Here is a 112,081-nt window from a genome sequence, read left to right as displayed (position 1 = left end):
CAAAAGCCCTAAATTTAAAGATTTCTAAACGGGTAAATTTAAGGCATTCCATCATGTCTAAAAACATAATGGATAATTCGCATTTTCTGATTTTAATATGCAAAAAACATAATCAAGTCCCCCTTAATTCAATATCAAAATTTATTAATTATTCTTAGTGATGCATATTATAACATAACTTTATTTTTGACCAATCATTTTTTTAAATTTTTTTGCAAAAGGTTGATTTTAAAATAATAAAAATTAAGATTTTAGCATCAAAAAACCCGTATTTACGGGTATTTTTTGCATATTTATATTCACTAAAAAGTGAATTTTTGCCTAAACTGGGAAACTCAGGAATAAAATACTGAAAATCAACTAAAACAATACAATCAAAATCCTGAATAAAAAGCAATAATCTTAATTTTTTGCCTAATTTAGGTGCATTTAGATAATGTCCTTAAAAAACATTTATATTGAATCTTGTTTTTCAGACTTAATTAGATTAGCATCAAAAAATCGCTTTTTGATGCGGCGATATGTTCACTCAATAAATATACGTTTTTGGATATCAACGAATTCAAAAATGACAAAAATAACAACTGCCATTGATGAAATTTTTCAGAAAAATGTCGGGTTATCAAGAAGAAAATGATTAAAGAGTGCAAAAATTACTGACAAAAGAAGAATCCAAATTAATAAAATATAAAAAAATAAAATTTTAAATAAGTAGTAGTAAAACTTTTTTCTATTAAAATTTTTTTCGCTTTTATTAAAAATTGAAGCAAAAACAAACGTATAAAATCAATAATAGTTTTGTACCTCAGCTACAACCCAGTCAAATTCACTAATTTCCTTGCGGTTCCTTAACTTAATATAATAATATTTAACAAAACGTCTAGTAAATAAAACATGCTTAGGGCAGGGAATTTTTTTTCTTAAATTGCTAATTCTTGTTTCCCAATGCTGATATGTTCAGCAAATTTTTCTTGATTTCTTCCTCTTTTTTTTACAATTTTCAGTGTCAACAAGAACAGAATTTACAAAGGATTCAAAATTAAAATTTTGTAAAAATTCAAAGGTTGTGGTTTTATTTTTCAAATCATATTTTCGGTATAAAAATTTCTTAAAAAAGTAAATAACAAATTTTGCTCAAAAAGTATTTAAAAAAAATCCAAAAAACGCAATGAAAGAATATATCGCCACATTCATAATATTCGGAAATCAAATATTATAGTCATAAAAAAAATTATCTTTATTTTCCAAGCTAAAAACAAAATTTTCGCCTAAAGAAAAAAAATGAACTCTATAAACAAAAATTAACACAAATAATAAAATGGTTAAAATAATTGAAAATAAATGAAGAATTAAATAGAAAAGTCACGAAATTAACTTGGTTTTATAGTATAAAATCCCCTCAAAACTGTTGTATTCTACAAGTAAATCGAATAATTTATAATAGCAGTTAGTACCAAAAAATGGGATAAACAAAATTCAATTGTTGAATTTTAAATTAAAAAATTTTTCTAAACTTTCTTTCTTAAACATTATCTAATTAAATTTGTTAATCTCTATTTGATACTCGTCATCAAATTACACTTTGAATAATATCAATTCCCATAATGACAACTTTTATAGTAGGAGACACTCAACTAGCTCATAGTAAAATTGGTTTAGCTCTTAATAACATATCTCTTAAATAATTGATGGTCATAATTATGCCAGTAATACCAAGTTTAGAGAGTTTTACTCCTTTAATATAATTATTACTTCAATCTTTCAAATGACTAATATACTCGTATTGAAGCCATGGGTACCGAGGGTCAGCGGTTATTTTATTATAAGCCTTTTTATATTCAACAGCTAAATTAGTTAAAGTTCCAGCGGCTATTGCTGAAGCAGCAGCACCTAAAAAATTTCAAGCAAAACCATAAGCGATTGCAAGAGCATAATTAATAGCAGCAAAAACTGATGAATTTACATGACCTTTTCAAATTTCATCTGCATATGTTTTAAAGGTCATAGAATCAAAACTTGAATAGGAAGAAAAGTTAACTGAATTAATCTTGGTGTTTTTGGAAGATTCAGCTTTGACTTTTTTAGAATTTTCTTTAATAATTTTGTCCAAATCCAACCCTTTTGTTTTAAACTGTGTTTTTGCTAATTGTTCTAAATCTATACTAGGATTTTTTTCAATTTTGTCTAGGAAAGAATTATAATCATTTTCAAATTTTGTAAAATCAACAATTTTTGTGGGGTTATTTTCCTCAGAATTAGTACTAAAGTTTTCAGCATTTAATTTTCTAATATTATCTAATGTTTTTTTTGCTTCCTCGCGTAATAAAGAAACGTTTACTTTATCTTTTTTGGAATTCATATTAGCATATGAATTATAATTTTGTTCGTTTGATTTGTTGATTGAAGCTGCTATAATAATTGGGGTTGAACCCAAGAGCATTAGCATGCCAAAAGGTAATATTTTTTTCAAAGGTAGTATTTTTTTCATAATTATCCTTTAAATTTATTTAAAATATATAAAATTATTAAGTTAATTTTAACATAATTTAACTAATATAAAAAGTATAAATTCCATTTAAAATAAATTAATAAAAAAATAGACGCATCAAAAAAGGTGCGTCTAAATTAATGTATTTTTCCTTATTTTTTAAGGTGATTTTTTAATCTATTAAAATTTCAGATTTTAAATTTTACCTCATTTTTGTAAGGTTTTTTTGGTTTTTGCTGAAACTTTAATACGAACTTTTTGCCCTGAGGCAGTTTTTAGTACTATTTGTTGTAAATTTAAATTAAATTTACGTTTTGTTGCATTTAGGGCGTGAGAACGGTTATTTCCGCTCATTGGTCCACGTTGTGAAATTGGGTCTTTTCTTGCCATTTTTTTCCTCCTATGATAAGAAAGGGATTATTTTTGACCTTTTTCTAAAGCAATTTTAATGATATTATCAAATTCAGTTTTGCGACTAATTGCCATTTCAGCAAGCATTTTACGATTAATTTCAATGTTTGCCAGTTTGATTTTATACATTAATTGCGAATATGAAATTCCTTGGTCACGAGCTGCAGCATTTATTCTACTAATTCATAATTTTCGAAATTCACGTTTACGCTGTTTTCGATCACGAAAAGCATAGGTTCAAGATTTAATTACTGCCTGTTTTGCAACTTTAAATCCGATGGATTTATGCCCTCAATAACCTTTTGCTAATTTTAATCAACGACGGCGACGCTGGCGCGTTACAGTTCCACCTTTGACTCTCATAATAAAATTTCTCCTTTTATATAATGTAGTTTCAAAAAATTTAGTGAATTCTTTGAATTAATTAAATTAGTTTTTTTATTCTTTTGTAATCTGAAGGATCGATTAAAGTAGCTTTTCTTGATTGGCGCTTTTGTTTTGTAGATTTATTTTGCGCTAAATGTGAGCGATATGCATGTCCGTGTTTAATTTTTCCGGTTGCAGTAACCTTAATTCTTTTTTTCAAAGCTGACTTTGTTTTTAATTTGATTTTAGGCATTTTTTTCCTTATTTTGAATTTCTTCGTATTCTAAAAGTTCTTTTAGCTGTTTTGAAGAAGTGAATTTAGGTAGTTTTTTGCGATCACGTTCAAGATGCATAACTAAAAAATTACCGTTTTGCGAAATTTCCTTGCTTTTTTTTGCAATGTATTTCAATTGGTCAAAAAATATTTCAAGTGTTATTTTACCTTGATCAATTCGGGTAATTTCACGACCACGAAAACGAAGAGCAATTTTCACACGGTCGCCATCAAGAATAAACTCTCTAGCTTTTTTTGATTTTACAAGAATATCTTGCTTGTTAATATTAAAACTAACCCGTATTTCGCGGTTATTAGTAAAGGATTGCTTTTCCTTTTCTTCCTTTTTTTTCTTTTTTATGTCGTATCGAAACTTACCATAATCAAGAATTTTCGCTATTGGAACTTTTTGAACTTTTTCATCTTTAGTTTTTACTTCTTTAATTGAAATTAAAACTAAGTCAAGTCCTTTGGATTTTGCAAGTTCAAGCGCTTCTTTAGTTGAAGTTTTTCCAATTTTTTCATTGTCAGATCCAACTAAAAAAACGTTAGGAAACATAATATTTTCGTTAATTTGGTGATCTTGTTGTGGCTTTCTTTGAAAAAGATTTTTAGGATTCAAAATTTAAATTTATCTCCATTTTCAATGGTTTTTACTATGTTTATACAAAAATCTTAAAAAGTATTAAATTATAATTTAAACAAAAAAATAATAATCTTTGTTTGCTAGGTAAACCCAAGATCTTGCGATCTTCAGGTGAGAGCAAATCTACTTTCTGCAAATAAAAATTTGCATTATAATTATACTTAATTTTTAAATTTTCAAAAGCAAATTTTAAAAAATTTAAAAATTAGTAAACAAATTGCACCATTTTTTCGTTTTCAACGACTAAAAAGGTGTCTCCCTTTTCAGCTCCAAATGGTTTTAAAACATTACGCGCTAAATTAAAATCGCTTTTTATCGCGTTAAATTCAGAAATAGAATTAATTGAAACAAAAACTGAAGATGTTATTCCAAATCCTGAAATTAATTTTTCATTATTTACAACACCAATAACGGCGGTATTTGGACGAAACTTAGCTATTGCTTTTAAAAGTTCACCAGTTCTTGATAGAACAACAGTATATTTTATTTCATTTTCATAAGCAAGGTGAGCTAATTTGTGAGCAATTTTTGCTCGAGGACCTTTTGAGTTTTTGGTAATTACGGCCAACTGTTTTGTATAAAAAAGCTTATTATAGAACTCTTTTTCGGCTCTTTTATTAATTACGGCCATAACTTGAACCGACTCAACAGGAAATTGTCCTTGGGCTGATTCACCAGATAACATTGTCGCATCAGCGCCTAATTCAGTTGCTCAATAAACATCAGAAACTTCAGCACGAGTTGGTTGAGAAGATTTTTCCATTGAGTCAAGCATTTGTGTTGCCACGACAACAGTTTTACCTGCAAAACGGCATTTTCTAATTATTCTTTTTTGCTGATATGGAACTTCTTCATAAGGAACTTCGAGTCCTAAATCACCACGGGCTACCATAATTCCATCAGATAATTCGATAATTTCATCGATATTCTCAAGACCTAATGTTGATTCGATTTTTGAAATTATTTGAATGTGAGAACCACCGTTTTCATCTAAAAGTTTACGTAATTCCTTAACATTTTCAGCTGAATTTACAAAGGATGCAGCAACATAATTAATATTTTCTGAAATCCCAAAAAGCACGTCGTTAATGTCTTTTTGTGATAAAAAAGGTAATGAAAAAGGAACGCCAGGCATGTTTAGGCGCTTATTTGGTTTTAAAATGTGAGAATTTTTTGTCTTTACAACAACTTTTCCATCTTCAATTTCAACAACTTCTGATTGTAATTTTCCATCATCAAAAAGAACTCTGTCGCCAACTTTTAAGTCTTTGTCAATTTCGTGTGAAACAGTTATTACTTGGTCAGTTCCTTCAAAATTTTCATAAGAATCTTTATCAGTTAGGACAGTTAAATGTTGATTTGCAAGAATTTTTTGCGAACCATTAAGAATTTTACCTACACGGATTTCAGGTCCTTTTGTGTCAAGCATAATTGAAATTGGAATTTGAAGTTCTTGAGAAGCTTTGCGAGCATTTTCGAATTTTTGACGTTGTTCTTCGTATGTTCCGTGAGAAAAATTAGCCCGAATTACACTAACTCCAGCCAAAACTAATTGTTTTAAAACCTCATAATCTTGGGTTGATGGGCCGATTGTCGCAATTATTTTCGTTCTTTTTGAAATATAATTTTTCATTGCATTCATGATTTTGATTTGTGTCCTTGTTTTTAGTTTTCGAATTGTTGAAAATATATAAAAAATTATTTATAATTATAATATCAAACTAAAAAATATTAGCAAATTTTTAATGTTTTTTTCAAAAAATCAGGCCCTGAACCTTCAAAATGAAGATTTTTATCTATTTTTGACTTGTTAATAAAAATTTCAAGCTCTTTTTCAGTTTGAAAATGAGGCGAAATTAAGTTTATAGTCTCCAAATTTTCTCAGTTGAATGATAAGAAAATTTGGCTAACTTCAAAATTCTCAACAATAATTTTGAAGTTATTTTCAAATTTGTCAAAATTTTTAAAAAAATCAAATTTGACTTTATAGAAATTCAACAACTTACTTTCATTTTTAAAAGAAAACTCACCAAAAATATCAATTTTTTTTGGTGAGTTTCCAACAAAAGAGTAAATATCAACATTAATTTTGTTTGAATTAAATTTAATGGTTTGGATTGCATTGTCGGCAAATGAATCAGATTTAATTTGGCTAACTCATTCAGGAATTAGGAGGTTTTCAATTTGATTATTTGCAAAAACTGAGCTATTTAATACAGTTACTTTTTCAGGAATTTTAATATTTTTTATTAAATTAGATTCAAAAGCTGAGTCTGAAATAGTTTCAACATTTGGGCCAAAAACTACTTCCTCAATTTTATTTAACATAAAAGCTGACTCGCCGATTTTTAAAAGTGAATTTGGCAAAATTAGTTTTTTTATTTCTAAATTCATTCCTGAAAAAGCAAAATCACCAATTTCTTGAAAATTAAAACATGATAAATCCAGAATTTTTCCTTGCAAAAATTCTGGATTTTTAATTATTTTTAATGCTTCATCGCGGGATAATATGAAAACTTGCACTTTTTTCCTAAATTTTTCCTTTTTTAGATGTTTTTTGGCCTTTTGACTAACTTTGGGTGAAAGGAGATACAAATAATGAAAAAACAACCAAACCAAAATTTCGTTAAATTAAGCGAAAAAGATAAACAAGAAACTGGCGGAGCTGGTGCTTTTGCTGTTATTTCAAATGTAGCAACCGCAGTTGGAAAAATTGCACCTGCTTTATTGGGAATTGCCGCTGTTTATCGAACTTTTACAACAGGATCTGGTGAAATTAAAAGTGACGGTCACACTGTAAAATGAGATGATTCAAAACTTGCTAAAGCAGAAGCAGAAAAAGCACTAAAACAGCCAATTTATTTTATTTATTAACTTAATTACTGTTAAATTCTAAATATAACAGAAAGAATTTTAAACTATTATTTATAAATTAATTGTTCATTTTCTTCTTGGCCAAATTCTAAAATAAAAGCCTCGATTAAATCAGTTGCAGCCTTAATGTCAGAAATACTAATTAGGCCATATGTTGAATGTAAATAGCGCTGCGGAATCGAGATGCTAACTGTAGGAGTCCCATAACCTGAATATTGGAGTTCTTCTGCATCAGTCCCTCCACCTTGAGAAACATATCGGTAAATTGGTATGTTTCTTTCTTTGGCAATTCGAAAAATGATGTCAACAAGTCTTGGATCCATCAAAGCGCCACCATCGGCAATGTCAATAGCAACTCCGGCTCCTAATTTTTGCACGCCAGGGATTGCATCCTCAGTATCATGTGCAGCACCTGTGTCAATTGCAAAAGCAACATCAGCTTTAATCATTTTTGCAACCATTTTTGCACCGCGTGAACCGACTTCTTCTTGAACAGTTCCTACTAAAATTGGGTTAGATTTTAAATTTTTATTATGCAAACGGTGAGCAAGTTCGTCAATTACAACAACTCCAGCACGGTTATCTATCGCTTTTGATGCAAAATAATCTTGATTATGCATCAAAAAACTAGGGTTGCTAAAGTAAATTCTGTTTCCTATTTCAACGGAAAGATCTTGGGCTTCTTTTTTTGATCTAAATCCAAAATCAAAGTAAAGATCTTTTACCATCAAGGCTTTTTCAATTTTCTGGCGCTCCATAATGTGAATGGAAGTATGACCAGCAACACCGTAAAATTCTTGGCCTAAAGAGTTTATTAACTTAAATTTAGCACCAATTACAGCGTTTCCTCAAATACCACCAACAGATTTTACTTTTATATAACCTTTTTCGGTAATATCTAAAACAATGAAGCCAACTTCATCCATATGTGCTGCAACAACTATTTTAGGTCCAGAATTTTGCTTTTTTTGTTGCATAATCAATGACCCAAAACCATCACGAGAATAACTTAGATCAAGATTAGCAGTTGATCTTTTTAATTCAGCAACAATTTCATCCTCATAACGGGACATTCCATCAATATCGCAATATTTTTTTAATTTTTCTAATATTTGCATAACAAATTCCTTTAAACGTTTTTGATATAAAATTATACACTTTTTTCTATAAATTCCAATTAATTTGCTCTTTATTTTTTAGTTTCAAAAAATCATTCATTTTTTCAAAAACTCTTGAATTTTCTAGCGATCTTCAAAAACCTAAGGGCGAAGGGTGTGAATAAAAAAACACTTTTTGAGCAGAAAAGTCCACATTTTTAAGGCAAGTTTTAGCTTTTTGACCTAAAATTAAAAAGACAATGTCTTTTTTGTTGGCCACAATAAAATTTATTAAATTAAGACTAAAAGTTTGTCAACCTATTTTTTCATGTGAATTAGGGCTTGATTCTCTGACAGAAAGAACTGTATTTAACAAAAGAACGCCTTGTTTTGCTCAGTTTTGGAGATTTCCGTCTGTTTTTGAAAAGTTTGGATATGATTTTTTTATTTCAGAAAAAATATTTTTAAGTGACGGTGGTAAAATTTTGGCTCGACTGGAAAAAGCAAGTCCATCTGCCTGTCCTTTTTGGTGATAAGGGTCTTGGCCAACAATAACTATTTTTAAATTTTCAAGACTTGTTAGCTCGATAGCACGAAATAAATCTTGTTTTTGCGGGTATATTTGGTAATTTTTGTATTCAACTTCTAATGTTTTTTCAAGCTGTTGGAAATAGGTTTTTTTACTTTCCTGTTCTAAAAAAGTGGCAAAAGTTAAGCTAGATTTCATAGGTCAAATTATAACAAACTAAAAAAATAATTTTTTTGATTTTTTAATAAAAGTGGTATAATTTTTTTGTTTATTTTGTTAAACCATCCCATACCAAAAAGGTTAAAATCTAAATGATATCAGTATTTAGTGCCTTTAGGATGATTATTCATAGGAGCATCTTATGTTTGCAATTATTAAAACCGGTGGTAAACAGCTTTTAGTTGAAAAGGATCAAACAATTTTTATTGAAAAAATTGATAAAAACGAAGGTGAAAACGTAATTTTCACAGATGTTCTTTTTATTAATGGAAAAATTGGAACTCCTTTTGTTGAAAATGCAACTGTTGTTGGCGTTGTCGAAAAACAAGGCCGTGGTAAAAAAATTGTCGTTTACCGTCACAATCCAAAATCAACTCACAAACGTAAATTAGGGCACAGACAACCCTTTACCCGCGTAAAAATAACAGAATTGAAGGGATAATTTAGAAATGGCAAAGACCAAAGCTGGTGGTTCTACCAAGAATGGCCGTGATTCGATAGGTCGTAGACTCGGCCAAAAAATCGCTGATGGACAATTTGCGCTAACTGGTTCAATAATTTACCGTCAAAGGGGAACTAAAATTTACCCTGGATTAAATGTTGGAATTGGTGGCGATGATACTTTATTTGCACTTGCTGATGGAATTGTAAAATTTCATAAAACTAGAAAGCGCAAATATGCAACAGTTATTGTTAGCGATTAAAATTTTAAACCAAAACAAAAAAAGCTAACGCCCAAAGTGTTAGCTTTTTTAAATTTTCAAATGCAACAAAAAGGAGAATACTAATGTCAAGACACTTTATAAATAACGAGTTTGATATGATTTATAAAATTTACAATGGATTTGGATTAAAACAAACAATAAATTATATAAATGATATTTCGGCAGATACGAATTTTATAACCAGAAAAGATCTAGATCTAGGAATCAAAAAAATTATTCGATGCTATAATAATGGTATGCAAGATCAATTATTAAATAAAAAGGGTGCCAACAAAAAGCCAGGTAGTGGCAAACCTAAAAAACAAATTGAACCCGATTGAAACGAATTTACAATAGAAGAATTAATAGAAATAGCTAAGAGATATTACGAAATAACTAAAAATGAATCAGAATAAGGAAAACTTAGTGAAGCCAAAACACTAAATATTCCCAGAATTTCTTAAATAGAGATTATCTAAAATATCATCAGTAATCTTTTCTTTTGGAAGATCGGTAATTTCTTTAGATATATGCTTGCATGTTTGTGGTGAGTTGCAACACTTAATCACCAATTTTCCATTTTTGGAATCTCATGTAAATTCATTTCTATCAAACTGAGTATGTGAGTTTTTATCTAAAGCTATTAAATTATGAGCTTCTGTGATTTTTTTAACAAAGTATTTTACTTGATCACTGGTAAGATTATATTTTTTCCTATTTACTAGTGTTACTATTTTATCTTTAATTCTTTCAACTGGGAAAATATGCGCTCTGTCTAATAAATGAATTGGTTTATCCAAATCAAGAATATTAATAGAATCTATCTTAATTTTTTGAATTTTTGTTCTTTCTTTTTCTACTAAAGAATTAATTTGATCTAATGATAAATACTTTTCAATTTCTGCTAAAACTTTCTTGCCACTTTCTTTACTGGATTTTTTGCTAGTGAGTTTTACTAATGATTGATAAACTTTATGAAGTTTTGAATTTTTAGGAGCATCTTTAAATCTATCAAAATAATTTTCACCACCTTCGAATAAATCATCATCCTTATAAATACCATAATATTCATCATATTCATAATTATTATTTTTAAAATCAGAATAATATGTGAAAAAGAGTGCAAAATAACTGATATTTTTATCAAAATTTTCCTCATCATCTAAAATAATAGGAGCATTTTCAGGTATAAGCAATTCTCCACTTGGGTTGGAACCATAGATAAATTTATATAAATTTTTAATTGTGGTTAAAAAATTTGGTGTTCTTAATAGTTGATTTAAGTGTACAATTTCATTATCATTTAAGATTTGTAAATCATCTTGATTATAAGTTTTAGATCTAGGTGGTCTATCTTTTTGAGCAACTTTTTGCTCAAGACTATTAAAAAAATCTTCCCTTTTTTTATAATAGCAAAAACTCCTTTTTTTATAATAGCAAAAACTTGTTTTATTAATATGCTTTTGTTCATGTTCTTCTCTATGACTTTTAGTAACTAATTTAGACATGACACAGCTATTAACTTGAATATAAAAATGATGAATTACTAAACTTTCAATATCATAAACAAAAAATATTTCCCCTTTAAATTGTGGTTTATTTTTGTTTTCTGAAAAGTGTTTGCTTTTAATTTTTAATTTACTCCATCTCAAAGTTACACTCATCTATTACTCCTTTTCTAAAAGCAAAACAATTTTTTCAAATAGTGCTTTTAGAACTTCGATAGATATTGAATTACCAGCTAAAAATATTATAGATTTTGGTTGAACTAAATTTGTTTTATAAATTTTATGAGCATCACGTGCTGTAAAACCCATATATTTAAAGGACTCGTAAAAATTTATTTCTCTTATGTAGTTTTCTTGAATCAAAAATTTAAGTCTAGAGTTAGCCCCTGATGCTGTAAGTGTTGGTCCGAAAAAGTCAGGATAATAAATATAGTTTTCAGAATTAAATTTAGTAAAATTAATAATTTCCCTTTTCTTAATTCTTGAGTTTGTTATTCTAGGGCTTGTTAGTTGATATTTAAAAATTTTGCTAGCTAGATTTTCTTCATTTGGTAGATAAGTAAAATCTAAAATCTTTCTTAAATTATTGTTATGTTTTATTGTGGTTGGTCATTCAAATTTTTTATTAGTTAACCAAGAAACCATGAAAACTCTTTGTCTATTTTGAGATGATCCAAAATCAGTAGAGTTTAAAATTTTTCATTTACTTTTGTAGCCTAAAGTTTTTAAAAAATTAATTCAATTATTAAATTCACCACGAAATTTTTGACTAGCTAAATTTTTTACATTTTCCATCAACAAAACTTTAGGTAAATTATCTAAATTATTTTCTAAAATTCTTTTAATTTGCCAAATTAGCCCGCTTCTTGTTGAAGGATTAAGGCCTTTTTGTAATCCTTGTGTCGATAAGTCTTGGCAAGGGAAAGAATAAGTAAAAATATCTATATTTTTAGGTATTTGATTAACTTGATGAATATCTGAATATCAAGGATAATAATTATTTTTATTATTCTTAGAGAGAGAGAGAGAGACGGATTATTGAGCATTTTTAAAAAATAAGGATAAATTTTACGCAATTTATCTTCCTTCATTTTTTGAAAATAATTTTTAGACACTAAATTTTTGCTATCTATTGAAAGGCTTAATGAAGAAAGTTGATCAATAATTACTTCTATTGGTGTTTTTGTATCTGCTGGTAGGACTTCATAATTAATAATTTGATAAGAAATAATAGCGTGAATATATCACTCAATAATTCCTAATGATTCAACTTCAAAATTTAGAGTTTTTCCTACCAATCTGAGCGCACGCAATTGTGATCCTAGACCAGCAAAAGCTTCAAAAATAGTTATTTTTTTCATAAATAACCTTTCTTCAAAAATTACTTTATATTATAACGCGTAATAAAAACTTAAAGTAAATTCAAAGACTATAGAAATCGTAAATTTTACAAAAAGTGTATAAATTTATAGCAAATTTTTAAAAAACCAGACCAAAATAAACCAAGACAAAAAAAGTTAACAGTAAGGTGTTGGCTTTTTTCCGAGTTTATTTTTTAATTTTGTTTATTTTTTAGAGCATAAATCTAAAAAAATTAGTTAGATCAGCCTAAATTTTTAACTCCTGAGTTTGGCAGTTTGATGGCAAAAATTCACATTTTAGTGAATGTAAATATGCAAAAAATACCCGTAAATTCGTGTTTTTTTTAGGCTAAAACCTTAATTTTTATAGTTTAGAAATTAACCTTTTGAAAAAAATGTTTGGCCTAAAATAAAATTATGTTATAATAAGACTCACTAAGAATAAATTAATAAATTTTGATATTGAATTAAGGGGGAATTAGTTATGTTTTTGTCATAAAAAAATCAGAAAATGCGAATTATCCATTATGTTTTTAAATATGATGGAATGCCTTAAATTTACCCGTTTAGAAATCTTTAAATTTATGGCTTTTGGTTATTGTTCTTTCAAAACTTCATATATTTTTTTAGGCTCACTGTAAATAAAAATGAGTTTTCTATTTGCATTGAGTTTAAATAGTAGTTGTATTTTTTCTTTCGTGATGGTCAGATTTAAAATTTAGTGTTTTTGCTTTGTAGTTATTATTCCTGAATTTGCCAAAAAAGTTAAAAAAGTGCCCAAAAAATCGGACACTTTTTTAAGATTATCTCACCAAACTGGGAAGATCAGGAAAAGGCAAAAAAATTACTTAGATCAACCTAAATTTTTCACTAACTCCTTTTTGTAATCTTCAACACCAGGTTGATTAAATGGATTAACTCCGAGCAAATAAGCCGACATTGCGCATGCTTTTTCAAAAAACATTACTAAATGACCAAATGTTTTTGGCGAGCTATCTTCAACTTGAATTACAAAATTAGGGTTATTTCCTTGCTCTGAATGCGCTAGTGTTGTTGCTAAAAATGCTTGATAATTAATTTCATTTAAGGTTTTTCCTGAAAGTGTGTTAATTTTTGTTTCAAAAGTTGGCAACTTTTTAATTTCAATGTCAAATTTTGGTTTCTTTATATAAATAACGGTTTGAAAAAAATTTTTAGTTCCTGATTGAATAAATTGACCAAGTGAATGCAAATCTGTAGTAAAAATTGCAGAAGCTGGAAAAATTCCTTTTAAATTTTTTCCTTCAGATTCACCAAAAAGTTGTTTTCACCACTCATTAAAATACATTAAAAATGGTTCATATGAAACTAAAATTTCAGTTTTATAGTCGTGATTTTTGTAAAGTAAAAAACGAGAAAGTGCGTATTTATAGGCTAAATTTTCTTCAACAAGCTCTTTTGAATAACTCTTGTGCGCTTGTTTTGCTCCTTCAATTACCTCAAAAACATCAATTCCAGCAAATATCATTGGAAAAAATCCAACAGATGAAAGAACGCTAAAACGGCCACCAATTGAGTCAATAACTTCAAATGTTTCAAAATTATTTGCTTTTGCTATTTCTAAAAGTTCGCCAGATTTAAAACCTGTTGTAACAAAAGTCCTATTTTTCGCCTCTTTTTCACCAACTTGATCAACTAAAAATTGGTATAAAATTTGAAATGTTACTGCTGGCTCAATTGTTGATCCAGATTTGGAAATAACATTAATTGCGAATTTTTTTGTCTTTAAATATTCAAGTTTTTGGGCTAAATCTGTTGATGATAGCGAATTTCCTAAAAAAATAACCTCGGGTTTATTGTCAAAAGGACCAAGACCACCTGTAAAATCAATAGCAGCTTTTGCGCCCAAATATGAACCACCAATTCCAATTACAACTAAAATATTAATAGAGTCTTCATATAATTTTTGGATTTTTTGCTGCATTTTTTTGATTTCATCAAAATTAACAGCAGAACTAGGAAAATCATTTCACCCTAAAAAATTAATATCAGGACTAGATTTTGAATTAATTTTTTCGTGAATTTCAGCAACTTTTTGCTGAAATTCACTATAATTCAGGTTTATTTTTGACTTTATTTCTAAACTTAGACTCATAATTTATTTGCTCCTCGCATAATTTTTGTAGATTTTTAAATCCTGATTGAGTTTCTAAAAGATGTTCGGCTTCATTGTAGTAAATTACTCTACGGCTATCTGAAAGTGATGCTTTTTTGTTAAAATGAGAAATTGTCTCAATTTTTAAAATAAGTTGTTGGCCTATTTGGTAATAATTATCAATTTTTCGACCATTTGTTAGTTGTTTTGCATCTAAAAAAACAACGCCATCATAGCCATCAGGCATTGAAACCCAAAAATATTTTTTATGTAGAGATTTGATTTTACATAGTACTTTGTCACCGATATCCATAATTTTACTCGCTTTTTATTATTTTTGTTTAATCAAATAAATTTACTTGCATTATTTTAGAAATTTTACCAAAAACTCCCAATTATATTAATTTTTTTAGTGCTGTATTGTTTGTTTTTGCTTGGTCTGAAAATCTTCAATTGACAAAAAAGACCGTAAATTACGGGCTTGAATGATTTTTCAGGTGTTAATATCACAAATTCCATCAACTGAAATAAATTGTGGAATTAAGAATTATTTTTTCCCTGGGTTTGTCAATTTGATAGCAAAAATTAAGACAAAGGGTTAAATTTAACACATCAAATCTGCAAATGATATTTAAAAATCGCAATGGTGTTTCTAGTGATCAAACAATTTGAAATAGCATAATTTCTACTTTGATATCCTAATAAATCACTAATAAAATTTGTAATTAGCTTTTGCTAAAAAAGTTAAAAAGTACAGAAATCCCGAGACTTTTTTAAAATTATCTCATCAAACTAGGAAACTCGGGAAGACTCAAAACAAAATAAATTAGTAGAAAAATTAACAAAAGTGGTACAATCAAAATCATAGATAAAAACTAGTTGTTTGAATTTTTTCTACTAATTTTAATAATTCTTATCCTTCAAAAAGTCAAAATGTCAGCCATGTTTTTGGGAAATAAAGAACCATAGGAATAATGACATAGGCTATATAAAGAAATAAGAATGGTAGTCCTCAAAAAGCAACATCACTTTCAAAAAGTTCTTTATATAGATTCACATTTAATTGGTCTCAATAATAATATCCTGCAACTAATCAAAGTGGATATCATGTAAATATAAAATGCAATGCTGTAAAAATAAAATAAAATATTAAAAAATATTTTCATTTTTTTGGATTGATTTTTGATTCTGAATTATTAGAATTATCAGAATTAAATAAAAACACTTCCAAAATTATATGAGAATAATATCTTGGTAAATAACCTTGTGAATGTCATGAAATGTTATTTATTCACTTGATAATATTTTCGACAATTTGATCATATTGGTGTCAATTATTAATGTCGAAATGACGTGAATAAAGTTTTCTTTGGCACACAAATTTATAATATCTATCATAATCAAAGTTAGTTAAGAAACCGAATTTATTTTCTGGATTTAGTCGACCTAATTTTTGTTTCACTTTTTTTATTAAATAAAAACGGAATGTTTTTTGTAAAAAACTACAAACATATGAATAAGGAAAATAAAAAATTAAGTAAGTAATTATTTCAAGCAAATGCAAAATAAAAAAATTATTAAAAATTTTTAAATAAAAATGTCTTAAAAAATCTCCATTATGACTCAAACTTAACATTGAAACAATTGCGAGATAAGGGAATGGATAGCTTATTAAAAAAAACAAAATAAGCAAAAAATAATGCTTTTTTTGCTTATAAGGATTAAACAGAAAAACTAAATAGACAAAAAGGCTAAAATACAAAATATTAGACAAAAACGGGATTATTGAAAATTTTTTTGGTATTTTAAGATTTAGAAATTTTTCAACTGTGGATCAAAAGTTCATTTTTTTAATTAACCTAAGGAAATAATTGATGGAAAATCCTATTAAATAACACAATAAAATTTGGAATTGTGTAAAGATTTGACTTTGAATAAAACTTTGCCACCGATATTCATAATTTTACTCGCTTTTTGTTGTTTTTACTTAATCAAATAAATTTACTTGTGTTGTTTTAGAAATTTTATCAAAAACTCCCAATTGTATTAATTTTTTTAGCGCAGTATTATTTGTGTCTGTCCTGGTTTGAAAATCTTCAATTGACGAAAAAGGTCGTAAATTACGGGCTTGAATGATTTTTCGGGCATTAATATCACCAATTCCATCAACTGAAATAAATGGTGGAATTAATGAATTATTTTCTTTATTAACAATTCAATTTTGGGCATCTGACATTAAAAGATTAACATTTTCAATTTCAAATCCTCGTAGTTTTAGTTCAAGACTGATTTCTAAAAAGGGAATTAAATCCTTTTCTTTTGGGGTTAAAGCTTGGCCTGATCCGTTTTGATTTGTTTGCTTTTGTTGTAGTGTCAGAATTTTAGCCTCAATTTTGTCCGGCGGCTGAATTAATGTATCAATATCTTTAACATCAGGTCTGATTGAAAAATATGATGAATAAAATGCAAGTGGGTGATATAGTTTAAAATATGCGATTTTTCAAGCTTTCATTGCATAGGCAACCGCGTGGGCTTTTGGAAACATATAGCCAATTTTTTGCAATGAGTCAATATACCAAGTTGGCACTTTTTTTTCAGTTAAAATATCAATTTCGCCTTGTGTAAGTCCTTTTCCTTTTCGAACTTTTTCCATAATATTAAAAGCATCAAGATGATCTAGTTTCATTCTTAAAAGATAAATCATAATATCATCACGACACGAAATTACCTCGTTAATTGCGTGGTTTTTTTTGGAAATTAGCACTTCAGCATTATTTTGCCAAACTCCACCTCCGTGAGCTAGACCACAAACTGCGACAATATCAGCAAAAGATTTTACCTTTGCAACTTGAAGCATTCTTCTAACAAAAGGAGTCCCAAATTCTGGAATTCCAATTGTTCCCGTCTGTTCGCCAAGCATTTGACCTGGTTGAATACCTAATTCTTTTGCAGTCGTAAAAAGTGATAAGATTTTATGGTCACTTTTTGGAATTTGATCCGATTTTACACCAGTAATTTCCTCTAAATGAAGCAAAATTGTCGGATCATCATGGCCTAAAATATCTAGTTTTAAAAGATTATCATGAAGCGCATTATAATCAAAATGCGTTGTTTTTCAGTCAGATTTTTCATTATTTGCTGGAAAATTAATAGGGGTAAAATCTTCTATTTCACGATTTTGAGGAATGACTATAATTCCACCAGCGTGTTTTCCTGATGTTCGTTTTACACCTTGGGCTTTTGTGGCCAGAAAATCGAGAAATGTATTTGTAAAATATGAAACTTCACGGTTTAGATCAAATTTTGAATCATACATTGCCTTAAATTCGCCAAGTTTTCTCCCTAAACCAAAAACAGTTTTTTCGGCATTTGTCAAAATAGTTCCGGCACGAAATGTTTTATCTTTTCCAAAAAGGTCACGAACAAAATCGTGCATTTTAAGTTGCGTCTCACCTGAAAAATTTAGATCAATGTCAGGAACTTTTTCGGCATTAAATCCTAAAAAAGTCTCAAAAGGGATGTTATGACCGTCTTTATCCATAAGTTGACCACAATTTTGACATTCTTTGTCTAACAAATCATATCCTGATAAAAATTCTTGTGAATCAAAAAATTCCACTTTAGAGCATTTTTGGCACAAATAATGTGGTAAAAGTGGGTTTACATCTGTAATTCCAGTCAAATATGCAACAATAGAAGAACCTACCGACCCACGGGAATCGACAATTGCACCTTGAGATTTAGCTTCATCAACTATTCGCTTTGAAATTCAATAAACAACGTGAAAACCGTGCTGAATGATTGGAATAAGTTCCTTTTCTATTCTAGTTTTGATAATTTCTGGCAATGGATTCCCGTATTTTTTATATGCATTTTTGTAAACATTTTCTTTTAAATTAACTTCGGAATTATCAAATTCTGGCGGGTGAAGGCCGGGTTTAATAATTTCAATGCTATCTGAAATTGAATTAGCAATTAAATTAGAGTTTTTTACCACAAATTCATCAACTAATTCAGGATTTTGTAAAAATTCAAACTGTTTTTTTAACTCATCAGTTGTAAAAAAATGTTTATCAGGAAAAATATGACTGTTTTTAGGGTCTTTTCGTTCTTTTTCTTGGTGATCAAACAAATGATGGTTAACTCCGCCGACACCTTTTGCATAAATATAAAGTTCATGAAAAATTTTTTCACGAGACTGGCAATAACGAACATCGCCAATTGCAACAGCTGGAATTTTTAATTTTTTTGCCAAATTCAACAAGTTTTTTATCAAATCTTCAATCTGATTTTGTGTAAAAATTTCACGTTTTACTAAATGAACAAACGCAGTTGGAGGTGGAACTTCGATAAAATCAAATATTTTTTCAAATTTTTCAACACTGTCAGGCCCAAAATAAAGTAAATTCTGGATCAAAAGCGAATCAATTCCTCCTGAACCTACCAATAAATCAGGGTCTTTTTCCATTTTGTCATAAAAAATTAGCGGACGGGAAATTAAATTTTCTGTGTTTGCTAGCGACACTAATTTATAAAGTTTTTTTAGGCCGATTTGATTTTTGGCTAATATTGTCAACTGTTTTGGGAAAATTTTTTCTGGGCGAAGATCAAAAATTGAATTTTTTACTGATGAAAGTTGCTCTAAATCTTGAATATTTTGGTTTTGTAATGTATTAAGAAAATTTCTTCACACATTGGATAAAATTTGCGCATCATAATCTGCCCGGTGAGCTACCTCATCATCATAATAAATTTCAAATCTTTTTGCCACATTTTTAAGACTATGACTTTTTTCTGAAGGATTCAAAAAACGACTTACTTCGAGCGTATCAATAATCGGATTTTCCACTGATTTTTGCGCATGTTTTTTAAAAAATTGATTTAAAAAATTAAAGTCAAAATTTGCATTATGGGCCACTAGAACCGAATTTTTGATAATTTTGTCTATTTTTTCAACAGCAACGACCGGCAAAATAGCCAATTCGTCAATCATTTCCTGGGTAATTCCAGTAATTTTTGTAATTAAATGTGGTATTTTTTGTGATGGTTTAATGAAAAACTGATGCTTTTCAATTTCAATTCCATCTTGAAAAACAAGCGCACCAAATTCAATAATTTCATTATAATATGATGAAAGTCCGGTTGTTTCTAAGTCAAAAATGACAAATCTTGCTGAATTTAGTGACTGATTTTTACCATTAAAATTTAAAACTTTTTCAATTTTTGATGAATATGTTGAAAAAGTTGAACCGTAAATAGGCTTAATATTTGTTGATTTAATAGCAGCGTAAAACTCAGGAAAAGCTTGGACAGAATCTAAATCAGCTATTCCAATTGCCGAATATCCATTTTTTAACGCGTGACGAACATATGCGCTTGCACTTGCAATTCCGTCCATAGTTGATTTTCAAGTTCTAGCGGCAATTTCAACTCTTTTTTCATTAGCAGTATCAATATTTTGGTCAGGAAAAAAGTCAGATGTTTCTATTTTAGTAATGTCACACAAAGTTAGATCAGTATTTGACTTATATCGCGAGGTTGTGTCCTTGATTTCAGCACGAATTTTTACTAAATCGCCAACTTTTAGGTCAACATTTTGATTCGCTCGCAAAAATTTATCAACAACAACTGCTTCTTTGTATTCATAGTCATTTACATAAATTTTTAAAATTTGACCACCGTTTTTTGATTTTATTGTTGAAATTTTATAAATTTCACCGTGGAATTCAACATTAGAATTCTTATGTGAGCGAATGAATTTTAAATTAATAAGCTCAAAATTTCTGCATTTTTTCGAGGTTTTTTTCTTGCTAACAGAAGCCTGAGATGTTGAAGGGTCTAAAACACTTTCTATGGTTAAATTTAATTCTTTTTGAGGTGGTAATTGCTTGTCTTCAAGTATAAAAATTAGATCTAAATGAATTAGACCAATTTTTTTTATTATTTTCAGCAATTTATTTTCGTACTCTTTAAAAAAATCATGGCTTTCTGAGTCTCGAAAAAAAATTTTAAATTTAGCAGCACCGGCTCTTACAATTTCTTTATCTTCAAAAAAATTCTTAGATTTTGAAAACGTTTCCATTAAACCGTTTAGATATTCTAATAATTCATGTTCATGAAAATAATTCTGTTCAATTTCATAATCAAAATTAATTTTACAACTTGAAATTGAGGATTTTTTATTAATTGTCGAAATTAACTTAATAAAAGAATATAAGTCAAAAAATTTTGGTAGGCTAGTTTTTTTAAATATTGCTGAAAATTCGTTTGGAGCATTATCATTGTCTGAATTTTCGTTTTGAATTATTCGAACATCATCTCAATCTGGCGGTATTTGCCAATTAACTCACTCACAAAATTTTTTGAATCTTACATTCATAGCCACCCTCATTCTTTTTAAAAAAAAGAAAAAATTAAATTATTAGAATAATTGTAAAAAATGATAGAAAAACAAAACTAATAGAGTCAAGACGGTCAAAAATTCCACCATGACCCTTAATAATTTGTGAAAAATCCTTTATATTCAAGTATCTTTTTATAACAGAAAAAAATATGTCCCCAAAAATAGCTACAATTGGCAGGAAAATTACTGCCAAAATTTTAAATAATAGTCAATTATTCAATTGAATTCCGAAATTTAGATGTAAAAAAATTAATAAAGTAAAAATTAAGGAAAAAATGAAGGAAAAAATGAAGCCTTCCATTGATTTTTTGGGAGAAAAATCAAATTTTCAAGGAAATATTTTTCTTCCAAAAAGTGAACCAAAAATGTAACCAGAAATGTCGGAAATTACGGCAATTAAAGCCAAAGAAATAACTAAAAACACATTAAATGTGTTTAATATTCACAAAAATTTAAAAAATAATGTGACTATAAAAATAATTATAAATTTAAGTAAAATATCTGAAAAAAAACGCGAATTAGTTTTTTGTTTAGAGTCCATAAATCTAATAACTATTAAAAAAGGTAAGGTGAAAAAAATATGATAATCTAAAACTTGTTCTCTTGCAAAAAATTCTATTGAACTTCAACTAAACTCGACGTCTTTAGAAAAATAGATCTGATTTAAGTTAAAATTTGAAGGTAATAAAAATAGTAAAAAACCTAATGATGCAGATATTGCAGCAAAAATTTTTTTGGATTGAAAGTGAAAAAAAATTTCGTATAAACTATAAAATAAAACAAATGCTAAAACACCAAAGGAAATTATTCGCCCCCAAAAATGTCAATAATAACCTACAAATAAAATTGGAGCAATTATTGCGATAATAAAAACTGAGGATAAAAAGCGATATAAAAATTCCTTAGATCTAAAATTTGGGAAAAATGCCCGCATTTTTTAAAGAGTTTGAATTTCTTTTACTTTTTTTTCGTAAATTTCATCAATTTTTTCTATTTGTGAATTGATTGTTTTTTGAACCTGGTTGAGATAGTCTTTTTCTTGATCCTCGGAAAGCTCTTCTTTTTTTATTAATTTATTAACATCTTGACGAATTAGACGTATTTTAACTTTAGCTTCTTCATGAATTTTTTTCAATAAATGAACACTTTCCTGGCGTTTTTGCTGTGTTGGTTCAGGAAAAATTATACGGACTTGGTTAGCTTCTTTTTGAACTTGAGCATCAATTTTTGATGCAACTATTGCAGTTGCAATTTCCTTTACAAGTGACATTTCATACGGTCTTACTAAAAGTTGTAAGGGTACAGGGGTTGAAATTGATGCAATTTCATTAATTGGGGTTAGCGTCCCGTAAAAACTAACTTTAATATGGGAAATTAATTGGGGATTTGGTGCACCAACGCTTACTTTTTGGAAACTTTTTTCCAAATAGGAATAAACATCTTGCGCTTTTTGTTCTAGAATTTCTTTATAAAAATTGAATTCAATTTCAGATTTCATTTTAATAAACCTCCGTATGTTTGATTTGACCTTTTATTAATTTTACAATGCTATTTTCTTCTTTAATGTCGAAAATTAATAATCTAATCTTGTTATCGCGCGCCATCGAAAAGGCTGTTGAATCCATTACTTTGAGATTTTTTTCAATAACTTGATCATAAGTAATTTTATCATATCTAATTGCATTTGGATTAATTTTAGGGTCAGAATCAAAAACCCCGTTTACATTATTTTTACCAACTAGAATTAAATTTGCATCCATTTCAGAGGCAAAAAGGGTAGCGGCGCTGTCTGTTGTAAAAAATGGACGACCTGTTCCACCGACAAGAATTAAAACATGACCATCTGAGAGATATTTAATAGCTTTTTCTCGAACAAAATACTCACAAATTCGAGGATCCAAACTCATTGAAGACAAAACGCGAGTTTTGATTTTTAAATCACGAAAAACTGAATCAAGGGCCAGTCCATTCATTACCGTCCCAAGCATGCCGATATAATCGGCAGTATTTCGATTTATTCCGTTTTTTGCAGCGGAAGTTCCACGCCAAAAATTTCCACCGCCAATCACAATTAAAATTTTATAACCCAATGCTTGAATTTCTTTAAGTTGATGGCCAATTCGACCGACAAGTTCATAATCAATTGCGAGTGATTTTTGTTTGTTAGCTAGACTTTCACCCGAAAGTTTAATTAGAATAGTTGACTTCATGTTATCTCAAAAAATTTTATTTAATTATACTTTATTTTAATCGATTATTTACAAAAAAGGAAAAATTTAGGAAAAAAGTGTCGATTTTACTTTTTTTAGTCAAAAATTAGTCCGTTTATTTAATTATGTGTGAAGAAAAAGAAGAAGGAGATCATGATGAAAATTAAGGGAATTTTTAAGCGACTTATTTTGCCTAGTTTAACAATATTAAGTCCTTTTTTGCTTTTTAGCCAAAAATCTGGTGATTTTCACCAGTATCAAAACTCAAATTTTGATTTTAAAGAGCTTGCCTCAAACTTAAATTTTGATGCAAATTTAAATAAAGTAAATAGAAATGTTAAAGTTGGAGTTTTTGTTGAAGAAAACGGGGACGAAAATAACAATGATTTTAACAATTTACAGGCAATTTTTCAGTTTTTTGCCCCTAATTCGAATTTAATTATTTATCGTTTTAAAACAGGTGAGCAATGAAATAAAGGTCTTTCACATTTTGAAACTGTTGGGGTCGAGATGGTTTTGCACTTATATAAGGAAAAAAGAACTTTTTTAAATGAATATTTTTCAAATGGGAGAGACTTATTAAAATTAGGAAATTTTCTTGATTATTGAAGTGGTAAAACTGGAATAATAAATTTTTTTGACGGAAGCAGAAGTCTAGGTGATGAAATTAATAGTAATTTCAGCTTTTTTGCAAAACAGGACGACAGATTCAAGAAAGATTCGCGCCTTTTTAACTATGTCAAAAATTTTGGCACTAGCGCTGGGGTGGTAAAATCAAATCACTTTATACTTCCAGAATTAAAATTTGCCTATCAGTTAAATATTCGTGATTCAAACATAAAATTTTACTCAGCTTTTCTACTTTCTGCTATTTTTAGCGCACTTTCATCAAGTTTTGACTCTTATGAAAGTTTAAAAGAAAGGAATCTAAAAATAATTTCAGCCTTATCATTAACGGCTCAACCATCAGAAAATAGCAATTTAGGATTTAACGGTGCTCATTCAAGCGAAGGTTTTGGATTTATTAATTACAAAGATGCCTATTTTACTCTCGAACAAGACAATTATTTATACAATAATTATGACGGAAATGATTATGTAAGCGAGCCTGTTGAACTTCTAAAAAATCAAAAATTTTCAGCCCTTGTTTTTCATGATAAATTTTCTGAAAAAGAAGTTGTGGGGGAATACTTATCGGGATTTAGCGGTTTTTTTTATAATTTTGGTAAAACACTGCGTGATGGAGCGAGTAATTTGATTTATGGTCAGCCAAATTATAAAACAAATGATTTTGATATTTCAATCGAAATTTTTCACGGAAGTTGAGAAAAAATTATTGAAGCAAACTCAGATATAAGCCCGTTTGACAAAATTAGCTTTAAAGCTTTTGAAGACGGCAAATACCGAATTAGAGTTTCTAATGTAAATTTTCAACCTGATAAGCCAAGAAAATACTTTCTGACATGAAGAAGATACCCTGCAGAATTTCGTTCTAATGTTTATAGTTAAAATCAAAATTTTGTATTAAAATATATTTTTAATTATGAAATTTTTTATTGATAGTGTAAGTAAAGACCTAGTTTTAGCAATTTTTGACAAAAATTTTGAGCTTGTTGATTCTAATATAGTTGAAATTAAAAATAAAGCTGATTTGCTTCCTGAATTAGTTCGAAATATTTTGTCAAAAAATAATCTAAAAATTACAGATTTTAGCGATTTTTACATTAATTTAGGGCCAGGAACATTTACAGGATGTAGGGTTGGACTGACATTTTTTAGAACTCTTGCCCAATTAGGCGATATAAATCTTTGAACTTGTTCAACTTTTAGCCTTTTATCCTTTGAAAAAAAGGAAAAAAGACAATATTTTATTAGTTATAGTAAAAATTCACAGTTTAGCGCCTTTGCTCATGACGGCCAATTAATCTCTGAAATTTCAGATATTAAGACCAAAAATGGGCCAGATGATCAAGTTGATTATCAATTAATTTTAAATAATTTTGCTCAAGCTCAAAAATTATTTAAAAAAGAGGAAAACTTAGTCAATGTTTTCCCTTTGTATAACAATTAGTTTAAAAAAATTAATTAAATGGTGACTTAAGAGAGCTTAATTCAGGAAGGTTCTCGAAATTTTCGTTATTTTTTATAACATTTTCTTTAAAAGCTGATGTTCCAATTGTAACTGGTTTTGCACTTTTGTTGAATTTTACGGTTTCAATTTTGTTAGATTCAAAAGCGCTAGTGAAAATCTCGATTAATTTAGTATTTTGACTAAAATCAAGATGTTTAATTTTATTATCAAAAAAAGCGCCAGTTTGAATAATCTCTAAATTCTTTGAGTTTGAAAAATCGACCTGTTCTAGATTATTTTTAGCAAAAGCTTGCTTACCTATTGAAACTAAAGAAGAAGGTAAAACTAATTTTGTTATGTTATTTCCTTGAAAAGCAAAATCGCCAATTTTCTTCAGATTGGTAGCCTTTGAAAAATCAAGTTCCTGAATTTTTTCTTTATCAGTCAAATTTGCACTATCAGCATAAAATGCATAATCTTCAATTTCAGTTAGCGTTTCTGGAAAAATTATTTTTGACAAAAAATAAAAATTAACCTTAGTTTCCTGCGGTTTTTGGCTATTTTCACTATCAGTTTGATTAGTTTGATTCTGATTTTGAAGAGTGGTTTTTTGATAAATCCGTGATTTTAGACTAAAAAATGCAGATTTGTCAATTTTTGTTAGCCCAGAATCTGACAGGTCAAGCACAAAAGAATTTGTTGACTCATCAATTTTTACATATTTAGAATCAGTTTTATCTATCGAAGAAAGAAGTTGTTCTGCCTGAGATGGACTTTGGCCACATGCAGAAAGTGCAATCACGGGTGATAAAAGTGCTAATGTTTTTAATATTTTTTTAAACTTGAACATAAGGTAAATTTTACAATAATATTTAGTAAAAATGTTAAATTAGAAACTTTTATCGATAAAAGTGCTAATTTTTTGTCTTTAAATTATAGTAAGTACGAATTTGGGAAGCAAGTCTTTCATCCAAGGGCATTAAAAAAGTGTAATTTATCTGATATCTACCCTCGTCAGTGTTATTTTCAGTCGGAATATTCCCATAAAGAGTTTGCTCAGGTTGTTGAGAAAGGTACATATTTAAAGCTCGAAGCGACCTATTTGATGAAGTTTCAGACTTTATATTGTCGTAATTTAGATTTTTTTCATCATCAATAATTTCATCATTAAGGTCAATAAAAACTGAGCGATCTTCGCCCTCAAGAGTTTCGCGAACAGTTTGAACTGCATCATTAAAGTAGAATTTCTTAAAGAATTTAAAGGATTTTTTAAATGTTGGGGTGTAATTTATATAGTCAAAATTTGCTAAAAAAGGAATAGATTCATAGTCAAAATAAAAACCTTTTCCCTTTTTAGGTTCAAATTTTTCTGTCTCGCTATTTTGGACAAAATCAAAATCAACCTCGACTTTTGCGTTTTGGACAATTTCTTCTAAGTCAAAATCTTCGCCTTTATAAATTCCTTCATAAAGTGAATTATAAATTTTATCGGTCAATTCGGGCGAAGTGTCTTTTAAAATAATTCAGCCATCAAGCAAAGTTAAATTATTTTTTGGACGGATAATTGCAATTGTATTTTCTTCCTCGAGTTCTTCATAATTATCTTTAGAATAATGGGCATCAAGAGAATCGCCATTATATAAAAAACCAACATCTTGATTCAAAGAAGGATCAATTACTGAATTAGCTAAGTCAAGACCTGAAGTTTTAAAAACATTGTGTCGCAAATTAAAATAGTCAAAACCAGAAATTTCACCAATATAGTCAATAAAGCCATCAACAAATGATTTATAGTTATTTTCAGTTAATATTTGACCATATTGATTAGTTTTTTCAGCGCCAATTAGCAAATTATCTCTCATAGCCTCAGTTCATTCAAAAAAACTGTAGCCATTTTTTCTCAAGGTTTTGCCAATTCCGCTAAGACTTTGATCTTCAAATTTAAGGCCTTTTTCTTGAATTTGTTCTTTTTGCTTAGCGCTTCAATTGCCCTGAAATTTACGGAGATTTTTTCTTTTACCATCAACATCATAATCGCCAATTGTGTAGGCAATCACTTTGTCTTGGGTGTAATAAGGTATGAAAAACTCTCAAAAACGGTCCTGAATTCCGTCATTATCAGTGTCAAGATTTTTTTGGGGATCATAGGCGTCTTTCATGAATTGGTCATATTTATCAACATGCTCAACAATTTCAGGACGAAACATTTCTTCAAAAGCGGCCCTTTTTTTATTGATAAATTCTTGTCTTTGGGCCAAAGAAAAACTGGCATAATTTTGCGGTTTTTGAAAAACCTTAGTTAGCTCTCAATTTGGAAAAAGTTTTGAATAGTCTATTTTTTGTAAAAGACCTTTTTGAGCCAAACGTGCAATTTGAAAATCTGAACCTACCCCAGCAATTGTGCGATTGTCTTCAATTGCTTTTGTAAATTCGCTAACATCACCAAACTCGCGATAATTAAAATCTTTGTTAATTACATCGCGACCAAAATCAGAAATGTAAGCTTCAAAATTATAGACAACCGGTTTAAAAGGGAAGCTTGATTTTGAAAAAGATGCAATAAAAACAACGCTAACTACCGAAAGAGCCAGTGCTACTTTGGCAAAAAAATTGACTAAATTCTTTTTCATGTTTTTTCCTTTTTATTTTTATAATAAAGTCAAATTAAGTTAGAAATCACGGAAATAAAGAGCATAATTGTTCCCAACATTAGCGCTCAAGTTTTAAAAGTTCCTTGATACAAAAGCGTTCCAACTGTTTGGGTGTTTGATGTAATTTTTGTGATTATAAAATCATCAAAAGAAAGAAAAACAACAACTGGAAAAACCGAAATTATCGCTGGTGACATGTGTTTTAAATAAACCAAAAATCATGCCTTCATTTTTGAGTAGCCTAAATCCTGGGCTGCTTCATATAAGCTCAGCGAAAATTTTTCACTTCTTGGATACATTATCAAAATTCCGTAAGGTAAAGTCATGACAATATGGGAAATAATTGCCCGATATAGACCTTCATAAGCCGCCGAAAGTGAACCAAAAATGAAGCCTAAAATAATTGCAAGCGAAACTGCAGTGATAGCATCTGGATTAATTAAAGGAATATTTGAGGTGACATTTACATAAATTTTTACTGATTTATTTTTTTGTCTTCAGAGGGCAAAAACTGTTAAAAGTGAAAGGAAAACAACGGTTATTGCAGCAAAAAATGCAATAATTAATGAGTTAATTAGTGCTGAAGCAAAAGTATCTTTTGCAAATTCGTCAAATGCTTGTAGACTAAATTTGTTCCATGTTGAGGAGACAAAACCTTTTTTTGACGGACTGTTAAATGAAAAAATAGAACCAAAAATTATTGGAATATAAAAAATAATTATCAAAAATCAAACATAAGTTTTTTTCAAAATCTCGTGTTTTTGAAAAAAATCAATAATTTTAGTCATATTTAAATCCTTTAAGTTTCATGATAACAATCGGCGTAAAATGAATTAGTGTATAAATTCCAATAAAAACTAAAAGTGTGACTAAAACAAGCGAGGAAACTCGAGCTAGATCAAAAGGGTTTGTTGTGTTTGCAGAATTATTAATTAAATTTCCAATTAGTTGATTTTGTGATCCATTTGGTAGCAATTTATCTGAGACAACTATTGATGTTGCCGCCATTAAAAAAACAATCGCAAATCCAGAGCTAATTGCCCGAAAACTATAAGGAAGAACCACTTTAATCAAAACTCAAAATTTTGAATATCCTAAATCTGTGGCAGCTTCAATTAAGTTTTTGGGCATATCTCTGAAAATTGTATAAAGTGGAATTACCATAAAAGGAAAATTGAGAAAAATTAGACCAAGAATCATAAAAGAGTTATTATTTAACGATCCTTCGTCAAACATTACCAAAAATAAAGCCCGTAATGAGAAAACTTTTGCAATTGTAAAAATGATCAAAGGGGTAATTATTAATGATAAAGAATAAATTTTAAAAATACGCGATTTTGAATTAGCTACAATAAAAGCATAGGGAAAAGCTAAAATTAAGCAAATAAAGGCACTAACTAAACCAACAAAAATTGAACGGGCAATAATTTGCCAAGTTGTTTGCTCTTTTACTAAAAGATGGTTGTCAAATGGACTGCCGTTTGTCGAAAGTGGACTTACAGATTTAACAAAAAGTAAAATAAGCGGAATAACTATTAAAATTAGGGCAAAAACAAAATAAGGGAGAACAAGACTGATGCGTGGATTTAAATTTTTTTTGAAATTTTGTCAAAATTTATCAAAAAAGCTAAGAGTTTCCACTTTCAATCTCCATTAAGTGAATTGCATCATCGTCTCATTTTAGATAAACTTGCGTATTAATATCGTAAAAATCGTTAGTTTCAACGTAAATAATTTTAGAACCAACTTGAATATCTAGTCAATAATATGACCCTTTATAAATATTTTGAACCACTTTACCCTTAAAATATCCAGAATTTAAGTCAATATCGATGTCTTCAGGACGAATAAGTGCATCCAGTTTTTGGCCATAATTAAACTCTGTGTGAATTGTGTAAAGCTCAGTCCCAAGAATTTCAACCTTATTTTTCCCAATAAATTTTGCTTCAAAAAAATTTGAATCACCGATGAAATTAGCAACTCATTTATTGGCAGGATAGTCATAAATTTTCTTTGGCACGTCATATTGAGCGATTTTTCCGTTGCGAATTATAGCGATTTTATCTGATAATTGAAGGGCTTCATCTTGATCATGAGTTACAAAAATGAAAGTTAGACCTAATTTTTGCTGAATTTTTTTAAGAAAAACTTGCATTTTTTGTCTAATTTTTGCATCTAAAGCTGATAATGGCTCATCTAACAAAACTATTTCAGGTTCAATAACAAGCGATCTAGCCAGTGCAACTCGCTGTTTCATTCCACCAGATAACTCTGAAATTGCACGGTTTTCGTTGCCACTTAGACCAACAAGTTCGATAATATCCTTAATTTCGTTATCAATTTCTGTTTTTGTTATTCTACGAGTAAGGTATTTTTTTTCAAAAGTTACAGATTTATAAAAAACATAATTTTCCCAATTAGAATATTTAAAATCTGAATCATCAAGTTTATCCTGTAATTTTTTACGGGTTTTGCTGTCTAAATTGGGATTTTCAAGCTGTTTTTCTAAGTTTGCTTGCAAATTATTAAGTTCTGCAATTTTTTTGTCCTGTTTTGCTTGCCATTTTTGCTTTAAATCTTCGAACTTTTCCCAAGTTGACTGTGGAATTTCAGAATCACTTTTCTTAATTCTTTTTAATTTTAGGCCAAATTCAATATTTCCTCTAACTGACAAATGTGGAAAAAGTGCATAATCTTGAAAAATAGTCGCTGTATCTCGTTTATGGGCTGGAACATCTTTGATATCAACCCCGTTAAATTTAATTTCGCCTCGGGTTGTTCATTCAAAACCACCAATTAGGCGCAAAATTGTAGTTTTTCCAGATCCAGATGGACCTAAAAGAGTGACAAAATCACCTTTTTTGATGTCCAAATTTATTTGATTTAAAACTTTCTTATCACCAAATTCCTTATCAACATCAACAAGCGAGATTATTGTTTCACTTTTGTGAAATTTTTGCATTTTATAATTCCCTCTTGAGTAGATAAAATTAAAAACAATATCTAATTTAAATAAAAAAATGTAATTTTATTCTAAAAAAAATATGAAAACTTCATCTTTGAAGAAAAAAATCTTCTCTAATGAAGAGTGGTGGGGAATTTATCGAAAATATCTTCTGATGCAGATTCATGGAAAAAAGCAGCATCATCAAAGAGTGATGCCGCAAACATATAATATTTTAATAAATATAAATAGTATTTTCCAAAATCCATGATTATTTGAAAATTATACTATATTTTTAACTTTACAAAAGAATTTAGCAAAAATAAAATTTTGTACTGTTATTCAAGAACTTTTAAACGACATTTTCCTAAAATTTTCCAGTTTTGGTACTTTATAGAACCAATTTTTTGCAAAACTGTTGTAACTTCACAAATTTCCCGAATTTAACAAAAATAAAATTTTATACTGCTAACTCAGGAACTTTTAAAGCTCGTTTTCCTAAAATTTTCCAATTTTGGCTGTTTATAGACTTAATTTTTTGCAAAACTGTTCTAACATCACCAATTTTTCCGATTTTAGCAAAAATAAAATTTTGTACTGTTAGCTCAAGAACTTTTAAAGCGCTTTTTCCTAAAATTTTCCAATTTTAGCTCTTTATAGACTCCATTTTTTGCAAAACTGTTGTAACATCGCCAATTTTCCCGATTATTGTTATTTCATCATTTTGATGAATTATTGTCTCAGCTGCTGGCAAAATTGTTTCTTTATTTCTTTTGATTAAAACAACATTGACATTATACTGACGTAAATTAGCGTTTTTTATGCTTTTATTAATATAGTTTGGCGATTTTACATTAACGCTTCCAGCAAATATTCCATTTGCTATTTCTTTAAGATTATCTGCATAATTCAGGAAATTTTTATCAACACTTAAAAGCGCCATTTTAATTCCCGCTTCTTCTTCAGGACTAATAATTCAGTCAACACCGATCTGTTTTAAAACACGAGCATGTCTTTTATTAACAGCGCGTGCGGCTATTTTTAAGTTGTTGAAAAAATTAATTTCAGTCTGTAATTCTAATAAAGTTGCAATAATTTCAATATTATCTGAAGTAGCAACGATTATTGTGTCTATATCTTCAAGTCCAACTTCATTACGAATTGCATTTATGTCGCTAGCGTCCATTATAATTGGTTCAACAGTCGCAAATTCGCGAATAAATTTTAAATTTTCAGCTCTTTTATCGATCACAATAATATTGTGCCCTGATTCTGCTAGTTGGGTTATTGCTGCTCTACCTAGTCGTCCGGCACCAATTATACAAATATTTGCTCGTTTCATTTGCTTAAATTTTATCTAAAAAACAATAAATTAGTTCAAAAATCAGAAAATTTTTGAAGGCGGCTAAGCACAAATGTTTTATATTGTAGTTTTTTTGTCTGTTTTTAAATTTTCTTGTTTTTGTTGGTTTTTTTGAAAAAAAATGTATAATATAATAATTTAACTTTTTTGTTTGTTTTATATAAGTAAATTAACTGACTAATTTTTTAGTTTAGCCAACCATTAAAACGAGGAATAATGAACTTGAAAATTAATATCAAAAATTTTCTGCGGTCCATTTTTTCTCTTAAAAAGATACATATTATTTTTACTTTTTACACGTTAGTTATTCTTCTTGGGGCTGGAATTCTAACAGGATCGTTTTCGCACACTGAAAATTCAGAAAAAATTAATTTTTTTTCGGCACTTTTTACTTCAGTTTCTGCCTTTAGTGATACTGGACTTAGTTTGGTTGACACTGGCACAAGTTTTAATGTTTTTGGCCAAGCTATTATTGCAATTTTAATTTCTATGGGTGGAATTGGAATTTTTGCAATAAAATTCTACATTTTTAACCATTTATTTGGAAAAAAACTAAGCATTTTGTCACGTGAAATTTTGAAAATCGAAAGAGGTTCAAGTAAATTAAGTGAACTAAAAGGTGTCATCAAGGTTTCTATTAATTTTTTTATGATTCTTGTTTTGATTAGTAGCCTTACTCTTAGTCTTTATTTTTATTTTTATGATGCTGATCCACAAAAGTTTTCATTTCAAAAATCACCTTATAAAAATATATCTTTATCACTAAGATTTGCTGTTTTTCATAGCATTTCTGCAATTAATAATGCTGGATTTGATATAATCGGGCCAAATAGTTTTGAACCTTATTATCACGCTTATTTTTTGCAAATTATGATAATAATTCTGACAATAATAGGTGGAATTGGCTACCCGGTAATTTATGATTTTTTTAGCTTTTTCAAACTTAAACTTTCTAAACAGAAAATAAAAAGATTTAGATTTTCTTTATTTACTAAAGTTTCAATTTTGAGCTATTTTGTCATTGCCCTAATTGGTTTTATTCTTTTAATTACTTTTGAAGCTAGTTCAAATTCTCCTTTTACTTTTTGAAACCAAAAGCAAAATGGCAACTGATTTGATAAATCATTTGCATTATTATTTCATAATTTTATGACTCGTTCAACCGGTTTTTTTACATTTGACTTAAAACAGCTAACTCAACCAAGCACATTTTTAACAAGTTTATTGATGTTTATTGGCTCTGCGCCTTCTTCTACAGGTGGTGGAATTCGCGTTACAACTTTTTGAATTTTTATCGCTGTGGTTTTATCTAAACTTAGGGGAACTAGTGATGTTAATATATTTAAAAGAAAAATCACAACTGATAAAATTGTCTCAGCTGCAACTGTGTTTTTTATATCATTTATTTTAGTAATAGCGGTAGTTTTTCTCTCGAGTTTTTCGCTAGATAGTATATCAAATCAGGAAAAAACTGGTGATTATAGAATTTATCATTTAATTTTTGAGGTCATGTCGGCTTTTGGAACTTCGGGTCTGTCCACCGGTTTGATTCGAGATTTATCTGTTGTTTCGCAAATTGGATTTATGATTATTATGCTAATTGGTCAGCTCGGAATTACCTCTTTTATTTACGTTTGACAAGGTGATAATATCGGCAAACAGAATAAAACTTACATAACTGAAGATATTTTAATAGGATAATTTTTTAGCTTAAAATGACTAATTTGAAATTTATTCTTTTTTAGATCGATTTTTTTGCTATAATTTAAGAAAAATATAAATAAAAGAGGGGTGGAAAATGATTTATGACAAATTGGAAAATTTTAGCAAATATAGTTGTTTAAATGAAAATTTTGCAAAATTAGCAAAATATCTAAAAGAAACTGACCTAGCAAAATTACCACTAGGTAAAACTGTAATTGATGAAGACAGAATTTTTGTTATACATGTTGATTTTGAAAGTTTCGATGATACAAACGCTCTCTATGAATATCACAAACGATACGCAGATGTTCATGTAGTTCTTGACGAAAAAGAACAATATTTCTTTGATTTTTCAGAGAAATTAGTCAATAAAGTAACTGATTATTCTGAAGAAAATGATGTAGCTCTTTATAAAAAAGATTCGACCCGAAATTTAATTAGACCGTTAAAAGGCGAATTTTTAATTTTTCTACCTGGCGATGCTCATTTGCCAAAATATACTGGACAAATTGGTGTAGTTAGAAAAATAATTTTTAAAGTTGAATATTAGTCTTATTAAGTTTAAATTTTTTTATTAAGTCTAGAGATTAAAAATTCATTTTTTAAATATAAATAACATATTTTTATGGTATAATTTTTAGTACCGTTTTTTAAAGGGCTAAAATAAACTATTATATATAAATATAGGAAAAAAATGGCAAATATAAAATCCAAAATTAAATCAATCACCAAAATGCAAAAAGCAAGAGCAAGAAATAATGCAATTAAATCTCGTGTAAAAACAGCAATCAAAAAGGCTAAACTAGCTGTTACAAGTCATGCAGAAAATCAAAATGAATTAGTTGCAAAAGCTCATAAAGAAATTGCAAAGGCAAAATCAAAAGGTGTTTTCCACAAAGGAAAAGCATCACGAAAAATTTCTAGACTTCATTTGTTTGTTAATAAACATCAAAAAACAACAGTTTAATCTCTTTCCTGTTTTAAATAATAAATTTTTGAAAATTTTTCGAAGCCCAAAATAAAAAAACCCCTTAAATTTAAAGGGTTTTTTTATTTTACAGGTTATTTTTTATTACAAATTGTCGAAGCGAATTTTAATAGAAGGACCCATTGAAGCTGAAACAGTTAAGTTTTTGAAATAATTTCCTTTAACTGAATTTGGTTTCAATTTACGGATTAACTGTAAAAGGGTTTTAGCATTTTGGACTAAATGATCGGCTTCCATGTTGGTTTTTCCAATTAATGAGTGGATAATTCCGTATTTATCAGCACGATAATTTGCTTTACCTTTTTTAATTTCAGCCACAGCTTTTTCCGGTGTTGGGGTAACTGTACCTGTTTTTGGGTTAGGCATAAGTCCTTTTGGTCCTAATTTCTTCCCGTATCTTCCTAAAACTGGCATTAATTTAGGCTCAACAACAATAACATCAAAGTCAAAATTATCAATTTTTAAATTTTGTTCTAGTTCAGCTGTTGAATAAATTAAATCAGCACCCGCTTCTTTGGCTTTAGTTGCTACCTCTGAAGAATCAGTCGCAACAAGCACACGTACAGATTTCCCGGTTCCATAAGGTAAAACAACAGAACCTCTTAATTGTTGGTCAGCTTTTCGAGTATCTAAATTAAGTCGAATAGCTAAATCAACAGAGCCAGAAAATTTAGTATATGATGTTTTTTTAACCAATTCCATTGCCTCTTCAAGTGAATAATAATGATTTTTATCAACTAATTCACGAGACTGAGCTAATTTACGTGAAATTTTTTTCATTATTTAACTCCTTGTAAAAATTCTTCGATGCCTTCAACTTCAACGCCCATTTGTTTGGCGGTTCCATAAACTGTAAGAATTGCTTTTTCAATATTATCAGTATTTAAATCTGGTAATTTATATTCTGCAATTTCTTTAAGTTGTGCAAGGGTAATTTTAGCTACTTTTTCAGCTTTAGATTTTTTAGATCCAGATTCGATTTTTGCAGCTTGCTTAATTTTATAAGAAGTTGGGCTTGTAAATAACTGAAATTCAAAGCTTTTATCTTTAAAAACAGTAATTTTTACAGGAACTGGTTCGCTTCCACGATTTTTTGTTTCATCGTTAAATTTTCTTGTAAATTCAGGCATTACAATACCAAGACCTGCAAGAGCTGGTCCGGGTTTTGCTTGACCGGCATTGAATTGCAATTTTGCAACTCTAACTACATTTTTTTTTACCATTTCGAGCATCCTTTTATTTTTTAGTTCTCTTAGTGGTTAACGGTTTTAAACCTTCCACAAAAATTATTTAAAATTATACCACAAAAATTATTTAAAATTATGGCAAAAAAAATTATTTAACAAAAATAATTTTTTTTGCACTAAAAAAACCACAACGTGTGGCTTTTATTTCTTTAAATTAGTGTTCTGTGACAAAAAGATGTAAAATTTTTATAAATAAAACAACAACTTCGTCAGCTTTGACCACTGAAGACCATCAATTTAAAAGTTTAATTTTAACTCAATTTAAGATGTTCCTCGATCTCATTGTTTCTAACCTCCGTAAATTTTTACTATTAAATTTTACCATAAAACTATTAAAAATCCAAAAATCAGTAAAATTTGCATGTTTTTAAAAATCATGATTTTGTATGATGTGCAAATTTATTTTGTGATAAATAAGATTTTAGAAGTCTAAACAAAATGAGGAAAAAATTACAAAAGTGTGCGTTTAAATAAAAAAACAGCGAATTTTCGCTGTTTTTTGCACTAATAAGCCGCGTTCTGTATTAGTCAACCATTTATCTAGGTCTTTTACAACCTTCCAATTTAAGTTCGTTTCCCAAATTGGATTCCCCTACCAAAATTTAGGTTTCTAGCTCATGGAGTTTACCGCGTTTCACTTTATTTGTTAGGATTTTTTAGGAGTGAACAATGATTATGAAAAATTTATAAAATAATAAACAAATAAACTCGTCTCTGTGGCACTTGTCGTCTAGGCTTGGATTTCTTAGATCCAACATGAACACTACTACCATCGCAGGTAGTGCTAGCGCGGACTTTCCTCAAGTATTTTTAAATTAAAAAACTTAAAAATACCAGCGGTTGACTTGTGCAAAATTAAATTATACCATACTTTAAAAATACTTGGTATAAAAATTTAAAAATTATTTACGTATATTTAAAGCTTCGATTGTCTCTTTGTAAGTTTCAAAACTTTTTTGTTTTAAATAAGAAAGTAATTTTTTACGTTTATTAACTTTTGCAATAAAACCTCTCATTGAGTGTTTGTCCTTTTTATTATTTTCAAAATGAACTTTTAATTTTTCAATGTCTTCAGTTAATATTGCAATTTGAACGGCTGTATCACCGGTGTTTTTAGCGTTTTTTCCAAACTTTAAAATTAATTCTTGTTTTTTCGCTTTTGAAATCATTTTAATTCCTTTAAAAAATAAATAAATAAAAAAATAAAAAATTTAAACCTAGCAATAATTCGCGAAACTATTAAAACCAAGCATAAATTTAACTAATAAATCAGGCAAATTATTCGTCTAGATCGATATCATTGCATCCACAATGACTATCGTCTTCTAAAATGCCAGAATTTAGTGGATCTGTTGGGCATGCATCAGAAAATTTTACCATTTCATAAAATTGTTTAGGATCTAATGATGCACCACCAACAAGTATACCATCAATAAGTTCTGAATTTAAAAAATCTGCATAATTTTGTGAGTTAACAGAACCTCCGTAAATAACTTCAACATTTTTGCCAAATTCTTCTTTAATTAAGGACGAAATTTCATTTGCAATTGTAGCAGATGCTGTTTTACCGGTTCCAATTGCCCAAATTGGTTCATAAGCTATTATTGCTTTTTCGAAATTTAGCACGTGTTTTACGGCATTTATTTGTGAAATTATAACTTCTTTAGTTAATTTATTTTCATATTGTTCTAAGGTTTCCCCGACACAAAAAACGGGAGTTATGTCATATTTTTGTGCTTGCCAAATTTTTTGAGCTAAAACTTCATCAGTTTCATTAAAAAACATTCTTCGCTCAGAATGACCAATTATTATGTAGCTAACGCCTAAATCCTTTAACATTTTAGCGCTAATTTCACCGGTGTAGGCCCCAGATTCGAACTGGCTAACATTTTGAGCAGCTATTTTTAATGTTTTAACCTGAGATTTAGAAATTTCACTTAATAAAGTAAAAGGAGGAGCAATCGCAAACTCCATTGATTTAGCGATTTTTTCTGGATTTTTGTTAAAAAGCGCGTCAAATTCAAAAAGGAAATCATAAAATTCCTTTCTGATTTGATTCATTTTTCAATTCCCGATAACAATTTTTTTCATGATATAAGTAAAAATTATAACATAAATTAGCCAAAATAATAGCGTTATTTTTTAAGTTTCTACTTTAAATAAAAAAAATTGGCACTTAATTGCCACGAGTGACAAAAATATGTTATAATTATTTTTGCATTAATGTAAAAAAATAAAAATAAGGAAGAAAAAAATGGAAATTAAACTTGAAAATCTTGAAAAATATGCAAGAAATTTAACTAAATTAGCAAAAGAAAACAAAATTGAACCTGTAATTGGGCGAGATTCTGAAATTAGAAGAATTATAAAAATTTTGTCAAGAAAGACAAAAAATAATCCTGTTCTAGTTGGCGATCCCGGCGTTGGAAAAACAGCGATTGTTGAAGGAATGGCGCTAAAAATAATTGCAGGACAAGTTCCTGATAATTTAAAAAATAAGCAAATTTTTGAGCTTGACCTTACAAGTATTCTCGCTGGTGCCTCATATAAAGGTGAATTTGAGCGAAGAATTAAGGCAATTTTAACTGAAATTGAACAAAAATCTGATGAACTTATTATTTTCATTGACGAAATCCACTTATTAATCGGAACAGGTTCATCTGGATCTGATTCAATGGATTTTGCTAATATTTTAAAACCAATAATGGCTCGAGGCGGAATTAAATTAATTGGCGCAACAACAAATTCTGAATATCGACTTTATATCGAAAAAGACGGAGCACTCGAACGAAGAATGCAAAAAGTTGAGGTTTCAGAACCTTCAGTTCTTGATACCATCAATATTTTGCGCGGAATTAAGGAACGATTTGAAAATTTTCACCAGGTAAAAATTCTTGACTCAGCTTTAATTTTTGCTGCCAAAATGGCAAATAGATATATTTTTGACCGCTTTTTACCCGATAAAGCCATTGACTTGGTTGACGAGGCTGCCGCTTCTTTAAAAGTAGAAATTAATTACCAACCAGAAAAACTAGAAAAAGCAAAGCGTGAGTTGATTAATTTGAAAATGATGGAAATTAATTCGACAAATTCGAACAATGAAGATCTCAAAAAACAAATAGCTGAGGTTGAAAATCAGGTTGACCAAATGCAGAAAGAGTGAAACGACTCGCGAAATTTAGCTTCAAAAATTGCAAATTTGTCAACAAAAGTCGAGGAATTAAAGCACAAGCAAAACACACTAATGGACCAAGGCGATTATCAGGGCGCTTCACAAATAAAGTATGTAAAAATTCCTAAAATTATGGAAGAATTGCAAAATTTAAAGGAAAAACAGACCGAATTTTCGAACGTTCTTGATGAAAATCATATTGCAAAAGTTATCTCAAATTGAACTAAAATTCCAATTGGCAAACTTTTAGAATCTGAAAGTCAAAAATATATTAATTTAGAGGAAAATCTCAAAAAAGTCATCAAAGGGCAAAATCAAGCTTTAAAATCTGTTTCAGAGGCCATTTTAAGATTTAAGGCAAAAATTAATGACGAACAAAGACCAATTGCATCTTTTTTGTTTGTAGGTCCTACTGGCGTTGGAAAAACTGAAGTTGCCCGTGCTCTTGCTCAAAATTTATTTGACAATAAAAATCAAATTATTCGACTTGATATGTCAGAATATATGGAAAAACATAGTATTTCTAAGCTAATTGGGGCTCCTCCAGGTTATATTGGCTTTGAACAAGGTGGAATTTTAACTAACAAAATTAGACAAAATCCATATTCAATTGTTCTGGTTGATGAAATTGAAAAGGCTCATCCTGAAGTTATTAATATTTTTTTACAAATTCTTGATAACGGCGAGCTTCTTGATAGCAAATCTATAAAAGTAAACTTTCGCAACACAATTATTATTTTAACTTCAAATATTGGTGCTAACAAAATTCTTGAAGGCAAAAAAATTGACGAATCTAACATCAAAAATGAATTATTAGTATATTTAAAACCTGAATTTATCAATAGAATTGACGAAATTATTGTCTTTAACCCTTTAAATCACGAGGTAATTTCTGAAATTATCCACTTAGAACTTGATACCTTCAAAAAAAGATTGACAGAAAATAATTTTGAGATAGATTTTAATGATTCTGTTATTGACTGAATTATTCAATCTGGTTATGATAAAAATTTTGGCGCTCGACCTATCAAAAGATTTATCAAAAAAAATATAGAAAGTTTTATTGCTCAAAAAATAGTTACAAAAGAGATAGCAGAAAATTCCAAATATAGATTGTCTTATAAACAAAATAATCTGTATTTGGAAAAAGAAAAATAGTTCCGAGTTTCCCAGTTTGATGAGATAATCTTAAAAAAGTGTCCTGGTTTAGTTTTGGGCGCTTTTTTAACTTTTTTGGCAAAAATCATAAAAAAATACAACTACTATTTAAACTCAATACAAATAGAAAACTCGTTTTTATTTGCAGCGAGCCTAAAAAAATATATGAAGTTTTGAAAGAACAATAACCAAAAGCCCTAAATTTAAAGATTTCTAAACAGGTAAATTTAAGGCATTCCATCATATTTAAAAATACAATGGATAATTCACATTTTCTAATTTTTTTATGACAAAAACATAACTTATTCCCCCTTAATTCAACATCAAAATTTATTAATTCATCCTTAGTGAGGTTTATTATAACATAATTTTATTTTAGACCAAACATTTTTTTTTATTTTTTTGCAAAAGATTAATTTCAAAATTATAAAAATTAAGATTTTAGGCCAAAAAACACCGGATTTACGGGTATTTTTGCATATTGTTATTCACTAAAATGTGAATTTTTGACACCAAACTGAGAAACTCAAGAATAACAAAAAATTCCACAAATATAAATTGTCTTATAAATAAAATAATCTATATTTGGAAAAAGAAAAATAGTTTTATTTTAATGCTGTTTCAAAAGCTTTTTCAAAATCCTGTTTTTGGGAAAATTGGTTATTAAATTGTATAAAAAATCTAAACAAAACCTCTGATTTATCGGAGGTTTTGTTGTTTTCTTTATCTCCAAAATGAAGGGTTAAAATTTTTGCTGAAGGTGTTGGAGTTGATGAAGAAGCAGCTGAAGAAGCTGAAGTTGAGGCAGCAGAAGTTGTTGAGGAAGTTGTAGCTGTTGTGGTTGTTGGGGCAGTTGTGGATGTTGGAGTTGTTGAAGAGCCGGAAGCAGAAGTTGTTGAAGAAGCGTTTTGAGTAGATCAAAAGTTTTTTTCTAGTTCAATTTGGGGTTGATCTTTTGATTTTGGAGTTGCAATTTTTACAATTATCTTTTGAGAATTTTGAGTTTGAGTCCCTCCTGAATTTGAAGATGAATTCTCATTAAGTGCATTGTAAGAAAGAACAAAATTAGTAAATTGACCTTCATCAACAGGCAAAATACCAATAATTTTTTCATTTTGGTTTGCATTTGTGCTACTTGATCCAATTTCTGCTTTTTTTGAAACACCTATTAGCCAAACGTGAGTATTATCAGGAATTGAATCTGAATTTGTTATACTTGAGTTTGTTAAATCGCTTTTTTTGGATAGTTTTTTAACTCAAATTAAATTTGGTTCTTGATTTGTTTGTTGATCAGAAGTTCCGTTTTCTTGAGTGATAAATTTAAGGACAACTTTATATTTTTCAGGTTCTAAATTATTTTGGACTGAGAATGAATAAAAAAATGCACTATTTTCTTCAAAAGCTACAGTTCTTTCAAAATTTTCGTCATCTTTATAAAATAATTTTAAATAATTGTCGTTTAGACTTGGATATAAAATTCCTGAATTTCTGACGAGTTTAACTTTTTTATCGCGTTTTTTTGAAGAGTCAAGGCTAAGCACAACTTGGGGATTTGTGATTGATTTTAGGCCTTTAATTTCTGAGTGAAATAAATTATTTTCATCAGATTCCTCAACATTATATCCACCAGAACCGTCAATAAAAAAATTTGCTTGATTTTCTTTGGCTAATAATAATTGAGGATTTGTTGGCGACAAGCCGCTTATTTTTATATCTTTTTGACCTAAAATTTTATTAAATCTGTCATAAATACTAATTGTTATTGTTAATTGGCCAGTAGAACTTTCAAAAAATAAATTATATTTAACCCCATATGAAAAAATTTGCTTAGAGTTAATTATATCATTCATTTTAGCAAAAATTTTTGCTAAAACTTCCTCAGGTTTGTCAGTTTCATCAGTTTTTTTTCAGGCCGGAAATGTTAATGAATCTTTGAAAAAGTCTTTAAATCACGTTACAATTGCTCTTTGGCTAGTTAAACTATCATAAGTTGGACTACTTTCTAAATTAACAATTTCTAAGCCTTTACTTGTGTTTCTATTCTCTTGAAAAGAATAAAAACTAGCATTAATTGACCTTAAATTATTAATAACTTCAGCACCATCTAAATAATTAAATTTTTGCTTTACAATGTAAAGATCATTATCCTTAATCACAGAGTCCAAATATCTTTGGGCTAAGTTTTTAAAAGGTTTTAAAGTGTAAATAAAATTAAATTTACGGTAATTTTCCTGAGTTTGTGAGTCATTTAAATTTTCTTGACTTGAAGTTTCAGAATTATTTGGGCCAGTATCTTGGAATAAAGATACCTGATTTTGAAGGGTTTTTTGTTGTTGGACAGGTGAATTTTGTTGTAAACTTGATACACTTACATTTTCAGGAGTTGACTGATTTTGGGCTAGTTTTTCAATTTGTTTAGCCTTAAAATCGATTTGAACCATAAGTTCAACTTCGCCAAGTCGGTCCATTTGAATATTTGTCCCAAACAATCTTACATTAAAATTTGGCAAGGAATTTGTGAATAAATTTTGTAATTTTGATATATCAAAGAGATTGCTGTGATCAGTTTGGGAGACTAAAAAAGTAGATAAAGATACATTTTGTGCAACAATTTCTTGAATTTTTTCGTCTTTTAAGATGATAAGTTCGTCATTAGTTTTAATTAAATTATTAAGATAATTAGTAACTTGTGCATAATCCAATAAATTTGAAACTTTTAAATCAAATGTGCGAATTTTAGTTTTTTTTGAGTCAAAAAGCCCAAAGGAAATTCACAAATTACCACTTGAGTCGTCAATATTTTTAAAAATTATGTTTCCTGATTCGTCTGTTTCAAAATCAAAATGGGTGCCCTCAGGAAAATTTACTAAATTATCGTTTGAGTCTAAAAATAAAAAAGAACCAAATTTTTCAAGGGTTTTTTTAGCATCTTTTGTATTTTTATACTCAGAATTTAGCGCTTGAATAAACGAAAGTGCGTTTCATTTTTGGTTTATTGGTGCTGTTTGTAAAATAAAAGCTGACTTTTGTTGGTCAATATTAAAATTTATAAATGGAATATCACCTTTGCCATTGAAGCCACGAATTGAATGAACTTTTGAATAAGTTTTATTTGTAAATTGATCATGAGCCGAAAAAACAACGTTAATTAAATTATTATTAACAACTTTTGTAACTAGATCGTCATTTTCAACATCAGATTTATTAATAGGATTGATATTAAGTTTTAAAAAAGGATATTTTGAACTAAAATTGGTAAGGTTAAAAATTGTGGTAAGATGAAAATTAGACCCTGAATCACGAGATAAATCGAGAATTTGTTTGGCTGAATATTTGGAAAAATCCTCGTCAATTTGCATTTGATCAACAATTTTTCCAAATTCTTCATTTGAAAGTTGAATCCCTCTTTGATTAACTTCAGTTTTTTCTAAATTTCGCTGATCAACAACATCAAAATATTTTGACTCAACCAGTGAATAAGTTAAATAAGAAAAACCTAAAATTGCACCAATTGCAATAGGTCAAGTCGCCATAATCATTAAAGATCTGGTGTGTGAAACTTTTTTTACTTTTCTTACTATTTTAGTTTTTTTCATTTTTTCCTAATTTCGATTTAACTGCCTTTTTGGTTTAATTACTGTAAAAATAAGCGGATATTTTGCTTCATTTTCTTGGGGTACAAAGGGATCTAGATTATTTTTGAGTTGCGGCTGTGCGGTCTGAGTTGCAGGTTGTTGAGTTTGTGGTTGAGGTTGAACTGGTTGAGCTGGCGGTGAACTTTGAGCTGGCGGGGTTGGTGCTGGTTGTGAAGTTGAATCTTCAGGGGTAGAAGGATTTTGTGCTGAATTATCAGGGTTATTTTGCTCGTTATTCACAGTGTTTGGGATGAAAATTTGAGATTTTTCAGTAGAATCTAGGTTTTTTACGGCAAATCTAATTTTCAAATTTCCAAATTTATCCTTGAAAACGCTATCTTTTTTATATACAAGCCCATGACCATTTAATAAAGGATAAATTTGAACAAAAGTAGAAAAACCAAAAAGTTTTTTAATACTCTCTAATGTTTGTTTAAAATCTTTATCTTCTTTATTAAACTCAGAATTTAGAACTTCTTCAGCGGTTTTAGAAAATGTAAGTGCAGTTGCAAAATTAGACTCATCAAGCTCTAATTTTAAAAGATTTTGTGGAAAATTTAAGACAACATTAGACAAGACTTCAATGTCACTTTGAGGATTTTGATCTGTAAAAACATCTAATTTTAATGAATTAATTGGGGTTCTAAAAACAATTTTATTATTTGTAGCAGAGGTAAAAATATAATAATAACCTAAGTTAAAAATCTCTTTTTGGGGAGTAGTATCATTTTCAGAAGTTTCCTGATCAGCAACCTGAACTGGGTTTGGAGTTGAATTTTGGCCCTCAGAATCAATTTGTTCTGAGTTTGGGTTGACTAGAAAAACAATTTTATAAGAAAGATTTTCGCCAAGTGTTTCAAACTGCTTAACTAAATTATTATTTTTATAGGTTTCAATAAATAATTCAGAAAATGTTTGAGCATTTAATTCTGCTTTTGACGGTTCATTTTTTTGGTTTAAAGCTTCAATTTTAGAAATTAAGTCGCTAAATTCCGTAATTAAATATTGATTTTGAAGATTTGAGACAATTTTCTCATTAATAGTTTGAATTTTTGGGGCTAAATTAGTATCAGGAGTTTGACTTTCTGAGTTTTGTTGTTGGTTTCCTTGATTTTCGGCTGGCTGAGAAGCTTGAGAACCTTGAGAATCTGTGTTGTTTTCAGTATTTCCAGTTTCTGTTTCCTGAAATTGGGTTGCTTGTGTGGCACCAGTGTCACTAACAGTCTCATTTTTTGGGGTTGAATCAAGACTTTGAGCTTCAGAAGTTTTCTGTTCATCATCAAAAGTATCAGATTTTATTTCCGCAAGAGAATTAAAAAGAACTCTAAGGTATTTTTGAGCTTCTTCTTTAGACAAAGTCAAAATATTTTTTACAAAATATATAAATTCTTGATTATTTTCAAAAAAAGCACGAGTATTTGTGCTATTTTCTAGTGTTTGTGGAGTTAGTGTTCTTTTGGAAAACTTAGAAAGAGTTGGAAAATCATACTTAAAAGTTCAGGAATTTAAAATTTGAGTTTCAGGAAAATTAAGATTAAATTTTGAAGAATTTATTAAAATATTGTAAATTTCTTCGTGTGCATTTGAGTCAATTAATTTTTGAATTTCATCTTTTGAAACATAATCAAAAGATGAAAATACTTCATCTTTTTTATTTTTATCAGTAGGATAATCTAAATTAACAACTGGAATTTGACTAAAATTTTTAGGGTCAAATGTAGAAACATTTTGGGATTCAGAATTTTTAAAATTTCTTAAAACAAGTTCGGAAGATTTAGTTAATTTTTCTGAACCATCATCATTAAGGGGATAAAAAATTTCAAACGGTATACGAACTAGCGATGACTGCTCGTCTGAATCAAGTTGAATTTTTTCAACTATAATGTTAAAGCCAAATTTTTGCTTGATTTTTGGATCTAAATCATCATAATCGGTAAAATCAAGTTGTAAATCTGAATTAATAAATGAATTAAGTGCTATTTTTGCTTCTTCAGATGTTTTTAATGCTTTTGTTGTTTCGTTATATTTAAGAAAGTTATAAACTCACGATATTGATTTTTGTGAAATATCAACTTTGTTGTCTTGATTTTGCTGTGAAAATTGATCGACTTTTAGATCTGTTAGTTTTGGAATTTGAATAAAAACTTTAGGATCAATAAAAGCAGACTTATTTTTAGCTGAATCAAAAAGTAAAAAAGTAAAATTTTTAGTTATGTTTGTATTAAAATTTTTTGGGAAAATTTGTTTAGCTTCCTCTGTGAAACTAATTTTACCTTGTATTTCTAAAAAATCTGAGTGCAATTGCGAAGGTTGGACTCAAGTGTTTTTATTATTTTTTATAATTTCTATTTTATAAGGAAAAATTAACTTATTTTTGTGTTTAATAGCAAAGTTTTTGTTAGTTAAGATTGACTGAAAGTCAAAGTCAAAAAAATCATGAACCTTTTTAATAAAACTTTCTGCACTTTGCTCAGAATTTGCCTCTGCTAAAAAGTCGCTTGCAAGCCAAATGTTAGGAGAGACTTTATTTTGCTCACTTCTAGAAAATGGTCTAATATTTTGAAGATTTATTTGGAGAGCTTGGTAAAAATTTTCCAGAAAAAAAGTTGAATTAGGACTTATAGAAATTTTGTCAGTTCTTATGTCAGATTTTATAATTCTTGAGTGATTATGAGTTTTGAGTAAAAATTCAACATTAAATTGTTGATTTGCATCATCAGGTTTGACATCTACAAACTCAAGTCAAATTCCGTTTGGCAACTTATATGGTTGCAATCTTTTATTTTCAAGACTAAAAAGATCGAAAAAATCACCTTGTTTTGGTGAGTTTTGAATTTTTTTTCACTCTTCTTTTAGTGAGGCGTAAGTTGAAAAAGGAGAAACTTTTTGAGCATTAAAACTAAGAGCATTAATTTTAGTTATTGTTCTATTTAAATCCTCAACAGTTGTTTGATAAGAATTTTTTTTAATTAAGCCAAAACCATAAGAAATACCAACAGAAATTCCTAAAACACCAAGAAATGATGCGGATAAAGTAAGGCCTAGTAAAATTTTCGATTTTCTTGTTAAAAATTTTGTTTTGGAAAATTTCTTAACTATTTTCACTATATAGGAACCTTTTTTTACTTAATTCGATTAGTTAAAATTTTACCAACAATTGCACCATCATTTGCGGCAGTAACAATTTGTCTAATTTCTTTTGTAACAACATCACCAACAGCATAAACGCCAGGAATTTTTGACTGTCCGTATTTGTCAACTTGAATAAAATTAAATTTATCAAGAATTTCTTTATGGTTTTTTTGTAAAAAGCTTGTTGCTGGTAAAAAACCAATGTATGGGAAAAGTGACTTAATTTCTAGTGTTTTTTGCTCACCGTTGTGATCAATAATTGCTGATTCAAGTGAGCCGTCACCTTGAAGTTCTAAAACTCTAGCGTTAAATAAAATTTCAACATTTTTGTTTTTTTTGAGTTCTTCAATCAAAAGTGGCTCGGCGATAAATTTGTCATCACGAACTAGAACATAAACTTTTGAAGCTATTGAAGCTAAAAAACTTGATTCCTCAACAGCAGAATTTCCTCCTCCAATAACAATTGAAGGTTGGTTTGCATAAAAAGGACCATCGCAAACAACACAATAAGAAACACCTTTACCTTCAAAATCAAGGTAATTTTTAATATCTAACGGTTTTCTTTCGACCATTCCTGAGGCTACAACAACGGATTTTGCTGTGAAAGTTTTACCGTCTTTACAAATAACTTTATGGTCAAAAGGTGAGTTAGACTCAATATAATCAACGTCACAATAACGGTGTTTTGTTCCGAATTTTAGTGAGTGTTTATACATTCTTAGCGCTAAAGATGCACCATCAATAAACTCATCTCCAGGTCAATTTTCAATTTTAGATTGTGAAACAAGTTTCCCGCCTGGGGCTCCTTTTTCCAAAATTAGAACTTTTAAATTACCACGAGAAGCATAAAGAGCAGTTGTTAGACCAGCTGGTCCTGCTCCAATTATTATAACATCATAATTTTCCATGACTAAACCCCTTAAGAATAAAATTTTAATGATTATAAATAATTATATAATATTAAATTATAAAAACATTAAAAACTAATGTTTTTCGTTGTAAAATTTCAATTTTGTCTAAGCCTCTAAGATTTTTGGTTCTGATTTTGCAAGCTGAGAAACGTTACGATTCCATCTAATTCAAGGTAAACCAATGTAGCGTCTGTTTTCTTTTGTGTATCTTTCAGAAAATGCTAATTTTAACTTTTTGTTTTCAATTTTTACATAGTAATTTGTGAAAAATTGAAAGCGGATGAACAGCAAAATACCTAGAATTATCATCAAAATTGCAATTACAAAATAATAAACATATGATTCTTGCCGTAAAAATTCCATAGAAGCCCGAACAATTCCGTAATATAAAATGTATAGCGCCCCTGTTGAACCTGGTTTGAGTCATGAAAAAAGGTTTAATACTCATACAATTACCAAGTAACCAAATAGCGAAGTTAGTGATTCATAGAAAAATAATGGAACACGAAGTTGGCCATTTGGCGCATGTTTATCAGCAATAAACATATTTTTTCGAATAAAATCGCCTAATCAATTTACGGTTTTACCTTCAGGATCAAGGAATCCATAGACTTCGTGATTTGTAAAGTTTCCTCACCTTCCTAAAAATTGGCCAATTAAAACCGCCGGCAAGATAAAAGAAAAGCCTTTTCGTCAATCAAAACTAGCCCGTTTTCGATAAGCATAAATTAAATTTGCAATAGTTGGAAAAATAACACCTCATTGAATTGAAAGTCCACCTTGGCGAATATTTCATCACTGTTGTAATGATGTAAGATCACCAACCACTAAACGCTCAAGAATATATCCAAAACGTGCTCCAACAATAGAAATAGGAATTGTGATAAAAATCAACGCGGCTAAATGATCAAATTTATAACCTTCGCGTTTTCAGAAAAAATAAATTGTGATAATTGAGGCAACCATACCCAGAACGACTGTGAGCGCATAAATTGGAATTCAATCCTGAATTAACCAAAAAGCCTCACCTTCTTTAAAAGGGCGTTCATTTATTAGGTCAGCGGGAATTTTTGTAAGGTCATTCATTGTTATTCCTATTTTATTTTGTCTTATAAATTATACCACTTTTTTTATTTTTAAAAAATAAATAAAAAATACACAATTAAATGTGCATTTCTTGAATATGTAAATAAAAATTAATTTTTAAGTTTTTTAAGAAAATTATGAAAGGTTTTGAAGATGTTTTTCTAATTGTTCAAAATTAATTTGATCGTGAACATCAGAATTAGGTTCAACAACTAAAACTTTTCCTTCAGAGTCAACAATAATATAACCACGATTTAATAAAAATACATCATCAATTAAAAATCCAGTAGCTAATCCAAAACTACGCAAACGATAGTCAGAATATATCTCCATATTTTCGGATAAATTTGCATTTTTTCACTGAGCAATCGCAGAAGGAAGATCAAGTGAAACTGAAATAAATCTAAATTGTGAATATTTTCTTGATAAATCACGGATGGATGTTGTTTGTTCATCACAAATTTTGGTGTTAATTGACGGAAAAATTGAAATTAGCGTTGTTTTTCCAAAATTTTTAAAGTCAACAACATCAAAATTTATATCACTAACGGTAAATTCTAGTTTTTCTCCTGGTTGTATTAATGATGAAACTAAATTATATGCTTTGTTCTTGAATTTTGTTTGCATCTTATCACCTTTCGTATTTTAAAAATAATTTTTTGGCGGGGGTTAAAGGATTCGAACCTTCACTGATGGGTTTGGAGTCCATGGTACTGCCATTATACTAAACCCCCTTTTTCCACAAACTAATTAAATTATACCCTAAAAAGTTATAAATAAAAATTAAATGCTAAATAAAAAATGTTTATATTTACAGGAAAATTAATATCCTAACCTACTAAATTTTTTAGCTAAATTAATAGAAAAATTCAGACAATTACTTTTTTATATATGGCTTTGATTCTATCGGTTTTATAAATTTTTTCTTCTAATTTATATGATGGTAAAATTTTTTATTGTTTTTTAACTTGTACTTAATATTATAAGATACAATAATATTAAATTATAAAAATAATGGATATTAATTAAATTAACATGATCCAAAAATTCTACATGCGCTATTTGGAATTGTTTAATAGAAAATTTCTTCATATTATTGTCTTGCCTTTTATTCTTTATCTAACAATAGTAATTATATTTATAATTTCATTTAGTAAAATTGAATTTATAAATACCAACGGTGGATTATTTCTCGTAAGACTATCTTCCTATTTGATTTTTATTTCGCTAACAATTATTATCTTCAGAAATTTTTTTAGCTTGTTTTCTTTATATAAAAAACAACGAATTAACACGGAGCATCAAGACTATATAGTTGAAGTTGGTTTGTGATTATTTGCAAATTCTCGTTGATATTTTAAGAAAACTAATAAAATTAACAATGCTTCTTACTTGCAGGGGAAGGAAATAAACCCCGAATTGAAGCAATTTTTATCTAAAATTATTTATAAAATAAGTAAATTTGAGTTATGATTTGCAACTTTTTGCTTTAGTTTTTCAATTTTAACATTTATTTTACACGAAATTTTCTTAACTCTTGTTTTTGGTAATAACAATTTTGCTATAGATTTTATCCGAGATACAGGTGCGCTTATAAAAGTTGATAAAAATTATATTAATTTATTGACAATCATTTTAGTTATTATTTTTTCTATTACTATTTTGTTGTTTTTTTCTTTTTACTTTTTTATTTTTTACAACAATAGAAATTTATCGAAAATTTATAGATTGATTTCAAATTCCTTTGACAACCCTATTGAATTAATCACAAAAACTTTTAATAAGTCTTTGTTTGGGTTTTATGTAAAAATAAATAAAAAATAATTATTCAAATTGCTAATGGGTCTGTTATTTGTTTTGTTTTGTGACAAATATTTGTTTATTTTCCAAAAATATCCGTTTAAAAGATTTGAAAAATTAATTTAGGTTGTGTGGGAACGTGAGCCTTTACATAGCGAATAATCCGAATTCCTAAATTATTATATAGTCAATAAAAGAATGTTATACTCTCATTAATAGAATTAACTATTAATGAGATGCTTTGCGAAATAAATGCTTCAACACTTATTAGGTCAAAAGTTTTTAATTAGATAAAGACTAAAAGCACAACTATTTTATATAAAGTGTTAAGCAAAAACTCTTGATTGTTATTAGAATAGATTAAAATTTGGTTTTTATTTAAATTTTCGTTAATTTTATATTTTAACGATACAGCCTTTAAAACTTTTATAAAGGGGAATGACTTATTAATTTCTATAATTTCGGTGTCTCAATTTGGTGAAATTTTTGAATTAAAAATTATGTTCTGTTTATTTATCATTTTGAAATTATCAAAGAAAAAATTTACGTTTTCCAAGCAGATTTCATTTGAAGATAATACATTTTTAGACCTGTTTAGCGAGTTAATTTTACTTATGATATTATATTTGTTCTTCAAAAAATAGTCATTTATAACCATCAAATTATTAAATAAGTTTCTTGAATTCTTATTTAAATGGAAAAGTGATTTAATTTTTTTTGACAAAAACTTATTACCTTCAATAGAATTTATCAATTCAAATTTATATGCGTTTTTAGGAAATCAAATTAATTCTATATTGTCTCTTAGAAAAAAATCAAAAATAAAATTATTAATAATAATGCTTAGTAAATTTTTCCTAATAAATGCTCTTGTTTTATGAAATAGCAACTTATTTTTCAAAATAATTTTTAGATCTTGTAAAGTTATAATGATTTTTTGGAAATTTAGTTTGTCTGATCCTAAAAAATGATTGGATAAAACTGCTGAAATTTGAAATATTTTAACCAAAATAGCATATTCAGGTTTTACAAAATAAAGATTTTTTTTAATTTTTTTGTAAATATTAGGTTTTAAAAACTTTGCCAAAATTATCTCGATAGTTAAATCTAAATTTTTAAATTCAAGTTTTTTAAAAAAAGGTGTGCTTAATTTTACATCTAAATTTTTGTTTTTATTGAGTTCAATCATTAGTTTTTGATTTAGAAACCTTAAACTTTTAATCTTTTTAGAAAAAATTATTAAATCTAAATCATTAGGCTTTCTTTCTAATATCCCATAAGAATTCAGGGCAAAACTTCCTTGCACAACCTTTATTAAATTCTCGTCTTTATTTTGCGCTATATCAACATTATCTAAATTAATTATCATTTTTATGCCTCCCAAAAACTCAAGTAAATGTTTAGTTTTTTTACTTGAATTTGTCCTAAAAAAAGAAAAAAAAACTTAAAATTATTATTGTATAATTTTAAACATAATTATAACAACGCGGAGGCAATAAAAATGAAAAATCTAGAACTAATCAATCTTTTGAGTTTGGGTAATGTTGTTGTTGCACAACCTTATGAAAATACTGATGTCAAACTCAAAAATTTAATCTCTAAATTTGAATCTAATATTTTAGACAAAATTCAAGACGAACACACAAAAAACTTGTTAATAACAGAGTTTGGGAATTTACTAGATTCACTTGACTCGTTTACTTATAAACAATTTAACTATATTTTTAGAGGCAGAGTTTTTAATAATCAAGATCAAAAAAATAAAACTTTCCAAAAACTTAGATCTACAAGCGAAATTTATAAAAAATTTCAAGAATTGAAAAAAACTAATTCTCGTAGAAGAGCGAGAAGAAGTTTGTTTAGTGAATACCAAAGGCTTACCGTCGAAGATTGAATTGATCGAATTCAACGGGCTATTGATTTAAATAATGCTTGATCTATTGAAAAGAACAATAATGCCGTTGCCTGAGGGGTTGGGGCGGCAGGAACTTTTGCGGGGACTGGCTTTGCTGTTGGTGCTGCGCTATTAACAGGCCCTATTGGTTGATTAGTAGGCGGGATAGCTTTAGCAGTTGGTGTAGTTGGTACAGCTAGCGCCGGAACGCAATTAGGTTATTCAGTCAACTCAGATTCGAAATCTTATAACTATTGAGAAGTTGCTCAAAAAATGACAAAGGAGCTTGATAGTTTAAAACTTATTTTTCGATTAATTAAAACTTCAAACAATACGGCTTTAGAAAATGAACTTAAAGAAGAAATTAGAAAAATTATAGATAATATAAATAATTTAAATAATAAAAATAAATTATTAGGATCAGGAAATATAATAAATTTTCAAGATTTTGATATTGAGGAAGTACTTGCTTGAGGGTATTAATTTTTCATGAAAGCAATAACTCTTCTTTTTAAATATCTTTTTTTAAACTGGGTAGTTAAATTGTTTTTCTTTTTAATTGTTTTTTTAGAAACATTTTTTTTAACATTCACTGCCGGTTACAACGATTTCCTTATTAATTATCCAAAGTTAAGTTCTAAAATTATTATTTGGGGTGTAATTTCAGCATTACTTATTTTATTTTTATATTATTTAATAAAATATGTTTGATTTATAAAGAAATATAAAAAAGAAGCGTTAAATTTAACTAACAGTCAATTTGAAGAAAAATATGAAAAATTATCGTTAGAACCTCGTTGATGAATTATTATTCGTGATATGTGGAATTATCCTGATGAGATTGAATTCAAGAAGGAGAAAAAAATCTTTTTATTTCACGTTCATTATAGAATCTTTATTTTGCAAATAATTTATATATTTATTTCATTTATTTCCTTGGCGATATTAACAATAATTATTGCAGTTCTTCCTATTAAAACTGCTTATTTCTCTATTCACTTTGCGATATTTGGGTTAGGTTTCATCATCATTGTTATAAGTCACTTTTTTTTACATAAAATATCAGTTCTAGTTATTAAAAACACAATTGAAGCAGTTTATAATAAATACAAAAATTCAATTGCAAGGTTTTTTATGCCGAAAGTAAATATCAAACCGTAGTTTTTAATGTTTAGTCGTTTGCTTGAAACGGGAGTGTTCATAATTTGATGAGATAATCTTAAAAAGTGTCCGTCTTGGGCACTTTTTAACTTTTTTGACAAAAGTTAATTACCTTTTTTATTAGTGATTTAATAAGAAATCAAAGTAAAAATCATACCTATTTCAAATATTTGGTCAATAGGAACGCCATCAAACTGGCAAACTCAGGAAAAATAACTATTCAAGCAAAAATACTGAATTTTAAATCTAACACTCACTAAAGAAAAATCTACTTATTAATCAAATAAAGTAAACTAAAAAAGCTAAAATTTTAACTTGAAAAGCAAAATTATGAAATTTTTAAACAACCTTTTTTAGTTAAAGCGACGGCCAAAAATCAATTTATGGGTAAAATAACAAAAATCATAAAAAAATACAACTACTATTTAAACTCAATGCAAATAGAAAACTCGTTTTTAATTAAACTGAGCCTAAAAAAATATATGAAGTTTTGAAAGAGCAATAACTAAGAGCCTTAAATTTAAAGATTTCTAAACGGGTAAATTTAAGGCATTCCATCATATTTAAAAATATAATGGATAATCCGCACTATCTGATTTTAGTATGGCAAAAAACATAACTAATTCCTCCTTAATTCATATCAAAATTTATTAATTATTCTTAGTGAGTGTAATTATAACAGAAATTTTTTTTACTCCAAACATTTTTTTTTTTTTTTTTTGCAAAAGGTTAATTTCAAAATAATAAAAGTTAAGACTTTAGGTCAAAAAATACTGATTTGACGGTATTTTCGCCTTTTTATTTTCACTAAAAAGTGAATTTTGCCATTAAACTGTCAAACTCAAGCATTTGTTTAACTTCAACAAAAGGGGTTATAAATTTTTGCAAAAGGAGCTTAATAAATCAGTATTAAAAAATTATTTGTATATTTTAGCCTAAAGTTAATTTAAAACAAAAACCGCGAGGTTAATCGCGGTTTTTTTACAAAAATATTCTAAAATTTAGAGACCAATTTTATTGTTTTTTGGTTGGTAATGATTGACCAACTAGCATTGGGAGTTGATTAATGTTTTGTAAAGGAACTTTAAATTGGAATTCTTTTTTATCTGACTCGTGAAGAATAACAACGATAATATCGGTATTTTTTATTCCTGATTGAGTTAAATAATCAAGATCAACGCTAGCAACTTTATCTCCAACACTAATATCTTGTCCAGCTTCAACAAAAACCTCAATACCTTGACCATGAAGTTCGACAGTATCTATTCCGATGTGAATTAAAACTTGGGTTTTATTGTCTTTAGAAGCAAATCCAATTGCGTGTTTGGTATTAAAGACCATTTTAATTTGACCATTAATTGGTGAAAAAATGTCTTTTTTACCGGTGTTTCCAACACGAATTGCAAAACCTTTTCCTAATTTTTCTTCAGAAAATACGCCGTCTTTTACTTGAGCTAATTCGATTAATTCACCTGTTGCTGGAGAATAAATTTCTTCTGGCAAGTGGCAAGTTTTGTTTTCACATTTAGTCATTTCAACTTTTTCTGGCATAGGTTTAGTTGGTTTGTTTTTCAAAATTGCGTCAATTTCGTCTTGAGACATAGCTTTAATTAAATCACGTTGAGAATTAATTTTTGCATTCATTTGCTCAGCGATTGGACCTAAAATTGCCTGAACATGGTGTTGTCCTTCAACTTTTATAGCAACAACGCCGGCAGCTTTTAATTTTTGTTCGTCAACAAGTGATAAATCTTTAATGTCATAACGAAGACGTGATGCACAGTTATTAAAATTGGTAATATTATCAATTCCACCATATCCTTCAACGATCGCAAGAACTTGTGGGTCGACTGTTGAGGCAGATTTTGAACTATCTTTACGTGCTAAATAATCAGATTTTGTAAATAATTTGGTGTTTGTTCCTCTTCCAGGAGTTTCAAGGTTTTTCCATTTGATAACAAAAAGGAAAACAAAGTAGTAAATTGGCACATAAGCAAGTCCTACTACTAAAACTCACCAGAAATTAGTACCTTTTTGGACAGGAACGGCTCCATAAATTAAAAGGTCAAGAACTCCACCTGAGAAGGCCATTGGAATGTGAACTCCAGCTAAATTCGCAAACATGAAGGAAAGAGCCATCATAAATGCGTGGAATCCTCAGAAAAGTAGTGGAGATAAGAATAGGAATGTAAATTCAATCGGTTCTGTAACACCAGTTACAAATGAAGTTGCTGCTGCTGGAACAACAGTTCCTGCAGTAACTTTTCGATTTTCTTTTGGTGCTGCCATAATCATGGCTGCTGCAGCTGCAGGAAGACCGAACATCATTCCTGAGAATTTACCGTCAGCAAATCTACCAACTTTGAATCCATGGTTTTCTAAAAAGGTAAATAATGGGATTGAAAATTCTTTCCCATCAACGGTGTAATCAATTGTGTTAGGTGCTCCTAATAAAGTAAGTGAAGCTGTTGAGTCACCAACATATTTATCTCCATTTTCACGGATGGCAATTAAAATATTTTTAAGTGAATCACCAGGAATTGTTTGTGCTTTAGCAATTACCTCGAAACCAGCGTTATCACCCGCCTTTGCAACAACTTCAATTCCTTGACCAAGAGCTCATTCAGTGATAGTTGCACCTGCGTCTCCTCCGGCTGATGAAAATCAAAGTGGCGCGTAGAAAACGTGGTGTAGACCAAAAGGAATTAATGATCTTTCGATGTAACCAAAAATAAATGACTCAAATCCATAAGGAACTTTTGCAAGTGAGGCACCAAAGAGGTTAAGTACAATTCCTATTCATGGTCAGAAAATTAGGAAAACAAAAGCTAAAAGCGCCATTACTGGAATTGTGATTAATGCAACAAATCTTTTACCACCAAAAAATGAAATCATTTGTGGTAATTGAATTGTATGAAAGCGATTATATAGATATTGAACGACAAGTCCAACAGCTATTCCGCCAAAAACTGATGTTTGAAGCGCCCTAATTCCGAGAGCAGCACCAACAAGGTTTTTTAATCCAGCTGGATCACGTCCTGCACCAGAGAATAAAATAGTAACCCCATTTTCAACATCAGTAATAAAGACTGATTGAATACTTGAGAAAACAAGATATCCAATTACTGTTGCAAAAACAGCCACACCGGCGTCATCAGTAAAGGCAATAACAAAGGCAATTGCAAATAAAAGCGGCAAACCGCCAAAAATAGGGTCACCTAGGGCTTGGATAAAGTCCCCAAATTGTTTAAGTGACGCGGATGAGGCATTACTTGCAATCGCAGCACCAACTCCTAAGAATAGACCAGCAATGGACATAACTGAGATTGGTAGCATAAAAGCGCCAGATATTTTGGACAAAATTTTACGCAATTTCCCAGCACCAGAGTTGTTGGTGCTCTTTCTTGTTTTTTCACTGAAAACTGATTTAAGTGAAATGGACATTTTTCTCCTTTCTTTTTTTATATAAAATAATTAATTTGATAAATTGGTAACGCAAAAAATCAAATTAATTACCATAATTTTACATTATTTTATAGGTTTTGCTAGAAAATAATTGAAAAATATATTTTTTTTCAATTTTGGGTAAGATTTGACAAAACCTGGCAAAAAAATAAAATAAGCCGACGTTTTGTCGGCTTATTTTATGCACGGTTTTTGGTTATTTTTTATTCAAGAATTAATTTTTCGGCAATAATTAATTCTTTGATCGCTTTTGCGGCAGTAATTTCGTCTTCACCTGAAACTTCAATGGTAAAATCTGATCCCATTTTAATTCCAAGAGCCATTATATTCATAATTGATTTGGCATTACCTGATTTTTCACCAGATATGATTTTAATTTGTGATTTGAATGTTGTTGCTAATTTTGCAACTTTTGAGGCAGGGCGGGCATGAAAACCAAGTTTGTCTATTACTGTTCCTGAAATTATTTCCATTTTGTTCCTTTTTAAGAAATTAAATCTTTTTTAAATTATACATTATTTTAAAAAATAATGTATAAAATGTTAATAAAAAAAGCGCATTTGCGCTTTTTCTGAGAATTTGGACAACCTGATATGGAGCAAGTGAAGGGAATCGAACCCTCACAGTCAGCTTGGAAGGCTGAAGTTCTACCATTAAACTACACTTGCGCTTGCAAAAAACAATTTTACCACAAAATTTTGAATTAGTAGAAAAAATATTTTTTTTTTTTTTTTATAGGTTATGACAAGCACGACAGCGCGCCTCGTATTCGGCGCTATCACCAATTAGGTTTTGTTTTTCTGATTTAACCAGGCGAGCCGTTGTGGTTGCAGCGCGTTTGCAAATTGTGCAAACTGCTTGTAATTTGGTAACATTTTCGGCAATTGCCATTAAATTTGGCAAAACACCAAAAGGTTTGCGACGAAAATCCTGGTCAAGACCGCTGACAATCACCCTAATTCCTTTGTTTGCAATTTTGTCCAAAAAAGGGATAATATCCTCGCTAAAAAATTGAATTTCATCAATTGCAATTGCCCCATATTTTTCTTTTGCAAATAGATCTTTTATTTCTTGAGTGGTTTTAGCACTAAAAGTTGGGATTCTCAGACCTGAGCGCGAAACAATTTCGCAGTCAGAAAAACGGTTGTCAATTAAAGGTTTTATTACTAAAATCTTAATATTTGCATAAGTCAGAATTTTTATTCTTTTAATTAGTTCATCAGATTTGCCTGAAAACATCGGGCCGGTAATAACTTCAATAATACCTTCGAAAAATTTTTTGTACATAATAAAACCTTGAAATATTTTTTCGTGAATGCTGTTTTTATTTTTTAATAAGGATTTAGAATTATACTATAAATTTTTAAGTTTTATTTTAAAGATTTATCATAAGGTATTCCGAGTGCTTTTGGCGCTAAGTCTTTTCTGGAAGTAAGACCTAAAATTAAAATTGTAACTAAATAAGGTGCTGCTTCAATAATTGCTAAAAAGTCGCCAAAATTTCCGGCTAGGCTAATTGAAATTGTGTATAAAAATGAGAAAATTAAGCCGTAAATTACAATTAAAATTATTTTCCAACGGCCCATAATTAAAATTGTTAGCGATAAAAACCCTAGTCCCTGAACATCGCCGGTAAAAGAAGACCCCAGGTACTGGAAATAAAAAGCACCCGCAATTCCGGCAATTAAACCTGAAAGAAAAACTCCAAGTCATTTCATTCTATTGACATTAATTCCGGCTGCAGCAACAGCGTGCGGATTTTCACCAACAGCTGAAAATCTAAGTCCAAATTTTGTTTTGGAAAAAACAAACCAAGTTACAAAAATTAATGCTGTTACAATTAGTAATTTTAGTGAAAAAATGTTTAAAAATGTTCGATGTGGACCAAAGGCAAGTTCATTTACTGGTGACTCAAAGCGACTACTATTTCCATAAATTTTAAGCAGTGCAAATGCAATTGCTGGCGCCAAAATGTTGAGTGCTACTCCTGAGATAATATGATTTCCTTTCAGTTTTATCGTTAAAAATCCATGCAGTAGCGAAAATAATCCTGAAAAAAGCGCTGCAAGTGGGATTAAAATTAATTGCATCGCCATGTTTGAAACATCAAAAAGAATTGAAAAAAGACCATAAACTGTCGCCCCAATAATCATAACTCCGTTGATTGCAATGTTTACAACCCCAGCTTTTTCACTATAGAGCCCAGCTATCGATCCGGTTGTTATTATTGAGAAAAAAACAAAGAAAAGCGCTAAAATTGGAATAACTGTTTCTAAAGTCATTATTTTTCCTCCGTTTTTAAAGGTTTTTTAGTTTTTTGGTTTGCTTTAAAATTTTCAATGATTTCAGATTTTAGACTACGAAATTGAAGGTGATGTTCAATAATTTGTTGTCAAAAAGCATTAAAATTATTTTTAGCATCAAAGTAACCTAACTCATTTAGTTCGATATTTAATTTACGCCTTTTTTGGTTAATTTGCTCAAAAAAGGCTAATTTTTCCTCAACATTTTTCGATTTAAGTGCTGAATCTAGTCCAGATTTGTTTTTTAATTCTTTCTTTTTTTGCTTTCAAATTGCAGTATTGTCATGATTCTTAATTTTTAAGTACGCTCTTTTTAATAAGAAAAGTTTAATATTTATTTTTTGAATTTTTCGGTAAATTCAAAAAATATTGACTTTTTGGTCTAAAAATAAAGTTAAAAGTTCTGCTTTAATATTTTCAAATTTAGTAATTTCTGTTTGCAAATTACTAAATTTTTCCTTTTTTTCAGGTTTTATGAACAATAAACTTAAATTACTGTAGCCAGGGGTTGCTGGCTTTATGTTTATATTTTTTGCATTTTTGGCACTGAAAAATCGGCCTGTTCTAGATAAGTATCAGACATTTATCGCTCATTTTAGAGGTTTAAAATGAATGAAAATAACGGATATAGCAGATAAATACACTATAATTCCAATAATAATTTGTGTTGTTTGTTGATTTAAAGCAATTGAATGAGCCTCAAGTGCATTTGTTCCAATTAGAAGAACTGAGTAAAAAAATGATATTGGGATTATTCCAAAAGGTGAATTAAAGGCTAAAAGTGCTAATAAAATAGCGTCAAAACCTTCTCGCGGCATTCCGGCCTGAATTGTAAAGGATCGTCTGTAAAAAACATACCAGGCAAAACCGGCAATCCCGCCGACAATTCCTGAAAAAGTCATAACTGCTATAGTAGTTTTTTTGTTGTTAATTCCGGCATAATTTGCAGCATCTTTGTTTTGACCAGTAATTTTTATTGAAAGGCCAATTGAAGTTTTTTGCAAAACAAATCAGATTAAAAATGCAAATAATAATGATAAAAATAGCATTATTATTGAAAAATTACGGGTTAAAAATATTGATGTTAAAAATGCCGTCTCGTTTATAGTTTGTGAAGTTAGTGTTGTAGTTTTAAATCCAATGTCAAGACTTGTTGATGTAAGGAAAAATTTACCAATATAAAAAATTATTCAATTTAATAAAATTGTTGAAATAACTTCATTTATTCTAAGATAAGATTTAAGAATACCAACTAGTGCACCCAGAATTCCACTTGTTAAAATACCTAAAAGTGCGGCTATTAATAACCGAGCATAAATATTAATTGATGTCAAATTTAAAACAATCATCAAGGAAACTATCCCTGAAATCATCATTTGCGCCGGAAGACCGATATTAAATAACCCCGATTTAAAAGGAATTGCAATTGCAATACTAGCAAAAATGAAAATTGACGTAATTAATAGTAAATTTCTAACTTCATTTCAGGCAAAAGCGATCTTAAAAACAATAGTATAATAAACTTTTAGCGGATTGTACCCAAATGATCAGATAAAAATAAAAGAGACTAAAATTCCAAAGAAAATTGCCCAAAAAGTAGACAAAATCTTTTCAGATATGCTTTTAGAGGTGTTTTTTTCTAATTTTTTAAAGAAAAAATTAGAAAAAATAGAAAAATTAATTTTTTTCTTAATCATGATTTAAACCTGCCATTAGTCTACCTATTTTATAACGGTCAATTTCATTTGCAAAATATTTTTTAGAAATTTGGCCTTTATTAATAACGCAAATTGTGTCTGCTAGGGCCAAAACTTCATCAAGCTCGTATGAAATGAGTAAAATTGTTTTATTTTTGCTTTTTTCTTCAAGAATTTTTTGATGAACTAAATTTATCGCCCCGATATCAAGTCCACGAGTTGGCTGAACTATTAAAAGTACTTCGTGATCAGTTAAAATTTCGCGGCCTAAAACAAATTTTTGCTGATTTCCTCCAGATAAAAGTCGGGAATTTTTTTGGCCAGTTTTGTCACCTCTTACATCAAAAAGTTCAACAATTTTATCGTATAATTCTTGAACTTTTTGAGTTTTTATATATTTTTTTGAAACATATTTTTCATTTCGCATGTTTCTTATTATTGAATTATCTAAATTTGGCAAATCTAAAACTATTCCGTATTTATGGCGATCGCTAGGAACATAAGAGATCAAACCAAAACGAGAGGAAGCACTTGAATTTTCTAAGTTTATAGGTTCGTTGTTTTGGTTATAAACCAAAATTTTGCCTGTTGAATGAATTAGACCTGAAATTGCAAGTTCGACCTCAAGTTGACCGTTGCCTTCAATACCTGCAATTGCAAAAATTTCACCTTTGTGAATTTCAAAGTTTAAATTTTCGATTTTTTTATCAAAAGAAGCACTAAGATTTTCAACTTTTAATCCAACTTGAGTGAAATCTTTTTTGAGTAAATTTTTTGAGCTAACAACTTTTTTACCAACCATTGCCGCAGTCATCTCGGAAATACTGATGTTTTCGAGATTTTCAAAATTAGCAACGACTTCGCCATGACGCAAAACGGTCGCAGAATTTGCAACCTGTTTAACTTCAGATAATTTGTGTGATATAAAAATTATTGTTTTACCGGTTTTAATAAAAAATCTTAAAATATCTAAAAAGGAATCAATTTCTTGTGGCGATAGAATTGCTGTTGGTTCGTCAAAAATTAAGATATCTGAGTCTCGATATAAAATTTTTATAATTTCAATTTTCTGTTTTACAACAACAGAAGCATCGCCAGTTTTTTGGTCTAAATCAAATTCAATATTGTAAATTTGCTGTATTTTTTTAATTTTTTCACGGGCAGATTGTCGATTTAGAACACCGCGATGGGTAAATTCCTGTCCTAAAATAATGTTTTCAAAATTAGTATAAGCATCAACTAGTTTAAAATGTTGATGAACCATTCCTATTCCCAAGTCACTTGCACGGTTAGGATTGTCAATAAACGATTGCTTTCCGTTTACTTTTATTTGTCCCTCGTCTGGTGTATAAATTCCAAAAAGAGTGGACATAAGTGTTGATTTTCCGGCACCATTTTCCCCAATTAGTGCGTGGATTGTGTTTTTTTTAACTTTAAAGCTAATGTTTTTATTAGCAAAAAAGTTGCCAAATTTTTTTGAAACGCCAATAAACTCAATTACATTTTCTTCTCTGTCCATTTAATTAAATTTTAGCAAAAAAAATTAAAAAATCCAGACAAAATAGCCTGGATTTTTTTCTTGACCTGAAAAAGTGCTGAAATTACTTATTAATTTCAGAAACAAGCGCATTAATTCGAGCTTGTTGATCTTTATCCATTTCTGGAATCTCTAATGTTTTACGAACATCAGTTGAGTTTGCTGTTTTTTCGTCAAAATGTTTTTTTGCATCTTCGATTGCTTTATTGGCTAAAGTTTTATCCGAATCTGGTAGGGTTGGATTGGCAATGTCGACAAATTTATCCTTATATCCAAGTTTTACAAATGCATTTTTTTGAGATTGAACAAATCCGCCTAAATATTTTGAATTTGTTTTTTTAGTGTATAGATCGGCAAGAACTGAAAAAAGTGAATATCCTAAATTTTTCAAAATTGATGTGAAAAATCTTCTTGTTGATCTTGTATAAACAAGTGACTGATCAGTATCAACCCCTATTAAAAAACGGTCATGATCTCCTGCAGCAATATCTGCAAAAACACCTGTTAGTGGACCGGCCACTGCTAGCAATGTTGAAGGAGAACCATTTGCCGCTAAACCTTCAAGTGTTTGTTTACTTGTTACATCGACGGTAAAATTTGTATCTAATTTGATTGTATTAGCGGTAATTTTAGTTTTTTTGGTAGGATTTGCGGCATTATATGCTTTAATTCCGGCCAAATATCCAGCAATAAAGTCAGTAACAGCGGCAAAAGCACCACCACCTACGGTTATTGCAGAACGTCTGGCTGCATCATTTGGATATTTAGCGGCTAAAAACGCTGCATTTGCATAACCTGCAATATATGCTGCTTCTTCAGATTTATAATTTAAACGGATGTATTGACCTTGCGGAATTACATCATCCAAACCAGGCAAGTCAATTCCAATAACAATTATTTTTTTACTGGTAAATGATTGTTTATTTTCTGGAATAGCAAGTCAAGATTGTAAAGCTTCATTATGTTGAAATCCAGAAAGAACTCAAATGTTTTTATTTGTGTTAATTAAGGAATTATATTTTTGTGATAAACTATCAGTACTGCTATCAATGGAGGTGATTTCTCCGCCTGTTATTGCAGCCATTTGTTGAATCGCCTCTCAACTTGACTGATTAAAAGACTTGTCAGTAACAGTTCCATCAGCTGTTACAATTGCCATATTCATTGCAAAATGTTTGGAAGGATCTGCTTTTGCTGCACTTATTTCAGCTTTACGGGATGAAACTAATTCAGAAATCTTGGAAACATCGCTAATGCTTTGTGTTTGGCCTGAACCTGGGTTTGTTGGTGTTTCAGGAGTTTTTTTAGTTCCCTCATCATTTGAGTGACCATTACCGCAACTAGCAATAACTCCAATTACAGAAATTGGCATAACTAAACCTAGTTTTAAAAACTTGTTTCACTTAGTTTTCATATTCTCCTCTTGGGTTTTAATAATGTTTTTTGTTGTTTTTTTATTATATCATAAAAAAACACATTTTTTTGCTTTGCTAACAAAAAAATGTGTTTGGGTTATTTTTGATATTTTTCTGGGAATTTTTCTTGCATTGTTTTAAGAAAATCTTCTTTTGAATAATGGTGAAAATCTTCATAAAGTTTAGTACAAGTTTCAAATTCTTTAATTGCCTCATCAAGAGAGATAAATTTTGAGACTTTTGTAATTCCGGGGCGTTTTCAATTTTTATAATTGCTAAAAAAATAATGAATTGAATCTAATCACTCCTGAGGTAGACCGTTCATTGAATTAATATGATCTAAACGATAGTCATCATGATGAACTGCAATTAATTTTGTGTCAATTTCGCCGTCATCTATCATTTCAAGGGCGCCTAAAATTCTAGCATTTAGTTGTGATCCAGGTAAAAATTTTTGGCTAGAATAAACTAAAACATCTAATGGATCGCCGTCTCAATCTAGTGTCTCAGGAATACTCCCATAGTTAGCTGGATAAACAAAATCACCACGAAGAATTCTATCAACAACTAATTTTTTAGTTTTGGGGTCAATTTCATATTTGATGTTTGACCCTTTTTCAATCTCAATATCAACTAAAATTACTTTTTTTTGCATAAAATCCTTAAAAAATATTTGAAAATAGAGGATAAATTATATATTTTAACGTCTATTCAAAAGTCTTAATATGTGTAATACTAAACGAAGGAAAGAAATATATAAACTAAGTGCATTTCAAATTGCTAATCTTAAGAAAACGCGTTTAATTTCTGTATGACTATTGTAATTGCCTAAAATTATTGATGATTGATTTCTGATACTTCAAAACTCATATCCGATCATTCCTAATGTAACTGTAATACCAACAAATGAGTATAAGGTGTCTACAAATGAAGAAAAAACAAAATAGGAAACAATTAAAAGAATTAATTCAATAAAAAGACCAATGAAAATTAAAGGTAATAATCTACCAAAATTGATAACTTGGAAATAACCTAAAATTCCAATTAAGGCCATTAAACCACCAGCACCACCAACTGCTATCATTATATAGCTACCTTGTCCTAAGGCTATTTGAACAGCGAAAATTAACGGAAGAAGGATAGAATTAGCCATTACAAAAACAAAAAAGAGTAAAACAAGAACGATTGTTGGCGGGTTATCGGCTAATGCTCATTTATTTATATAATATGACACCCCAAAATTTACTCCTAAAAGTAAAACAAAAAATAGTAAAATCCCTGTAGTTCTTGATGTAATAGTTCTAACTAATCTTAAATAAATTGCAAATAATGAGTCTATTGATAAAATTGCAAATGTAATTAAGCCAACAAGTAAAATTGCGACACCTAATCACATAATGGAAAAAGACAACAATTTATTTGTTAGTTTTTTTGTAGCTTCGTCTGCACGGCTATAAGCACGTCAATCTTTGCGGTCAAAAATAATTCTATTGTGCATTTTTCACTCCTTTTTCTAAAATTTTATTAGACTTGACAAGCCAATAGTTTAGGCCTGCTTTTGTTCTAATAATATTATACTCTTTTTTTAGAATTTCACAAATTTCTTGTAAACTTAATTCAGGATTTTTTTCCCGGATCTCAAAGAAAATTAATTCTTGGTCGCTAAATTCCGATGTTAGATTGTGTTTTTTAATTAAATTTCATTTTTTAATAAAGTTTGTCGATGATTCACTTATCTTTTTGGCGTTTTTTATGTCAAAATTTGTGATTCGGTTAGCGTTAAGATAGTGATCACGTTCAATTCTCAAAATTTCTAACTTTGAAGCTTGTTCAAGTGCACCGATAGCCATTAAAAAATAAATTATTTCGTTAACTTTTTTTAAGTAAATTTTTAAGCGGTTCTGATAAAAAATTTGCTTAAAAGTGAACTCTAATTGATTCTGGCGCAAAATATTTAAAACTTTTTCACATTTTGATTTATCCAAAAATGAAATTTCAAGGTGGTAAGATTTTGACCCCAGCGGTGAAATCGAACCTCCTCCTATAAAAAGTCCGGCAAAAAAATATTGGATATTCTCAGGTGTTTTATCAATTTTAATTAATTTTTTCTCAATACAGATTCAATTTTTGTTTTTTCTAGTTTCTGAAAAAAACAATTGAAATTTTTGAAAAATTTCAATTAATCGAGAATTAATTTCATTTTTGTTAATTCTTAGTATAAAAAAGTTTGGATCATCATCTAGTGATGATGAAAAAATTAAACCTTTAACTAAGGAATTAAATTTTGGTCGAGTTAGTCGATTTGCTAAAATTTCAAGTTTTGCTTGTTGACTGAAAGTCATAATTTAACTCTTTTTTGGCTATTTTTAAGCGTTTTTTTGGCTTATTTTAACTATTTTTTGTTATTTTTACTGTTTTTTTATTTTTTTAAGAAAATAAAAAAACAGTAACTCCCTATTTTCCTATTTCTAGTATCGTCGGCGTAAAAAGGCTTAACTACTGAGTTCGGAATGGGTTCAGGTGATCCCTTTTGCTATTGTTACTGTTATGTTTATAATTATATCACAAAAAAATTTTTTTGCAAAATATTTTTTTTTTTTTTTTTTTACAGCAAGAAAACTATCTAGTTAGTTCCTTAATAAATGCATTTGTAAGTTCTTGAGAGATTGATTCTTGGTCTGCAAGACTCAAAGAATCATAAATTGCTAGACCACGAACAGTTACTGTAGAATCATTTTTTGGGTTTGGACCTAAATAACTTCAATCAAGGTGGTGATTAAATAATTGAGGGTTTGTGTCTTCTAAATTTAAATTAGATACAATTTTTTGAGACAATGGGTTACGAGATGAACTTAAAGTAAATGTGTAATTAGTATCCTTTTTTGAGATAGTTAAGAATAATAAGTCATCTTCTTTAAGTAAATCAAGATTAGCACTTTGATTAGTTAGGTTGATATTTTTTTGAGAAAAAACATCAAAATCTAACGATGCTATATTACTTTTTTCAAGTTTAGATAGGTTGTCTTTAATTTCAAAAAGTCCGACCGCGTTACCTTGAACTCCAGAAATTAAGCCAGCTACTGGGTAGGCCAGGTCACCTGTGGCTGCTTGAGATCCGTTTTGGTCTAGACCAATTACTAAAGTCTCTTTTTTATTAAAATCAAGTTTTGAAATAAATAAACCTCTGCCATCCTTAGATGAAAGTAAGTGAGTTTTTTTGTTTTTAGTAATGTTTTTTAGACTAAAAGCTAACATTACCACACCATTTTTAAGCGCAGGTTGAGTACCATTCCCTAAAATTACAGGTTTTTTTAGTATTATTCCATCTTCTGGGGTGGCGGTATTTTGAACAGGAGTTGAAGGAGTAGCGGCGGCAGTTTCGCTAGTTTGAGTAGTTTCCGCAACCGGCATTGAGGCTGACATTGAAACTTCTTCTTGCTCTTCACCCTCTACTGCTTCTTCATTTATTTTACTATTTAGTTCAATTTCAACATCAGTTCGATTTAATGATGATATTTTTGAAACAGTTCCATCTTCAGTTTTTTGATTTTTTCTAAAATCAAAAAGAAGTAGCGGATTATGTTTAACTAAATAATCATAAGATTGATTATCTTCAAGATTCTGAATTGAAAAAATTAATTTTGCTGGTTTTGATGTAGTTTCTCTAGCTGTTTTTGGACTAAAACTCATAACTACATCAATTTGGGTGTTAGAATTTTTAACAACATCATAAGAAATATCAGAATTTTCTAATTCTGGATAGCTAGATTTTTGTAAAAATGACCAAAGTTTAATACCTAAACCATCTGTAATTTCAGTTTTTTCTGGTGTTTTAGGTTTTTCAGGTGTTTGGGCTTGAGTTTGGGTTTGGGTTGTTGTTTCTTGAGGTAAATCTTGAAAAGCAGATGCTTGTACAGGGGTTGCGGCAGGGGCAGGGGTGGAAGTTGTTGCAGGGGTGGAAGCACCTGCTGATCCACCAGTTGTTGCTTGGGAATCAGTTCCTGTTGGGGTTGAGGGTTGAGGAGGAGTTGAATTTGAATTCGGAGGTGTAGTTGAAGTTTGATCTTGTCCTGATTTTTCTTCTTTTTTATCTTTTTCTTCAGATTTTTTCTCACCTTTAGAAAACATTGCCGAATATTTTTGTTTGTATTCTTCTAATTTAGCAACATCTTCTGGTTGGTATCCGTGATCTAAGAAATAAAGTTTTTTAGCTACTTGATCAAATGTTTTTTGTTGTTTTGCATCTTCAACAACTTCTGAAACTAGAGATTTAACATACTCTAAAGTTAATTTTGGACCATTAGGATTTTCTTTGAATTCAAAAGTTTTAGCTAGAGGATTGAGGTTTTGAATTTTCGGATCTTCAAGATCAATTTTGTCTAAATTTGAAAAGTCAATTTGTGAATTTTGTTTTAAAGCAGAATTTAGAAGTTTACGCTGATTTTCATCATAATCAAGTTGAACTTCAAAAGTAGATTTTGAAGAATCAAGATCAATTAAAACAAATTTAGAATCATTTCCTTTTCCTAATGTGGCAAGTGAAGATTCAAGAACTTTCGGATAATTTGACTTAACAAATTCACTTTCAAGGTAAGGAGCTTGAATATTTAGTTGTTTTTTTATTTGAAAATCAACCTCAAAAGAAACTTTATTTTCTTTTAAAAGTTTATCTTTTTGCTCTTGGGATAAATTTTTTGCTAAATCAATTTTGTTAATTTCAACAAAATAACCATCAAATCCAGGAACTTGGATTCTGTTAGACTTTGAATTGAAAAAAGTGCTGAAATCTTGGCGGTTTATTTCAACTTTGTCATCATTAGCTTGTGAATTTTGCTCTGGATCTTGGAAAAGTTGGGTTGAAACTTGATTATGTCGTCCAATTTGTTGAGAGTTTTGCGTAATTTTACTCAAGAGTGCTGCGAGATTAACGGGCTTATTATCGGTGTAAATAGTTTGAGCCAAACTTTGGTTATCTTTGACAAGCGCTAGTTGAACCAAAGGTTTTAATTGAACTAAATCACTAAATTGTGAAAGAATTTGTTTTTCAACATCTTTTACATCAACGCTTAATTTTTTAATTCCTAAAATTGGGAAGTCAAATTCTTTGACAATTTTCCCGGTTGGGTCAATTAGTTCAAAAGAAATTGAAAGAGTACCAGCTTTATCATCATGATTTTTGAAAACTAAGTTTTTAACATTCGTTAAGCTATCAACTCTTTTGGTGTCTGAATCACCTATCATAACTATTTTTTCTTGTTTAGCTTTTTGGTTTTCAACTGTTTTTGGCGACAAAACATAACCTTTTTCCAAAATTGTTGGCAGACCTAAAGTGTTAACCAAATTATAAGTTAATCCATTTTGGAATAAAGCATCAGAAAATGCTTGAGATTTTGAGCGTGATATTTTATATGAGGCTTGAAAATCATTGTCTAGTTTAAAAGCAACTTCAGAAGCTGTCAAATTAGAACTTTTTGCTGTAGAAAGTTCTAATTTTGATTTTTCAAGATCAATTTGGAATCCAACTAAATCACCATCAGCTTTATCACTTTGAGCAAAACCTTTAAGGTCAACTTGTTTTGAATAAGTAAGTTTGAGCGGATCTGAATAAGCATAAACTACAACATTTTTCACTTCGCTACCTGAAGGATTTGCTTTTTCAATGTCTAAAACTACCCGAAAATTGTGTTTAGTGATTGGACTAAAGTCATATGCATTTAAAAAGTTAAAAGCATATGAAGGGTTTTTAGCTAATGAAAGGGCTGTTTTTGCTGATAAATTTTTGTACTGATCGTGTAATTTTAGATTATTAAGGGCATTAATAAAATCTTCCTCGCTAAAAGTTGCCTGAGTTTTTAGACTAACAACCTCATTTTTATCAACATTACCAAAAATTTGTGAACTATATGAACGCTCAAAAATTGTTAAACCAATAGGAACTGCAACAATCGTTGTAAGAATTGCTGTAACCGAAAAACCTGTTGAAATTATTGTTTTTGCATTTTTTATTTTGTTTATTTTATTAAGCATGTCTTTCTACTTTCTAAAAATTATGTGGTTGTATTAGCTTGATGCTGAGTTTGTTTGGGTTGTTTCAGTAGTTGTTGAACTTGCATCAGTAGTTTGGGTTGTTGTTTCTGAACCAGTTGAACTTGTTGTTTCTTGAGTGTCAGGTTTAGCTGTTTCTGATAGTTTTTGAATTCTAATTTGGAAATTAAGTTGAGATTTTTCACTGTTTTGAGGTGAATTTTCAGTAGATTCAGTTTCACTTCGAACTTTTTTGGTAACTTCAAGGAGAACTATTTTTGTTGTTTCAGGATGGAAAATATCTTTTGTTTCAGATTTAACACTAAGGACTAAATTTGGATCGTGTTTTTTAATAATTTCTTGAATTTCTTTAAATTCTTTTGTATCTTCAAAAGCTTTTTTTGAAGTTTGATCACCACTAGTTTGGTTAGCGGCTATTTTATCAAATTCAGTTTTTTCATATTGAATCAAAGAATAAGAAGGTGGGATACTTAAAACTGCATTATTTAGGGTCTTTTTTTCTTCAGATTGTTTTTGATCTTCTTTAGAAACCAATATTTTTAAGGCTGTTTTTGGACTTTGATATTCTTCAACTTTAGTTTGTTTATTAAAAATTTTGTAATAATAAGTAAGATTGTAACCTTCAGATCCGCTTGGAATATCGGTTTGTGTTGTTGAATAATTTGCTGCACCAGTTTGTTTTTCAAAAACTATTTGATAATCTAAATCCGAACTAACTTTTGCTCAACCTCTAAAATTATTAAGTTCTTTAGCTTTTACATAAAATGCAAGTAATAAATCTTTTAAATTTGTCAGTTTTTCTGTTTTTGTTGAGTAAAAAGTTTTTACTAATTCTTCAACAGGTTTAGCAGCTTCTTGAGTTTGACCGCCGACAGCTGAAACTTGTGTTAAAATTCCTGTTGCAGAACCTGAATTCTTATTACTTTCATTAATTTTCTTAGTATTTTCGCGAATTTCTTTGTAAATATCGTCAGTTTGACCTGAGTTTGTTGAAGAATCTTGTTGAATTTTTGCTGGACTTATTTTGTTAAGTTCTTCAAAAATTTTGTCATCATCACGGTTGTCTTTGAATTTATCAGCGATAGTTTTTGGTAAAAATAAGTTAGAAATTCAACCTCTTTTATCGAAAGTTTTAACATGACCGTTAAAATCCAGACCCATAATGTTAGACTCAGATTTAAATTTTATACCTTCTGCAGTTCTAAAAATGTTACCTTCTTTAATATCATTTACATTTATTTTTTCATTAGGATCAATTAAGTTTGCTGATTTTGCAATCTCAAAAAGATATTCTAAAATTTCAGTTGGCTCCATACTTAATAAATAAGCATAAAAAGCAGCAACATCATGCTCGTTTGTGAAAAATTTCTTAGACTTTAAAGATTTAATTCCAAAGTGCGAACCTGTTTGATCATCAGATTGAAAATCAGAAAAATCATGTAATTTAGGGAATTTTTGATTTCCTGTTCATGATTTTAGCATTGATTCATGAGGATTAAAGTCATATCCATACTGGAACTGATTTGATAAAATTTGCTTTAATTCTTCAGATTTTTGATTATCGTTTTCAATTAATTTTTCTAACTCAGTTTTGGAAATAAATGAAGTTGCGGTTACAATTTTTTCTTCATGAATTTTAGGTTGAGTTGATGAAGTGGTAGTAGAAGAAGTTTGTTCTGGTAAAGAATTAATAAAGTAAAAATCTTGACGATTTTTGTCAAGTTGATGAGTTGTACCAGTTGTTCCATTATTTTGTTTGAAATATTTTATTTCAAAAGTTTCTTTTTTTGATTTTAATAGTCTAGGATTTTTATCACCAAAAAAACTTGAATAAAGGTTAATATTTACCGGAATTTCAAGAGTACTTGATGTTGCTTTTGCACGATTAATATCAAGCTGAAAATCAACTCCTGACACTTTTTTTTGTGAAAAATATGGAGAAAATTCGCCAAAATCAAGAGAAATCGGATTTATTAAAAGATTATCTTCGATGGCTTTTACAACAGATTTAGATTGATCTTGATTTGATTTATATAGATCTTTATTTATTTTTTCTAAAAATTCTATCGAAGTAGTCGAATTAACGGTAAGTTTGTTAGCAAATTGTTCAAAACTGTCGGTTTTTGTTTCAGGAGCGGGAACTTGTTCTGAGGATTCGGGTTGGGGTTGACCACCTTCAGCTCCTTGTGCTTGAACTCCATCTTGTGCTTGAGCTTGCCCTCCATTTTGTGCTTGGTCTCCGTTTTGTGTTTGTGTTCCTGTTTGCCCTTGTCCTTCTTGTTGTCCTTGCGCTTGCTCTTGAAATAATTGGACTGAATTTACTTGCTGAAGTTGTGCTAATGGCTCAGAAGTTGATGAAGAAAGTGAACTAGCCGCAACAGTTGTAGAGGTTTGTGCAATTTGCCCAGGAGCAACTTTAAAATCAAGAAAATTTAATTTTCTGAGTGAAATTTTAGATAAAATGTCATCTAAATCAGCAAAATAAGTTGCTTTTTTTACTTGTTTTTCGCCAGATTCATCGGTTTTTCCTTCATTATTTGCATCTTGACTTGATTCAGAACCTGAACTAACTTGGGGAACTAAGTCAATTTTTTCAAGTAACTGAGCGTCCTCAATGTTGAAATTTTTAAGCTCAAATTTTGCATCATCAGTCAATTCAGCTTTAACTAAAAAACTTGGAACTGAGTTTGAATCAACTGAAATAAAATTATTTGTTCCAGGATGTTTTTCTAAACTAAAATTGTAAATTGTTCCTTGTTTAAAAGGGAAAGAATTATTTTGATCAAAATTTAACTCGTTAATTATTTTTTGAAAATCCGGGAAATATTGAGATATTTTTTCAACTGCCTCAAGTTGAGTTCCGGCTTTATTAATGTCAGCGGCAAAATCCTCAACACGGGTTAAGGATGCGATTTTTTGATCAATTAAATTAGGGCTTGAAAAATTAGAGCTAAAACCTGTTCTTCTTAAATTTTGGATGTTTTCTTTGAAACTTTTAGTAATTTTTTCTAAATTGGAATTAAATTCGGCAAGAGCAAATTGTGAGCGTTGTGCAAATGAAACTTTTTTAGAAATAATTGTTGAAAATGCGGTGTGATTATTGTCAATTTGGTGTTTTGCTCGGAAACGAAGCTCAAAACTTTGATCATTATCGTTTGGAATTAAGTCTACAAATTCTAAAAATGGTTTATTTGGTGCAAAAGTTGGTTCAAATTTGCGTAATTTGGAGTTAACTTGTGTGTAAAAAGATATAAATTTATTTAAATCTGTGCCAGCTAATAATTTTCCACTGTCGTCAAAAAGTTGCGCTTTTATTTGACTATATGTGGTAGAATCAGCAAAGACATCTGATTTAAAGGCAACATTTTGGACTCGAGAAACTAAATTTTCTAACTCAGCTCGCGGATTTTCTCCTGTATAGCGAATTCGAGTTACAAGTCCAATCGTTGTCGCAAAAATAGCAACACCACCAACAGCCGTCAGTGCTAATATTAATGAATTTTTGTTTTTTTCGTGCATCCTTTCTCCTTATTTATTTTTGTTTATAGATACATAATTATATCATAAATCGCTGTTTTTTATATGTTTATATGTAATTTTGAGCAAAAAAATTCATTTAAAAATGATTTTATTTTTAAAGATTTTTTAGCCATTCAGTTAAAATCAGATTTACTTTTTTAGGATCAGCATTACCTTTTGTTTTTTTGATTAATTTACCTATCAAAATTTTAAATAATTTCTCTTTATTATTTTTGTTTTGCTCAATTTGACTAGTTTCTTCACTAACAAGTTCAGCCAAAAGGCTTTTAATCTCGTCATCAGATAATTTTTTGTCCAAAATTGTTTTTATAATACTCTCAAGTTCTAAGTTAGGTTCTTTATTTTTTATTTCAATTATTTGACGAAAATCGCTGTTGTTTATTTGATTATCTAGCAATTTTTTGACTGATTTTCCAAAAAAATCGGGGTCAATAAAAAGCTGGTCAAAACCGTTTTTGTTAATAATTGGAACTATTTCAGCAAAAAATAATTTTACGCTTTGGGATCAATTTTCTGGATTTGAATTTTTTAAAAAAGTTCAAAATTCAAAATTATTTAAAATTTGATTAATATAAAATGTAGAAACACCGTATTTTTCAAGGTTTTTTTGGATTTCTAAAGGACTAAGTGGGACTTGGATAGAGTCAATAAATTTTTTTGTCAATTCGATATAAGGTAAATTTGGCTCAGGGAAATATTTATAATCTATGGCATCAGTTTTGGTTCGTAATGTTTGGTTTTTTATTAGTTTATCGTTAAATTTTTTAGTAACTTGAGAAACTTTTTGACCTTTTTCGTAAGTATTAATTTGCTCTTCAATTTCAAGTTGGGCAGCTTTTTGGATGTTTGAAATTGAATTTATGTTTTTAATTTCAACTTTTGGGTTAAAAAATTCTTGATTTTTTTCACGAACTGAAATGTTTATGTCAGCCCTGAGTGAGCCATTTTCTAGTTTTGCATCAGAAATACCTAAAAATAAAGCTAATTTTCTGATTTCATCAACATATTGAGCAGCTTTTTCGGCCGAATCTAGCACCGGATAAGTCACTATTTCAATTAAAGGAACCCCACAGCGATTATAGTCAAAAAATGTCTGATTTTCTTTATGAATTTGCTTTGCCGTGTCTTCTTCAAGGTGGATTCTTTCAATCAAAACACTAAAATCACCAACATTTATTGAACCATTTTTTCCAATTGGATAAAATTGCTGAGTAATTTGAAAACCTTTTGGCAAATCAGGGTAAAAATAATTTTTCCGGTCAAAAGCCAGTACTGACGGAATTTCCATTTTTAAGGATTTAGCTAAAATTATTGCTTTTTCCACGGCTTTTTTGTTTATTTTTGGCAATGTTCCAAGATAGCCTAAGTCAAAAAGATTAAAAAATTTATTAGGTTGACCACTTGAATTTGGCGAATTTGAGAACATTTTTGCCTTTGTGTTAAGTTCTAAGTGAATTTCAACCCCAATAGTTACTAAATATTTATTATTTAACATTAATGTCACCTATTTTTTCTTCAATATAAAGTGAAAAACCTAATAAACTTGCATCAGAGTTAATTTTTGAGTCAATGGCTAGATTAAAAGGTAAATTTTTGTGTTTTCCTAATGGGATTGTTATGGAAGGATTGCCAACTAAATTAGAAATTGCAAGTATAAAATTAGTAATTTGGTCACTTTTTTCACTGTTTTTTCCAAAAACATCAGGCGCAACGCCATAAAAAGCAGGGAAAAGCACTATATCAAATTGATTTAAAAGTGATTCATAATAATTTTTTATTAGGGTTCTAATTTTTTTTGCTTTAATGAAAAAATGTTCTTGATTTTTCTGCTCAAGGAAAAAAGATCCTCAAATCAGTCTTTTTTGAAGCATAAAGCCAAATCCGTCTGTCCTTGTTTTTAGGAAAATATCTTCTCATTTTAGATTTTTGTCTGTATTTCCAAAAGTTAAACCGTTTATTGCCGACAAATTTGAAGTAGCCTCTGAATAAGAAATAATTTCATAAACCGGTAAAATTGTTTTTAGTAAATTTAAATCAGGAATGATGTTTTCAACCAAAACGCCCTCAGATTGTAAAATATGCTGTAATTTATAGAGTTTTTCTTTAACATAAGGCTCAATTTCGTCATCAAAATTTCAGAATAAAACTTTTTTTGGCTTAGTTTTTTCAACTTTTTGAACTTGTACTTCAACAGAAGTTAAGTCATTTTCATCTTGACCAAAAACAGTTTGAGAAACCAAAATCGAATCACTAACATTGTGAGTAAGTCAAGCGACCGTGTCAAGAGAAGTTGCATAAGCAAACAAACCGTGACGAGAAACGGCACCATATGAAGGCTTAAAACCGACTTTTCCGACAAAACTAGCAGGTCTTCTTATTGAATCACCGGTGTCTGAGCCGATTGCAAAATGGACAGAGTCAATTGTTGCTGCACTTCCTGATGATGAACCACCAACTAACTTGGTTTTGTCAAGTGGATTTAAAATTTTACCAAAAAAAGAAAAAAGACCTTTCCCACCTAGACCTAATTCGTCGTTATAAACTTTAATTAATGGCTGGGCTCCTTGATCAATTAATTTTTGAAAAACTGTTGAATTATATCCAGGTCTAAAATTAATAAGCGAATTTGATGAGCCATGCGAAACTCCTTCAACTGTGGCAAAATTTGATTTTATGCTAAAAAACATGCCTGATAATATTCCTTTTTTTTGGTTTTTTAGCTCAAAAAAAGAAAAAACAGCATTATTTTCATCTTTTTTTAATTTTTCAGTCGCTTGGTCTATATTTAGTTCAAATTTAGTCATCAATCACCTTTTTGGTTATAATTTCATTTTGATTTGCATGGACTGAATTTGTAAAAAGTTGAGATCTAAAATCAGAAAAATTTGGTTCATCATCGAATAAAATTTCAATTCCTTTTGGAAAAGAGTTAATTTTTTCCAAACTAGGAACGTCTTTTGTATCAAAAGTATGCAAAAAATTAATTCGTTCTAGCATTTGATCTTTTTCTTGTAAAACTGTTTCAATTACTTTTTCACTAGGAACAAAATACAACGATTTTGCAAGTTTGATTATTTTTTCTCTATCCATTTTGCCTCCAATTTTGTTATTTTAATTTATATTAAATTTAAAATTATACTAGAAATTAGGGTTTAATTTGAATTTTAAGTAAAAAATGATGAAAATCTATACTTTTCATCATTCTGGTTTTGAGACAAATTTTTTGCCGTTTAAATAAGATAAAAAGCCGTCTAAATTATCGAATTTTAAAGAAAATGAATGCAAAAATAAGCGATTTTTTTGCTCGCCGTTGTATTTTTCATCACCAAAAATTGGAAAACCTAAGTGTGATAAAGTTACTCGGATTTGATGTTTTTTGCCAGTATGTAAAATCGCAAAATTTCTGTTATTTTTAGAAAAAAATGTCGTAGAAATAAGCTGACATCCCGCTTCATTTTTGCAAACTTCCATTTTTTTATTAAGGTCATTTTTCCTTATAAAAAGATCGGTTTTTATAGGTTTTTTTAGTTTTATTTTTGATTCAAAGGTATAAATTTTCTCAAAAAATTTCTGCTTTTTATTAAGTTCAACAACACTTTTATAATTAAGTCCGTATAAAATAATTCCAGATGTTTTTTTATCAAGCCGACCAACATGTGAAGGCATAAAAACGTTGATTTTCTCTAATTTTAAATAATTTCAAACGGCCAAATCAAGGTTTCTGTCACCGCCATGAACTTGTAAATCCTTAGGTTTTTCGACAATTAAAATATTTGAATCTTGATAAATTATTTTTAAATTTGTCTTTATTTTAGGCAACTTTTTTTGATTTTGAACTTCTTTTTTAGAGTTAAAAATCAAAACTCTGTCACCTAAAGCCAGCAAATATTTTTGTGATTCAGGCTTATTATTGACCTTAATTTTTTTATTACGAAAAAGCTTTTGAATTTGGTTGTAATTGAAATTCAAAAGCAATTTTTTAACTAATTGAATAAGTTTTTGGCCTACTTGATTTTCAGATACGCTAAATTCTATCATCCAAATTATGCTTGATTTTCTGAACCAAATTCGACAATTTTAGCCTCAACAAGTTCTTGGATCGCTTTTGTTCCTGGGGCTAATAATTTTCGAGGATCAAAATTTTTGCCTTCTTTAATTTTTCCAGAAACAACAAAATCTGTTACAGCAGCCGCGTTAGCTTGTTGAAGTTCAGTGTTTACATTAATTTTTGCAATCCCTAGTTTAATTGCTTTTTGAATTTGATCTTTCGGAAGACCACTACCACCGTGTAAAACTAGTGGAAGTTGAGTTTTTTCAGAAATTTTGTCTAAAACATCAAAGTCTAGAGATTTTCAACTAGACGGGTAAACACCGTGAATGTTACCAATTCCGGCAGCCAAGCAGGTAATTCCAGTTTTGGAAATTTCGTGTGCTTGATGAACGTCAGCAATTTCACCATTTCCGACAATTCCGTCTTCCTCGCCACCAATTTGGCCAACTTCAGCTTCAACTGTTGCATTTTTTGAATTTGCAAGTTCAACAATTTCTCTTGTTAGCTCTAAATTTTTTGAAAATTCTTCTCTTGAACCATCATACATTACTGAAGTAAAGCCTGTTTCAAGAGCTTTTTTGCAAGTTTCAAAACTTCCGTGATCCAAATGAAGCGCAACAGGTACTGTTATTTCTAAAAATTCAATTAAATTTGTCACTAAATTATAAACGGTTTTTAGACCTCCCATATATTTTAGCGCACCTTCTGAGGTCGCGATTATTAAAGGAGATTTTTTAGCTTGTGCACCAAGAAGTGCGGCTTTTGTTCATTCAAGATTATTTATGTTAATATGTGGAATTGCGTATTTGTTTTTACGGGCTTTTTCCAACATTGCTTTTGTATTTTGTAGATTCATTTTACACCTTTAAAAAATAAATTAAATTAAAATATCACTTCTAAGGGCTCAGTAATTATTGCCCAAAGCAACAAAACTACCATCAATTGTTAATAATTTATAGAGTTCGCCTCTTTTTAAAGTTAAAATTTTATCTGTGGATAAATTAGGTAATTGATTTTCTCATTTTGACATCAAGGCCACCTGAACTTCAAGAAAAATGTCGCTAAAATGGGCAGATTCTCGGTTTTTTAGAAAATTTATTGCTATTGAAATTATAGTTTTCATCTTTTAAATCCTTTCTTTTGCCTTTATTCCAAGTAATTTTAATCCATTTTTTAAAACAATTGAGACAGCTTTTGTTAAACATAAAAGATTATTTGCGTCTGAATTATTCAATATTTTTGTGTTAGAATAAAAAGAATTAAAGAGGTTAGCTAGTTCTAGTAAATATTTTGGTAGCAAATTAATTTTATAATTTTTTGCTATTTTTAAAACAATTTCCTCAAATTGGTTTAATTTTGAAATTAAATTAGTTTCATTTTCTAATTTAAATGCGCCTAAATTTTCGACATTTAAATTAGATTTAGCCAGCAAATTAACCGCACGAGCATGGGCATATTGGATTAAAAACAACGGATTCTGTGAATCTATGCTACTTGCTAAGTCTACATCAAATTCTACAAGCGAATTATACCCCCGTTCAGCAATAAAATAACGAATTGCATCAGCATTTGCAACTTGAAGAAGGTCTTTGATTGTAAAAGTTTGCCCTTTTCTTTTGGACATTTTGAATTCTTTGCCGTTTTTTACTAATTTTACAAGTTGATATAGCAAAATTTGCAATTTATTTTCTTGATTAGCAATTTTTAGGGCAGCTTTTACACGGTCAACATAGCCAATATGGTCTGCTCCTCAAATATTTATTAAAATATCGGGCTTAAATTCTGAATTAATTTTGTCTAAATGATAGGCAATATCACTTGAAAAATAAGTGTAGTTACCGCCGTTTTTTATCAAAACGCGATCTTTTTGATCGCCAAAATCTGATGTTTTTAGCCAAAGCGCGTTGTCTTTTTTATATGTAAAGCCTATATTTTCAAGGGTTTTTTGAACATTTCCAGATAAAAATAAATCACTTTCAGACGTGAATTTATCAAATTTAATAGATAAATTTGATAAATCTTTTTTTATTTCACTAAGAAAAAAATCAAGTGCTTTTTGGCGAAAAATGCTGTAAATTTCGGGGTTTTCAAGACTTGATGATTCAAATTTATTACCATATTCGTCAAAAAAATTTTTGGCCATTAAAATAATTTCTTCACCAAGATAAGCTTCTTCTGGAAGAGGAATATCTTTAAAAATTTGTTGATAACGGGCAAAAACTGAACCAACTAATTTGTCAATTTGAGACCCAAAATCATTTACATAATACTCGCGAAGAACAGAATAACCTGAAAATTCAAGAATATTTGACAAAATATCGCCAATAACAGCGCTTCTAAGATGACCAAGGTGTAAAAATCCCGTTGGATTAGCGGAAACAAACTCGACATTTATTTTTTTTGACAAAAAACTTCGACCAAAATTTTCATTTTGATCGATTATTTTCTTAACAATTTTTGAATATTCTGTTTTGGAAACAAAAAAATTTAAAAATCCAGGTGAGGCTATCTCGATTTTTTCAAGACCTAATTCTTGCTGATCTAATCAATTTTTAATTTTTTCTGCAAGTTCCAAAGGTTTTAATTTGTTTTGCTTTGAAAAAATTAAAGCCACATTTGTACTAAAGTCGCCAAAATTTTTCGATTTTTCAACTATTATTTTGGTTTTATCAAAAATTAGGTTATTTTCGATAAAAAATTCGGATATTTGGTTACTAATTTTTTTGTTCATCTGTGTTTCCAACAACTACAAGCGCTGTTTTTACAACCCTATCATGAAGTTTATATCCAATTGAAATTATGTCAGAAATTTTATCTTTTTCTCCATCAGAAACTTCATAAACTTCATGGACTGAAGAATCAAAAAAACCTCCTATTTCAGGCACTATTTTTGTTATTCCAAAATTTTCCATAACATTTTCAATTTGACCAACAAGCATCTCAAATCCTTTTACATATGAAGAAGTTTCGGGATTTTCTGCGTTTAGACCATATGAAATTGCTTTTTTAAGATTTAAAAATGGTGAAATAAACTCTTCAAAAAAAGGTTGTAAGCTGTATTTTTTTATGTGATTTTGGTCACTTTCAAATTTAGTTTGAAGTTCAGATTTAATATCTTTAACTTTTTGAGCCGCTTTTTCCTCGAAAATTTTGACTTGAGATTTAAAGTCATCCTCAATTTTTTTGATTTTGTCTTTTAATTTTAAGGACTCAATTTCAAGACTAATATTTTTTGTGGTCAGTGCCTGGATTTGATTTTCAAGGTCTTTTAATTTAGACTCTTTTTTTAAAAAACGACGTGATTTTTTGCCGTTTTTTTCATTGTTTTCTGTTTCAGTTTCTATTTTTTGGGCTGAATTTTCAAGGTTATTTTCGACTGACTCACTAGAAATTTTTTCAGATTCTTGTTGTTCGCTGTTGTTTAGATTAGTTTTTTTATCTTCAGAATTCGCAAAAATCATTATTATTCCTTTCTATTTTTGTTTTTATTTGATAGAAAATCTTCTAAAAGTTTTATGCCTGTTCGTGCTGCAGAATAATTAATTTTTTTCGTTGATCCTATCATGCTAATTTCTTTGATTGCAAAGGATTTTTCAAGTTTTTTTGAGATAAATGAGGTTTCAGGCGATTCTATACTGATTTTTAAGGTTTCATCTTCAGTGGTAGTTTTTTCGTCTAGCATTTCTCAAATCGACTTTTTTTCAATCAAATTAAGCAAATCAACAAGTCTGGTTCTAGAAATTTCGCTATCCAAGATTAACATATTTTTATTATAAACGTCTGACTTATTTTGGATTTGGAAGTTAAAAATTTTTTGTATAAAATGATGCAAAAGTTCGTCACTATGTTTAATTTGTTTTTCTAATTCTTGTTTTAAAATTATTAATTTTGATGAAACTTCTGCCAGTGGAGTATTTATTAGCCTTTGTTGAAATAGGCGAATTGCAATTTTGACATCCTGCAGGGAAATTGAAGGTGAAAAAGTGATTTTTTTATTTTCAACGCTGCCGCTAGAGCTAACAACGACAACAATCCCTTCATTTTGCGATATTTGTGTCAAATTTATTGACATTAAACGGTCATTTTCGTTGCTCGTTGTGGTAATTATTGTGGTGCCGACAGATTCAGAAATTAATTTAAAGGCTTCAGAAATTGTGTTTTCAATGCTGACACGTCGGCGTGCAAACAAGTCTTTTAGTTTATTTGCTAAAATTTCGTTTTCGTCGAATGACAAAAATTCAGCATAGTACTGAAACCCTCTTAGTGTTGGAATTCTACCGCTTGAAATATGAGGTTTTTCCAAAAAACCTTCTTTTTCAAGTTGATTCATTACCATTCTAAGGTGTGAAGAGGATTTTTTTATGCTGTAATTTTGTTTTAAAGCGTTTGAACCGATTGATTCTCCGGTTTTAATAAAATTTTCAACTATCTGCTTTAAATATTTTTCTTTTTTAGCATCTAACCTTGACATTGTTGTTAAATTATAACAAAAAAACTGAAAAATAGTTAATTTTAGTAGTGTGAAAATTTAAATTTTGTTTCTTATTTTTTTAAGGCTTCTTCAATTGTTTCAATCAGTAATTCTGCTGGAGCGTATTCAAATTTTTTGAAAATTGGCTTACCGTCTTTGAAAACGAAGTGAGTTGGCACAAAAAGAACTTCGTATTCAGTGTCTTTTTTTCTAAATAATTGTGCTTCTTCTGCATTAACCTGGATTAATTTTACGTCAGTTCTATTTTTAAAGTACTCAGAAAGTTCTTCATTAACAGGCTCTTGCATTTTGCAATCACCACACCAGTCAACCGCAAATTCTAAGTAAACAACCCCAGTTTTAATTTCTTCTTGGGCGTCTTTTCATAGCATTTTTTTCATTTTTAGCTCCTTTTCTTCTGGATAAATGTTATGAATTATAACAGAAACATTGGGTTCTTTATCAAAAAGACGAAAAATCTTTTTTTTGATATTTTTTTGAGTTTTTTGTTGTAATTCTTTTAATATTTTATCATTTGTTTTTTTAATATTCGAAAAATTATCAAAAATAATTTTTCGAATTATCTCGTGATATGACTCACGATTTTCACGGCTTAAAATTCCGTGATCAGTTATTTCAACTTTTGAGACAATCTTTTTTGAAACAGGATTGAACAAAAAGGAAACAATTATTAGTCCGTCTTGAGATAATGATTCGCGCTCTTTTAGCACTTCAAAAGAAACATCGCCAATTCCATAGCCTGAAATATAAATTTCATCTTGACCTTTTGTCAGTTTTTTACGTGAAAATAAATTTCCGTCAATAAAATTAGCTATCCTTTTATTTTGTAAAATAATTGTGTTTTGCCTATTTATTTTATTATTAGCGGCAATATTTGAAGCAACAACTAAATATCGATAAAGTCCTTGAATTGGAATAAAATATTTTGGCTTAAGAAGGTCAATCATATCTGAAATATCTTCTTTGTATGGGCGCGCTAGTCCAAAATCTGATTCAGAAATATCGACTATATTTGTTACGGATTTAGCAATTTGATCTAAAACTTTAGCATAAAGTTGCTCCATCCCGTTAATCGGAGGGGTTAGCATAATTACATAATCTGACTTTTTTAGCTTAAAATAGGCATCATCATTCTGAAGAACACGGTTAAATCGGTGACAAATTCTTTCAGGACTAGATGTTATTAAAACAACAGAATTTTTTTGCTTGTTTGCAAATTTATAGTCAAAAAAAGTTGGCAAACTCTTTATTTTATTTGTTGTTAATTTGTCAAGCTTATAAATCATGTCGTATAATTTGTCATATTTTTTTCCATAAGCGGTAATTTGCCTGTTAAATTTCAAGGCCAGATCTATGATTTCCTGAATTGAGACCATTTCTTCATCATAAGCTGAAACGACAATTCGCGAATTTTTATCGGCTTGCAGGAAACTTTTTTCAAGAAAAGATTTAGCAAAAAGCTTGTTTATTGCTTTTCCAGGCACGTTAGACTTACCTGAATCAGAAATAAACATTAAAACACCTTTTGGGTTCTGGCTAACTTTTTTGATTAAATCAAAATTAGTTTCACCATAAACACCTAAATTTCCAACGACATAATTGGACATAAAAACAATCGATCCATCCTCGGTTTGAAAGCAAAAACCAATCGAACCAGGCATCGAACCTGCAACCGAAAAGGGAATTATAGTTATTTTTTCACTAATTTTTAGCTCAGATATTATTGGTTTTATCTCAAAAGTAGCATCTTCAATATTATATTTGCTCATTCGGTCAAGAATTAGCGCTTTAGTGAAAAAAGAGCTATAAATAGTTACATTTTTTAGTTTCATAACCAGCCAAGGAATTCCCGAAAATGATTCATTTTTGGCATCAGTTATAAAAACACCTTTTATTTTTTGCTTGTTTTCTTCAATATAAGTGTAATCTGGAATAATCGTGTCAACACCAACTGAACTATCAAGCGGAATTTTAGCACCTGCGTTTATAACGAAAATATCGTCATCAATTTCTAAAATATAGCAATTTTTTCCGTTTTCATCTTGGCCGCCTAGTGCAAAAAAACTAATTTTAGCCATAATTTCCTTTTAATTTTTATTTTATTTATGTGAACTTTTCACATAAGGTTTATCTATTTTTTAATATTTTTAATTATTATTTTTGCAAGGTCGTCAAATCTAAAGATTTGCCAAAATCTTTAGATTTGATATTGATTTTTTACTCCCTTAGTGATTGCAAAAATAAATAAATCTAGATCAAACGGCTGTAAGTCATCCATTCCTTCGCCTAGACCAACTAATTTTACACTGATATTAAGTTGATCTTTGATTGAAAAAACGATTCCACCTTTGCTTGTGCCGTCCATTTTTGTTAAAATTATACCAGAAATTGGAGTTGCTTTTGTAAATATTTCAGCTTGAGATACCCCATTTTGACCTGTTGTTGCATCAATTACCAAAAGCGATTCATGAGGTCCGCCTGGTATTTTTTGAGCGATTATTTTATTAACTTTTGCTAATTCTTGCATTAAATTGACGTTATTTTGTAGTCTTCCGGCTGTGTCAATCAAGACCAAATCCATTTTTTCGCGTATGGCAAAATCCAGGCCGCGAAAAACTACAGAGCCTGGATCTTTTTCGTTAGTTGCCGGTTTTACAATTGAAGCGCCGACTCTTTTAGCTCATATTTCAAGTTGCTCAACAGCGGCCGCACGGAAAGTATCTGCTGCAATAATTAAAACTTTTTTACCTTCAAGCACAAATTTACGTGCTATTTTGGAAATTGAAGTTGTTTTTCCAGAACCATTAACACCAGAAATTAAAAAAACATTAATTCTATCGGGTTTTACGTTCAAATTTATGTTAACAATTGACCGGTTTGAATAAATTGTATACATTTTATCCATAATAATTTCGGTAATTAACTCAGGATTATCAATGTTATGAAAACGAACTTCATCTTTTAGCGCATTTATTATTGTGTTTACAAAATTTGGAGAAATATCTGACATTATTAGTATTTCTTCAAGTTCATCAAAAAAATCATCATCAATCTTGATGTGTTTTTTTTGAAGTTGAACAATTTGATTCAAAAAAGAAAGTCTAGATTTAGACAAACCAGCCACGTATTTATCTAAATTAGCAGCTTTTTTTTCTTTTGAACCAAAAATTTTTTCTTTGATTTTTTGAAAAAAAGACATTTTGTGGTTCCTATAATTTTTAATAAATATATTATAAATTATAAGGGATTTTAATTTTTTATTAAAAGTTAAAAAAATTAAAAATCGTTTTTTAATACATCAATTTCGCTGTCTTCAAGTATCGTTTCGTTAAGAATAATTTTGCTTGTTGGATTTGACAAGGCGGTTTTGTATGATTTTTGTTTGTATGATAAATTCATTAATTCGTTTGGACGCATTTTTTTCAACCGTTCAAAAACAAAGACAAAACAATCTCACCGTTTTTCTTGAGCTTCTATTTTTTGTTCTTCGGTAAAATTTTCGCCATAATCATGACTAAAATCTTTCAAAAAATCGTTTTTTAATATGTCTTTGAATTCGTCAATTATATCATTTTTGTGATAATCTAAAATATCCTCAAGATTATAAGAGGTATTTTTAGGTGTCTGAAGGCTAAAAAACTGAGTTTTTAAGACTGTTCATGAAACAGGCCCATACCTGTACGACTCAAAATCATCAGAAAAAAACGGTTCATTATAAAGTCTATAAAATTTTCAATGCGTAAATCATAGTATTTTTTGAACTCAAGTTCGATAAAGCTCGGTTTCTCCGCTGTCGACGTGATAAAGTGCAAATAGATAATTTAAAAATTTTTTAATATCAATCCCATTCATAACAACCTCCATGGTGTGTTTGTGAATATTAATTTTTTTATGATTTTTAGCCAAAAAATGGAAAAATTTAGTATTTTGGTCGACATTTTTCCTTTTTAACTTGAAGAATTAGCTTTTCATTCTTCATATTCTGCTTGACAATCGAGAACTAATAAATCTAATTTTTCAAGGTCTTCAAGAATAGTTCCTGAAGCATTAAGATGACCGCCCCCACCTCATTTTACGGCAACTTTTTGAACATTTGGGCCTGCTGATCTAAATTCAACCCGTCATGAATTTTGGGTTTCTTGAACTAAACAGAGTCAAATTTTGTAATCGTCAATGTTAGCTAATAAATTTGGTCTAACTGAATTTTGTGAATTTTTTTGTAGTTTTTGCTGTTCTTCAATGGATAAAGTGTAATAAATTACATTTTTATAAGTTTTTTTATTAGCAAAAATGTAACTATCAAATTCAAGGTCAGCTAATCTTTTGGCATTTAATTTTTCATGAATTTTTGAAAAATTAAATCCAGTTTCAAATAAAACTCCCGTTAAAAAGTGGGTTCGTGCTGATGTATTTTTATATAAAAAGCGCCCTGAATCTGTGTAAATCCCAAGGTAAATGAGTTCAGCTGATCTTTTTGAAATTTTTCAGTTTAATTCATGCGCTAAATCTGCAATTTGTTCACAAGCAGCAATATAAGTCGGGTCAACTCAGCGATAAGCTTCACCTAAATCATCATCATTTGGATGATGATCAATTCTCAAAATTGATTTGAATCGAATTTGCTCAAATAAATAAGCAAATTCGATTCGATTTTTAAAGTTTGCATCAACAATTATGGCCAAGGATTTTTCCAAAATTTCTTTTTCAGGCACTGAATCTTCTTTTAAGTCTAAAAATGAGAATGATTTTTTAAAATCTCCGATTGCAAAAACTTGCTTATTTGGAAAGTTTTCTAAAATAAGTGATTTTAAACCGTTTTGAGCGCCAAGGCAGTCTCCGTCAGGTCTAATGTGGTGAAAAATAACGATCGAGTCGTGATTTTCGATGAGATTTTTAATTTCTGTTGCTATTTTTTTATCCATTACGTTTAAAACCTTCGGCTAATTTTTCTAGTTTTTCTAGTATTTCGCTAATATTTTGATTAATTTTGTCATTATTATCTAAATTAATTCCAGCAGCAAAAGGGTGACCTCCCCCGCCGTATTCGGCCGCTACTTTATTAATAACTGGTCCATTTGAACGAATTCTTACCCGAATTTGGTTGTCGTATTCGATCAAAAACAACCAAATCAAGGCATCACCTATATTTGATAAAAGATTAACTGCTGAAACTTGACTTGAGGACAAGTTGAATTTTTCCTGTTCGCTTTTTGAGACATAATGTCATAAAACTTTGCCTTTTTTGTTGTAATTTCCTAAAACATGTGCTTGAAAAGCGACTTCATTTTCAGTTCTCTGAGCCAAAAGGCGATTTAATTCGCTGAAATTAAAATTAGTTTTCATTAAAAAAGCTACAATTTCAAAGGTTCTTGCTGTTGTTGAAGGAAAAGCAAAACGACCTGAGTCTGTTAAAATTCCTAAATAAACAAAAAGTGCAATTTCCTCGTCAATGTGTCATTTTTCTTCTTTCAAAATAAAGCCAATCATTTCAGAAGCGGCACAAAAAGTTGGATCAATTCAAGTTTGATCGTAAATTTCTTCCTCTTTTTCAGGGTGGTGGTCAATTTTAACTCTTGTTTTGAATTTAGAATTCAAGAAAAAGTCTAATTCCTGAATTCTGTTAATATCAGCTGTATCAACTGTAATTGCAAGTGAATTTTGAAAAAATTCACTTGCAATTGAATCTTTATTATCAAAGTGAAAATTTAAAAAATCAAATTCTTTGTTGTTGTTTCCAATTAAAAAAACATTTTTTTGGGGGAAATTTTTTTTAATTGCTCTTGCAAAACCTTGTTGAGCTCCAAGACAGTCGCCATCAGGTCTAATGTGGTGAAAAACAAAAATATTGTCGTGTTTTTGGATGTTTTTTATTATTTCTAAATATGGTTTTGAGTTCATTTTTTCCTTTTTTTAGTCATCATGGTGGTACTTTCGATTATATTTTATAGAAAGTCCGCGATAAATTTGTTCTAGAAGTACAAGTTTGAAAATTTTATGGGGGAAAGTTATTTTACCAAATGATAAAAGCTTGATATTTGGTACTTTTTCAAGAACCAAGCCTTCATCAACACCTCTTGAACCGCCGATTATGAGGCAAATATTTGCTGAGTTTAATAGTTGTGAAAATTCTGGGCTAGAAATAGTTTGACCACGCTCAGTAAAAAGAAAACAGCTGTAATTTTTAGGTATTTTTTCCAAAATTAGCTTAGTTTCAATGATTTTTTTTAAACTTATGTTTTCATTTTGAATTTCGTTAAGATTAATTAAATCAACTTGGTATTTAAATTCTTTAATTTTATTGATTTCTTTTTGATATAAAACTGAAAAATCTCTAGAATTACTTCCAAAGCCAATTATTAAAATTCTCATTATGTTTTTGCTTCTTTTTGCATTTTTAAAAAATTAAGATGAAATAAAAGCATCTGAATATCTGCTGGATTTACACCACTAATCCTGCTTGCTTGGCCAATAGTTTTTGGTCTAACTTTTGAAAATTTATCGAGTGCTTCAGTTGATAAATTAGCAACTTTTTGATAATTTATATCTGTCGGTATCAGTAAATTTTCAAGCCTAATCATTTTTTCGGCCTCAGAATTTTGCTTTTGAATGTAGCCTTTTAAACGAGAAATGACCATTAATTCATAGCCATATTCAAAATCGGGCAAAATATCTTTAAAATCAACATCAGGTCGTGAAATTAATTTTAACTTTGAAATTCCAGTTTTTATACCGTATTTTTTTGCCAACGGATCTTTTGGCGACAAAAAATCTTTAGAAAGTTTTTCTATTTTTTTATCAATTTTTTTGTATTTTTCTTTAACTTTTAGGTAATAGTCTCTTGAAATCATACCAGAAACAAAAGCATATTTTAACATTCTAATATCAGCATTATCATTTCGAAGAATAAGTCGATATTCTGCTCTTGAAGTTAGCATTCGATAGGGTTCTTTTGTTCCTTTTGTCACTAAATCATCGATTAAAACGCCAATATAGCCGTCATTTCGCAAAATTTCAATTGGTTTTTTCTTTAAAATAAATTGTCCAGCATTAATTCCAGCAACCAAACCTTGGGCCGCAGCCTCTTCATATCCGCTAGTTCCGTTAATTTGACCGGCCATAAAAAGCCCTTTTATTTTTTTAGTTTCTAAACTTTTTTTCAATTCAAGTGGATTAATTGCATCATATTCAATTGCATAGCCGTATTTTGCGATTTTTGCATTTTCTAGACCCGGGATTGTTTTAATAATTTGGTCTTGGACTTCTTCGGGCATTGAGGTCGAAAGGCCATTTATGTACATTATGTCTTGTTTTTTTGTTTCTGGTTCAAAAAATATTTGGTGTCTAGGTTTGTCAGAAAAACGGACAATTTTATCTTCGATTGAAGGGCAATAACGAGGTCCAACTCCCGAAATTAAGCCTGAATACATTGAAGATTTGTCCAAATTTTCGTTTATTATTTGGTGTGTTTTTGCGTTGGTGTAAGTCAAATAACAGGAAATTTGTTTTTTTAGTTTGTGTTTTGACTGAAATGAAAAATTTATATTATAAAGTGGTAAAACTTCGCGTTCAACTTTTGAAAAATCAATGGTGGAAGTAAGAATTCTTGGCGGAGTTCCTGTTTTAAGTCGTTGCAATTCAAAACCGAGTTTTTTTAAATTATTTGAGAGCAAATTTGAGGTTTCTTGCCCATCAGGACCACTTGAAATAGATGAAGAACCGCGAAGAACTTTTGAATCCATGTAGGTTCCGGTGGTTATAATTACACTTTTTGCAAAAAAAACAGCCCGTTTTTTTGTTTTTAGTCCAAAAATACGGTTTTTTTCAACCAAAAGTTCAGTTACTAAATCTTCAAAAATAGTTAAATTATCCTGTTGTTTTAGATCTTTTAGGATAATTTTAGAATATTTTTCCTTGTCAATTTGTGCTCGCATAGCTAAAACAGCAGGACCTTTTGACTCATTTAAATATTTAATTTGAATCATGGCAGCATCAGAAAATTTAGCCTGCACACCTCCAAGAGCGTCAATTTCTCGAGTTATTATCCCTTTAGCAGGTCCGCCAATTGCTGGATTACACGGCATTGATGCTAATTTTTTTTTATCAAGTGTTATCAGCGCGACTTTAAAACCTTTTTTTAAAAGTGCATAAACTGACTCAATTCCGGCGTGACCACCACCAACTACAATTGCATCAAACTCTAAACCACTTTTATTTTTTTCTTTTGACATTTTAGACTTTCTAAATTCAATTAATTAAAAAATTATACTATATTTTAGCTATTTTTATTGATTTTTTCAAATAGAAAATCAGCTTTTATACAAGAATTAGACCAATAAGTTGGCTAGTTTCAGGGCGATCAGGTGACTTTATGAGCATTTTTGTCTTTTTGTCATTTATATAAATTTCAATAATGTTGTCAAAAACAGAAATTGCGTCTTTCAAGTAACGGTAATTTACATTTATTTCGACAAATTCAGGATCATACTCGTCAAAATTAGCAAAATTTGGATTCATTTTAAAGTCAATAACATTTTTTGTAGAAACATTAGATTGACCTGAATCTTGTCGTGAAATGAAACCTTTTAATTCGGTTTTTGACATTGTAAGATTAATTACATTATCTTTTCCTGGCGAAATTATCGTAGTTTTGTCAATTAGATCGATAATTTCGCGCTTTTTTATAGAAAATAAATATAAAATTTCATCTTTTTTTGGCAAAACATTCGAAATATCTTTGTAGTCTATTGTCAAAATTCTTGATTGAATAGTTAAATTATCGTAAATATAGCTAATTTTTGTCGGTTCAATATTCAATTCAATGTCTGAATCGAGCTCTGGGGGTATAAAATCTTTCAAATTTTTAGCATTAACAGAAATATTTATTTTACTTTGGTTAAAAATTTCAATTTTTTCTGAGGCAAATCTAGTTGTGTCTGTTGCCGAAAAAAATAAATAACCTGAATCAGAACTAAGATTTATCGCCGATAAAACCGGTTGAGAAGGGTTGTTTGTCGTTGCAAAAGCTGTGTTTTTTACGGCTTTTTTGAAGTTTTTTGCATTTACAATTAATTTTATCCCTTTTTGGTCAAAGTCAATTTCTGGAAAAAAACTAGCATTAATAAGACTTTTTGTAAATGAAGCTTCTTCTCAGGAAACAATTAATTCGTTACCTTTTAATTCAAAACTAATTTCTGAATCACATTTTTTTATAACATCACGTAAAAAAAATCCATCAATTAGGCAAAAACCGACATCAATTATTTCAATTAAATTCTCTTTTTCAATAAAAACTTTATAAGAAAGTTCGCTATTTGTCGATATTATAAACAAACCACCTCTTGTTAATTTCATAAAAAAAGAGCTCAGTGGAGAATTATTGTGACTAAGAATTGCTACTTGCATTCTTTCGATTTGTTTTTCAATAATGTTCTTTTTAATTCTAAATTTCATTTTTACTCCTTACAAAATAAATAATAAATTTAGTTAAGTTAAGTTTTGTTAAGTTAGATTATGTTTAGTTTAATAAAAATTATAATAAGTTTGTTTAAAAGTTCAAAAAAACAAAAAAATCTTTAATTAACACTGTTTTTTTGCCAAAAAACAGTGTTAATTTCTATTATTTTTTATGTTTAAAACTTCAATTTAAATGTTTATATATTTGATTTAGAGCCAACTCTAATTCGTGATTGTTGCTTTGTTTTAAATCATCAATTTTTCTAAGTGTAAAAATTATTGTCGAATGCTTTCTGTTGTTGAAAAATGACCCAACCTCGTTGTGAGTTAAATCAAGAATATTCTTAATTAATCAAATGGCGATATCACGGGCATGGACTATATTTTTATCTCTTTTTTCACTTTTTATATCGTTGACAGGAATTCCGTAATATTTAGAAACGGACTGAATTATTAAATCAGGCGTAATTATCTGTTCAGTTTCATGTTTTTCTACAAAAATTTCGAGCATTTTTTGCTTGTCAAAATAAATTTCGTTCTGAAATTTAATTCTATTTGTCTGAATGTAGAAAACAATTGACTTTAGAGCACCCTCAAGTTCCCTGATTGAGTTTCGAAAGTGTTTTGAAAGAAATTCAAGCGCTTCAGTTGTCCAAATGTGTTTGTCCAAATTTTGTTCACGCAATTTATGTGTAAAAATGCGCAAAAAATCCTCTTTTTTAGGCTTATTTAACTTTATATGCAAACCTGAACCAAACCTTGTGATGAATCTTTCTTCAAAACCGCCTAATAATGAAGGTGATTTATCTGATGTTATAATTACAGTTTTGTCATTTTCAATAAATTTGTTCAAAATTTCAAGAGCAACTATTGAAGTCTGATGTTTATGCCCTAAACCTTGAATGTCGTCAAATAAAAAAACGTCAACCTGAGTCAGTCATTCTAAAAAATCACTGATTTTATTGCTTTCACCGTTTTGCATTCAACCGGTTATGCAACTTATAAACTTATAATCATTAATGTAGAAAACTTTTTTACCTTTTTCAGCCAACAAGTTTCCGATGGCATTAATAAAGTGAGTTTTCCCGATTCCTGAGGGTCCTGAAATGAAAATTGGCGAAAAATTAAGCTTTGTGTCACTTATAATCGAATCGTAAATGCTAAAAATCTGAAAATTATAGTTAGACCTTATAAAGTTTTTAAAGGTGAATTTGTTCAAAAAATTATTTATTTTAAAGCTGCAATACTTGTTTTTTATAGTAAAATCATGCGCTTGTTTAGGTTTTGCTATATAATTATTTTCATTATTAAAAGTTAAAACCTTAGAAATTTCAAGGTTAGAAATCGCTTTTTCGACAGTGTCAATTCATCGAGAAATAACTTCTTGTTTTGCAATTTGGTCTGTAAAATCAACGATAATTTCGTTTTCGGTCTCGTTTACCACAAAAATTGTTTGAAAAAAATTGTTGTAAACCATTTTGTCATTTAATAGGTTTTCAATTTGTTGCCGAAGTTCTTGGGTTCTGATTTTTATATTACTATTTGCATTCATTTTTTTGATTTTTCCTTCTTTTGTGGTAAAATTTAGAAACGTTTACTTTATTTTTATATAAGAATATAAAAAGTGTTAAAATTTAACTATACAATTTTGGGTGCAAGTCAACAAAATAACTATGTTTTTTTAAATTTTAGCAATATTTTTAAAAAAACAAATAAAACAAAAGGAGATATCATGAAAAGAACATACCAACCAAATAAACTAAAACACATAAAAACTCATGGCTTCCGCGCACGTATGTCAACTGCTGACGGTAGAAAAATTTTAGCAGCTCGAAGATTAAAAGGTCGTAAAAGATTAACTGTATCAGATAAATAGTTTTTAGGATAATTTTGCAAAAAATTCCGACTATTAAAAAAAATTGAGAATTCCAAGCAATAATCGAATCTAAAAAACAGATAGTTACAAATTCTCTTATTCTTTATTATTCAAAATTTGCTTTTTTCGAAATTGGTATTTCAATTCCGAAAAAATTTGCTAATGCAGTTAAACGAAATTATTATAAAAGGCAAATCAAAAATATTCTTCACAGCCTTCAAAAAAATTGACCTTCTGCACCAAAATTTCGAGTAATTTTAATAACAAGAAAATCATTTTTAACACTTAATTTTAAAGAAAAAGAGAACGAAATTATTAAAATATTCAAAGAATTCCAAAAAAATGAAAAATAAACAAACACGACCAAAGGCTTTTGATTACTTCCAGAACCAAAACGGTTCAAAAAAAAATAGCTTCAAAAACTTCAAATCTATTTTCAAATTTTTGAAAGTCTTTTTTTACACTATTATTTTCGGAATTTCTCTAACCGGTTGTATTCAATCATTAGTTGTAAAAACTTCGCATAATGTCGGCGAGGCGCTCGAGTTTTATAATTCTAAAGAAGAAATAACCCCAAATTATACAATTTTTAAAAAATCAGAAAATGAAAGCGCACCTGGTATTGAATTAGCAACAAAAAACAATAACTTCTTGATTTCAGCTGACTCAAAAAAAGTAAATCAAGAAAGCATTTTAAACGTCTTAAGACAACAAATTGGAGATAAAAATTCAGATTTTGGTGAGTTTAATTCACTTCTTTTGTTCCAAAATAATGAAAATGAATTTGAATATTTAAAAGGTGACAAAACTAATGAATTTATTTTTTTCAGTTCCGCGCAAAAATCATATGAGCAAAAAACTAATTGAACTGAAATAAAACTTCCATCTCCAAAATATTTTAGTCAAAGAGCTGATAAAAATTATTTTGAAAGTCTGCAGAACGCCAAAAGTTTGCCTATTAATAATTTTAATTTTCAAAATAACAATGATACAGCCAACATAACTGAAAAAATTGACCAGTTTTTCTTTAAAATAGACAGCAAACTCCCGCCTGTTAATCGGAGTTATGCAATTTTTAGCCGTGATGTCCTTCAAGTTCTTTATAACAAATTAATTTCATTACCAGAATTTTCAAATAATAAACTGGAAAATGCAATTGAAGAATTTGAAACAAAAGCAGGAAAAGAAATTTCTCCTGAAACTGAAAAAATTATTTCTGGATACGCTGAATCTATAAAAAAAATAATTTTTCCTATTAATTTTTCCCGAATTGACATACAAAACAAAACTTACAACTGGAATAATAACGACGAAGAATTTGCAAGAAAAATCGCTTTCCAAAATCAAGTTCCATCATTCCCGATTGTTAGTTGACTTGAGTCGTGGAAATTAGGGCCTTTTTATGCAATGTTTGTTTACCCGATTTCTAAAATAATTACTTGAGTAAACTCGTCTCAGTCATTATCTGCCTGATCTGGTTGAATAACAATTTTGGCGATTTTAACTATCGTTGTAATAACGAAACTTATTTCTTTTGCTTTCAGATTTAAAACAATTTTTGGTCAAAATAAGCAAAATGAACTGCAACTAAAAAAAGCTAAAATTGATGCAAAATACGAAAATTACAAAAAAAATAAAGTCATGCAACAACGTCATCGACAAGAAGTTGCCGATCTTTATAAGAAAAATAATTTTTCACCATTTGCGCCTTTTTCCCAAATTTTAGTAACTATGCCTATTTTTATAGCTGTTTGACGAGCACTCCAGGGAATTCCTAGCTTCAAAGTTACTTATTTTTTAGGTCTTGAATTAGCAGCAACTTCTTATCAAAAACTTTTTGACGGACAATGAATTTATCTTCCGATAATAATTATTACGGTTTTAGTTCAAGGATTGCAGCAGATAATTCCGAAACTTTTAAATAAAAATAAAACAAAAAGAATAATAAACGCTCAGGAAAATGAGACATATAAAAAACAAGTAAAAACACAAAGAATCATGTCGATAATTTTCGTGTTTTTTGGAGTAATTTTTCAAGCTTCACTTCAAATTTATTGAATTATTGGTGGTATTTGAGAAATTATGCAAGCACTTGGGGTTCATTATTTCCAAAAATCCAAGACTTATCGTGAAAAAGTTCAACCCTGAATGCGTAGGAAAAAATGGATCTAATAATACAAATAAAGGTTTGCAAAAATTCGCTAAAATAGTATTAAATGTTTAAAAAGTTTAAAAATCTACGGAGATACTAAATGAATAACAAAATTTCACCTTGTATTTGGACACTAATTTCAAATACCCACCTTCGAAAAGCGGAAAGTTTAGAAATATTAATTAAAACACTTTATTTAAATAAAGAAGAAATAAACCCAAATTTCAAAAGTAAATGACTAAAAATTTACAAAAATAAAAACTGAAAACCAGTTGGAGATTTGAGCGAACACATAAGATTAGCCTCTCAACTCGGGATTGCAAAAACAAATATTTTAGTTAATGGACAGCAAAAACTTAATATTTTAGCTAAATTAATAAACAACGGAACAATAAAAGTGCGCGAATATATAAGCATTATTTTGTTTAATTTGGTTACTTTTATTAATGAAGAATATCGCCACTTGTTTAAAATGACGCTAGAATTGCTCAAAGAGAAGAAAAACGAACCAGTTTCAGTTGATGAAATTTTTAATAATTTTAATTTCGGAGATCCTTCTTGCCCAGAGTTTGACGAAAAACTTCAGCGTTATAATTTAACACAAAAAGACCATATTTTTTATATTCTAATTTCTGGTATTTTTTTTGAAGTTTTGTCTTTTCGCGAAAAAAGTCAGCAATACAGCACAAAATTTTTTAAAATAAAACTTTTTGACTACTGATATTCAAGAATTGACGAACTAATAAGCAAATGCAACACTCAATTAGAGTCATATAATTTTGAAAAAGCAAGTGCCATAAGGCTAGATCCAGAAAAATGATCTAATTATTTAACCTCAAATTCTCAAGCAAACTATGACTATATCATAAGCGTTCTGAAAAATAAATCACAAGAAATAACTCCGGTTTTAGCTAAAAATGAAGCTAAAAATGAAGCTACAAACGAAACTCAGACCGAAAAAGTAGACGCTCAGGACGACTTAACATCCCAAAACGAATTTTTAGATCAAACTGAACAACCAGAAACAATAACTGAATTAAACAAGCCTGAAGTTAAAAACACCGAAGAGATAATTAAACCCGTTGAAAAAAAGCGTAATTTAAGCGAATTTTCTCAATTTTATACACCTACATTTGACAGCCAAAGTTGCTGCGAAAATAACCCTAAAAATTTATCAGAAAATCAAAATTATCCTATAAATTTAGGCGTAATTTTAGATTCTCAAATAACCTATTGGCCTGAAAACACCGGAAAAAATCTGGAAAATTCACCCGAAGAATATTCAAACAAAACAAAAAAATCCTTGCATGGCATTTTACATTCATCTGAAATTCTTTCCTGTCCTTGTGAAAATTCACAAGCTATCAATTCAAAACCATTAGATTCAAAGTCAACTAAAACTGAAGAAATCAAAACAGAAGAAGAAAAAACAGAACAGCTAGAAAAAGACTCCGTAGATTTAGAAAAAATTTGCTATTTACCGACAGAATCGCAAACCCAAATTAATGATGTAAAACTCCCAGCTTCTACATTTTTAAAATCCAGAGAGCATTATTATAATTATTTTATTAACAACGTATATAAATTAATTGATTTTTCAATTAAAAATTTACTAAATCAACCCAAATTTAAGCAAAATTTCTTTAACTTATTAGAGAAAAGAAAAATTAAAGACGAAATTACAATAAGTCAAAAACAAACAAAAATTATGTCCGGTAAGAATATATTTTTAATTTCTTCATCTCAAAATCAGATTTATGATGAAATTAAAAACAATATTTTTGAACACGGTTTGGACAAAAATAACTATGAAATAGCTACTTTTTCTGATAGTTACACTATCCAAGACTTTGTTGGTTATAGTGATTTTAGTGTTGATGAAAAAAATCAGCCCAATTTTATTCCTGGTCCATTTTCACGGATTTTGAGAACCTCTTTTTGAAATCCAGATAAAAAATATTTCTTAATTCTTGAAAACATGGATAAAAAAGCTGCAATTGATTTAGCTTCACAACTAAAACCGCTTTTTTATCGTGATGAAAAAGCTAACAGCTTTTTTTCAATTTCGCTCCCAGAAGTTTCTTCATATGTTTTTTCAAATGATGACCAAAAAATTTATATTCCGGCAAACCTTACAATTATTGCAACTACTGTTGTCGATGTTGAAAATCAAGAATTTGACTTTCCAATTGACTTACTAGAAAATTGAGATTTTAAACATTTACCTAACAAAAAACAAGTAAACATTTTGCCAGAAAAACAAATTTGTGACACTGGTTTGAATTGAGATGATTTTTTAAGGGTTTTAGAGAACCAACTCGCTAATAAAAATCAGGACTATGCTTTACAACTTTCTTTTGAAATAGATCAAAATATATTGCAAAATCCCGATCTTTTTGCTAACAAAGTCCTATTTTTCTTATGAAATTTTACCTTTAAAAATAAAAGAGAACTAATTTTTAGCTACGAGTCCTATTTAACTTTGGCAAATAAATTCATTAATTCCGAAGGACCTGAACGCCTAAAAATCTTTAAAGCTAATTTTTTTGACTCGTAAAAATGTATTAATTTTAGAAGGATTTATTTAAATTTAACTGTGAATTTTAACAAAAAAGTAAAAAAAATTTTTCGGCATTTTCTATTTAGCAGTTTTTGAATACCACAAACCGTTTTTATCATAGCTTCATGTGGGAATGGTGGTAAAACTGAAGATCCGATTTTAAATCCAACAGGTCTCGGCATTCAAAATGCTATAAGTTTAAAAAAATTCATTAATTCAGAGAGTTTAATTGAAATTCCTACCGAAAAACAGCAACAAATATACGAGCAAAAAGATTCACAATTTTACCTACTTAATCTAAAGGACGCTCCAAAAATTTCAAATTCACAAAAAATAAATCCCGAATATACATCAAGATTTAGCCCAAATTCGGAAATAACATACTTAAATTTAATAAATCGCTACTATAATTCTAAGCAACTTCAAGACGTTAAGCGCAAATTAAATCAAGGTCCTGACTCAATTTATGTCCCAACTGTAGCCGAAAATTCAAAGGATTTTTGATTTATTTATGTAATTCCAACTTCGGTTGGTTTTACAGAATTTGAACAAAACGGCCGAAAAATTAGTATACCTGAAAATTCAACAAAATTCCCTCGAACCTTAACTCCGTATTCATCTGTTGAGTTAAAATTGCTGAAAAAAGATCTAATTTCAAATGATAACAAAAATTATTTGCAAATAAATGTTAATCAAATGCTTAATTCTTTTGCTTATAAACACAAAGATCCCAACTCTCCCCAAAGTACAGAAAAAAATTTATTTGGCTTTCTTGATTCGCAAACATTCCCTAATTACAAGCTTTTTTTAAAAAACATCGATTTTGAAAAAAATGAAATCACTTTCACATTAGATGAAAAACAAAACAACCTAAAACGCGAAATAACGCAGAAAAATTCCCTAGATTCAAATATTTCAGTAATTAATTTGGAATATAAATCTGATAAATATGAAAAAAACGCTAATCCCGAAGCATTTTTTTCTAAAACCGAAGATCCAAAAGACCAATTATCAGACTATCCGTTTGTTAGATTTTTTACCCAAACTTTTGTTGTACCTTTTGAAGGCAAAACAATTAACTTTGACAAAAATTTTTCTATAATAATCGAAAAAAAATAGTTTATTTTTTCGTAAAATCTCGATTTTCCCACTTTGATGAGATAATCTTAAAAAAGCGTCTGGTTTATTATTTTGGGCGCCTTTTTAACTTTTTTGGCAAGAATTAATTACCTATTTTAAAACACTGACAAAAATCAATTTATGGATAAAACAACAAAAACCATAAAAAAACAACTACTATTTAAACTCAATGCAAATAGAAAACTCATTTTTATTTACATTGAGCCTAAAAAAATATATTAAGTTTTGAAAGAACAATAATTAAAAGCCCTAAATTTGAAGATTTCTAAACGGGTAAATTTAAGGCATTCCATCATATTTAAAAATATAACGGAAAATTCGCATTTTCTGATTTTTTTATGGCAAAAACATTTCTTATCCTCCCTAATTCAATATCAAAATTTATTAATTCATTCTTAGTGAGGTTTATTATAACATAACTTTATTTTTGACAAAGCATTTTTTTTTTTTTTTGTTTGCAAAAGATTAAATTCAAAATTATAAAAATTAAGATTTTAGCATCAAAAAACCCGTAAATTCGGGTATTTTTTCATATTTATATTCACTAAAAAGTGAACTTTTGCCTCCAAACTGGGTAACTCAGTATAATCGAAAAAAATAATTTATTTTTTTTCGTAAAATTCTAATTTTTCCTTAAATTTCTTAAGTTTTTCGCATTCTAGTTTAACTTTTTCTTTAGGTGCTTTTTCAACAAATTTTTGATTTGAAAGTAAAGTTTCTGCCCTTAAAATTTCGCTTTTTAAGAACTCAATTTCTTTTATATAGTTTTCTTCTTGCGCTTTTTTTACTTCGTCAGGAATTTTAAGCGAAATTTTAAAGTTTTTGGTTTTAATAATAAACTCATTGTTTGGCACTCATTTTCCAAAAACAAACTTACTAATAATCTCAATTTCTTCTTTTTGGAACTCGGCATCAAGAACACAAAATTCCAACATAATTTTCTTTGAAATCTGTAAATTTTCGCGATAAGATCTTAAACTATCTATAATTTCAAGGATATTTTCGACCTTTTGATTGTCACTAAATTGCCTAACTCTAGGCATTTTTTGTTCCAAAATTTCCTCATTAAAAATTTCTTCCATCAAAAAATCTGTCAAAAAAGGCATAAAAGGGTGCAAAATTATCAAAACACTTTTTAATAATTTTCTAGCATAAAAACCGTTTTGTCTAGTTTTGATCAATTCTATATAACGAGAAGAAAAATCCCCGAAGATAAAATTATTAATTTCGGTTCCAATAACGCTGAAATTGTATTTTTTAATATTTTTTACAATTTGTTTTTTAAAATCATAAATTTTACCTTCCATTCAAAAGTCGATAAAATCTGGTTTTCTATGAGTATTATCTAAACTTTTAATATATTTGGCAATATTTCAAAGTTTATTGCTTAAATTTCAAGCTGAATTTAATTTTTCAAGACTAAATCTTATATCTTTTCCCGGACTTGAGTTAAAAAGAAGCATTTGTCTTAAAGAATCTGACCCGTATTTTTCAATTATTTCCATAGGATCAATCCCGTTTCCGAGTGATTTTGACATTTTTCGCCCTTCTTCATCGCGAATAAGACCGTGAAGCAGAACTTTTTCAAACGGCTTTTTATCCATAACAAAAAGAGAGGAAAAATACATTCGTGCAACTCAGAAAAACAATATATCTCAGCCAGTAACTAGCAAACTTGTCGGAAAATAGGACTTAATTAACTCAGAATTATTAGGCCATCCTAAAAAAGAAAAAGCACTAATTCCTGAAGAAAATCAAGTATCAAGAACATCAGGATCTTGAGTCCATCCTTGACCAGGTGATGCTATTTGCACCTTAAATTCGTCATTTTTATACCAAACAGGGATTCTGTGACCTCATCAAAGTTGGCGTGAAATAGTTCAGTCGTGGATTTTATCGAATCATTTTCTTAAATTTTTCTCAAATCCGCGCGGGTAAAATAGAATCTTATCTTTTGAATTTAGGTGCGAAATTAAAGACTGAGCTAATTCATCCATTTTCACAAATCACTGTGGTTTTTTAAGAATTTCGACAATTTCGCCACTTCTTTGTGAAAAGCCGACATTTGAAACAACGTCTTCGACCTTGATTAAAAGGTCTTCGTTTTCAAGTTTTTTTGCAATTAAATCTCTGGCATCAAATCGATTTTTACCTTCAAATTCAAGGGTATTTTTGTTTAAATTGCCATAGTCATCGATGCAATCTTCAGCAGAAAGACCGTTTTTTTCTAAAATTTCAAAGTCCAAAATTGAATGAGCCGAAACTTTCATAACCCCTGAGCCAAAATCTTGACTGACATTTGAATCACCAATTATTTTTATTATTTTTTTAGTTAAGGGATGAATAACTTCTTTGCCAATAAAGCTTGAATATCTTTTATCTTTTGGATTTACAGCCAGGACAACATCGGACGAAATAGTTTCAATTCTTGTTGTTGCCACGGTCAAAAATTCGGTTGAGTCTTTCAAAAAGTACTTTAAATAGTACATTTTTTGATTTACAGGTTTATTAATAACTTCAATATTTGAAAGTGCGGTTTGTAGCTTTACATCCCAATTTATCGCTCTTTTTCCGCGATAAATCAAATTTTTTTCTCATAATTTGATAAAAAAATTTGAAACAGCAAACTGAGCCTCACTGTCAAGTGTAAATCTTTCTTTGGAATAATCAAAGGCAATTCCTAATTTATTTCACTGTTCTTTAATTTTTATGTATTGCTGATCTTTTCACTCATAGCATTTTTCAATGAATTTTTGACGCCCTAAGTCAAATTTAGAAATGTTTTTTTCTGCTAAAAAAGCTTCAACTTTTGCTTGAGTAGCAATTCCAGCATGATCAACACAAGGCAATAAAAGAACGTCAAAGCCTTGAAGTTTATGAAATCTAATCAAGGAATCTTGAATAAAAATATTTCAAGCATGACCTAGATGCAAGTGTCCTGTAACATTTGGGGGCGGACTTATGATGGAAAAAGGTTTTTTTGGATTTGTGCTAGCATAAAAAAAACGCTTATCAAGTCATTTTTGGTTTCTATTTTTTTCAACTGTTTTATGATTGTATTTATTTTCCATGATTCACCGCTTATAAATTTATGACAAGAATATCTTCGTCCAAAAGTGTGTTTTGGCTTGAAAATTCGTTAGTTACTTTTATATTTTTTATAGGATTTCAAAAATCAGCATAATATTCAAAATTATTGTTGATTCCAGAGGGGTTTTTTCGAAAAACTTCGTTTTGTATTTGCTTGTAAAGTTGTGTTTCAAGCAAATACAAATTAGTTCGATCAAAACTACTATTTTGGTAAAAAAACTTAGCAAACGAGGTTTTTGGAGTCAAAGGCAAATCTACCTCTTGAATATATTCAATTAAAGTACCATTTTCAATAAAAACAATGCTAAAATCACGAATAGGTTTGATTGACCGCTTTGCACAAATAAAAAGTTGGACTGTATTCTCGCCATCATTAAAAAAATGCTGAAAAAGTTTTTGTTTGTAAGTAGTGCCTAAGTAAAAAGAATTTTCGTCAAACAAAAAGCGAGAATAATTGCCCATTTTTGTTTTTTTTAGTTCTAAAAAAAACAAAATATTTTCGGGGAGTTCACCGTAAAATTGGTAAAGAATGTCAAAATTAATTTTGTTTTCAAAACAAAAAATCAAGAATTGATTTTTTCTCAAAAAAGTATCAATTCTACTTAAATTATAATAGTAAAAAAAATTTTTTAAATCCATCAAGGTGTCTCTTAAAAAAGCAAAATGAGTTCAATATTCACTTTTTGAAATTTTATTTTTCAGTCTTCTTAACTTGTTTTCGATAGAAGCAACTCAAAGTCTTTTTGCAAAAAAAGAGTTACGAAAATTCTTCTTTTTAAGGCTTTTTTTCATTCTAATTACTTCATGTTGTCACAAAACATTAGCTCGTAGCAAAGTTTTGCTGTTTACTTTAAGATTTTGATAATAGGGATTTTCTTTGCGAAAAGAGTTAATTTTCTTTGTTCTAAAGTGTTTTTGTGCCTTTTTATTTTTTTCTTCAAGCATTTTTTGCTGACGATTTTTTTTTCAAAAAAGTCAAAAATCATCAGCAAAAGTTTTATCAAAAAAGTTTTGAATACTTGGGATATTATCAAGGCTTTTTTGATTTAACAATTTAGACATCCAAACTTCAAATTCGTAGTAAATTTGAAATATTTGCTCAGTTGACAACCACCTGAAATTTCCGCTTTGTTTTATCAAATTCAAAAAGCAAGTATATCCAGTGGTAAAAATTTTTATTTTATAAAGGTCGGCATCGGCCGAATTTGTTAGCGAATTATGCTGGCTGATAATGTTTTTTATATCGTTTTTAATAATTTTTAATGCATTTTGGGTTGTTTCATTGCTTTTAAAGTTGTCAAATTTTGAGTCAAAAAAAGGATTGCTAAGTTTTAATTCTTGATTTAAATTTTCTTGCTCAACTTTTGGATTTAACTCTGTTTTTATGTATAGATTATAAAAATTTTCGTTTAATTTTTTATAATCGCTCTTAATTTTATTGACCATTTCGGTAAAATTAAAGGAAAAAAAAGCACTTTTTTCCAATAAATTAGTTATTTGATTATCCATGTTTGTTAGAAATCGATCAATTTCGGGCATTGTTAGATATAACATGTATTTTCTTGTTGTATTAGTTTCAATTTCAAACGGTTTTGTGTTTCAATGGGACAAAAGAACCTGAATCACGAGCTTTTTTTTAATTCTTTCATACATTTCTTTTGATAAAAAATCTGAAAAACAACTGTTTTTGCTGTAATCATAAGGTCTGTCGTTTTCAAGAATAAATCCATTATAAGAATTTTCTTTTTGAAGAATTGTTTTGAATTCATTAAAAAAATTTGGATCAGAAGAATAAATAAATCCGCACTGTTTTGCATCTAATTCAAGACTAAAATAATTTCAATACTTATTTTTTATATTATGAAAAACAAGTTTTTGCTTTTTCTCGTTATTAAAATTAATAATATTTTCCATAATTTAAGTAAGAGAGTAAGAGAATTTTTTATAAACTAGCGGTAAAACAGCTCTTGCAGTGAAATAAATAACAGAGGCATTAATCCAAATTTTGGCAGGAGAAATAATTATATGCGTCAAAAAAGCGGTTTCAAAATTATTAAGTGCACCAGATTCTACATCACCTTTTGCGGCAAGAACGCTTGCAATTGGCTCATGCAAGGCAGAAAATGCAACGATTGGAACAAGAGTCAAATATCGCTCATTTTTACGGAAAAAGTTAATAAAACGTGCAACAAGTAAAAAGATTATCATTGAAAAAGTACCAAAAAGAATCAAAATTAAAAACGAAGTTTTGCTAGAAATAAAGCGCGCTTTGCTAAAATCAATAGAAGAATTAAACATAACCGTCGAAATAACTGCCGCAGCTATTAAAGCCAGCACAAAAAAACTGGATACTCAATAAAAATTCAGTAAAGCTTTTTCTTCAGTTCAAGCTTGGACTTTAGCGACTTTTTTTTGTAATCTAAGCAAATTTTGCCGCATTTTTCGCTCTAAGTTTGCATCTTTTGAGTTATGGCTAATTGCATGATAAGTGTAGTTAAAAATTTCTCGCTTTTGGGTAAAAATTTTATCTCCTAGGCGTTCTAAAATTTTATCTTTTTGAAATCATTTTTTCCCTTGAACAACAAAAAATCAAAAGAAAATGCCAGGAATAAACCCAGTAAGCGAAAGGCTGAGAGTATAATATCAAGAATAAACGCCAGGAATGAACAAAAAAGTAATTAAATCTGATAAAAAACCAGTTAAAAAACCAACTATTGGTCCAAAAATAAAGCCTGTTATTTTAATGGGCAGCCCAATAATTGAAAAGCGAAAATTAGGCAAAAGAGCAAAAGGAGCCAATCTGACTCCGATTATTAACATAATTACCGAAATTGATATGAAAATCGCCACAAAAGAGATTTTCATATTCGTCAACTTACCCATGAAATTTCTCCTTTTGCCAAAATTTTCCCCTTATAAAATGAGTTTAACTTAATAAATTATAGCAAAAAAAATATAAACAACAACATTTTAGATAGATTCTTTTAAGGCTGAATTTTCAAGCGTCAAATTAATCGCCCAATTGCTTTTTAGATAAATTAGTTCAAAAATAATTCACTTTAAAATATCTGAAAGATAAAAAACTGTCAGTGAAATAAAAAGTTTTAAATGAACTTCAGAAATCAGAGGGATAAAAACTAAAACTATAAGAATTTGTCAAACAAGTTGCCCTAAACCGGTAAAAAAATCTCACCAACTGGCAAAATTAGCGCGTCCGCCGGCCTTAATTATCGTTAAAGAGGCATTAATTTGAACCCAAATTGGATTAATTAAAATTATAACTATACAGATTATAAAAATCTGATTTAGATAAAAATCAACAGCTAAATTTTTTTGGGCGTCAATAATACTTTGGTCAACTGGCAAATTATTTTCGTTAAAATAATCAGACAATCCTTTTTGAACTTGTTCTTTAATTCCCGTTGTGATCAAGTCAGTTTTTGTGATAGCAAAAACGATAATAAAGGCAACAACTGACATAACAACTGAAACAACAAATAAAAAACCTTTTAACATTGCAGCGTTTTTTTTGGCTAGTTCAATTTTATTTTGACCTAAATTTTGACCAACAACAATTGAAACACTTGTCTGAATTGAGGCAAAAGTTGTAAAAAAAATGTTAGCGATTGTGAGAATTATTCCTGAAATGGTTAAAAATCCAATACCTCAAAATTTATAAAAGCCACTACCATCGTCAATTCCGATCGAACCTGGCGGCAAACTTTGAGATCAAAGCACAGAACGGATTGAAATAATTAAAGAGGCAATAGTTACAAGCGACATTCCGACAAAACGTGCAAAAAACTGCTTTCAAATTTGTCTCTCAATTTGAAACATTTTTAAAACTGAGAGACTAATTTCTTTTCTATAAAAAAGTTGATAAAGATACATTAAAAAAGAGGTTATTAGTCTTGAAATTACAGTTGCAAGCGCCGAACCAGAGACTCCCATTAGTGGAATTAGTAAAAAATTAAGCCCAATATTCGTTACTAAGGTCAAAGTGTTAAAAAGAACAGAAACTTTCATCACACCAATTTCGCGCAGAATTCCTGAGGAAGTGACAATGTAGGCAAACAAGATTCAAGAAAAACTTATTATAAATAGGTAACTTTTTGCCTGGTCAAAAATACTCTGGTCTAAACCTGACGAACCCCTTCTTCACTGAACAACTCTGAGCAAACTTTCAGGAAAAGCTCACGAGAGAACAGCGAAGAACAAAATAACTATAAAAGACAGAATATATCTAATATTATTTACTTGTTGGGCGAGTTTAAATTCTTTTTTTCCTCAGTATTGGGCAAAAATAATTGACCCGATTGTGTTAATTGAAATTATAAAAGAAAAAACAATTCCTGTTCAAAAATTGGCCATCCCAACAGCTGTAATACCGCCACTGATTTGGGAAACCATGAAATTATCAATAAAATTATTTATCGAAATAAAAAGCGTTGCTAAAATTACTGGAATGGTAATTTTAGCAAATTTTTTCCACATTTCTGGCGAATCAGGAAAAAATTTTTTTATTGAAAAATGCATTTTATTCGTTAGTTACTTCCAAAATTTTAACCGAATATTTTTCATTTACATCAACTTCAACTTCATCGCCTTCGTGTTGACCTAAAAGAACTTGTGCAATCGGTGAAAAATTGGAAATTTTATTCGCAAAAGGATCAGCGTCAATTGAAGAAACGATTTGAAAAGTTTGAACTAAACCACTTTCCAAATTTTTAAGGGTAACTTTTGAACCAATTGAAACTCGTTTTGATCCTGAACGAGTTTCAATTATTTTTGCTTTAGCAATAATAGCTTCAAATTCACGTATTTTTGATTCAATTATCCCTTGTTTTTCACGGGCTACATCATATTCGGCATTTTCAGAAAGATCGCCTTGAGAACGAGCGTCTTTGATTTCTTGAATTACATTAACACGCTCAACATTTATTAAATGTTCAAGTTCTTTTTTTATTTCATCAAGTTTTTGTTGGGTTAAAAGAACTTCATCATTCATTATTTTTTTCATTTTTTTCCTTTTTAAATAATTTTTAGTAAAATTTTAATTTATTTTTTTTGAATTATCAAAAAATCATAATAAAAAAATTCATCGAAGTGAATTTTATGCAATTTTAACATTTTTAAAATTGCCCTTCGCTGCTTTTTTTTATATTTTCAGATTAAGTGTCCACCAATTTTAACCTTTTCTAAAAATTCTTGAAAATTTTTAGGGTTAATTTCTGCCGAAATTAAAATAAAATCAAAAAAAGCTTCACAATGGCTTGTGTAATTTAGGTTGTTTATTTGCAATTTTTCAAGATTTTTTGTCAAACTGTTTTGATCAAGGTGAGATTCAAAAACTGTGTTTGTTGAATTTTGGATATTTTTCTGACTAAGACAAGCCACAATTCCGTCTTTTTCAACAAATAAATTTGTTTTTGAATTTGTTTCCCTTATTTTATTAATAACAAACTCAAGACTTTCAACGAGCCAGATATCGCTTTCTAATTCAGTAACTTGTGATTTTAGATCTATTCACTGGTCATAATTTTGACTTTGGTGTTCAAAATTATATTTTTTAATTAATTTATTTTTTTTGACTCATGTTCAAACAAAGGAGACTAGCGCAACCAAAAGTGCAAAAATCCCGGTTATTAATAAAATAATTTTTCAAATCGGCATATTTCTCCCCTAAAAAACACTAATATAATAAATTATAAGTTTTTTTGTAAAACCAACAAAAAAATAAAAACAAGCAAATTTTTCCAAAATAAATATGTAAAAATTTGTAAATTTGAAAAAAAATATTTTTATTTGCTTAAAAATTTTAAAAAAATATTTTTTTTCAAATTCATGGGTCATTTTTGAGATTATCCTTGGCTGTTGCAAAGCAAAAAATCTCCTAAAATTTTACAAAATTTATAAAAAAAATTAGCAAAAATGGCTATATATAATATAAATTAAACAAGAAAAAAAATTTTTTTATTTTTTTCTTGGTTTTTTTATTTTGCCGGGTTATAATAACTAAGCTTTGTTTCAAATGAAGAAACAGACAGCGTAAAAAAAAAAAAAAAACGCAAAAAAAAAAAAAAAAATTATTTGTAAAAAATTTTTTTTGTGATATAATTAGAGTTACGCTGTTAAAACGGCAAAAAAAATTTTTAGATCTTTCAAAACTAGGTATATAATTTCAAAACCAATTTCAAATTGAACGCAATCATGAGAGTTTGATCCTAGCTCAGGATAAACGCTATCTGTGTGCTTAATACATGCATGTTGAACGGAATATGTTAGCTTGCTAACATATTTAGTAGCAAATGGGTGAGTAACACGTACCTAACCTACCTTTTGGACCGGGATAACTATTGGAAACAGCAGCTAATACCGGATAAAATAAAAAAATGCATGTTTTTTTATTAAAAGGAGCCTTTAAAGCTCCACCAAAAAATGGGGGTGCGCAACATTAGTTAGTTGGTAGGGTAAAGGCCTACCAAGACGATGATGTTTAGCGGGGCCAAGAGGCTGTACCGCCACACTGGGATTGAGATACGGCCCAGACTCCTACGGGAGGCAGCAGTAAGGAATATTCCACAATGAGCGAAAGCTTGATGGAGCGACACAGAGTGCAGGATGAAGTCTTTAGGGATGTAAACTGCTGTTGTAAGGGAAGAAAAAACTAGATAGGAAATGATTTAGTCTTGACGGTACCTTATTAGAAAGTGACGGCAAACTATGTGCCAGCAGCCGCGGTAATACATAGGTCGCAAGCGTTATCCGGAATTATTGGGCGTAAAGCGTCCGCAGGTTTTTTGTTAAGTTTAAGGTTAAATGCTAAAGCTCAACTTTAGTTCGCTTTAGATACTGACAAAATAGAATTATGAAGAGGTTAGCGGAATTCCTAGTGGAGCGGTGGAATGCGTAGATATTAGGAAGAACACCAATAGGCGAAGGCAGCTAACTGGTCATATATTGACACTAATGGACGAAAGCGTGGGGAGCAAACAGGATTAGATACCCTGGTAGTCCACGCCGTAAACGATGATCATTAGTTGGTGGCAAAAGTCACTAGCACAGCTAACGCGTTAAATGATCCGCCTGAGTAGTATGCTCGCAAGAGTGAAACTTAAAGGAATTGACGGGAACCCGCACAAGCGGTGGAGCATGTGGTTTAATTTGAAGATACGCGTAGAACCTTACCCACTCTTGACATCCTCGCAAAACTATAGAGATATAGCGGAGGCTAACGAGATGACAGATGGTGCATGGTTGTCGTCAGCTCGTGTCGTGAGATGTTAGGTTAAGTCCTGCAACGAGCGCAACCCTTTTCTTTAGTTGCTAACATTAAGTTGAGAACCCTAGAGATACTGCCGGTGCAAACCGGAGGAAGGCGGGGATGACGTCAAATCATCATGCCTCTTACGAGTGGGGCAACACACGTGCTACAATGGCTACTACAAAGAGCAGCGAAACAGTGATGTCAAGCTAATCTCAAAAAAGTAGTCTCAGTTCGGATTGAAGTCTGCAACTCGACTTCATGAAGTCGGAATCGCTAGTAATCGCAGGTCAGCTATACTGCGGTGAATACGTTCTCGGGTTTTGTACACACCGCCCGTCACACCATGGGAGTTGGTAATGCCCAAAGTCGGTGAGTTAACCTCGGAGACCATTGCCTAAGGCAGGACCGATGACTGGGGTGAAGTCGTAACAAGGTATCCCTACGAGAACGTGGGGATGGAACACCTCCTTTCTACGGAAAATTACTACTACTAAATGTGGTTAAAATCAAACTAACACATTAGAAAATTTAATAATTTGAAATAATTTGTTCTATTAATTCATTTTCTCCTTGTTTAGTTTTGTAAATATTATTTTTTTTGTAAAGTAAACTTTTTTTAACTTTTTTTAATGAATTTTTTAATACAATAGCAATTTGAAATTGATTATGTACCTAGTTTTGAGAGCTCTAAAACTCTCAAAATGTCTGTAAAAAGACAATTAGCTCTTTCAAAACTGAACAGTAACAATTTTATATCTGATCTAAAAATCAGATAATATTCCAAAGTCTTTTAAAATTAAACCGAGTTTATTTTTAAAATTTTATAACTTTTAGTTATAAAAACTCTAAAATTGTTAAAATACCTTAAGATATATTATCTAAATAGGCTATACTCAGAAGATAGTTTTAACTTTTTAAATAAATAAGAGTATTTGGTGGATGCCTTGGGTCTGAAAGTCGATGAAGGACGTGATTACCTGCGATAAGCTTCGTGGAGCTGGAAATAAGCTATGATACGGAGATTTCCGAATGGGGAAACCCAACCTAGCAAACCTAGGTTGCGCTTTAATGAATTCATAATTAAAGCAGCGAGATACGTTGTGAATTGAAACATCTTAGTAACAACAGGAAAAGAAAATAAATAATGATTCCCAAAGTAGTGGCGAGCGAAATGGGAGGAGCCCAAACCGTTTTTACGGGGTTATAGGACATTTTAATTGAGTTACAAAATTATATAATAGCAGAAAAAGTTGGAATGCTTTGACAAAGAAGGTGAAATCCCTGTACGCAAAATTATATAATCTCATAAATGTATCCTGAGTAGGGCGGGGCACGTGAAACCCTGTCTGAATTTGCCAGGACCACCTGGTAAGGCTAAATACTAATCAGACACCGATAGTGAACTAGTACCGTGAGGGAAAGGTGAAAAGAACCCCGAGAGGGGAGTGAAATAGATTCTGAAACCATTTACTTACAAGTAGTCAAAGCACGTTAATGTGTGATGGCGTACATCTTGCAGTATGGTCCGGCGAGTTATGTTAGCAAGCAAGGTTAAGCGGATTAAAGCGCAGCCGTAGGGAAACCGAGTCTGAATAGGGCGTTTAGTTTGTTGACATAGACCCGAAACCAGGTGATCTATCCGTGAGCAGAATGAAACTTTGGTAAAACAAAGTGGAGGTTCGAACCGTAGTACGCTAAAAAGTGCCCGGATGACTTGCGGATAGTGGTGAAATTCCAATCGAACTTGGAGATAGCTGGTTCTCTTCGAAATAGCTTTAGGGCTAGCGTGTAGAAATATAATTAATGGGGGTAGAGCACTGAATGTGGAATGGCGGCACCTAGCTGTACTGACTATAA

At 29.4% G+C, this 112,081-nt stretch carries 90 protein-coding genes, 2 tRNA genes, 3 rRNA genes, 1 other RNA gene and 1 pseudogene (1 of these 97 only partly in view); 20 read left to right on the top strand and 77 right to left on the bottom strand.

Going from position 1 to position 112,081, the window contains the following annotated elements; translation table 4 throughout:
* Nucleotides 1-453: 453 nt before the first annotated feature.
* The 8 genes from R7X45_RS00510 to R7X45_RS00475 form a co-directional block, all read right to left on the bottom strand.
* Nucleotides 454-663 (bottom strand): hypothetical protein, encoded by a 210-nt coding sequence (locus R7X45_RS00510; RefSeq protein ID WP_318055527.1) that lies wholly within the window; start codon nt 661-663, stop codon nt 454-456.
* An 883-nt stretch (nt 664-1,546) separates the two neighbouring features.
* On the bottom strand, nt 1,547-2,488 hold the full coding sequence (locus R7X45_RS00505; protein WP_318055526.1) for a hypothetical protein: 942 nt from the start codon (nt 2,486-2,488) through the stop codon (nt 1,547-1,549).
* A gap of 195 nt (nt 2,489-2,683) precedes the next feature.
* Nucleotides 2,684-2,878 (bottom strand): 50S ribosomal protein L28, encoded by a 195-nt coding sequence (gene rpmB, locus R7X45_RS00500; RefSeq protein WP_010321263.1) that lies wholly within the window; start codon nt 2,876-2,878, stop codon nt 2,684-2,686.
* A gap of 27 nt (nt 2,879-2,905) precedes the next feature.
* Nucleotides 2,906-3,262, bottom strand: a complete 357-nt coding sequence (gene rplT / locus R7X45_RS00495; protein WP_318055525.1) for a 50S ribosomal protein L20 — start codon at nt 3,260-3,262, stop codon at nt 2,906-2,908.
* A 61-nt stretch (nt 3,263-3,323) separates the two neighbouring features.
* Complete coding sequence (gene rpmI / locus R7X45_RS00490) at nt 3,324-3,518, bottom strand: 50S ribosomal protein L35 (RefSeq protein WP_044284348.1); 195 nt, start codon at nt 3,516-3,518, stop codon at nt 3,324-3,326.
* Entirely contained in the window at nt 3,511-4,161 is a 651-nt protein-coding gene (gene infC, locus R7X45_RS00485) for a translation initiation factor IF-3 (RefSeq protein ID WP_069097884.1), read from the bottom strand. The genes rpmI and infC overlap by 8 nt, the downstream gene beginning before the upstream one ends.
* Before the next feature lie 229 nt (nt 4,162-4,390).
* Nucleotides 4,391-5,827 carry a pyruvate kinase gene (pyk, locus tag R7X45_RS00480; RefSeq protein ID WP_080684857.1) on the bottom strand — a complete coding sequence of 479 codons (1,437 nt, stop codon included), beginning with the start codon at nt 5,825-5,827 and terminating at the stop codon, nt 4,391-4,393.
* A gap of 89 nt (nt 5,828-5,916) precedes the next feature.
* Nucleotides 5,917-6,708: a leucine-rich repeat domain-containing protein gene (locus tag R7X45_RS00475; RefSeq protein ID WP_318055524.1), complete on the bottom strand. Its 792-nt coding sequence runs from the start codon at nt 6,706-6,708 to the stop codon at nt 5,917-5,919.
* Between the two features lie 75 nt (nt 6,709-6,783).
* Between R7X45_RS00475 and R7X45_RS00470 the strand changes: the two genes are divergently transcribed.
* On the top strand, nt 6,784-7,059 hold the full coding sequence (locus R7X45_RS00470) for a hypothetical protein (protein WP_318055523.1): 276 nt from the start codon (nt 6,784-6,786) through the stop codon (nt 7,057-7,059).
* 47 nt (nt 7,060-7,106) lie between these two features.
* Here the strand turns inward: R7X45_RS00470 and R7X45_RS00465 are convergent, their stop codons facing one another.
* Nucleotides 7,107-8,177 carry a M20/M25/M40 family metallo-hydrolase gene (locus tag R7X45_RS00465; protein WP_252262924.1) on the bottom strand — a complete coding sequence of 357 codons (1,071 nt, stop codon included), beginning with the start codon at nt 8,175-8,177 and terminating at the stop codon, nt 7,107-7,109.
* Nucleotides 8,178-8,223: 46 nt separating this feature from the next.
* The gene (locus R7X45_RS00460; RefSeq protein ID WP_318055522.1) at nt 8,224-8,883 is read right to left on the bottom strand and encodes a uracil-DNA glycosylase; all 660 of its coding nucleotides are present in this window, start codon (nt 8,881-8,883) and stop codon (nt 8,224-8,226) included.
* Nucleotides 8,884-9,046: 163 nt separating this feature from the next.
* On the opposite strand from R7X45_RS00460, the gene rplU reads away from it, so the two are divergent.
* The 3 genes from rplU to R7X45_RS00445 all read left to right on the top strand — a co-directional run bounded on the left by rplU (nt 9,047) and on the right by R7X45_RS00445 (nt 10,024).
* Complete coding sequence (rplU, locus tag R7X45_RS00455; protein ID WP_044284344.1) at nt 9,047-9,346, top strand: 50S ribosomal protein L21; 300 nt, start codon at nt 9,047-9,049, stop codon at nt 9,344-9,346.
* Between the two features lie 7 nt (nt 9,347-9,353).
* Entirely contained in the window at nt 9,354-9,608 is a 255-nt protein-coding gene (gene rpmA / locus R7X45_RS00450) for a 50S ribosomal protein L27 (protein WP_010321253.1), read from the top strand.
* A gap of 83 nt (nt 9,609-9,691) precedes the next feature.
* The gene (locus R7X45_RS00445; protein WP_318055521.1) at nt 9,692-10,024 is read left to right on the top strand and encodes a hypothetical protein; all 333 of its coding nucleotides are present in this window, start codon (nt 9,692-9,694) and stop codon (nt 10,022-10,024) included.
* A gap of 24 nt (nt 10,025-10,048) precedes the next feature.
* On the opposite strand, the gene R7X45_RS00440 is transcribed toward R7X45_RS00445, so the two are convergent.
* The 10 genes from R7X45_RS00440 to pyrH form a co-directional block, all read right to left on the bottom strand.
* On the bottom strand, nt 10,049-11,272 hold the full coding sequence (locus tag R7X45_RS00440) for an MAG4270 family putative restriction endonuclease (RefSeq protein ID WP_420372466.1): 1,224 nt from the start codon (nt 11,270-11,272) through the stop codon (nt 10,049-10,051).
* A gap of 3 nt (nt 11,273-11,275) precedes the next feature.
* Nucleotides 11,276-12,055, bottom strand: a complete 780-nt coding sequence (dcm, locus tag R7X45_RS00435) for a DNA (cytosine-5-)-methyltransferase (RefSeq protein ID WP_318055528.1) — start codon at nt 12,053-12,055, stop codon at nt 11,276-11,278.
* Between the two features lie 2 nt (nt 12,056-12,057).
* On the bottom strand, nt 12,058-12,477 hold the full coding sequence (gene dcm_N / locus R7X45_RS00430) for a DNA (cytosine-5-)-methyltransferase N-terminal subunit (protein WP_318055519.1): 420 nt from the start codon (nt 12,475-12,477) through the stop codon (nt 12,058-12,060).
* 844 nt (nt 12,478-13,321) lie between these two features.
* Nucleotides 13,322-14,611, bottom strand: a complete 1,290-nt coding sequence (locus tag R7X45_RS00425) for a glucose-6-phosphate isomerase (protein WP_318055518.1) — start codon at nt 14,609-14,611, stop codon at nt 13,322-13,324.
* Entirely contained in the window at nt 14,565-14,924 is a 360-nt protein-coding gene (locus tag R7X45_RS00420; protein ID WP_069098827.1) for a hypothetical protein, read from the bottom strand. Before R7X45_RS00420 ends, R7X45_RS00425 begins: the two co-directional genes overlap by 47 nt.
* A gap of 600 nt (nt 14,925-15,524) precedes the next feature.
* Nucleotides 15,525-16,073 (bottom strand): hypothetical protein, encoded by a 549-nt coding sequence (locus R7X45_RS00415; protein ID WP_318055517.1) that lies wholly within the window; start codon nt 16,071-16,073, stop codon nt 15,525-15,527.
* Between the two features lie 525 nt (nt 16,074-16,598).
* On the bottom strand, nt 16,599-20,990 hold the full coding sequence (locus tag R7X45_RS00410) for a PolC-type DNA polymerase III (protein WP_318055516.1): 4,392 nt from the start codon (nt 20,988-20,990) through the stop codon (nt 16,599-16,601).
* Between the two features lie 34 nt (nt 20,991-21,024).
* Complete coding sequence (locus R7X45_RS00405; protein ID WP_318055515.1) at nt 21,025-21,948, bottom strand: phosphatidate cytidylyltransferase; 924 nt, start codon at nt 21,946-21,948, stop codon at nt 21,025-21,027.
* Between the two features lie 3 nt (nt 21,949-21,951).
* Nucleotides 21,952-22,512, bottom strand: a complete 561-nt coding sequence (locus tag R7X45_RS00400) for a ribosome-recycling factor (protein ID WP_044285784.1) — start codon at nt 22,510-22,512, stop codon at nt 21,952-21,954.
* A 1-nt stretch (nt 22,513) separates the two neighbouring features.
* Complete coding sequence (gene pyrH, locus R7X45_RS00395; RefSeq protein ID WP_044284330.1) at nt 22,514-23,224, bottom strand: UMP kinase; 711 nt, start codon at nt 23,222-23,224, stop codon at nt 22,514-22,516.
* A 153-nt stretch (nt 23,225-23,377) separates the two neighbouring features.
* Between pyrH and R7X45_RS00390 the strand changes: the two genes are divergently transcribed.
* A complete protein-coding gene (locus R7X45_RS00390; RefSeq protein ID WP_318055514.1) occupies nt 23,378-24,733 on the top strand; it encodes a hypothetical protein in 1,356 nt (451 codons plus the stop codon).
* Nucleotides 24,734-24,767: 34 nt separating this feature from the next.
* Nucleotides 24,768-25,295, top strand: coding sequence for a tRNA (adenosine(37)-N6)-threonylcarbamoyltransferase complex dimerization subunit type 1 TsaB (gene tsaB / locus R7X45_RS00385; protein WP_318055513.1), 528 nt, complete (start codon nt 24,768-24,770; stop codon nt 25,293-25,295).
* A 10-nt stretch (nt 25,296-25,305) separates the two neighbouring features.
* On the opposite strand, the gene R7X45_RS00380 is transcribed toward tsaB, so the two are convergent.
* The 6 genes from R7X45_RS00380 to R7X45_RS00355 form a co-directional block, all read right to left on the bottom strand.
* Nucleotides 25,306-26,145, bottom strand: coding sequence for a leucine-rich repeat domain-containing protein (locus R7X45_RS00380; RefSeq protein ID WP_318055512.1), 840 nt, complete (start codon nt 26,143-26,145; stop codon nt 25,306-25,308).
* Between the two features lie 64 nt (nt 26,146-26,209).
* Nucleotides 26,210-27,925, bottom strand: coding sequence for a hypothetical protein (locus R7X45_RS00375; protein WP_318055511.1), 1,716 nt, complete (start codon nt 27,923-27,925; stop codon nt 26,210-26,212).
* Nucleotides 27,910-28,734 carry an ABC transporter permease gene (locus tag R7X45_RS00370; RefSeq protein WP_044285780.1) on the bottom strand — a complete coding sequence of 275 codons (825 nt, stop codon included), beginning with the start codon at nt 28,732-28,734 and terminating at the stop codon, nt 27,910-27,912. The genes R7X45_RS00375 and R7X45_RS00370 overlap by 16 nt, the downstream gene beginning before the upstream one ends.
* Nucleotides 28,727-29,587, bottom strand: a complete 861-nt coding sequence (locus R7X45_RS00365; RefSeq protein WP_318055510.1) for an ABC transporter permease — start codon at nt 29,585-29,587, stop codon at nt 28,727-28,729. Before R7X45_RS00365 ends, R7X45_RS00370 begins: the two co-directional genes overlap by 8 nt.
* The gene (locus R7X45_RS00360; RefSeq protein ID WP_318055509.1) at nt 29,574-30,908 is read right to left on the bottom strand and encodes an ATP-binding cassette domain-containing protein; all 1,335 of its coding nucleotides are present in this window, start codon (nt 30,906-30,908) and stop codon (nt 29,574-29,576) included. Before R7X45_RS00360 ends, R7X45_RS00365 begins: the two co-directional genes overlap by 14 nt.
* 628 nt (nt 30,909-31,536) lie before the next feature.
* A complete protein-coding gene (locus tag R7X45_RS00355) occupies nt 31,537-32,232 on the bottom strand; it encodes a potassium channel family protein (protein ID WP_044284323.1) in 696 nt (231 codons plus the stop codon).
* Nucleotides 32,233-32,469: 237 nt separating this feature from the next.
* On the opposite strand from R7X45_RS00355, the gene R7X45_RS00350 reads away from it, so the two are divergent.
* The 3 genes from R7X45_RS00350 to rpsT all read left to right on the top strand — a co-directional run bounded on the left by R7X45_RS00350 (nt 32,470) and on the right by rpsT (nt 34,924).
* On the top strand, nt 32,470-33,954 hold the full coding sequence (locus R7X45_RS00350; protein WP_277446777.1) for a TrkH family potassium uptake protein: 1,485 nt from the start codon (nt 32,470-32,472) through the stop codon (nt 33,952-33,954).
* Nucleotides 33,955-34,051: 97 nt separating this feature from the next.
* The gene (locus R7X45_RS00345) at nt 34,052-34,507 is read left to right on the top strand and encodes a YhcH/YjgK/YiaL family protein (protein ID WP_044284321.1); all 456 of its coding nucleotides are present in this window, start codon (nt 34,052-34,054) and stop codon (nt 34,505-34,507) included.
* A gap of 144 nt (nt 34,508-34,651) precedes the next feature.
* Entirely contained in the window at nt 34,652-34,924 is a 273-nt protein-coding gene (rpsT, locus tag R7X45_RS00340; protein WP_044285775.1) for a 30S ribosomal protein S20, read from the top strand.
* A 105-nt stretch (nt 34,925-35,029) separates the two neighbouring features.
* Here the strand turns inward: rpsT and rplA are convergent, their stop codons facing one another.
* The 6 genes and pseudogenes from rplA to tpiA form a co-directional block, all read right to left on the bottom strand.
* Nucleotides 35,030-35,725 (bottom strand): 50S ribosomal protein L1, encoded by a 696-nt coding sequence (gene rplA, locus R7X45_RS00335; RefSeq protein ID WP_010321232.1) that lies wholly within the window; start codon nt 35,723-35,725, stop codon nt 35,030-35,032.
* Entirely contained in the window at nt 35,725-36,168 is a 444-nt protein-coding gene (gene rplK, locus R7X45_RS00330; RefSeq protein ID WP_044284318.1) for a 50S ribosomal protein L11, read from the bottom strand. Before rplK ends, rplA begins: the two co-directional genes overlap by 1 nt.
* A gap of 178 nt (nt 36,169-36,346) precedes the next feature.
* Nucleotides 36,347-36,475: a hypothetical protein gene (locus R7X45_RS00325; RefSeq protein ID WP_318055508.1), complete on the bottom strand. Its 129-nt coding sequence runs from the start codon at nt 36,473-36,475 to the stop codon at nt 36,347-36,349.
* A 220-nt stretch (nt 36,476-36,695) separates the two neighbouring features.
* Nucleotides 36,696-37,044, bottom strand: an RNA gene (rnpB, locus tag R7X45_RS00320) — RNase P RNA component class B.
* Between the two features lie 50 nt (nt 37,045-37,094).
* Nucleotides 37,095-37,361 carry a 30S ribosomal protein S15 gene (rpsO, locus tag R7X45_RS00315; RefSeq protein ID WP_044285774.1) on the bottom strand — a complete coding sequence of 89 codons (267 nt, stop codon included), beginning with the start codon at nt 37,359-37,361 and terminating at the stop codon, nt 37,095-37,097.
* Nucleotides 37,362-37,566: 205 nt separating this feature from the next.
* A pseudogene (gene tpiA / locus R7X45_RS00310) lies at nt 37,567-38,283 on the bottom strand (triose-phosphate isomerase); the annotation flags it as partial.
* Nucleotides 38,284-38,446: 163 nt separating this feature from the next.
* Here tpiA and R7X45_RS00305 point away from each other — a divergent pair.
* The gene (locus R7X45_RS00305; RefSeq protein ID WP_318055506.1) at nt 38,447-40,522 is read left to right on the top strand and encodes an ATP-dependent Clp protease ATP-binding subunit; all 2,076 of its coding nucleotides are present in this window, start codon (nt 38,447-38,449) and stop codon (nt 40,520-40,522) included.
* A 605-nt stretch (nt 40,523-41,127) separates the two neighbouring features.
* Here the strand turns inward: R7X45_RS00305 and R7X45_RS00300 are convergent.
* The 6 genes from R7X45_RS00300 to R7X45_RS00275 all read right to left on the bottom strand — a co-directional run bounded on the left by R7X45_RS00300 (nt 41,128) and on the right by R7X45_RS00275 (nt 50,020).
* A complete protein-coding gene (locus tag R7X45_RS00300) occupies nt 41,128-44,118 on the bottom strand; it encodes a P110/LppT family adhesin N-terminal domain (RefSeq protein ID WP_318055505.1) in 2,991 nt (996 codons plus the stop codon).
* Between the two features lie 6 nt (nt 44,119-44,124).
* Nucleotides 44,125-47,262, bottom strand: a complete 3,138-nt coding sequence (locus tag R7X45_RS00295) for a P97 family adhesin (protein ID WP_318055504.1) — start codon at nt 47,260-47,262, stop codon at nt 44,125-44,127.
* A 17-nt stretch (nt 47,263-47,279) separates the two neighbouring features.
* On the bottom strand, nt 47,280-48,197 hold the full coding sequence (locus R7X45_RS00290; protein WP_318055503.1) for an NAD(P)/FAD-dependent oxidoreductase: 918 nt from the start codon (nt 48,195-48,197) through the stop codon (nt 47,280-47,282).
* Between the two features lie 108 nt (nt 48,198-48,305).
* The gene (locus tag R7X45_RS00285; RefSeq protein ID WP_318055502.1) at nt 48,306-49,286 is read right to left on the bottom strand and encodes a prolipoprotein diacylglyceryl transferase; all 981 of its coding nucleotides are present in this window, start codon (nt 49,284-49,286) and stop codon (nt 48,306-48,308) included.
* 135 nt (nt 49,287-49,421) lie between these two features.
* Nucleotides 49,422-49,913 (bottom strand): peroxiredoxin, encoded by a 492-nt coding sequence (locus tag R7X45_RS00280; protein WP_010321223.1) that lies wholly within the window; start codon nt 49,911-49,913, stop codon nt 49,422-49,424.
* A 33-nt stretch (nt 49,914-49,946) separates the two neighbouring features.
* Nucleotides 49,947-50,020 (bottom strand) — tRNA-Trp (locus R7X45_RS00275).
* 319 nt (nt 50,021-50,339) lie between these two features.
* On the opposite strand from R7X45_RS00275, the gene R7X45_RS00270 reads away from it, so the two are divergent.
* Nucleotides 50,340-51,110, top strand: a complete 771-nt coding sequence (locus tag R7X45_RS00270; RefSeq protein ID WP_318055501.1) for a hypothetical protein — start codon at nt 50,340-50,342, stop codon at nt 51,108-51,110.
* Nucleotides 51,111-51,372: 262 nt separating this feature from the next.
* Here R7X45_RS00270 and R7X45_RS00265 read toward each other — a convergent pair whose 3' ends face one another.
* Complete coding sequence (locus R7X45_RS00265) at nt 51,373-52,455, bottom strand: hypothetical protein (RefSeq protein WP_318055500.1); 1,083 nt, start codon at nt 52,453-52,455, stop codon at nt 51,373-51,375.
* Nucleotides 52,456-52,587: 132 nt separating this feature from the next.
* Between R7X45_RS00265 and R7X45_RS00260 the strand changes: the two genes are divergently transcribed.
* Both R7X45_RS00260 and R7X45_RS00255 read left to right on the top strand, forming a co-directional pair.
* Nucleotides 52,588-53,463: a hypothetical protein gene (locus tag R7X45_RS00260; protein ID WP_318055499.1), complete on the top strand. Its 876-nt coding sequence runs from the start codon at nt 52,588-52,590 to the stop codon at nt 53,461-53,463.
* A gap of 6 nt (nt 53,464-53,469) precedes the next feature.
* The gene (locus R7X45_RS00255) at nt 53,470-54,141 is read left to right on the top strand and encodes a hypothetical protein (RefSeq protein WP_318055498.1); all 672 of its coding nucleotides are present in this window, start codon (nt 53,470-53,472) and stop codon (nt 54,139-54,141) included.
* Between the two features lie 1,014 nt (nt 54,142-55,155).
* On the opposite strand, the gene R7X45_RS00250 is transcribed toward R7X45_RS00255, so the two are convergent.
* From R7X45_RS00250 to dnaA, 32 genes are all read right to left on the bottom strand, one after another.
* The gene (locus R7X45_RS00250; protein ID WP_318055497.1) at nt 55,156-57,585 is read right to left on the bottom strand and encodes a glucose PTS transporter subunit IIA; all 2,430 of its coding nucleotides are present in this window, start codon (nt 57,583-57,585) and stop codon (nt 55,156-55,158) included.
* A gap of 224 nt (nt 57,586-57,809) precedes the next feature.
* Nucleotides 57,810-58,079: an HPr family phosphocarrier protein gene (locus tag R7X45_RS00245; protein ID WP_129643450.1), complete on the bottom strand. Its 270-nt coding sequence runs from the start codon at nt 58,077-58,079 to the stop codon at nt 57,810-57,812.
* 121 nt (nt 58,080-58,200) lie between these two features.
* Nucleotides 58,201-58,274, bottom strand: a tRNA-Gly gene (locus R7X45_RS00240).
* Nucleotides 58,275-58,338: 64 nt separating this feature from the next.
* Nucleotides 58,339-58,893 (bottom strand): thymidine kinase, encoded by a 555-nt coding sequence (locus R7X45_RS00235; protein WP_044284307.1) that lies wholly within the window; start codon nt 58,891-58,893, stop codon nt 58,339-58,341.
* A gap of 83 nt (nt 58,894-58,976) precedes the next feature.
* Nucleotides 58,977-59,888, bottom strand: coding sequence for an ABC transporter permease (locus R7X45_RS00230; protein WP_303438031.1), 912 nt, complete (start codon nt 59,886-59,888; stop codon nt 58,977-58,979).
* Nucleotides 59,888-61,606 (bottom strand): ABC transporter permease, encoded by a 1,719-nt coding sequence (locus tag R7X45_RS00225; RefSeq protein ID WP_318055496.1) that lies wholly within the window; start codon nt 61,604-61,606, stop codon nt 59,888-59,890. Before R7X45_RS00225 ends, R7X45_RS00230 begins: the two co-directional genes overlap by 1 nt.
* Nucleotides 61,599-63,125 (bottom strand): ABC transporter ATP-binding protein, encoded by a 1,527-nt coding sequence (locus R7X45_RS00220; RefSeq protein ID WP_318050448.1) that lies wholly within the window; start codon nt 63,123-63,125, stop codon nt 61,599-61,601. The genes R7X45_RS00225 and R7X45_RS00220 overlap by 8 nt, the downstream gene beginning before the upstream one ends.
* 82 nt (nt 63,126-63,207) lie before the next feature.
* Nucleotides 63,208-64,557, bottom strand: coding sequence for a BMP family ABC transporter substrate-binding protein (locus R7X45_RS00215; RefSeq protein WP_318050449.1), 1,350 nt, complete (start codon nt 64,555-64,557; stop codon nt 63,208-63,210).
* A 98-nt stretch (nt 64,558-64,655) separates the two neighbouring features.
* Complete coding sequence (locus tag R7X45_RS00210) at nt 64,656-65,213, bottom strand: inorganic diphosphatase (RefSeq protein WP_318050450.1); 558 nt, start codon at nt 65,211-65,213, stop codon at nt 64,656-64,658.
* Between the two features lie 45 nt (nt 65,214-65,258).
* Complete coding sequence (locus R7X45_RS00205; RefSeq protein ID WP_044285759.1) at nt 65,259-66,056, bottom strand: MAG0110 family membrane protein; 798 nt, start codon at nt 66,054-66,056, stop codon at nt 65,259-65,261.
* Entirely contained in the window at nt 66,046-66,900 is an 855-nt protein-coding gene (whiA, locus tag R7X45_RS00200; protein ID WP_318050452.1) for a DNA-binding protein WhiA, read from the bottom strand. The genes R7X45_RS00205 and whiA overlap by 11 nt, the downstream gene beginning before the upstream one ends.
* A 99-nt stretch (nt 66,901-66,999) precedes the next feature.
* Nucleotides 67,000-67,105 (bottom strand): 5S ribosomal RNA (gene rrf / locus R7X45_RS00195).
* 72 nt (nt 67,106-67,177) lie between these two features.
* A complete protein-coding gene (locus tag R7X45_RS00190) occupies nt 67,178-70,585 on the bottom strand; it encodes a P110/LppT family adhesin N-terminal domain (RefSeq protein WP_318055495.1) in 3,408 nt (1,135 codons plus the stop codon).
* A 33-nt stretch (nt 70,586-70,618) separates the two neighbouring features.
* Nucleotides 70,619-74,122: a P97 family adhesin gene (locus R7X45_RS00185; protein ID WP_318055494.1), complete on the bottom strand. Its 3,504-nt coding sequence runs from the start codon at nt 74,120-74,122 to the stop codon at nt 70,619-70,621.
* Between the two features lie 115 nt (nt 74,123-74,237).
* On the bottom strand, nt 74,238-75,638 hold the full coding sequence (gatB, locus tag R7X45_RS00180) for an Asp-tRNA(Asn)/Glu-tRNA(Gln) amidotransferase subunit GatB (protein ID WP_318055493.1): 1,401 nt from the start codon (nt 75,636-75,638) through the stop codon (nt 74,238-74,240).
* Nucleotides 75,628-76,947 carry an amidase family protein gene (locus R7X45_RS00175; protein ID WP_318055492.1) on the bottom strand — a complete coding sequence of 440 codons (1,320 nt, stop codon included), beginning with the start codon at nt 76,945-76,947 and terminating at the stop codon, nt 75,628-75,630. The genes gatB and R7X45_RS00175 overlap by 11 nt, the downstream gene beginning before the upstream one ends.
* Nucleotides 76,940-77,233, bottom strand: a complete 294-nt coding sequence (locus tag R7X45_RS00170) for a glutamyl-tRNA amidotransferase (protein ID WP_069099148.1) — start codon at nt 77,231-77,233, stop codon at nt 76,940-76,942. Before R7X45_RS00170 ends, R7X45_RS00175 begins: the two co-directional genes overlap by 8 nt.
* Nucleotides 77,234-77,329: 96 nt before the next feature.
* The gene (locus R7X45_RS00165) at nt 77,330-78,181 is read right to left on the bottom strand and encodes an RluA family pseudouridine synthase (RefSeq protein ID WP_318055491.1); all 852 of its coding nucleotides are present in this window, start codon (nt 78,179-78,181) and stop codon (nt 77,330-77,332) included.
* Between the two features lie 5 nt (nt 78,182-78,186).
* The gene (fba, locus tag R7X45_RS00160; protein ID WP_318055490.1) at nt 78,187-79,050 is read right to left on the bottom strand and encodes a class II fructose-1,6-bisphosphate aldolase; all 864 of its coding nucleotides are present in this window, start codon (nt 79,048-79,050) and stop codon (nt 78,187-78,189) included.
* Nucleotides 79,051-79,071: 21 nt separating this feature from the next.
* Nucleotides 79,072-79,317 (bottom strand): DNA-directed RNA polymerase subunit delta, encoded by a 246-nt coding sequence (rpoE, locus tag R7X45_RS00155; RefSeq protein WP_044284293.1) that lies wholly within the window; start codon nt 79,315-79,317, stop codon nt 79,072-79,074.
* A gap of 3 nt (nt 79,318-79,320) precedes the next feature.
* Entirely contained in the window at nt 79,321-80,925 is a 1,605-nt protein-coding gene (gene argS / locus R7X45_RS00150) for an arginine--tRNA ligase (protein ID WP_318055489.1), read from the bottom strand.
* Entirely contained in the window at nt 80,909-81,655 is a 747-nt protein-coding gene (gene grpE / locus R7X45_RS00145) for a nucleotide exchange factor GrpE (RefSeq protein WP_318055488.1), read from the bottom strand. The genes argS and grpE overlap by 17 nt, the downstream gene beginning before the upstream one ends.
* 2 nt (nt 81,656-81,657) lie before the next feature.
* Complete coding sequence (locus R7X45_RS00140; protein WP_318055487.1) at nt 81,658-82,665, bottom strand: hypothetical protein; 1,008 nt, start codon at nt 82,663-82,665, stop codon at nt 81,658-81,660.
* A gap of 71 nt (nt 82,666-82,736) precedes the next feature.
* Entirely contained in the window at nt 82,737-84,764 is a 2,028-nt protein-coding gene (locus tag R7X45_RS00135; protein WP_318055486.1) for a thioredoxin domain-containing protein, read from the bottom strand.
* A 119-nt stretch (nt 84,765-84,883) separates the two neighbouring features.
* Entirely contained in the window at nt 84,884-85,885 is a 1,002-nt protein-coding gene (gene ftsY / locus R7X45_RS00130) for a signal recognition particle-docking protein FtsY (protein WP_318055485.1), read from the bottom strand.
* A gap of 77 nt (nt 85,886-85,962) precedes the next feature.
* Nucleotides 85,963-86,538, bottom strand: a complete 576-nt coding sequence (locus R7X45_RS00125) for a Panacea domain-containing protein (protein WP_318055484.1) — start codon at nt 86,536-86,538, stop codon at nt 85,963-85,965.
* Between the two features lie 95 nt (nt 86,539-86,633).
* Nucleotides 86,634-87,608: a bifunctional oligoribonuclease/PAP phosphatase NrnA gene (locus R7X45_RS00120; protein WP_318055483.1), complete on the bottom strand. Its 975-nt coding sequence runs from the start codon at nt 87,606-87,608 to the stop codon at nt 86,634-86,636.
* On the bottom strand, nt 87,601-88,584 hold the full coding sequence (locus R7X45_RS00115; protein ID WP_318055482.1) for a bifunctional oligoribonuclease/PAP phosphatase NrnA: 984 nt from the start codon (nt 88,582-88,584) through the stop codon (nt 87,601-87,603). Before R7X45_RS00115 ends, R7X45_RS00120 begins: the two co-directional genes overlap by 8 nt.
* 12 nt (nt 88,585-88,596) lie before the next feature.
* A complete protein-coding gene (locus R7X45_RS00110) occupies nt 88,597-89,055 on the bottom strand; it encodes a 23S rRNA (pseudouridine(1915)-N(3))-methyltransferase RlmH (protein ID WP_318055481.1) in 459 nt (152 codons plus the stop codon).
* Entirely contained in the window at nt 89,055-90,914 is a 1,860-nt protein-coding gene (gene mnmG, locus R7X45_RS00105; protein ID WP_318055480.1) for a tRNA uridine-5-carboxymethylaminomethyl(34) synthesis enzyme MnmG, read from the bottom strand. The genes R7X45_RS00110 and mnmG overlap by 1 nt, the downstream gene beginning before the upstream one ends.
* Nucleotides 90,915-90,999: 85 nt before the next feature.
* Nucleotides 91,000-92,136 carry a DNA polymerase III subunit beta gene (locus tag R7X45_RS00100; protein ID WP_318055479.1) on the bottom strand — a complete coding sequence of 379 codons (1,137 nt, stop codon included), beginning with the start codon at nt 92,134-92,136 and terminating at the stop codon, nt 91,000-91,002.
* A 166-nt stretch (nt 92,137-92,302) separates the two neighbouring features.
* A complete protein-coding gene (gene dnaA / locus R7X45_RS00095) occupies nt 92,303-93,691 on the bottom strand; it encodes a chromosomal replication initiator protein DnaA (protein ID WP_318055478.1) in 1,389 nt (462 codons plus the stop codon).
* A 180-nt stretch (nt 93,692-93,871) separates the two neighbouring features.
* Here dnaA and rpmH point away from each other — a divergent pair, with 180 nt between their 5' ends.
* The 5 genes from rpmH to R7X45_RS00070 all read left to right on the top strand — a co-directional run bounded on the left by rpmH (nt 93,872) and on the right by R7X45_RS00070 (nt 99,846).
* A complete protein-coding gene (gene rpmH, locus R7X45_RS00090) occupies nt 93,872-94,015 on the top strand; it encodes a 50S ribosomal protein L34 (RefSeq protein WP_044284298.1) in 144 nt (47 codons plus the stop codon).
* 14 nt (nt 94,016-94,029) lie between these two features.
* Nucleotides 94,030-94,368 (top strand): ribonuclease P protein component, encoded by a 339-nt coding sequence (gene rnpA / locus R7X45_RS00085; protein ID WP_044284280.1) that lies wholly within the window; start codon nt 94,030-94,032, stop codon nt 94,366-94,368.
* Nucleotides 94,358-96,187 (top strand): membrane protein insertase YidC, encoded by a 1,830-nt coding sequence (gene yidC, locus R7X45_RS00080; protein ID WP_318055477.1) that lies wholly within the window; start codon nt 94,358-94,360, stop codon nt 96,185-96,187. Before rnpA ends, yidC begins: the two co-directional genes overlap by 11 nt.
* 80 nt (nt 96,188-96,267) lie before the next feature.
* The gene (locus R7X45_RS00075; RefSeq protein ID WP_318055476.1) at nt 96,268-98,724 is read left to right on the top strand and encodes a hypothetical protein; all 2,457 of its coding nucleotides are present in this window, start codon (nt 96,268-96,270) and stop codon (nt 98,722-98,724) included.
* A gap of 39 nt (nt 98,725-98,763) precedes the next feature.
* Nucleotides 98,764-99,846 (top strand): hypothetical protein, encoded by a 1,083-nt coding sequence (locus tag R7X45_RS00070; protein ID WP_318055475.1) that lies wholly within the window; start codon nt 98,764-98,766, stop codon nt 99,844-99,846.
* A gap of 623 nt (nt 99,847-100,469) precedes the next feature.
* Here the strand turns inward: R7X45_RS00070 and R7X45_RS00065 are convergent.
* The 6 genes from R7X45_RS00065 to R7X45_RS00040 form a co-directional block, all read right to left on the bottom strand.
* On the bottom strand, nt 100,470-102,938 hold the full coding sequence (locus tag R7X45_RS00065) for a valine--tRNA ligase (RefSeq protein ID WP_318055474.1): 2,469 nt from the start codon (nt 102,936-102,938) through the stop codon (nt 100,470-100,472).
* A gap of 10 nt (nt 102,939-102,948) precedes the next feature.
* Complete coding sequence (locus R7X45_RS00060) at nt 102,949-104,871, bottom strand: hypothetical protein (protein ID WP_318055473.1); 1,923 nt, start codon at nt 104,869-104,871, stop codon at nt 102,949-102,951.
* 3 nt (nt 104,872-104,874) lie between these two features.
* Nucleotides 104,875-105,840, bottom strand: coding sequence for a LytS/YhcK type 5TM receptor domain-containing protein (locus R7X45_RS00055; protein ID WP_318055472.1), 966 nt, complete (start codon nt 105,838-105,840; stop codon nt 104,875-104,877).
* Nucleotides 105,841-105,927: 87 nt separating this feature from the next.
* Nucleotides 105,928-107,493 (bottom strand): MATE family efflux transporter, encoded by a 1,566-nt coding sequence (locus tag R7X45_RS00050; RefSeq protein ID WP_318055471.1) that lies wholly within the window; start codon nt 107,491-107,493, stop codon nt 105,928-105,930.
* A gap of 1 nt (nt 107,494) precedes the next feature.
* Entirely contained in the window at nt 107,495-107,977 is a 483-nt protein-coding gene (greA, locus tag R7X45_RS00045; RefSeq protein WP_252263052.1) for a transcription elongation factor GreA, read from the bottom strand.
* Between the two features lie 38 nt (nt 107,978-108,015).
* Complete coding sequence (locus R7X45_RS00040) at nt 108,016-108,630, bottom strand: BC85_0335 family putative methyltransferase (protein ID WP_318055470.1); 615 nt, start codon at nt 108,628-108,630, stop codon at nt 108,016-108,018.
* Nucleotides 108,631-109,163: 533 nt separating this feature from the next.
* On the opposite strand from R7X45_RS00040, the gene R7X45_RS00035 reads away from it, so the two are divergent.
* Nucleotides 109,164-110,695, top strand: a 16S ribosomal RNA gene (locus tag R7X45_RS00035).
* A gap of 440 nt (nt 110,696-111,135) precedes the next feature.
* Nucleotides 111,136-112,081 (top strand): 23S ribosomal RNA (locus tag R7X45_RS00030) (it continues 1,956 nt past the right edge of the window).

Source organism: Mesomycoplasma ovipneumoniae (assembly GCF_033343935.1).
GTDB lineage: Bacteria > Bacillota_I > Bacilli_A > Mycoplasmatales > Metamycoplasmataceae > Mesomycoplasma > Mesomycoplasma ovipneumoniae_G.
The sequence above is the reverse complement of the archived record's forward strand: the minus strand, read 5'-3'. Positions and strand labels throughout refer to the sequence as shown.